At 56.2% G+C, this 115343-nt stretch carries 93 protein-coding genes and 3 pseudogenes (1 of these 96 running past the window's edge); 42 read left to right on the forward strand and 54 right to left on the reverse strand.

The window, feature by feature from the left end:
• Positions 1 to 386: 386 nt before the first annotated feature.
• A complete protein-coding gene (locus ATU_RS23005; RefSeq protein ID WP_010974816.1) occupies positions 387 to 1502 on the reverse strand; it encodes a glycerophosphodiester phosphodiesterase family protein in 1116 nt (371 codons plus the stop codon).
• Positions 1503 to 2406: 904 nt separating this feature from the next.
• Here ATU_RS23005 and ATU_RS23010 point away from each other — a divergent pair.
• On the forward strand, positions 2407 to 3072 hold the full coding sequence (locus ATU_RS23010; protein ID WP_233283094.1) for a RolB family protein: 666 nt from the start codon (positions 2407 to 2409) through the stop codon (positions 3070 to 3072).
• A gap of 455 nt (positions 3073 to 3527) precedes the next feature.
• On the opposite strand, the gene ATU_RS23015 is transcribed toward ATU_RS23010, so the two are convergent.
• Positions 3528 to 5099: a hypothetical protein gene (locus tag ATU_RS23015; protein WP_010974815.1), complete on the reverse strand. Its 1572-nt coding sequence runs from the start codon at positions 5097 to 5099 to the stop codon at positions 3528 to 3530.
• Between the two features lie 1054 nt (positions 5100 to 6153).
• Here ATU_RS23015 and ATU_RS23020 point away from each other — a divergent pair.
• The 4 genes and pseudogenes from ATU_RS23020 to ATU_RS26750 form a co-directional block, all read left to right on the forward strand.
• On the forward strand, positions 6154 to 6870 hold the full coding sequence (locus tag ATU_RS23020; RefSeq protein ID WP_045231701.1) for a RolB family protein: 717 nt from the start codon (positions 6154 to 6156) through the stop codon (positions 6868 to 6870).
• Between the two features lie 707 nt (positions 6871 to 7577).
• The gene (locus tag ATU_RS23025) at positions 7578 to 8273 is read left to right on the forward strand and encodes a RolB family protein (protein ID WP_010974818.1); all 696 of its coding nucleotides are present in this window, start codon (positions 7578 to 7580) and stop codon (positions 8271 to 8273) included.
• Between the two features lie 478 nt (positions 8274 to 8751).
• Positions 8752 to 9696: a RolB family protein gene (locus ATU_RS23030; RefSeq protein WP_010974819.1), complete on the forward strand. Its 945-nt coding sequence runs from the start codon at positions 8752 to 8754 to the stop codon at positions 9694 to 9696.
• Positions 9697 to 10287: 591 nt separating this feature from the next.
• Positions 10288 to 10386: pseudogene (locus tag ATU_RS26750) on the forward strand (isopentenyl transferase family protein); the annotation flags it as partial.
• Here ATU_RS26750 and ATU_RS23035 read toward each other — a convergent pair.
• Together ATU_RS23035 and ATU_RS23040 are read right to left on the reverse strand one after the other, a co-directional pair.
• Positions 10349 to 11353: an SDR family NAD(P)-dependent oxidoreductase gene (locus ATU_RS23035; RefSeq protein WP_162993139.1), complete on the reverse strand. Its 1005-nt coding sequence runs from the start codon at positions 11351 to 11353 to the stop codon at positions 10349 to 10351. The pseudogene ATU_RS26750 and the gene ATU_RS23035 overlap by 38 nt on opposite strands.
• Positions 11354 to 11590: 237 nt before the next feature.
• Positions 11591 to 12697: a glycerophosphodiester phosphodiesterase family protein gene (locus ATU_RS23040; RefSeq protein WP_045024010.1), complete on the reverse strand. Its 1107-nt coding sequence runs from the start codon at positions 12695 to 12697 to the stop codon at positions 11591 to 11593.
• Positions 12698 to 13460: 763 nt separating this feature from the next.
• Here ATU_RS23040 and ATU_RS23045 point away from each other — a divergent pair.
• Entirely contained in the window at positions 13461 to 14126 is a 666-nt protein-coding gene (locus ATU_RS23045) for a RolB family protein (RefSeq protein ID WP_010974822.1), read from the forward strand.
• Positions 14127 to 14630: 504 nt separating this feature from the next.
• On the opposite strand, the gene iaaH is transcribed toward ATU_RS23045, so the two are convergent.
• The gene (gene iaaH, locus ATU_RS23050) at positions 14631 to 16034 is read right to left on the reverse strand and encodes an indoleacetamide hydrolase (protein WP_010974823.1); all 1404 of its coding nucleotides are present in this window, start codon (positions 16032 to 16034) and stop codon (positions 14631 to 14633) included.
• Positions 16035 to 16371: 337 nt separating this feature from the next.
• On the opposite strand from iaaH, the gene ATU_RS23055 reads away from it, so the two are divergent.
• The 3 genes from ATU_RS23055 to ATU_RS23065 all read left to right on the forward strand — a co-directional run bounded on the left by ATU_RS23055 (position 16372) and on the right by ATU_RS23065 (position 21135).
• Positions 16372 to 18639 (forward strand): FAD-dependent oxidoreductase, encoded by a 2268-nt coding sequence (locus ATU_RS23055; RefSeq protein WP_010974824.1) that lies wholly within the window; start codon positions 16372 to 16374, stop codon positions 18637 to 18639.
• A gap of 697 nt (positions 18640 to 19336) precedes the next feature.
• Positions 19337 to 20059: an adenylate dimethylallyltransferase Ipt gene (gene ipt, locus ATU_RS23060; RefSeq protein WP_010891460.1), complete on the forward strand. Its 723-nt coding sequence runs from the start codon at positions 19337 to 19339 to the stop codon at positions 20057 to 20059.
• Positions 20060 to 20574: 515 nt separating this feature from the next.
• Positions 20575 to 21135 (forward strand): RolB family protein, encoded by a 561-nt coding sequence (locus ATU_RS23065; RefSeq protein ID WP_010891459.1) that lies wholly within the window; start codon positions 20575 to 20577, stop codon positions 21133 to 21135.
• Positions 21136 to 21617: 482 nt separating this feature from the next.
• Here ATU_RS23065 and ATU_RS23070 read toward each other — a convergent pair whose 3' ends face one another.
• The 8 genes from ATU_RS23070 to ATU_RS23105 all read right to left on the reverse strand — a co-directional run bounded on the left by ATU_RS23070 (position 21618) and on the right by ATU_RS23105 (position 31096).
• Positions 21618 to 22241: a RolB family protein gene (locus ATU_RS23070; RefSeq protein ID WP_010974825.1), complete on the reverse strand. Its 624-nt coding sequence runs from the start codon at positions 22239 to 22241 to the stop codon at positions 21618 to 21620.
• Positions 22242 to 23230: 989 nt separating this feature from the next.
• On the reverse strand, positions 23231 to 24472 hold the full coding sequence (nos, locus tag ATU_RS23075) for a D-nopaline dehydrogenase (RefSeq protein ID WP_010974826.1): 1242 nt from the start codon (positions 24470 to 24472) through the stop codon (positions 23231 to 23233).
• A gap of 507 nt (positions 24473 to 24979) precedes the next feature.
• On the reverse strand, positions 24980 to 26044 hold the full coding sequence (locus ATU_RS23080) for an ornithine cyclodeaminase (RefSeq protein WP_010891456.1): 1065 nt from the start codon (positions 26042 to 26044) through the stop codon (positions 24980 to 24982).
• 47 nt (positions 26045 to 26091) lie between these two features.
• Positions 26092 to 27174, reverse strand: a complete 1083-nt coding sequence (locus tag ATU_RS23085; protein ID WP_010891455.1) for an NAD/NADP octopine/nopaline dehydrogenase family protein — start codon at positions 27172 to 27174, stop codon at positions 26092 to 26094.
• 76 nt (positions 27175 to 27250) lie between these two features.
• The gene (rocF, locus tag ATU_RS23090) at positions 27251 to 28225 is read right to left on the reverse strand and encodes an arginase (protein ID WP_010891454.1); all 975 of its coding nucleotides are present in this window, start codon (positions 28223 to 28225) and stop codon (positions 27251 to 27253) included.
• Positions 28226 to 28272: 47 nt separating this feature from the next.
• Positions 28273 to 29691: an FAD/NAD(P)-dependent oxidoreductase gene (locus ATU_RS23095; protein WP_010974827.1), complete on the reverse strand. Its 1419-nt coding sequence runs from the start codon at positions 29689 to 29691 to the stop codon at positions 28273 to 28275.
• Complete coding sequence (locus ATU_RS23100; RefSeq protein WP_003523884.1) at positions 29688 to 29981, reverse strand: (2Fe-2S)-binding protein; 294 nt, start codon at positions 29979 to 29981, stop codon at positions 29688 to 29690. Before ATU_RS23100 ends, ATU_RS23095 begins: the two co-directional genes overlap by 4 nt.
• Positions 29978 to 31096, reverse strand: a complete 1119-nt coding sequence (locus ATU_RS23105) for an NAD(P)/FAD-dependent oxidoreductase (protein WP_010891452.1) — start codon at positions 31094 to 31096, stop codon at positions 29978 to 29980. Before ATU_RS23105 ends, ATU_RS23100 begins: the two co-directional genes overlap by 4 nt.
• A gap of 607 nt (positions 31097 to 31703) precedes the next feature.
• On the opposite strand from ATU_RS23105, the gene ATU_RS23110 reads away from it, so the two are divergent.
• Together ATU_RS23110 and ATU_RS23115 are read left to right on the forward strand one after the other, a co-directional pair.
• Positions 31704 to 33740: a hydantoinase/oxoprolinase family protein gene (locus tag ATU_RS23110; protein ID WP_010974828.1), complete on the forward strand. Its 2037-nt coding sequence runs from the start codon at positions 31704 to 31706 to the stop codon at positions 33738 to 33740.
• A gap of 3 nt (positions 33741 to 33743) precedes the next feature.
• The gene (locus tag ATU_RS23115; RefSeq protein ID WP_003523890.1) at positions 33744 to 35699 is read left to right on the forward strand and encodes a hydantoinase B/oxoprolinase family protein; all 1956 of its coding nucleotides are present in this window, start codon (positions 33744 to 33746) and stop codon (positions 35697 to 35699) included.
• A gap of 119 nt (positions 35700 to 35818) precedes the next feature.
• Here the strand turns inward: ATU_RS23115 and ATU_RS23120 are convergent, their stop codons facing one another.
• From ATU_RS23120 to nocP, 5 genes are all read right to left on the reverse strand, one after another.
• Positions 35819 to 36739 carry a LysR family transcriptional regulator gene (locus ATU_RS23120; protein WP_010974829.1) on the reverse strand — a complete coding sequence of 307 codons (921 nt, stop codon included), beginning with the start codon at positions 36737 to 36739 and terminating at the stop codon, positions 35819 to 35821.
• Positions 36740 to 36853: 114 nt separating this feature from the next.
• Positions 36854 to 37579 (reverse strand): nopaline ABC transporter permease NocM, encoded by a 726-nt coding sequence (gene nocM / locus ATU_RS23125; protein WP_003523894.1) that lies wholly within the window; start codon positions 37577 to 37579, stop codon positions 36854 to 36856.
• A gap of 1 nt (position 37580) precedes the next feature.
• Positions 37581 to 38291 (reverse strand): nopaline ABC transporter permease NocQ, encoded by a 711-nt coding sequence (nocQ, locus tag ATU_RS23130; RefSeq protein ID WP_010891638.1) that lies wholly within the window; start codon positions 38289 to 38291, stop codon positions 37581 to 37583.
• A gap of 73 nt (positions 38292 to 38364) precedes the next feature.
• Positions 38365 to 39216: a nopaline ABC transporter substrate-binding protein NocT gene (nocT, locus tag ATU_RS23135; protein ID WP_010891637.1), complete on the reverse strand. Its 852-nt coding sequence runs from the start codon at positions 39214 to 39216 to the stop codon at positions 38365 to 38367.
• A gap of 64 nt (positions 39217 to 39280) precedes the next feature.
• The gene (nocP, locus tag ATU_RS23140) at positions 39281 to 40054 is read right to left on the reverse strand and encodes a nopaline ABC transporter ATP-binding protein NocP (RefSeq protein ID WP_010974830.1); all 774 of its coding nucleotides are present in this window, start codon (positions 40052 to 40054) and stop codon (positions 39281 to 39283) included.
• Positions 40055 to 40307: 253 nt separating this feature from the next.
• Here nocP and ATU_RS23145 point away from each other — a divergent pair, with 253 nt between their 5' ends.
• Positions 40308 to 41210 carry a LysR family transcriptional regulator gene (locus tag ATU_RS23145; protein WP_065702830.1) on the forward strand — a complete coding sequence of 301 codons (903 nt, stop codon included), beginning with the start codon at positions 40308 to 40310 and terminating at the stop codon, positions 41208 to 41210.
• 3 nt (positions 41211 to 41213) lie between these two features.
• Here ATU_RS23145 and ATU_RS23150 read toward each other — a convergent pair whose 3' ends face one another.
• Genes ATU_RS23150 through traI form a run of 13 tightly spaced genes read right to left on the reverse strand, consistent with a single transcriptional unit; the run spans position 41214 to position 51869 of the window.
• The gene (locus tag ATU_RS23150; RefSeq protein ID WP_010974831.1) at positions 41214 to 41573 is read right to left on the reverse strand and encodes a hypothetical protein; all 360 of its coding nucleotides are present in this window, start codon (positions 41571 to 41573) and stop codon (positions 41214 to 41216) included.
• Positions 41570 to 42886: an IncP-type conjugal transfer protein TrbI gene (gene trbI, locus ATU_RS23155; RefSeq protein WP_010974832.1), complete on the reverse strand. Its 1317-nt coding sequence runs from the start codon at positions 42884 to 42886 to the stop codon at positions 41570 to 41572. The genes ATU_RS23150 and trbI overlap by 4 nt, the downstream gene beginning before the upstream one ends.
• Before the next feature lie 12 nt (positions 42887 to 42898).
• On the reverse strand, positions 42899 to 43375 hold the full coding sequence (gene trbH / locus ATU_RS23160; protein ID WP_010974833.1) for a conjugal transfer protein TrbH: 477 nt from the start codon (positions 43373 to 43375) through the stop codon (positions 42899 to 42901).
• The gene (gene trbG / locus ATU_RS23165; protein ID WP_010974834.1) at positions 43375 to 44229 is read right to left on the reverse strand and encodes a P-type conjugative transfer protein TrbG; all 855 of its coding nucleotides are present in this window, start codon (positions 44227 to 44229) and stop codon (positions 43375 to 43377) included. The genes trbH and trbG overlap by 1 nt, the downstream gene beginning before the upstream one ends.
• Before the next feature lie 17 nt (positions 44230 to 44246).
• The gene (locus ATU_RS23170; RefSeq protein WP_010891631.1) at positions 44247 to 44909 is read right to left on the reverse strand and encodes a conjugal transfer protein TrbF; all 663 of its coding nucleotides are present in this window, start codon (positions 44907 to 44909) and stop codon (positions 44247 to 44249) included.
• 14 nt (positions 44910 to 44923) lie between these two features.
• Entirely contained in the window at positions 44924 to 46120 is a 1197-nt protein-coding gene (gene trbL / locus ATU_RS23175; protein ID WP_010974835.1) for a P-type conjugative transfer protein TrbL, read from the reverse strand.
• On the reverse strand, positions 46114 to 46332 hold the full coding sequence (gene trbK, locus ATU_RS23180; RefSeq protein WP_010974836.1) for an entry exclusion protein TrbK: 219 nt from the start codon (positions 46330 to 46332) through the stop codon (positions 46114 to 46116). The genes trbL and trbK overlap by 7 nt, the downstream gene beginning before the upstream one ends.
• Positions 46329 to 47087, reverse strand: a complete 759-nt coding sequence (trbJ, locus tag ATU_RS23185) for a P-type conjugative transfer protein TrbJ (protein WP_233278946.1) — start codon at positions 47085 to 47087, stop codon at positions 46329 to 46331. The genes trbK and trbJ overlap by 4 nt, the downstream gene beginning before the upstream one ends.
• A gap of 16 nt (positions 47088 to 47103) precedes the next feature.
• On the reverse strand, positions 47104 to 49572 hold the full coding sequence (locus ATU_RS23190; protein ID WP_010974837.1) for a conjugal transfer protein TrbE: 2469 nt from the start codon (positions 49570 to 49572) through the stop codon (positions 47104 to 47106).
• 10 nt (positions 49573 to 49582) lie between these two features.
• Positions 49583 to 49882 carry a conjugal transfer protein TrbD gene (locus tag ATU_RS23195; RefSeq protein ID WP_010891626.1) on the reverse strand — a complete coding sequence of 100 codons (300 nt, stop codon included), beginning with the start codon at positions 49880 to 49882 and terminating at the stop codon, positions 49583 to 49585.
• Positions 49875 to 50276, reverse strand: a complete 402-nt coding sequence (gene trbC / locus ATU_RS23200) for a conjugal transfer pilin TrbC (protein WP_010974812.1) — start codon at positions 50274 to 50276, stop codon at positions 49875 to 49877. Before trbC ends, ATU_RS23195 begins: the two co-directional genes overlap by 8 nt.
• Positions 50266 to 51237: a P-type conjugative transfer ATPase TrbB gene (trbB, locus tag ATU_RS23205; protein ID WP_010891624.1), complete on the reverse strand. Its 972-nt coding sequence runs from the start codon at positions 51235 to 51237 to the stop codon at positions 50266 to 50268. Before trbB ends, trbC begins: the two co-directional genes overlap by 11 nt.
• A complete protein-coding gene (gene traI / locus ATU_RS23210; protein WP_010974838.1) occupies positions 51234 to 51869 on the reverse strand; it encodes an acyl-homoserine-lactone synthase in 636 nt (211 codons plus the stop codon). The genes trbB and traI overlap by 4 nt, the downstream gene beginning before the upstream one ends.
• A 363-nt stretch (positions 51870 to 52232) precedes the next feature.
• On the opposite strand from traI, the gene repA reads away from it, so the two are divergent.
• The 3 genes from repA (at position 52233) to repC (ending at position 56224) form a co-directional block, all read left to right on the forward strand.
• Entirely contained in the window at positions 52233 to 53450 is a 1218-nt protein-coding gene (repA, locus tag ATU_RS23215; RefSeq protein WP_010891622.1) for a plasmid partitioning protein RepA, read from the forward strand.
• A 229-nt stretch (positions 53451 to 53679) separates the two neighbouring features.
• Positions 53680 to 54690: a plasmid partitioning protein RepB gene (gene repB / locus ATU_RS23220; RefSeq protein ID WP_032489589.1), complete on the forward strand. Its 1011-nt coding sequence runs from the start codon at positions 53680 to 53682 to the stop codon at positions 54688 to 54690.
• Between the two features lie 214 nt (positions 54691 to 54904).
• Positions 54905 to 56224 (forward strand): plasmid replication protein RepC, encoded by a 1320-nt coding sequence (gene repC / locus ATU_RS23225; RefSeq protein WP_010974840.1) that lies wholly within the window; start codon positions 54905 to 54907, stop codon positions 56222 to 56224.
• An 8-nt stretch (positions 56225 to 56232) separates the two neighbouring features.
• Here the strand turns inward: repC and ATU_RS23230 are convergent, their stop codons facing one another.
• The gene (locus ATU_RS23230) at positions 56233 to 57174 is read right to left on the reverse strand and encodes a recombinase family protein (RefSeq protein WP_046033744.1); all 942 of its coding nucleotides are present in this window, start codon (positions 57172 to 57174) and stop codon (positions 56233 to 56235) included.
• 282 nt (positions 57175 to 57456) lie between these two features.
• Here ATU_RS23230 and ATU_RS23235 point away from each other — a divergent pair, with 282 nt between their 5' ends.
• Positions 57457 to 58566, forward strand: coding sequence for an RHE_PE00001 family protein (locus ATU_RS23235; RefSeq protein WP_010974841.1), 1110 nt, complete (start codon positions 57457 to 57459; stop codon positions 58564 to 58566).
• Positions 58567 to 58746: 180 nt separating this feature from the next.
• Here ATU_RS23235 and ATU_RS23240 read toward each other — a convergent pair whose 3' ends face one another.
• Positions 58747 to 61257 (reverse strand): DEAD/DEAH box helicase, encoded by a 2511-nt coding sequence (locus ATU_RS23240; RefSeq protein ID WP_010974842.1) that lies wholly within the window; start codon positions 61255 to 61257, stop codon positions 58747 to 58749.
• A 202-nt stretch (positions 61258 to 61459) separates the two neighbouring features.
• Entirely contained in the window at positions 61460 to 62647 is a 1188-nt protein-coding gene (locus ATU_RS23245) for a hypothetical protein (protein ID WP_010974843.1), read from the reverse strand.
• A 233-nt stretch (positions 62648 to 62880) separates the two neighbouring features.
• Between ATU_RS23245 and ATU_RS23250 the strand changes: the two genes are divergently transcribed.
• The 4 genes from ATU_RS23250 (at position 62881) to ATU_RS23265 (ending at position 65686) form a co-directional block, all read left to right on the forward strand.
• Positions 62881 to 63597 (forward strand): antitoxin Xre/MbcA/ParS-like domain-containing protein, encoded by a 717-nt coding sequence (locus ATU_RS23250; protein WP_010974844.1) that lies wholly within the window; start codon positions 62881 to 62883, stop codon positions 63595 to 63597.
• A 92-nt stretch (positions 63598 to 63689) separates the two neighbouring features.
• A complete protein-coding gene (locus ATU_RS23255) occupies positions 63690 to 64190 on the forward strand; it encodes an RES family NAD+ phosphorylase (RefSeq protein WP_233279036.1) in 501 nt (166 codons plus the stop codon).
• Positions 64191 to 64192: 2 nt separating this feature from the next.
• The gene (locus tag ATU_RS23260) at positions 64193 to 65185 is read left to right on the forward strand and encodes a hypothetical protein (RefSeq protein WP_046033745.1); all 993 of its coding nucleotides are present in this window, start codon (positions 64193 to 64195) and stop codon (positions 65183 to 65185) included.
• Positions 65186 to 65686, forward strand: coding sequence for a hypothetical protein (locus ATU_RS23265; RefSeq protein ID WP_233279037.1), 501 nt, complete (start codon positions 65186 to 65188; stop codon positions 65684 to 65686). It begins immediately after the preceding gene.
• Positions 65687 to 65714: 28 nt separating this feature from the next.
• Here the strand turns inward: ATU_RS23265 and ATU_RS23270 are convergent, their stop codons facing one another.
• Positions 65715 to 66107: a hypothetical protein gene (locus ATU_RS23270; RefSeq protein WP_010974848.1), complete on the reverse strand. Its 393-nt coding sequence runs from the start codon at positions 66105 to 66107 to the stop codon at positions 65715 to 65717.
• A gap of 323 nt (positions 66108 to 66430) precedes the next feature.
• The gene (locus ATU_RS23275) at positions 66431 to 67327 is read right to left on the reverse strand and encodes a LysR substrate-binding domain-containing protein (protein ID WP_010974849.1); all 897 of its coding nucleotides are present in this window, start codon (positions 67325 to 67327) and stop codon (positions 66431 to 66433) included.
• A gap of 117 nt (positions 67328 to 67444) precedes the next feature.
• Between ATU_RS23275 and ATU_RS23280 the strand changes: the two genes are divergently transcribed.
• From ATU_RS23280 to ATU_RS23315, 8 genes are all read left to right on the forward strand, one after another.
• On the forward strand, positions 67445 to 68317 hold the full coding sequence (locus ATU_RS23280; RefSeq protein WP_010974850.1) for a PhzF family phenazine biosynthesis protein: 873 nt from the start codon (positions 67445 to 67447) through the stop codon (positions 68315 to 68317).
• A gap of 646 nt (positions 68318 to 68963) precedes the next feature.
• On the forward strand, positions 68964 to 69689 hold the full coding sequence (locus ATU_RS23285; protein ID WP_233283095.1) for an ABC transporter permease: 726 nt from the start codon (positions 68964 to 68966) through the stop codon (positions 69687 to 69689).
• Positions 69686 to 70489 (forward strand): ABC transporter ATP-binding protein, encoded by an 804-nt coding sequence (locus ATU_RS23290; protein ID WP_010974851.1) that lies wholly within the window; start codon positions 69686 to 69688, stop codon positions 70487 to 70489. The genes ATU_RS23285 and ATU_RS23290 overlap by 4 nt, the downstream gene beginning before the upstream one ends.
• 26 nt (positions 70490 to 70515) lie before the next feature.
• Positions 70516 to 71478 (forward strand): aliphatic sulfonate ABC transporter substrate-binding protein, encoded by a 963-nt coding sequence (locus tag ATU_RS23295; RefSeq protein ID WP_010974852.1) that lies wholly within the window; start codon positions 70516 to 70518, stop codon positions 71476 to 71478.
• Positions 71479 to 71648: 170 nt separating this feature from the next.
• Entirely contained in the window at positions 71649 to 72524 is an 876-nt protein-coding gene (locus ATU_RS23300; RefSeq protein ID WP_010974809.1) for an LLM class flavin-dependent oxidoreductase, read from the forward strand.
• Positions 72521 to 73768, forward strand: a complete 1248-nt coding sequence (locus ATU_RS23305; RefSeq protein WP_010974853.1) for an LLM class flavin-dependent oxidoreductase — start codon at positions 72521 to 72523, stop codon at positions 73766 to 73768. Before ATU_RS23300 ends, ATU_RS23305 begins: the two co-directional genes overlap by 4 nt.
• Before the next feature lie 157 nt (positions 73769 to 73925).
• Positions 73926 to 74696 (forward strand): SDR family NAD(P)-dependent oxidoreductase, encoded by a 771-nt coding sequence (locus ATU_RS23310; RefSeq protein ID WP_010974854.1) that lies wholly within the window; start codon positions 73926 to 73928, stop codon positions 74694 to 74696.
• 159 nt (positions 74697 to 74855) lie between these two features.
• Positions 74856 to 76481, forward strand: a complete 1626-nt coding sequence (locus tag ATU_RS23315) for a GMC family oxidoreductase (protein WP_010974855.1) — start codon at positions 74856 to 74858, stop codon at positions 76479 to 76481.
• A gap of 134 nt (positions 76482 to 76615) precedes the next feature.
• On the opposite strand, the gene ATU_RS23320 is transcribed toward ATU_RS23315, so the two are convergent.
• The 16 genes from ATU_RS23320 to ATU_RS23395 form a co-directional block, all read right to left on the reverse strand.
• Positions 76616 to 77512 carry a haloalkane dehalogenase gene (locus tag ATU_RS23320; protein ID WP_049783284.1) on the reverse strand — a complete coding sequence of 299 codons (897 nt, stop codon included), beginning with the start codon at positions 77510 to 77512 and terminating at the stop codon, positions 76616 to 76618.
• Positions 77513 to 77526: 14 nt separating this feature from the next.
• Positions 77527 to 78150: a peroxidase-related enzyme gene (locus tag ATU_RS23325; protein WP_010974856.1), complete on the reverse strand. Its 624-nt coding sequence runs from the start codon at positions 78148 to 78150 to the stop codon at positions 77527 to 77529.
• A 139-nt stretch (positions 78151 to 78289) separates the two neighbouring features.
• Positions 78290 to 79495: an acyl-CoA dehydrogenase family protein gene (locus ATU_RS23330; RefSeq protein WP_010974857.1), complete on the reverse strand. Its 1206-nt coding sequence runs from the start codon at positions 79493 to 79495 to the stop codon at positions 78290 to 78292.
• Positions 79496 to 79548: 53 nt separating this feature from the next.
• The gene (locus tag ATU_RS23335) at positions 79549 to 80118 is read right to left on the reverse strand and encodes a peroxidase-related enzyme (RefSeq protein WP_010974858.1); all 570 of its coding nucleotides are present in this window, start codon (positions 80116 to 80118) and stop codon (positions 79549 to 79551) included.
• Positions 80119 to 80274: 156 nt separating this feature from the next.
• Positions 80275 to 81309 (reverse strand): ABC transporter permease, encoded by a 1035-nt coding sequence (locus tag ATU_RS23340; protein WP_010974859.1) that lies wholly within the window; start codon positions 81307 to 81309, stop codon positions 80275 to 80277.
• 10 nt (positions 81310 to 81319) lie between these two features.
• Entirely contained in the window at positions 81320 to 82906 is a 1587-nt protein-coding gene (locus tag ATU_RS23345) for a sugar ABC transporter ATP-binding protein (protein ID WP_010974860.1), read from the reverse strand.
• A complete protein-coding gene (locus ATU_RS23350; RefSeq protein ID WP_010974861.1) occupies positions 82903 to 84210 on the reverse strand; it encodes a sugar ABC transporter substrate-binding protein in 1308 nt (435 codons plus the stop codon). Before ATU_RS23350 ends, ATU_RS23345 begins: the two co-directional genes overlap by 4 nt.
• 133 nt (positions 84211 to 84343) lie before the next feature.
• Positions 84344 to 85174 (reverse strand): quorum-quenching N-acyl homoserine lactonase AiiB, encoded by an 831-nt coding sequence (gene aiiB, locus ATU_RS23355; RefSeq protein ID WP_010974862.1) that lies wholly within the window; start codon positions 85172 to 85174, stop codon positions 84344 to 84346.
• Positions 85175 to 85253: 79 nt separating this feature from the next.
• A complete protein-coding gene (locus ATU_RS23360; protein WP_010974863.1) occupies positions 85254 to 86468 on the reverse strand; it encodes an acyl-CoA dehydrogenase family protein in 1215 nt (404 codons plus the stop codon).
• Between the two features lie 88 nt (positions 86469 to 86556).
• Entirely contained in the window at positions 86557 to 88152 is a 1596-nt protein-coding gene (locus ATU_RS23365) for an ABC transporter substrate-binding protein (RefSeq protein ID WP_010974864.1), read from the reverse strand.
• 57 nt (positions 88153 to 88209) lie between these two features.
• Entirely contained in the window at positions 88210 to 89880 is a 1671-nt protein-coding gene (locus ATU_RS23370) for a dipeptide ABC transporter ATP-binding protein (protein WP_045023436.1), read from the reverse strand.
• On the reverse strand, positions 89877 to 90818 hold the full coding sequence (locus tag ATU_RS23375; protein WP_010974806.1) for an ABC transporter permease: 942 nt from the start codon (positions 90816 to 90818) through the stop codon (positions 89877 to 89879). The genes ATU_RS23370 and ATU_RS23375 overlap by 4 nt, the downstream gene beginning before the upstream one ends.
• A complete protein-coding gene (locus tag ATU_RS23380) occupies positions 90818 to 91804 on the reverse strand; it encodes an ABC transporter permease (protein WP_046033748.1) in 987 nt (328 codons plus the stop codon). The genes ATU_RS23375 and ATU_RS23380 overlap by 1 nt, the downstream gene beginning before the upstream one ends.
• The gene (locus ATU_RS23385) at positions 91801 to 93240 is read right to left on the reverse strand and encodes a SidA/IucD/PvdA family monooxygenase (protein WP_244423877.1); all 1440 of its coding nucleotides are present in this window, start codon (positions 93238 to 93240) and stop codon (positions 91801 to 91803) included. The genes ATU_RS23380 and ATU_RS23385 overlap by 4 nt, the downstream gene beginning before the upstream one ends.
• 58 nt (positions 93241 to 93298) lie before the next feature.
• Positions 93299 to 94525 carry an LLM class flavin-dependent oxidoreductase gene (locus ATU_RS23390; protein WP_010974865.1) on the reverse strand — a complete coding sequence of 409 codons (1227 nt, stop codon included), beginning with the start codon at positions 94523 to 94525 and terminating at the stop codon, positions 93299 to 93301.
• Complete coding sequence (locus tag ATU_RS23395) at positions 94522 to 95814, reverse strand: NtaA/DmoA family FMN-dependent monooxygenase (protein WP_010974866.1); 1293 nt, start codon at positions 95812 to 95814, stop codon at positions 94522 to 94524. Before ATU_RS23395 ends, ATU_RS23390 begins: the two co-directional genes overlap by 4 nt.
• 171 nt (positions 95815 to 95985) lie before the next feature.
• Between ATU_RS23395 and ATU_RS23400 the strand changes: the two genes are divergently transcribed.
• The 10 genes and pseudogenes from ATU_RS23400 to ATU_RS23445 form a co-directional block, all read left to right on the forward strand.
• The gene (locus ATU_RS23400) at positions 95986 to 96948 is read left to right on the forward strand and encodes a LysR family transcriptional regulator (RefSeq protein ID WP_010974803.1); all 963 of its coding nucleotides are present in this window, start codon (positions 95986 to 95988) and stop codon (positions 96946 to 96948) included.
• 81 nt (positions 96949 to 97029) lie between these two features.
• Positions 97030 to 97623 (forward strand): DUF6088 family protein, encoded by a 594-nt coding sequence (locus tag ATU_RS23405; RefSeq protein WP_010974802.1) that lies wholly within the window; start codon positions 97030 to 97032, stop codon positions 97621 to 97623.
• A 249-nt stretch (positions 97624 to 97872) separates the two neighbouring features.
• Positions 97873 to 98859, forward strand: coding sequence for an AAA family ATPase (locus ATU_RS23410; RefSeq protein WP_012655016.1), 987 nt, complete (start codon positions 97873 to 97875; stop codon positions 98857 to 98859).
• A 3-nt stretch (positions 98860 to 98862) separates the two neighbouring features.
• Positions 98863 to 101373: a S8 family peptidase gene (locus ATU_RS23415; RefSeq protein ID WP_010974867.1), complete on the forward strand. Its 2511-nt coding sequence runs from the start codon at positions 98863 to 98865 to the stop codon at positions 101371 to 101373.
• Positions 101374 to 101724: 351 nt separating this feature from the next.
• A complete protein-coding gene (locus ATU_RS23420) occupies positions 101725 to 103077 on the forward strand; it encodes an LLM class flavin-dependent oxidoreductase (protein WP_010974868.1) in 1353 nt (450 codons plus the stop codon).
• 22 nt (positions 103078 to 103099) lie between these two features.
• Positions 103100 to 104032 carry an aliphatic sulfonate ABC transporter substrate-binding protein gene (locus ATU_RS23425; RefSeq protein ID WP_010974800.1) on the forward strand — a complete coding sequence of 311 codons (933 nt, stop codon included), beginning with the start codon at positions 103100 to 103102 and terminating at the stop codon, positions 104030 to 104032.
• Positions 104033 to 104050: 18 nt separating this feature from the next.
• Entirely contained in the window at positions 104051 to 104851 is an 801-nt protein-coding gene (gene ssuC, locus ATU_RS23430; protein ID WP_010974869.1) for an aliphatic sulfonate ABC transporter permease SsuC, read from the forward strand.
• 48 nt (positions 104852 to 104899) lie between these two features.
• Positions 104900 to 105679: an ABC transporter ATP-binding protein gene (locus tag ATU_RS23435; protein WP_010974799.1), complete on the forward strand. Its 780-nt coding sequence runs from the start codon at positions 104900 to 104902 to the stop codon at positions 105677 to 105679.
• A complete protein-coding gene (locus ATU_RS23440) occupies positions 105676 to 106623 on the forward strand; it encodes a LysR family transcriptional regulator (RefSeq protein WP_010974870.1) in 948 nt (315 codons plus the stop codon). Before ATU_RS23435 ends, ATU_RS23440 begins: the two co-directional genes overlap by 4 nt.
• Before the next feature lie 31 nt (positions 106624 to 106654).
• Positions 106655 to 107617, forward strand: a pseudogene (locus ATU_RS23445) (rhodanese-like domain-containing protein); the annotation flags it as partial.
• On the opposite strand, the pseudogene ATU_RS26755 reads toward ATU_RS23445, so the two are convergent.
• Positions 107609 to 107881, reverse strand: a pseudogene (locus ATU_RS26755) (SOS response-associated peptidase); the annotation flags it as partial. The pseudogenes ATU_RS23445 and ATU_RS26755 sit on opposite strands and share 9 nt — an antisense overlap.
• Before the next feature lie 55 nt (positions 107882 to 107936).
• A complete protein-coding gene (gene ligD, locus ATU_RS23450; RefSeq protein WP_010974872.1) occupies positions 107937 to 108998 on the reverse strand; it encodes a non-homologous end-joining DNA ligase in 1062 nt (353 codons plus the stop codon).
• 283 nt (positions 108999 to 109281) lie between these two features.
• Between ligD and ATU_RS23455 the strand changes: the two genes are divergently transcribed.
• The 4 genes from ATU_RS23455 to ATU_RS23470 all read left to right on the forward strand — a co-directional run.
• The gene (locus ATU_RS23455) at positions 109282 to 110034 is read left to right on the forward strand and encodes an ImuA family protein (RefSeq protein ID WP_010974873.1); all 753 of its coding nucleotides are present in this window, start codon (positions 109282 to 109284) and stop codon (positions 110032 to 110034) included.
• Positions 109955 to 111466: a Y-family DNA polymerase gene (locus ATU_RS23460; RefSeq protein ID WP_046033749.1), complete on the forward strand. Its 1512-nt coding sequence runs from the start codon at positions 109955 to 109957 to the stop codon at positions 111464 to 111466. The genes ATU_RS23455 and ATU_RS23460 overlap by 80 nt, the downstream gene beginning before the upstream one ends.
• Entirely contained in the window at positions 111463 to 114726 is a 3264-nt protein-coding gene (locus ATU_RS23465) for an error-prone DNA polymerase (protein WP_010974875.1), read from the forward strand. The genes ATU_RS23460 and ATU_RS23465 overlap by 4 nt, the downstream gene beginning before the upstream one ends.
• 234 nt (positions 114727 to 114960) lie before the next feature.
• Positions 114961 to 115343 carry the beginning of a hypothetical protein gene (locus ATU_RS23470; protein WP_010974876.1) on the forward strand. The gene runs 736 nt beyond the window's last position, so 383 of the gene's 1119 nt are visible here — the first part of the coding sequence; its start codon is at positions 114961 to 114963; its stop codon lies beyond the right edge, outside the window.

The following is a 115343-nucleotide window of genomic DNA, read 5'->3' on the forward strand; positions in this document are numbered from 1 at the left end:
TGGCAGGATATATTGTGGTGTAAACAAATTGACGCTTAGACAACTTAATAACACATTGCGGACGTTTTTAATGTACTGAATTCACATCCGTTTGATACTTGTCTAAAATTGGCTGATTTCGAGTGCATCTATGCATAAAAACAATCTAATGACAATTATTACCAAGCATCAATGAGATGATGTGTGTGTCTATGTGTAAATATAGCGCGGAGTCATTACAGTTATAATTATTTTACGAGTTATTTAAAGTTATAAATACATTTATATACCAAGATATATAGACTATTATAAAATATGAAACTTATATAAGTAATTCAATATTGCAGAGGATAGATAGATAACATAAATTGCTTCCTATGTCTGATGTACAGGATTCTATAATAATATCACGGTACAGATTTTCCATCTTGCTCTATAACGTCGAGATGGGGGCAGTGGTGATCAACCCTGCGGGGAACGCCTTTGTTACGCCATTCCCAGAATGACATCTCATCCTCAGATCGGTCTGATATAACCCAGTCGGCAATCGCTGCTGCATTGCCGGGTATTCCATAGCCACGGCGAATGTACTTTCGTTCATCTGTCTCGCGTGGCATCGGTCTCCCTGTCCTGATGTTAATTGAAAATTCTGCTTTCTCGCCATTTTCTAGTTGAGCGGAGAAATCGTAGCATCTTGTTGCAGTTGCCAGCTTAAGGTGTGGACGCATCTTTCGCACTTCTGGATTGTCCTTCACATAATAGGCAAGGCGTACTGCGGCGTAATCTGCGTTGAAGGCTCTAACGATTTCCGGTTTGTCACAGAGGCCCAGCTGCTCAGGTTTTACCCTGGCCATCACAATGTGAACTGCGACCACTCTCATCGGCTGCCTGAGCATCGAATCGATCCAGATTTTGCCGCCTTCATAAAGGTCCTCGACGGCGATGTCGCTAAGATCGATCAGTTTTGCCAACCTCGGAAGTTCTTGAGGAAAAATCACCGGCATGAGCGCGACGGTTTCCCTCCAATCAGGCTCAGGGCTAACCTGTTTGACCGCGTCAAAGAACGCTTCGCCGCTGGAGTACTCGAAGGTGTAAAAGAGAAGGACCACACGCTGACGGTATTTCGGACGGCGGCTTAGCCAAGCAGTGATAATGTGGGCTTCAAAGTCGCGACCATCTAAAAAGAAGGTTGCGCCCGGATTGACGTCGAAAACCTTATCCAAAAGAGGCTCAAGAAAAGGGATGATGTCGTTTGTTACGGTGTATGATTCTGTGATCTCACCATTTGAAACCTCTCGAATGATCACCGGTATATTCTTAACATCTGCTGAATGGAGTTCTCGGATCAGTCTATCCGGTAACGTGGAAATCCGCCAGGTATTGAAGTCGTGAGACACAACGGGCAAATTGTCAGAAGTTAGTGTCGTATCCAATTCAGAAAGATTTCGCCGTTCCATCCCTCCGAGGGCAGTCAGTAATGAGGTTTCGGTACACTCCTGTACGCCCTTCCCCAAGTTGTACATGCCCCGGTGTTCTATGACTTGAAAGGCGTTCAAGAAGGTGTGGTACCGAATGACGAGCAAGCACCTCGTCTGAAGTTACGCCTGCTGGGAGATCCCACTGGATTTCCCACCTGGGCCATCCCGTACCCTTCACTGGGAAGGGTTTGCGCTGACAGAGTACCTGAAAAAAACCGGTTAAAAACTCGGAATGAACCGGAAATCAAAAGAAAGAAAAAGATGAACCTACATCCATATTTCGAGAAAAGCGTGTGTTCGAAACGTCGGTTCGGGCTAGAGCAGGAGGGTACCGAATGATCGCAGCCGCACAGAAAGAGCGCGGTTTAGTTTGTTATAGCAAGCGCTACACAGGTCGTTTGCCCAGTTTAAATGTATAAGACAAGACTGCCAGCTGGAAGTTGAGGAATAGCGTCTTAAATTCATCATGATATAAGCATGCGCGGGAATCCCGCTCCTTTTTTGAAAGCTAAGGTCAGTGTCGGCCGCAATGGCAGTGGATGCCAGAATTTTCAAATCGTACTGTTCGACGGGTCTGACTTCTTTCAATCTAGGCCGCCGAAAGTATTTCTTATATAGGAGCACGTTTATCATTTGATGTTAGTACAAACACGTTTTCGCTGTCGGCAGATGGAGGTGCATAATTATAAAAGGATGATGCCTATAAAGAAGAGACTAATATTATAATATCGGCTATTATGACTAAAGAAATTTCTTGAAATTATTGCGTTATGGTTGAATTATTATTCTAGAGGCCCTGTATTTTTGCCGACATTACTAATTTTTATTATCTGCGGCAGTGTATAGAAGCCTCATACTTTACGGACGCGCGCTCTGCAGTTAAAGTCGCTAGATTGGCAGGGGGACCTGGGAAGCACCTCCAAAGTGCAGAATGTACTACGAACGACCCGTGTTCGACATAGTCGATACCTGGGAGATAAGAGAACGGGAGGTACTTAAACCCGTCCTGAGCGTAGCTGAAGAAGATTACTGCTATTTCGTGCAGAACACGGTTGCCTCCGCGCAGCGCTCCTGGGTTGATTTAGTCGCCAATCTTTTTAACTCTCCAGATTCTGACATTGATGACGCGCTGAATCGCTTTGCAGACGCGCCCTGCTTGCATGGGCCGACACTCGAGCCGATGAACCTGATACTCAAAGGTTCTCCGATGTATGTTTATTGCTCGTTCGAAGAGATGAGAAGTTGTGCAACCAAACGATTCTATGAGGGCATTTCGAATCGCGGCGTGGTGATTTGCACAGTTCCACCCTATGCTGAGGGGGTAACGAGAGATGATATGAGTGTCTGGCAAAATCAGGCCTGTGTGAATACCTGCAGCGGGAAGAACGATTTGGATGCATACATTGCATTCTTGCCAACCAGTTCGCTTCAGGAGTCGAGCTATTGGCACACGAAGAATGGTATCTATAGTTTCTTGGCACCGTCGCAAACGGATGCCTTTTGCTGCGAAATACTTTGTGTGGGGCGGGCTCTTTTTGAAGATAGGAGCCGTAAAGAGAAACTCAGAAATTGTTTGTTGAAGCTTCTCAATTACCGTCTCAAGCTGTTATTTTGATGGCAAATGAGTTTACTGGCCCAATATCTGGGGCTGAAAGGGAGTGAAGTTAAAAGGTCCGAATATATCTAATGGCGCTTACGCTTGGTCGGCTTTTTGCCCGCGGATTCACTATAAATAAATTGTAATGTCAGATTTTCAATCTGCGTATTACGATCTGTACGCTGGGCGTTTATTTTATTGTATGTCTTTTGCATATGGATTTTTGTATTGCGTATAACGTTATGTAATCATAATGAGATGAGCAACGGCCCATAAACAAGACGCTTTTATGCTGATGCAATGACAGTTTCTCTTAGAGAAAGATGTAATGAGCTCCGTATATCTAAAGTAATAATAGAATCTTTTTAAAACGTGAATGACTGCCGTGATGCTTTTGTGTGAAGATACATTGTGCGGTGGTTTTTTTGGATCACGCGTTTTTCTCCCTCCAGGTGAAGTGGACCAACAAAATATTAAGCTCTTGAACGATCATTGAGGAGTCTCGAGCCAACGTACATGAATAGTCTCCCCCAAAGTTTGGGAAAAAGGCTCAGGAAAAAGATCAGTACGAAGGCTATCCAGAAATGAATGTTGGCGAACCCAGCAAGAAAAGATTTTTTCGTCAGAAGCCAGTAACTCGAATTGCCCAGCACGAATAAAGTGCTTGGAAAACTTACGCCGGCGGTTGCGGTGAAAAGGCGCAACAGATCGTGCGAGCTTTGCGAATTATCCATAACGTCAACAGCGGCCCGCGCAGCTAACGGCACAAGATTGGCCGCCGCAATAAGGCCTGAATAGGCATCGGTTGGAAACGTAGAGAGGCATATCAGGCCAGCCATCGTCAGGATTGCTACTAGTATGCCTGCTTTGCCTCCCCGAGGACTGCGGTCGTTATCGTCGGCAATATGGCCGACCCACCGGAGAACCCTCAGGGCATCTTCATGGTCTTGTTTGTGGTAACCGATCTGAATACGGAGACGGTTACTCACCTCAAAGGTGTCGAGCCAGGAATAGATGATGGTGCTGGAATTCCTCAATCTTGTGTATTCAGAAGTGAAATCGGAACTCTGAGCTGTAGAAATCCTTTTCATCCGCAAGAAAGAGTATTTTAATAAATCCCGGATGTTCTTCCTGTTCTGCATCAGCATTTGCCACAGAATGCATAGTGACGCCTTCCATGCTACATCTTTGGCGGTGTGAAATGTGGTTCCCTCATGTTGGGGCATAGCAATGGCGAATAAGCCAAAAATTAAAACTGGCAATCCTCCGAGGAAGACTTCGCAAGCCAGGTGAGCGGCGAGCCTCGTGTCCGCCCAAGGATAATCAAAAATCGCAAGCACCATAAGCTGTGTTTGCAGAGTAATAGGCCCAGAGCGCAAGACGGCAACTTCCGCTCCAAGTGAGGCAGATACTATGTCGGGCAGGACAACCGCCAACTGCATTATGACCAACCAAAGCCAGAACAGACCCCTCTCCCAAAGGGGTAGGTGGCATTTTAGTTGCCACCTCATTTCTTGCGTTTGAATGGATTGCGCGCTTCGACGCAGGTACTTTTTAACTTCTTTGGGCAGGCTGGGGAGTTCAAGAATAACTCGAAAGGCGTCGTCTCTTTCCTTGCGCGCTTGAGTGGCCCAAGCGTTTCGCGTGGATAGGGGCATGCGCATGAGGATATCCGTCAAGCTGTTCTCCGAACTGGCGAATGGACGATAAGATTTGTCGGCAATATCTTCATCAGGAATGACGGCCGGTTCCGGTGCTGCTCTTAAAGCAAACGCATCTACATGGTCATGGGCCGCTGGCTGGTGCGTTGAACAAAAGATCTGCTGCATATGATGTGATACCATGCCTTCATCTTCTGGCAGTGGAGTGACGGAATGGCCTCGAATGCAGTCTGCTTCTTGGCCGACATCGGTTTCCTCAGTGATGTAAGAGTAAGGTCCTCCCAAGAAGGGTGAAGGGAGGATTTTTCTGACATGGAGGGAGTGAAGCCAGCTGCTTTTGAGCTTTCTTTCTATCGCCTCAACCGGAGTGTTCTGGTTCTCCATTGATAACTTGGCACAGCTTGAGGCATCCAGGGAATGCAAAAGCTCCTTTATTAATTGTGCTCGAATCCACCGAATAAAAATGCACCGCGTGGGTCTCGGTCCTGTTTTGGCCTATAAGTCAAAGCAGCGGCGTCGACTAGACGATAGTCAGTTGTTTTTTTAAAGGAAAACGAGTTTTCTATTCGGAAAGAAAATGTGCCGTTCGCCTAATAATGATGCCAATGACTTAATCTGTACGACGGATCGTGTAATATTATAGAGCCAAGTGCGATTCAATGAATTTCAATTGTTGGTATTTCAGCGAATTTGTATTTTTCCATTTGGATGGTATAACAGCACGTTCATAACGTTAAAGGAAAGGGGAGGCATATACGCGGAATATTTAACTGTATCAATGAAATTGAAATATTCAATCTGGCACGCAGAACCCACATCAACAGTTTAACTCGACTCTCGGAAAGCCAGCTATCATTCGAAAATCTGTCGCTTCCTCTAGCGCCGCTGTGATTGTAGGGCGAAATGACAAACTGCGCGACGTTGCCTGAATGACTGGCTGTATGGCATGGGACGCGTTCTTGAAAGAGAGTCGCTAAGATAAACCTCTCCAACCCAACCGAAACATGGTTGCTTCCGTGTTTCGAACACAGCAGTTTCACCTCATTGCGAGACTTGTTGAGAGATTTTCAAATTTGTCGGCAGGTTCGATTGCTGACTATTGATTTGCACGAAAGTGTGAAAAACAAGTCCTTATCGTGGCAGTTGGTATGATGTTCAGGAGCAACGCAATTCAAAAGTGGACCCAGGCTGTTTCACGGGTCCCATCGCGGTGCCCAAATATCTGAGTAGCATCAAAGCTCTGGTGACGGTCAAATGAATTCGTCGGTGTTCTGGGAACAAGCGTTTGAAAATGTTGATATGCTCACTTCCCACTTTGACAAGTGCGGCACGAGCGAAATAGTAACCTAAACTTTCTTTATTGCGATGTTTGACAATCACTGGGCAGGTGAGTGTTATAATAGAGGGCCATTAGCCTTCGGCCATGCACACCTCACTAATGTCTTACAATCAAAATATGATACCCTCAGGGGATGATCGCCCCGTTTTTCCGACAATTGATTTGTTCGCAAACACCTCCCTGGAAGAACTTCAGCAGAGCCTATGCGCGGCGGTCGCAAATTATAGGGATTTCCTCACTCGAAAGATTCTCCCCTTCCAGCAATCTTGGGTTGTCCGAGTCCTGTCCGAATCCGGCCTAGACGAAGAGACTCTGCGCGCAATCAAAAGCTGTGTCTTCACGCCGTGTTGCAGCATTCCTGGCGCCGTCCAGCCAGATAGAATTTGCCAACATGACTCACCAATCTACATCTACACCTCCCTGAATTTATTATCGCAATACGTCGAAGGAAAAACCCTATTGCGGTGCTATCGCAAATTTGTGCTGGCTTCATCACTCCCACCATACCGAACGGATATTCCAGCAGAGGAGCTCAAGAACGTACTCAACAGTATCTTGCCAGGCGCCTATAGCATGCCGCATGCCGTAAGCTGCTTCGTGGCCATTTTGCCCAGTAAGAAATTCACGATCAGCATGTCCAAAATCACCACCCGTGGTGGCGCGGAGGAGCATTTTGTCGTTTTCAGTAGAGAAGAGAACGACATAATCCCATACGACATCGTCGCAGTGGGGAAGACGCTGTTCTCCCAGTCGGACGAGGAATTTGGTTTGCCAAATCTCAGCTTCGATGAACTACAGAACCTTATCAGCACTTAATCTGTTTTCTATTCGTGGATAGAAAACAACCCTAGTGTATGGGATCAATATAACCATGCTAGTGCCACTGTGTATCTCCCGATGAGACATGTAATGATATGGATGCATGTTTCATGCAAGGATAAGAATGTGATAAAAATAATTTGATAAAAATAAGTCCGTGATGCTTTTCTGAAACATCTTTGAGGAAGTATTATTTATTGAACAGATTTTACACAAATTGAAAATTCATCCTGGTGAAACAGCGTATTTTTTTGACAGAATGGTAATGATTCGTGAGACAATGTGGGCCATCGTTTTCGGGCATCGAAAGCTGGCTTCGTCACGAGCCAAGCGAAGGCACAAGCCTCAATTTTGCGATGAGCCAGGGAGGCACGCTACGTGTCTGTCAGCAATTATAGGACTATGGTGGATGCTTTTTGACAATGTGGCGATAAGGATCACCTCGATAAGCTCGAGACCTGCTTTATGTCATTCACATGTCAATTATCGAAAAAAACGGCCCTACGCTCATCCAATAGTTAAGTAACGGGTCCTGTTTGTAGTTTAACAGACAGGAATGCTGTTTCCAGAAGGTATTTCAACAGTATAAATCCGTAAAATTACTATGATCACCTTCCCTGCACATGCGTTTTTCAGCTATAAAGCAAGATTCAATCTCTGGGGCTCCAAAGAGCTCCGGATGCTTACACCCCGCATAAAGCTTAATGATGGTATATCAGCGTCCTGTTTTCACGGTGATTAGCCTGCTGCGGATCCGGAACCGCGAAGAGGCCAAGCTCGTGCTGATCGGAGCAGTCGTGGTTTATCGCAATTTTGTGGAACAAACCTTGGCTGATGCCCAAAAAAATTGGGTCAAGTCACTCGTACTCTACGACGATCCGGGTGATGCTGTGACCGGCATCCTGACATGGTTCAGCAGGTATGCATGCTTGCACGGACCAAGGTTGGGGCCGTTGGACACAATCGCCGTGAATGATAATCCGCTCTACATTTACTGTCCTCGTAGGAAGCTTGAGGAATATGCAAAAGAACGTATTGTGTCTTTTCATTCAGAGATCGGCTCGGTCGTGTGCTCCATGTCACCCTTCGATGCAGGCGTGACGCGTGAGAAGGTCCGCTATGGGCATAACCTGATATCCCCAGGGTCTTGCCTCCTTCCGGATGCTTTGGAAGCCTATGTCGCCTTTCTCCCGAGCAAGTCGTTTCTGAAATTGCCATATAGCGTTTATGAGGTTCACAATGATCGTTATGTTCATAAGTTCTTTGCGCTGCTCCCAGGATCCCGCTTTCATTTTGAAGTCGTAGCGGTTGGTTTGGCCTATCCCGCTGCCAAAAAAAGGCCTTCTGGTCTTGGAATTCTGCGTTGTTGCTTCACCGGAAAGACAAACACCTGCCTGTAAGAAACTAAGCGTTGGAATGAAGCCAGAAGGTCCGCATCGCCGTTTACCGGTTTATTGTGAAATATCTTTTAAGTTATGATAATCTGCTGTTGCACGTCGGCAGCAGATCGTGGGCTATTGCCACTATGTACTACGTTCTGTTTTCAAGCACTGTAGCATCTTTCTAAGCGAAATAAATTATCTCGTTTGTTTGTGTTTTTGAAACAAATATTCATACAGAACAGTGCGATATGTCGTAAAATAGTAAACATGCTGTTCAAAGTTCTTATCCCCAGGCAATTGCCTCGGATACCTATAGTTTTAAAAGAATACCATACATATCACGACATATACGTTTTGATGCCACACAAAGTCAATGAATAGCGGGAAATAGTCGTAAGCGAAAGTTATCTTGTGTGTGACGAACTGTGTAATTGGATGCAGGGTCTATTTAAAGCCTTTTGAGCGGATGAGGTGAAGACCATTTCTGCAAATAGATATGATGGTTCCACCACGTCCAGGCTTCGCTCCGCTTAGTCTTGAATCTATTAATGACAGAATGGAAATGCATCTATTTTTGACCAGTGCATGCATCCTATATCATATCTATATCCGCGATAATCTCCTGATTTATCAGGAGATTTGGACGAAATACTGGCGGGGACGATTGGCAGAGAGCGCGCTAAAAAACGAAATTTCCGCGTTATATCTTCGTCTCCCATTTCCTCGTCCGCCGACGCTTCAGTCCATCGCAGAGCAGGAGGTGATCTGTAAAGACGCGGCGCCAATCTATGTTTATTGTTCCCGGGAAGCTATGCTGAGTCATGTGCAGTCTAAGGATCTTTGCCAATTCGGAAGGGCGAACCTTCTCGCATGCACGTTAGCTCCTTACCGAACCGGAGTTACAATCGAAATGGTGCGATGTTTGTTCAAGCGTTTACGCGATGGAAATCGCGTCGAAGCTGGAACCGGCGAAGAAGACTTGAGTCATTTTGTGGCCTTCCTTCCCACCACGGCTTTCCGGCGAGGGCCGCGGTTTTACCTGGGTGGCGAAAATGTCCAATTCTTTCTACGAGAAGGAGGGTTGGAACTCCCTTGCCACATCATCGCGTTCGGTAGAGCGTTGTTCAGCGAAATACTAGCTGATGGCTCGTCCTGGGACTGGAAAAGCGTCGGGGAGAGTTCTCGTTTGAATCATGTTCGGGCCAGTGTCGAATTGTCACGCAACGTTCCAACGGCGGAGACAACTGATAATTGGGCCGAAGCGGCTTTAGGAACCGACGCCGTGTACCCCGTGCGGCCTCCAAATCTGACCCCGACGCAAGATCATCCTTGCAAACCCTTGCTTTCGGGAAATCGAGTGCCGAATGAACGTCATAGACCTTGGAAGCGCTTCTTCAAGAAGCTCCGATCTGTTTCAAAGCATTTCTACTTTAATCGCTGAATCTGTATTAATTTGCTGTCTGGTTGTGCTTTCGCTTAAATAATTATCTATGTTCGAGTGCGGTCCTTGTGATGTTGTTGAAACAAATGTTTTATTGGCTGATATGGCCATCAATAAAAATTTTAAAATAGCGATCATGCTATATTGATAGAACATGGTTGTTTGCTACAGGTAATCAGATAGGTATTTAATAGGTATTATTTGTCGAACACAAACCCGATAATTTCGCAGTTCAATTATTGAATATCGAGAATCCGAGCGACTAAGTTTGAAGTGATTTCCCGAAATTATCGCATTTTTGAAAAAATCGTAAAGACAAATGGACGTGGCCAAGGGTCACCGAGTGCGGCGTGCCGCAAAAATAGAAACCTGGTCTCCAATTATGCCACTGCAATTTTCATTCGGCACCCTGCTAGGGGAATTATCAATCGAGTACCCCATAGTTGGTGATCAATCCCATTGACTTTTTCATCTTGGCAGATGGTGACTCTCTTCTTGGTTGTCCTCAACATCCTTATGCGTGGCGTGGGATGTCCTTATAAATTTCCCCCTGATGGTTCGTCAAATGCATCAGTCGTCGCCAGAACAATCATGGACCTCTACCTGATTTTCGGGCCGACATGCACTGGAAAAACTGCGGCGGCGATAACTCTCAGTGAGCACACTGGCATCCCGGTCTTGGCTTTGGACCGTATACAATGCTGCCCCCAACTTTCGACCGGGAGCGGACGGCCAATGGCTGCTGAATACACAGCACCTCAATCTTTGGGACAAAAGCGTTGTTAGGACGCTCGATAGCCTGTCGAACAAGTTCAGCTATGTGCTCGGGCTGGATCTTACCATCATCCTCAATCTCATCAGTCCAAGCACTCATTTTTGTCGCCACATAGCCTGGGCATATTTCCATTGTTCTAACGCCGGACTCCCACCCAACATGCTGGGCTGTTTTCGTGAGACCTGAGAGGGCATGTTTTGTCATGTTGTAACCAACGAACGAGTTCAGAACCCGCTGGCCTGACATGGAGATGATATTGACGATCCGGCCAGATCCACTTTTCGCGAGCTGAGGCAGGCACAGCATGATCATCCTCAGCGGAGCCCCAGCGTTGATCTTCCACTGTCTCTCAAGCTGCTCATAGTCAATTCCCTCCGCAAGCGCTACCCGTGTTCCATCCCCAGCATTGTTAACAAGGCCATCTATCCTCCCAAATTTTATCATGGCCGTCGATACCCACTCCTCCATCGTTTGGAGGTCCTCAGCTTCAAAACGTGCGAAGTGAAGAGATTCATTCTGAAACCCAAAAGTGGCTTCCAGTTTTTCCACGCTACGCGCTCCTAAGCTCAAACGAAAACCACGCCGCATCAGGTTGTCGTCGATGGCCTTGTCTATGCCTCCAGATGCACCAGTGACCAAAATCACCCCGCTGTCTCTAGTGTGGACGTTCCAAGATGAACCATCGAATTTGAAGTGGAGAACACACGCGTTACATCTTTGCATCGCGGTCAGCTCAACCCCGAGCAGTGTAGCAACTACTGAGAGTACACCGCCATGAGAAACGAAAAGAATATTCGACCGGCGGGCATGAGTCAGTGCTCCCGCCACTCGAGCGGAAAAGAGTTCAGTTTTTTCACAATCAGGGTAATTTTCAACAAACATTTTCCGTGGACCGAGACCACCCTCATGCATGCCAAAGTGGCGCTCGCCACCAATGAGAATTATTGTAAATCTGGCGCGAAATAACAGAGATTTAACACGTCTAAAGTTATCTTCGAAATGTAGAAAATTACATATTCATTATAATGGACGACATACATCTCGAATAAAAAGATAGAATACGCGTGAACACATTGATATATCGAAATTAATAAACATATTGTTTCAATTACGAGACTTTTATTTTGACGTTTCTATATTAAGATCCAAGTGTGGACTTAGATGAGAAACTTCACGATCGATTCCTTGATTTCGCCATTCCCAGATAGCCATTTCATCTTCAGGTCGATCTGAGATTACCCAGTCCGCAATTGTTGCCGAATTTCCTGGTGTTCCTTTTCTCCAACGTATGTGTTTCCGCTCGTCTGTCTCATGACGTCGGGCCCTGCCTGTTTTAATGTCGATGGAGAACTCACCCCGCTCGCCGGAATCCAGGAGGGCTGCGAAGTCATAGCATCTAGTGACCGCAGCAAACTTCAGGTGAGGGCGTTTAGCTCTAATCATCGTATCCTCCTTGAGGTAATACGCGAGTCTCACTGCGGCTTGATCTGAATCGAAAGCCAACAAGACATCTTTATCGACAACTTGGCCCAGCAAATTTCTGGTCACCCCGGAGAAAACAACATGTGCCGCCACGATCCTCATGTCCTGCATTAGCATGGAATCAAACCAGGCTTTGCCTGCCAAATACAAATCATCGACTGTGGGTTCAGTAACTTGACGCAGACGGGCCAGTCGGCACAGTTCTTCAGGAAAAAGAGCGGGCATCAGGGCGATTGATTTCCTCCAAGCAGATGCGGGCTGGGCATTTAAAACTGCATCAACGAAGGCACCGCCGTGTGGGTATTCAAATGTATAGAAAAGTACAACAACTCTTTGATGGTATTCCGGCCGGTGGCTAAGCCAAGCCACAATCACGTGAGCCTCGTAGTTCCTACCGTCTAGGAAAATGGTGGCATCTGAATTAGCCAAAAATACCTTGCTGAATATTTCAGTTAACAAAGGAATATGATCAATGGTTTCAAGATACTTGTCTTGTATTATCCCATTTGATACCTCTCGAATAATAACAGGTACATCCTTGATTTTTGATGAGTGAATTTCATTGAAAAGCTTATCTCCCAACTTTTCAGACACTCGCCAAGTGTTAAGATCATGAGAAACGATAGCTACATTATCTGAAGTTAAACAGACGTCCAACTCGCTCAGATTGCGTCCTCCTTGCCCGAGCGCGGCCAACAATGAGCTCGCGGTGCATTCTTGAATTCGTTTCCCTAAATTGAACATTCCTCTGTGCTCAATGACCTGTAAGGGCAGGTCTTCCTCGAGCCGCTCTAGAAGCCTTGGGACAGAATGGCGTGCGAGAACCTCGGGGGGAGTAACGTTTTCTGGTAGATCCCAATGGAGTGTCCAAGCCGGCCAAACGGTTCCTTCCACCTTGAGTGGCTTACGTTGACAAAGGACCTGCGCAAAAAAACGGGAGGTTACGACACGACATGGTGAGTAAAATATAAAGTACTCTTACATTCACAGCCATTTGCGAGCTAAAGCGAATTGCCGGGTGCACGGCGGGAATTGCAGCGATTTCGATCTAAAAGTGACAAGCAAAATTTGTCGTGGAGTATATAGATATTGCCAAATGGAGTACTTAAATAATGCACAAATTCTGACAGTTTTAGCTAATATTTTATTGTGGGGCATAACTTAGCTGGAATCACTCCACGGATAATCAGTCATTGTTATTTTCGGCGTCAATTTGTCGGCCACTATCCGATTAGTTGCGGAAATCTTCAAATTTTCGACCTAACATCACACCTTTGTCGGTGTTTTCAGCGAAAGGCAGGCCCCATTTTTGAAAAATCCTCCATCAAGATAAATAGTTTAATAGGGTAAAAGGACGAAATACTTCGGTGTTGAGATTCGACTCAATTAATTTCAAACCAATCCCGTGATTGATGCTATAGAGTCGCCCAATATAAGTGGCATTGAAGCGCGTTTAATTATTGACTGTGACTGAAATTTACATTCAAAAATAAGTAACTAGTTCGATATGTATCACAGTCGACCGATATTCAACATTATCGACAGCTCGAATATACAAGATCGGCGTGAACTTAAACTCGTCCTACGTCACACAGAGATTGCTTATCGCAGCTTTGCACAAGAGGATCTCATACCTGCTCAACGTTCCTGGATGAATTCCATCATTAATACTGATGTTCCCATTGATCCAGCTATAGATGAAGTGGTCAAGCGCTTTTGCGAAGTTGCTTGCTTGCCAGGCCCAGCAGGTATACCCCTGAATATTATACTCAATGATTCTCTAACGTACGTTTATTGTTCGTTTCAAGCAATGCGAAAGTACGCACACAAGCGATTTTATGACGGCGTTTCCGACGAAGGCGTAGTCATCTCCACCGTTCCACCCTATGCGGAAGGAATAACAAAAGAAACTATGAGGTCGTGGCACAACAACGTCTGTCAGAATACAAGCAATGAAACACATGATTTGGATGCTTATATTGCTTTCCTTCCTACTTCGCTTCAAAATCCAAGTTTCTCGCATATGAAGATCGGCTGCGATAGCTTCTTAGCGCCATCCCGGGTTGATCCTTTCTGTGTTGAAATAATCGCGGTCGGCAAAGCCCTCTTTCATGATAACGGGCTGAAAAAGAACCCAAGGTGTGGTGGTCAATGGCTCCCACCTTCTTGTTGAAGCGCTTGGTCTAATGCGCAGAGGTGTGTCAGCGGGGATGAAGCAACAGTGTCCGATTGTAACGAAATGTATCGATCCTATGTAATGATAATAAAATGCTGTAGCCAGCATTAAGATAATCAGCGTATTTCCCATATGTACTATGAATTCTATGTTGTATTGTTGCGTGCTTTATGAGTGATAAATTATTTGCTAAAGATATATATGGTTAATATTTTTGGCTTGGGGCCCCTGTCTAATCCTTGAGCCGTTCTGGCGCTCAAAACAAATTGTAGGTGCAGCCTACGAAATTCTCTACTTTAATTTTATTTGGGAATCTAATTCACTATTGAGTCAAAAGATAATGCGTATTCTATTCCGTGGAGACGCAATAACTGTAGAGTATATGTCAAGTAGCTGTTTTGATTTCGGGAACGACAAGCCTGTCTGAAGAAATTTCTATCACATTCAGATAATGCTAACTGAAGTGCAGATTTATTAGACAATAAGTGGCGTGGCATACAGCTAATTAAAAGCATCGGGAAAGGAAGGAAAATTTATGGCTTTTTCTAATGCTGCCCCGATTGCTAACAGACGGTGGTCTGACCCCGCTAATCCATCAATTTCCATTCCAACAGGCAAGCGATCAGGTGTAAGGCAGGCAGGAAGGCTCAACCCAGGTAGGCCTGCGTTGCTGCTTGGGTCCACATTTCGCACGTAGATCTTGAAAGTGTTCATCATTGAGCCATTGTGGATGACTGACGACTCCTGACCTATGGCTTTGGCCGCTAAGGGTGCAGTTGGGAAAAGGATTGCATCTAACTGATAGAGTCTGAAGTAATTCCGATAAGTGGCCTGGAGCCTTGGCCTGAAGGATTGACGCGCCAGTTCATATTCATCGTTGGAAATTTGATGCCCATCAATTTGCGCACTGACAATGTTCGCTACATCGGGGCTACGAATTCCTTTGATAACGTCAGAAAAAGAAACTGTTCCCACAAAATCGTCGAGATACTTTTTTAGAGCGTGTGGAAATTCGTAAAGCGCAATTGGCAAACTTGCCCCACTATTCAGTTCCTCTAGGTGGGGGATGTCGGCTTCAACAAAGGTTACGCCTCTGTTGGCTAGCAAGCGAATCGTCGTTTCAGCTGCGAAGGCCACATCAGCATCAAGGTCATCGTAAAAGTAGGTAGTGGGGAGGCCGATCCGAAGCCCCTTCAGCGGCATGGGTGAAATTTTCGCCGACCGTCCGGAAATCACCTGGTCGAGGATTATAACATCGGCTACGCACTGCGCTATGATTCCGGCGGTGTCCCGGGTGGGGCTGACCGGTATTATCCGATCTCTTGGATATCGAGCAAGCGTCGGTCGAAATCCTACTACGCCACACAGGGCTGCGGGTAGGCGAACAGATGCACCGGTATCGGTGCCTATGCCGCCTAACATCAATCGGCTTGCCACCGCAGCAGCCACACCACCGCTTGAGCCTCCTGGTATCAGACTTGGATTCCACGGGTTCCGCACCGCACCGGTGGCATAGTTGTTGCTCGTAATTCCAAACGATAACTCATGCATGTTTCCCGAGGCACCCGGCAGTGCTCCAGCTGAAAAAAGTCTTTCTGCGACGCGGGATGGTATCTTTGGCAAGTGGTTTATCAGCGCCGGAGTAGCAGCGCTTGTAGGAAATATGCCGGTCGCGATGTTCGCCTTAAAACAGAGTGGAATGCCGCAAAGACCTAATCCGGCGTTTCCATGACGATCAATTTTTTTGGCGCTTCGCCGCAAGCCATCCCAGTCTGTAGCCAGAAGGGCATTTAATGGTTTTGCAGCTTGGCAACGCGCTATCAGAGTTTCTACTAGTTCTAAGCAGGAGTAGTCTTTCCGTCTCAGGCGTTCTAGGGTTTGTGCTAACGAGGTAATGGGCACCATTTTTCTGGTTTGGGGATTTCAGGGCCATTTCAGATTAAATAAATATACCGCTTGGACCCAAATTGCGCGATTATTGGAGGGAATTCCGCAATCACGGCGTATGATACTAATCATTGGAGGCACTAAGGTCGCTTTTTCAAACGGAAACAGTATTGTATCAATCAATATTCAACTTGATTGAGCGGCGAGGTGGACCTGCGTGAATATTGTATTAAAAAATGCCCAAATTGTCGCTTTCCATTGGGATGTCAATGAACAGTATGTTCCCCGATTTTCAACTTAAATAGAAACGGTTGATGTCGTTAGTTATCTACACAAAGACCAATCTTTTCTAGCAATGTCAGCTTCAGCTCTCCTTGATAACCAGTGCGATCATTTCTCTACCAAAATGGTGGATCTGATAATGGTCGATAAGGCTGATGAATTGGACCGCAGGGTTTCCGATGCCTTCTCAGAACGTGAAGCTTCTAGGGGAAGGAGGATTACTCAAATCTCCGGCGAGTGCAGCGCTGGGTTAGCTTGCAAAAGGCTGGCCGACGGTCGCTTTCCCGAGATCTCAGCTGGTGAGAAGGTAGCAGCCCTCTCCGCTTACATCTATGTTGGCAAGGAAATTCTGGGGCGGATACTTGAATCGGAACCTTGGGCGCGAGCAAGAGTGAGTGGTCTCGTTGCCATCGACCTTGCACCATTTTGTATGGATTTCTCCGAAGCACAACTTCTCCAAACCCTGTTTTTGCTGAGCGGTAAAAGATGTGCATCCAGCGATCTTAGTCATTTCGTGGCCATTTCAATCTCTAAGACTGCCCGCTCCCGAACCCTGCAAATGCCGCCTTACGAGAAAGGCACGACGAAACGCGTTACCGGGTTTACCCTGACCCTTGAAGAGGCCGTACCATTTGACATGGTAGCTTATGGTCGAAACCTGATGCTGAAGGCTTCGGCAGGTTCCTTTCCAACAATTGACTTGCTCTATGACTACAGATCGTTTTTTGACCAATGTTCCGATAGTGGACGGATCGGCTTCTTTCCGGAAGATGTTCCTAAGCCAAAAGTGGCGATCATTGGCGCTGGCATTTCCGGACTCGTGGTGGCAAGCGAACTGCTTCATGCTGGTGTAGACGATGTTACAATATATGAAGCAAGTGATCGGGTTGGAGGCAAGCTTTGGTCACATGCTTTCAAGGACGCTCCCAGCGTGGTGGCCGAAATGGGGGCGATGCGATTTCCTCCTGCTGCATCGTGCTTGTTTTTCTTCCTCGAGCGGTACGGCCTGTCTTCGATGAGGCCGTTCCCAAATCCCGGCACAGTCGACACTAACTTGGTCTACCAAGGCCTCCGATACATGTGGAAAGCCGGGCAGCAGCCACCGAAGCTGTTCCATCGCGTTTACAGCGGTTGGCGTGCGTTCTTGAAGGACGGTTTCCATGAGGGAGATATTGTGTTGGCTTCGCCTGTTGCTATTACTCAAGCCTTGAAATCAGGAGACATTAGGCGGGCTCATGACTCCTGGCAAACTTGGCTGAACCGTTTCGGGAGGGAGTCCTTCTCTTCAGCGATAGAGAGGATCTTTCTGGGCACGCATCCTCCTGGTGGTGAAACATGGAGTTTCCCTCATGATTGGGACCTATTCAAGCTAATGGGAATAGGATCTGGCGGGTTTGGTCCAGTTTTTGAAAGCGGGTTTATTGAGATCCTTCGCTTGGTCATAAACGGATATGAAGAAAATCAGCGGATGTGCTCTGAAGGAATCTCAGAACTTCCACGTCGAATAGCCACTCAAGTGGTTAACGGTGTGTCTGTAAGCCAGCGTATACGCCATGTTCAAGTCAGGGCGATTGAGAAAGAAAAGACAAAAATAAAGATAAGGCTTAAGAGCGGGATATCTGAACTTTATGATAAGGTGGTGGTTACATCTGGACTCGCAAATATCCAACTCAGGCATTGTCTGACATGCGATACCACCATTTTTCGTGCACCAGTGAACCAAGCGGTTGATAACAGCCATATGACAGGCTCGTCAAAACTCTTCCTGCTGACTGAACGAAAATTTTGGTTAGACCATATCCTCCCGTCCTGTGTCCTCATGGACGGGATCGCAAAAGCAGTGTACTGCCTGGACTATGAGCCGCAGGATCCGAATGGTAAAGGTCTGGTGCTCATCAGTTATACATGGGAGGACGACTCCCACAAGCTGTTGGCGGTTCCCGACAAAAAAGAGCGATTCTGTCTGCTGCGGGACGCAATTTCGAGATCTTTCCCGGCGTTTGCCCAGCATCTAGTTCCCGCCTGCGCTGATTACGACCAAAATGTTGTTCAACATGATTGGCTTACAGACGAGAATGCCGGGGGAGCTTTCAAACTCAACCGGCGTGGCGAGGATTTTTATTCTGAAGAACTTTTCTTTCAAGCGCTGGACATGACTAATGATACCGGAGTTTACTTGGCGGGTTGCAGTTGTTCCTTCACCGGTGGATGGGTGGAGGGCGCTATTCAGACCGCGTGTAACGCCGTCTGTGCAATTATCCACAATTGTGGAGGTATTTTGGCAAAGGACAATCCTCTCGAACACTCTTGGAAGAGATATAACTACCGCAATAGAAATTAATCTACGGATCCTGTTACAAGTATTGCACGTTTTATAAATTGCATATTAATGCAATCTTGATTTTTAACAACGAAGGTAATGGCGTAAAATAAAAAATGTATGTTATTGTATTGATCTTTCATGATGTTGAAGTGTGCCATAATATGATGATGTATAATTAAAATATTAACTGTCGCATTTATTGAAATGGCACTGTTATTTCAACCATATCTTTGATTCTGTTACAATGACAACGACTGAAAAAAGTAAATAATAGACGCCGTTGTTAAAGAATTGCTATCATATGTGCCAAACTAGAGGGAAATTTACGTCAATTGTGAAATAGTCGCCCTTATTTTGACGTCTCACCTAATCAAATATTACAAAAGATCTCACTCTGTCGCCAGCAATGGTGTAATCAGCGCAGACAAGTGGCAGTAAAGTGCGGAAAAACGTCCCCGAGTGGCATGAATAGCTGCCTCTGTATTGCTGATTTAGTCAGCCTTATTTGACTTAAGGGTGCCCTCGTTAGTGACAAATTGCTTTCAAGGAGACAGCCATGCCCCACACTTTGTTGAAAAACAAATTGCCCTTTGGGGAGACGGTAAAGCCAGTTGCTCTTCAATAAGGAATCTCGAGGAGGCAATATAACCGCCTCTGGTAGTACACTTCTCTAATCCAAAAAGTCAATTTGTATTCAAGATACCGCAAAAAACTTATGGATCTGCGTCTAATTTTCGGTCCAACTTGCACAGGAAAGACGTCGACCGCGGTAGCTCTTGCCCAGCAGACTGGGCTTCCAGTCCTTTCGCTCGATCGGGTCCAATGTTGTCCTCAGCTGTCAACCGGAAGCGGACGACCAACAGTGGAAGAACTGAAAGGAACGAGCCGTCTATACCTTGATGATCGGCCTCTGGTGAAGGGTATCATCGCAGCCAAGCAAGCTCATGAAAGGCTGATGGGGGAGGTGTATAATTATGAGGCCCACGGCGGGCTTATTCTTGAGGGAGGATCTATCTCGTTGCTCAAGTGCATGGCGCAAAGCAGTTATTGGAGTGCGGATTTTCGTTGGCATATTATTCGCCACGAGTTAGCAGACGAGGAGACCTTCATGAACGTGGCCAAGGCCAGAGTTAAGCAGATGTTACGCCCTGCTGCAGGCCTTTCTATTATCCAAGAGTTGGTTGATCTTTGGAAAGAGCCTCGGCTGAGGCCCATACTGAAAGAGATCGATGGATATCGATATGCCATGTTGTTTGCTAGCCAGAACCAGATCACATCCGATATGCTATTGCAGCTTGACGCAGATATGGAGGATAAGTTGATTCATGGGATCGCTCAGGAGTATCTCATCCATGCACGCCGACAAGAACAGAAATTCCCTCGAGTTAACGCAGCCGCTTACGACGGATTCGAAGGTCATCCATTCGGAATGTATTAGTTTGCACCAGCTCCGCGTCACACCTGTCTTCATTTGAATAAGATGTTCGCAATTGTTTTTAGCTTTGTCTTGTTGTGGCAGGGCGGCAAGTGCTTCAGACATCATTCTGTTTTCAAATTTTATGCTGGAGAACAGCTTCTTAATTCCTTTGGAAATAATAGACTGCGTCTTAAAATTACGATGTCTAGATATAGATATGATTGTAAAATAACCTATTTAAGTGTTCATTTAGAACATAAGTTTTATGAATGTTCTTCCATTTTCGTCATCGAACGAATAAGAGTAAATACACCTTTTTTAACATTATAAATAAGTTCTTATACGTTGTTTATACACCGGGAATCATTTCCATTATTTTCGCGCAAAAGTCACGGATATTCGTGAAAGCGACAAAAACTGCGAAATTTGCGGGGAGTGTCTTCAGTTTGCCTATTAATATTTAGTTTGACACTAATTGTTACCATTGCAGCCAAGCTCAGCTGTTTCTTTTCTTAAAAACGCAGGATCGAAAGAGCATGACTCGGCAAGGTTGGCTTGTACCATGCCTTTCTCATGGCAAAGATGATCAACTGCAGGATGAACTCTCGGAGCTTTCAAAAGCTTATCGAAAAAAGTTCCAAACCGATCTGCACACTAAGTCTGGCGACATCATCGATCCTAGCGGGGAATTTCTGTACGTCTATCTCGATGAAGAGAATTATCGGATATGCCGGCAAAGCATGGTTCTAGTTTCAAATGCTCCTGATGGATTGATTGCCACGACGTTGGAGCCCTATTCTGACAGTTATACATTCCGGCAAGTGAGGGAGCAACTGCAAGCCTTCAGCGGAGACGGTGGTCGGATCAACTACAGCAGAAATGAACACTCATCCTCGTACTTTCTAACAATTCAGGCCAGCAACGAGTTCAAGCACGTAGGAGCCGTCCGGAACACTTTTGGTCAAAGCAAGGACATTTGGAAAAGGAGAATGCCAGACGCCAGCCAACCGTTGGATTATCACTTGATCGCTGTGGGCTGTTCAGCTTTCCTCCCTGAGGCTGCTCTTGATGACGTGGAGTCAGATGGTGCTGTCTAGTTTTAATGGCGCCGGGTTTCGAAGTCTATGTCATTCTAGTAGTTGCATCATAGAGGTGCTTATAAAATCTATTATTATGTCAAGGTGTGTCTGAGAACCTCGTTGTATTGAGTATTAAAGGAATAAGGCAATAGTATTGAACTTGTAGTTCTTGTCATATTCAATCGAACCCGGAAAAACCTAGAGATAATTATATTCTTATTTAAGAGTAATGATGTTAAGTTGTTCATTGAATTAATTCAAATCACAATCTCACGGTATGGTTAGAAATAGACGCCCGTTAGATTGTTACCAGGCTAGATTCGAAAACTGCAAGCAACACCCATGATGGGTGGTGATGTTTTCCGAAAAAATTCCCTGCTTTTAGACGAAGATAACGTATTTATTTCGTTACTAGATGACATTGGAAACACGAAAAATAACAGAGATCCAAAGCACACTCTCATAGATTATGCGACTTTATTAGGAGTCGTCGACGGGAATTATGCCGAAAGATGGCATGACCCTAAAGCAATGATCGGATAATTGATAAGGTTTCCTGTCTGAGAATCTCTTGTTTCCGCTCCGCCAGTCTCGTCTTCATCGTCCATCTCATCGTCGTCATCTTCTCCTTCCTCAGTGTAATTTCCTCCCCGGGCATAAAAACCGTAGTTTTCATTGTTGATTACGTCGGTCCCGAACCGAACAAAGCAGTTGCTTGGCATGATCGCTAAAAAGAACTGATTTGTATGCGGGCCTTGATAGTAGTGGACGAGGCCACCTTGATCGCACCTTTCCTGCATAACTCGATTCAGCCTGCGTGCATCCATCAACCACGGCGGTATTGCAGTTGCCATTATTCCGGAGTTAGAGGAGTTGGACGGTAGGTGTCGACGCAAGGCGCATTGGCGTGCAATATCTTCACGAAGGTAAACATAGACCAGCTCTTGTCGAGTGAGGATGTACTCATCATCAAACTCACCAAGTCTAATCGCGGAAGGCTGAAAGTATACAGTTTCGGGAAGTAAAGCTCCGAAATCCGTTCTCGCCTGTTCCAAGCGACTCTGCATCTCGCCGGTGCGCAGGATAAGCGTCAAATCTCGAACCTGCCAATTAGCTACCGTCATCGCAGTTTTGGATGTACTACAAAATACCTGCCGCTGGTAAATCTGAGCCGTTGGTTCTTATATTGACCTGGGAAGCCCATTGACGCCATTGGTGACCGTTTGATGCCGTGTGAAAACACGACAGATTGATAGCATTGATTAGCGCTTTTGAATTTTCAGCTGCTGAGCCCCGACACGCTGTCGCAAAAGTCGCCCTAGGCCCGCCTAACGATTTGTCGTCACTTGGCAAGGTGTGTGACCTGCACCTCATTTGTGGGCTCGCATGCACCGAAAAACTGCTGCATAATTGACCGCAAGCTTCATCAACGCAAGACATGCGCACGACCGTCTGACAGGAGAGGAATTTCCGACGAGCACAGAAAGGACTTGCTCTTGGAGGTAGGCCTATTTCTCAGGCACATGTATCAAGTGTTCGGACGTGGGTTTTCGATGGTGTATCAGCCGCCGCCAACTGGGAGATGAGGAGGCTTTCTTGGGGGGCAGTCAGCAGTTCATTTCACAAGACAGAGGAACTTGTAAGGAGATGCACTGATTTATCTTGGCGCAAACCAGCAGGACGAATTAGTGGGAATAGCCCGCGAATATCTAAGTTATGCCTGTCGGCATGAGCAGAAACTTCCAATTCGAAACAGTTTGGAGAGGTTGTTTTTGGGCATACCTTTTGTTAGTCAGCCTCTCGATTGCTCATCGTCATTACACAGTGCCGAAGTTTGATCGATCTAGTAACATAGATGACACCGCGCGCGATAATTTATCCTAGTTTGCGCGCTATATTTTGTTTTCTATCGCGTATTAAATGTATAATTGCGGGACTCTAATCATAAAAACCCATCTCATAAATAACGTCATGCATTACATGTTAATTATTACATGCTTAACGTAATTCAACAGAAATTATATGATAATCATCGCAAGACCGGCAACAGGATTCAATCTTAAGAAACTTTATTGCCAAATGTTTGAACGATCTGCTTCGACGCACTCCTTCTTTACTCCACCATCTCGTCCTTATTGAAAACGTGGGTAGCACCAAAACGAATCAAGTCGCTGGAACTGAAGTTACCAATCACGCTGGATGATTTGCCAGTTGGATTAATCTTGCCTTTCCCCGCATGAATAATATTGATGAATGCATGCGTGAGGGGTATTTCGATTTTGGCAATAGCTGCAATTGCCGCGACATCCTCCAACGAGCATAATTCTTCAGAAAAATAGCGATGTTCCATGTTGTCAGGGCATGCATGATGCACGTTATGAGGTGACGGTGCTAGGCAGTATTCCCTCAAAGTTTCATAGTCAGTATCATATTCATCATTGCATTCCTGCAAGAGAGAATTGAGACGCAGTCCACACGCTGCGGCAACCTTCCGGCGTTCGTGGTCTATTTGCTCTTGGACGTTGCAAACGTAAGTGTTGGATCCTTCACCATAAAAGAAAAAGCCCTTCTCGGCTCGTGGGGTTCGCTCGTCTAGTTCAAGAAGCCACTTCTCAGCTCTTTTAGTAAGAGAATTGGCTGGGTCGCGGAGTCTTCCGATGTTCATGACTGCCGGAACCGCATGAGTGATATAGTTGGAAAAGAATAGCACTTGCAACGGCGGGATGCAGATGATTCTAGCGGAAAATAGCTGGGCAAAGATGTTCTTGGTATCTTCGGGTAGATCAATCACGCCAGCATCATCGCGATGAATTGGGAAACATGACAGTCCGAAAGACGCTTTCATTTCCTTGATGTTGACGTTACATTTTTTTTGATCCGATAGCTTAGACGTTATGGGCGAATTATCCGTCTCGAATATTCGCTTGAATCGCAGCTGTCTCTCGTACTTGATGGAGAAGCCATGGCCGCACACGACGACAATATCCTTTGTTGCGAGTTCGCCGTTGAAGTTGGCGAGTTCGTTGACGAAGCTGTCGTGAACGTCCGCACGGGTTACAATAATCAGTACACGGCTGGAGCGAATAACTGCGGCAAGGTCATCACAGGCTGAGACCCTAAATGGACCGTTAATCATTCCCTCGGTGGTGATAACTCCTTCACTGGCCTTGATTGCTGAGATCGATCCTGGATGATCTGCTGGTGCCCACAGCGCCGTGGGAACGTGCCGGGAGGCGAACCAAGCCGCTAATGCAGTCCCCGCGTGACCAGAACCGAGGACACCTACGGTCAAGGGAAGCGGATGGTGATCTGCGGCGGAAATAGGTAAAGAAGTTGCGGATAAGGTAATTGCCATTGCAGATTATTTGGATTGAGAGTGAATATGAGACTCTAATTGGATACCGAGGGGAATTTATGGAACGTCAGTGGAGCATTTTTGACAAGAAATATTTGCTAGCTGATAGTGACCTTAGGCGACTTTTGAACGCGCAATAATGGTTTCTGACGTATGTGCTTAGCTCATTAAACTCCAGAAACCCGCGGCTCAGTGGCTCCTTCAACGTTGCGGTTCTGTCAGTTCCAAACGTAAAACGGCTTGTCCCGCGTCATCGGCGGGGGTCATAACGTGACTCCCTTAATTCTCCGCTCATGATCAGATTGTCGTTTCCCGCCTTCGGTTTAAACTATCAGTGTTTGACAGGATATATTGGCGGGTAAACCTAAGAGAAAAGAGCGTTTATTAGAATAATCGGATATTTAAAAGGGCGTGAAAAGGTTTATCCGTTCGTCCATTTGTATGTGCATGCCAACCACAGGGTTCCCCTCGGGAGTGCTTGGCATTCCGTGCGATAATGACTTCTGTTCAACCACCCAAACGTCGGAAAGCCTGACGACGGAGCAGCATTCCAAAAAGATCCCTTGGCTCGTCTGGGTCGGCTAGAAGGTCGAGTGGGCTGCTGTGGCTTGATCCCTCAACGCGGTCGCGGACGTAGCGCAGCGCCGAAAAATCCTCGATCGCAAATCCGACGCTGTCGAAAAGCGTGATCTGCTTGTCGCTCTTTCGGCCGACGTCCTGGCCAGTCATCACGCGCCAAAGTTCCGTCACAGGATGATCTGGCGCGAGTTGCTGGATCTCGCCTTCAATCCGGGTCTGTGGCGGGAACTCCACGAAAATATCCGAACGCAGCAAGATATCGCGGTGCATCTCGGTCTTGCCTGGGCAGTCGCCGCCGACGCCGTTGATGTGGACGCCGGGCCCGATCATATTGTCGCTCAGGATCGTGGCGTTGTGCTTGTCGGCCGTTGCTGTCGTAATGATATCGGCACCTTCGACCGCCTGTTCCGCAGAGGTGCAGGCCTCGATCTGAAACCCGAACCGCTGGAGATTGCGGGAGCAGCGAGCAGTAGCCTCGGGGTCGATGTCGTAAAGTCGTATCCGATCGACGCCGATCAGCGCCTTGAAGGCCAAAGCCTGGAACTCACTTTGGGCACCGTTGCCGATCAGCGCCATCGTGCGCGAATCTTTACGGGCCAGATACTTTGCCGCGATCGCGGAGGTCGCGGCCGTTCGCAAGGCCGTCAGGATTGTCATTTCCGACAGCAGCAGCGGATAGCCGCTATCGACATCGGAGAGCACGCCGAACGCGGTCACCGTCTGCCGTCCCGACTTCGTGTTTTTCGGATGCCCGTTGACGTATTTGAAGCCATAGAGCGTTCCGTCGCTCGTCGGCATGAGTTCAATCACGCCGTCCCGCGAATGCGAGGCGATGCGTGGAATCTTGTCGAAGCTTTCCCAGCGCCGGAAATCTTCTTCAATGTAGCCGGCCAGTTGAACAAGGAAGTTCTCGATCCCGGTGCTGACCGCCAGATCCATCATGTTTTCAACACTGATGAACGGAACGATGTTGAGGTTGGCAAGTGCAGGCATCTTTTGGCCCCCTTTATTGGTTTGATAGGCTGCCGGACGAGCCCCGATCACACGGGTTCGGCCGTGATCGCGTACCCGGTAACTACCCGTTTCTTGAGCGTGGGCAGATCCAGCGGGCCGAGGTCTGGAAGCAGGTCGTTTTCTTCGGAGAAGTCGCGTCCGTAGCAGGCGCTTAAGATCCGCACGCCGCTTTCATGCAAGGGTGCAGACAGGCCGGCTGCTTTTGCCAGATGCAGGGTGGGGATCAGACCAAAGGGAACGTCCTCGAGCACGTAGCGCGTATCAAGGCTCTTCGGGCCTGCCGGATCGCTTCCGCGATCGACGAGGATCGATGATATTTCCGAGACGGATTGGCCGGATATGTCGAACGACAATCGGAAGTGATCGAAGGTCGACCGGACCGTTTTGCCGAAGGCTGACGCGATTGCCAGCCTTTCCAGATCGAGCGCCTCAAGGAACCGCCCGACGGCAGGCGTGACGTTGGTGTTCTGACCCCATTCCTCGGCCCGCTCGATACGCGACAGATTGCACAGCGCGATCCCCATGTGGTCCTGGGGATTGAGATTGCTCAATGCGATCGTAAGGACGTCGTCCTTCACGTCGAAGCGATCGCCGAACAGGGCGACACAGGTTTCGTGCGCCCGTTCTGCGAAACGGGCCGGTACCGTCGCCATATCGACCTTTGCCCGGATGGCGCCGATGTTGAACGTATCCGCCGCCCGCGGCTTGCAGGTCAGCACAGTCGTGCTCCATGCCGTGATCGGGATCTCGATTCCACGCTCGGCCAGTCCCTTGGCGAGATAAAGCGCCGCAAAGGAAAGATGAGCGCTGATAATCACCGAATGACGTGCGCTGAGGTGCGGCAGAAGAGCGTCGAGAACAAAGCGGTGGCCATAGGCGGGCAGTGCCAGTACGATCACATCGGCTTCGGTCAATTCCTCGGCGTTCGTGCAGATATGCGGGTGGAACTCTGTGCTGATCGCACCCGTGATCTTCACCGGTGCGCCGGCAGAGAAAGCAGCAGTTCTTTCGCGTGAACGCGACCAGATCAATGGCTCATGGCCATTCTGTAAGAGGAACGCCGCATACCCAATGGCGATCGATCCTGCTCCGGCTATTCCTACCTTCATCCTCTTCCTCCTGGTTTCGAAGGGTTTGTCTCGGTGCGAGAGGCAAACCTCGATCGCACCGGGCAACACCCGGTGATCAAAATGCTGTTGTCACCCTGTCGAACACGCGCCGGCCGAATAGGCTCGAGGCAAGATCGGTTATGAGGCGGGCAGTGCGCCCCCTCTCATCCAGAAACGGATTGAGCTCCGCCAGGTCGAGTGACGTGACAAGGCCGCTGTCATGGAGCATCTCCATGATGAGGTGCGCTTCCCGGAAGGTCGCTCCGCCAGGAACGGTCGTGCCCACTGCTGGCGCGATCGCGGGATCGAGGAAATCGACATCAAGGCTGACGTGCAATCTGCCGCTGACCTTACTCACGCGGTCAAGAAAAGCTTCGAGCGGGCGTACGACCCCTTGTTCGTCCAGAACCCGCATGTCAGCGACTTGAACACCGATCTCGGCAACCCGTCGCCTCTCTTCCGGATCGACTGAGCGAATCCCCATCATGGATACGTTGCGGGGATTTACAGGCGCGGCCAGCGGCGGCAGCCCTTCGAAGCCGGATTGGCCCGTATAGTAGGCTACGGGTGTGCCGTGGAGATTGCCGCTCGCGGTCGTGTGGAGGGTATGCAGGTCCGTATGCGCGTCCAGCCAAAGGACGAATTGCTCCTTGCCAAGCTCGGCTGTACGTTGGGCCACACCTGAGACGGTGCCAGCAGACATCGAGTGATCGCCGCCGAGAAAGACCGGAAGATCGCAGCTGCGGGCCATCTCCAGAGCTTTCTGGGACAGACTGCGCGTCCATCCCACCAGAGCATCGAGGTTCTTCACCGCGGAATTGGGGTGGCTGAGTTCGGGTTCGACCGTTGGTGTCGCATCTCCGAGATCGGTGACAGCCCAGCCCAGCTCCGTCAGAACTTGCGTCAAGCCGGCAGTCCGAAACGCATCAGGTCCCATCAGGCATCCGGGTTGGGATGCGCCACTTTGAACGGGAGCTCCCAGGATTTGGCACGTCTTCAACTCATTCTCCTTGCGATGCCGCGAAGCGTTGATTTCGCCAGCACCGTTCATTTCTTGACTGCAACTTTGGTCACCGCACAGTTGCGATGGCCGAACGATCACTCATGTGTCGACGCTGAAACGACTTCCTCGGCCTGCTGAGCTGCCAGCATCGACACCGTTAATGGAACGAAGGGAGGCCGCGGATTGAACAGGCCGACCTCGCCGGCGGTCAGCCCGGCGACTGACTTCACCAGCTCGTGCACCGGGTAGCCGCACTGCCTTCCCTGACAGGGACCCATGCCCGCGCGCGTAAAACTCTTCAGCTGGTTGGGGCCTCGGCAAGCGCCACGGACAGCAGCTTCCCTCAACACGCCCGCGCTCAACTCCTCGCACCGGCAGACGATCGTTGCGTCGTCCGGCGGGGTCCGCGCAATATTCGGCGGGTAGGCCCCATCCAGAAATCGCCGGAACGACTTTTGCCGGCCATGCTGCGCTCTCAGCGGTTTTGTCTCGGTATCCGCCTGAGCGGCCGTCAGGGCGCCGTCACGAAGAAGGACGCCGATCGCGGCGATCTCTCCCTCGATCTCGGCATTGACGGCGCCTCCGATCCGCGCACCGTCCCCGGCTATGTATAGTCCGTCCGGACCTGCGTTCATCCACTCGTCGCGCTCAAGCCGGAACGCTGACTGGCCGACATCCCACATCAGTTGCGCGCCGGCCGACACCGCCAACTGATGGCTTGGCACCAGCCCCTCGTGAACAAGAAGGGATTTGACCTCCAATCTGTCGGACCTTCCGCTTGAAGTTTCGAACCGTACAGTTTCCAGTCGTCCGCTTCCCTTGGCGCTGATTTTGACCACGTTGCGTACGTGCCGAACGCCACTGAACTGCGGTAACCAGGCAATCCCTTTCAGGATTTGGCCAGGCTCCTGCAGTGCTCCGCGAAAACCGCGCAGCGAACGGCTGATGAGACCCCGAGGGGTCGTATCGAGATGAGCGACCGGCTTTGCCCCCGCGAGCCGCATCTGCTGCATATATAGCAGCGGGAGAGGCCCGCTGCCGACGACGGCAACGGGGCCTCTCGGCAACTGACCTGCCGTTTTCAACAGGATCTGTGCGGCGCCAACCGTCATGACGCCGGGTAGCGTCCAGCCGGTGAACGGAACCGGGCGTTCCTGTGCGCCCGTAGCGAGCAAGAGATGCCGTCCCCTGACGGAGCGAATTTCTCCGCCCCAGACGTATTCCACCGTCCAACCCTGGCTGAGCCTGCTTACCTGAGCATCCGGGATGTAGTCGGCGCCACAGGCCAGAAATGCTTCGACTTGCCGGACGCCGCGTCGATATTCCGCCCCCAGAATGTTTATGATTGGGCTTGTAGCGTTGCGGCCGGCATTGCGCCAGATCTGACCTCCAGGCTGTGATTGCGAATCCAGCACGATGACGGACAGACCGCCGCGTACAGCGCGCCTCGCTGCGGCCATGCCAGCGGGGCCGGCTCCGACGATCAACAGGTCGGCGCTCGAATGATGGTTCATTTCAGCCTCTTCGGATGGTCATGGCGTTCGACCCTCATGCCGGCGTGAACCGTTTGCTGACAGCTTCGGATCGTGCCGATGTCTTCGACGTGCACGACACATTCGAAACAGACGCCCATCATGCAGTAGGGCGCCCGGGGCTGGGCGGAAGGAAAGGAGGTCCGCGTATGGATGTCGTCCAGACGCAGAAAGACGGCGGCCAGAGGCTCTCCATCGCGAGCGGTCACGAGACGACCGTCGACGGTGATTTCCACGGCTTGGCCGGAGGGAAAGAGAATTTCACTCGTCACGCCGCGATCCCCATCTTGAATCTGCTGCCGCGGAAAGCGTCGTAGGATGGCTCCCTTCCACCGGCTGCCAACCATTCGGCAAAAGGACCTGCATGCAGAGCGGCAAGGGTGACGCCGGAATGGCATGCGACGACGTGGATACCTGGGTATCGCCGCGACCGATCGTAGACAGGCACCCCGTCCGGGGTCAGCACGCGTAGTCCCGCCCACTGCCGTATGACACGCAACGCGCCGACGTCAGGCATCACATTGATCGCGCGATTGGCGATATGACGTGCGCCGGCAGCTGTCACGTCGGTAGACCGGCCCACACGTTCATTCGTAACGCCGAGCTGAAACGTGCCCGTCATGGTCTGACGGATACCGCTGGCGGCGTAAGGGAAAACCGGGGCGACCCGTTCCGTGATGAGAAGCTGCCCCTTTTCCGGGACGAGCAGAAGCGGAAGGTCCAGGCTCTTGGCAAAAGCCATGGAGTCATTTCCCGCTGCAATAATCACCCGCTCCGCCTCTATCGTGAGGCCATCCGTCGCCAGTCGGAAGCCGCCAAGCGTGGGCGCGATGCTGTCGACGTGTTCGCCCGTCATCAAGGTTCCACCGAGGCGCACAAATCCGTCCAGCATAGCGCGAAGGACCAGCAGAGGATTGACGTCACCGTCCATATGACTGAACGACGCTGAACACACCTTCGGCCCGAGACGGATGTCGGGAAGCATGCGCTCGATGCGCGAGCGCTCCAGCATCTCGAAGCGATAGTCAGGATGAATGGCAGCCATCTTCTCGCCGATCGCTTTTTCTTCTTCTGCCTGAGCTTCCGACGCACAGAAGAGCAAACCACCGTTGCGGCGGTACTCCACGTCGACACCCGTCAGTTCTTTCAACTCGGATGCAAAACCGGGCCACAGCTCAGCGCTTTGCCGCGTGATGCGATGATATGCAGGATATTCGTCGCCCTTGCCCTGAACCCAGATCAGGCCGAAATTCGTTCGGGACGCACGCAGCGCATCGTCCGCGCCATCGATGATGATCACCCGGCGCCCCAACTTGGCTAACCCGTATCCAATTGCGGCGCCCACTACACCGCCGCCAACAATGGCTGTCTCGAACTCGTGATCCATTTAACCTTCTCACAATACGAAGGCTTCCGTGCCCGGGCGAAACGTTCGATCCGTGGCCATTAGCCTCCAGTGAGCCAGACGCATCCTTCAATCCTCGTGCGGTCGGCTATACAGTGTGTCCAGCTGTCGCCGTTTTACGGCCAAGTTTTGAGGACCTTCTTTGCTTCGATTTCATCAGTCTTGAACAGATGATCACCATGTGAAGCGGGTCTATTGCAGATCTGGCTATCTTGGAATTCTTGCCTTCCAGCTTAGGGATAAGGCGTTGCCGCCCATGCTACAAGGGCAGTAATAGGCATACGGCGATGTTCAAATGTTATGAAGGCGGCACGGTTCTAGGGCCGTCGCGAGCCACAGGACGCGACCGGTTAATCTCAGTCACCTTCGTCGCCCTCAGTTTCTATAAGCAGGCGAGTCTCATCCGTTCCGATTGATTGCCGTTGCCAATCAATCGGTGGGATATGCAAATTCTCCAAACAGAGTGAGCAGCGTATTCATCGCTGAAATATCGCGAATCATTCCAGGACGGAGACAGGTTTCATGAAGATCAGAGTAGATCGAAATATCCCGCAGGCCGACCAACTGAAGAAGCGAGGGTAAGTGGCAGATGCTTAGAATCGGCGTTGATATCGGTGGGACGTTCACAGATTTTTGCGGGTGGCGTGAAGGAGAGGACAGGATCGTCACTCTGAAGGTACCTTCGACTCCTCCCGCTTTCGAAAACGGTTTCCGCGAGGGATTCGAAAAACTACTGGAACGGCTCGCGCCCGAGCCGGGCGAGGCAGCCTTCCTCATGCACGGCACCACGGTCAGCACGAATGCCGTAATCGAGCGAAAAGGCCCGAAGATCGCGTTCTTCGTAACGAAGGGATACAGGGATCTGCTCGAACTGCAGCGGATCGGCGTCCGCAACCCTCTGAACCTGTTCGAGACCCGAACCAGGCCGCTGATCGATCGCGAGATGGTTTTCGAGGTTGAGGAACGCCTGCTGCGCGGCGGCTTGGTTCGAACCTCGATCGACGAGGCCGCAGTCGAGGCACTTGCCCGTCGTGCAGCCGACGCAGGTGCTGCCGGCTATGCGGTCGCGCTGCTTCACAGCTACGCCAACCCGCAGCATGAACAAGCGGTCGCGCGGGCTATCCGTAAAGCGGTCGGCGAAGATGCCGAGGTCAGCCTGTCCAGCGAGATCTGGCCGCGGATCGGAGAATACGAAAGAGCGATCGTCAGTGTGCTCAACGCTTTCGTGAAGCGCCGGATGAACGAGTATATCGGTGCGGTCGAAACTTATGTGGCTGAACGGTTGCCAGGGTCGCAACTTTTCGTCACACGCTCGAACGGTGGTGCGATGGCCGCCAGTGAGGCGCGCAACTTCCCCGTCCATACGCTTCTGTCGGGTCCGGCGTCTGGCGTGACGGCTGTGCAATATCTCGGCCGCGCCTTGGGCGAACACAACATCCTCACCATGGACATGGGTGGCACCAGCACTGACATCTCGCTCGTGCGCGATGGCGAAGCTCTGACCTCGACTTCGGCCGAGGTGGGTGAGTTTCCGGTTGTCATGCCAGTTACCAGCATCGAGGCGATCGGCGCAGGCGGCGGTTCGGTCGTCACGATTGATGGCGGGGTGTTGCGTATCGGCCCGCGCAGTGCTGGGTCCTATCCTGGTCCTGCCTGCTTCAGCCGAGGCGGCACGGAACCCACGCTGACCGATGCCTTTTTACTTGCGGGCTATTTGCCTGAAGCCCTTCTTGGCGGCGATATGCAGCTCGATCGTCATGCCGCCGAACGCGCTATGGCGCCGATTGCGGAGACTCTCAAGACGGACGTGCTCAGCGCCGCGGAAATGTGCGTCACCGTCGCAAGCTCGAACATGGTGGCCGGTGTCTTGCCCTATCTCGCACGCCAGGGCGTCGATCCCGAAGATCTGACGGTGCTCGTTTACGGCGGAGCTGGCGCGATCCAGGGGCCGCTCCTTGCGGCCGAGATCGGCGTGAACCGCGTTCTTGTGCCGGCGACACCTTCCGTATTCTGTGCCCTCGGGGGCCTTGTCTCTGATTTGAGCAACGACGCGCTCGAAACCGTCCACGGCCTTGATATCGATGGTTCTCTCATCGCGAAGAAGTTTCAGGTCCTTCGCGAGCAGGGAGCCGAATGGTTATCGCGACAGGCACCGCCGGAGCGTCTCGTGTCGAAAACGTTCGAGTGCTGGGCCGAGATGCGCTACGTCGGGCAGTCCTTCCAGGTTGACGTGCGGCTGCCGGATACGGCGATCGAAGCGCACGACATTGCCGCAATGCATGCCGCCTTCCACCAAGAGCACGAACGCATCTACAGCCATGCCGACAAAGCGGCGCCAGTCGAATTCGTCGACCTGCGCATGCGCGTGCGTGGATCGATGTCGATACCTCAGCCCTCTACACCTGAAACGTCCGGGGCTGGCGGTGCGCTCAAAACGGTGCGTTCGATGCGCTTCCACAACAAACTCATTCCTGAGGTACGCGTCTTTGATCGCGCATCTCTCACCCCCAACGATGCGATCCAGGGGCCGGCCGTCATCGAGCAGCGTGATGCGACGATCGTCGTTCCGCCAGAGTTCGTTGCCCGCGTCGGAGCCTTTGGCGCAATCCTCATGACCCGGAGCTGATCAATGGATGCCGTTCGTACTGCCGTCATGAACAATCGCTTCAACGCGATTGTCGAAGAAGCCTCTGCCGCGATCTACCGCACCGCCCATACGACTTTTGTTAAGATCGTCCAGGATTACCAGTGTGCGATTGCGACTGCCGAAGGCGAAATGTTCGCTTATCCGATGTTGTCTGGCGTCAATGTCTTCGTCGGCTCCCCGTTGAAGCCGACGCTGGATGCCATCGGCCGGGAGAACCTGAAGCCAGGCGATATCATCATCACCAACGATCCCTTTGCCACGGACGGTCTGGTGACGCACCTGATGGACGTTACGCTGCTTTATCCGATCTTCTTCGACGAGAAGCTGATCGCGATCGGCTGGGCATTTGTCCATGCGTCCGATATCGGCGGCGCCGTTCCGGGAAGTATCTCGCCAGCCTTCACGGAAGTATTCCAGGAGGGCCTCCGTGTCAGGCCAATGAAGCTCTACGAAGGAGGGGTGTTGAACGAAGCGATCAAGTCGATCTTCCAGGACAACAGCCGAATTCCGACCGAGTTGTGGGGCGACATTCAGGCCATGATCTCGGGCCTGAAGAGCATGGACCGGCGCGTGAGCGAGCTTTGCGAGCGATATGATCGTGAGAGTGTCGAGGAGGGGATGCAGGACGTCATCAACTACGCGGAGACCAAGGCCCGCGCGGTGATCAGGACGATTCGAGACGGTGTCTATACCTTCTCGGACTATCTTGAAGGGATCCATGATGGTCAGCTGGCCTATTTCAGCGTGACCATGACGGTGAAGGACAGCGAGATCGAGGTTGATTTTACCGGCACGGATCCGCAATTGGCGGCCGCCTACAACCTGGTAACGGGGGCAACCACCCACCCCTACATTATCCAGTGCCTTTACGCCTACATCCTGACCGTTGATCCGCTGACGCCGCGCAACTCCGGTATCTTGCGGGCGATCCACGGCCATGCTCCGCGTGGCACGGTTCTCAACGCGGTCTATCCCGCTTCCGGCGGGTCTCGTGCTGCATCAGCGACACGCGCCTACGACGTTATCCTGGGGTGCCTCAATCAGGCACTACCGGAGGGCCTTGCCGCAGCCGGTGGCGGTATGAGCGGGGTTATCGTCGTTTCGGCTCCCGATCCTCGTACAGGCCGTGACCGTGTCAACGTGGTGGGTACGATCGACGGCGGCGGCGGTGCCCGCCGTGGCGTTGACGGCCTGGACGGATCGGAAGTACGCTACTCACAGCGCAGCGTGCCAGTCGAAGTCATCGAGATCGAAACGGTGCTAGTCATGCGGGCGCTCCGCCTCGTGCCGGACAGTCGCCGCGCGGGAAGGTTCGCCAGCGGCGCCGCGCTCGAAATTGAAATGGAAAACACGTCAAATCGCGCGGTCATAACGGTCAGAAACCTGAACCGGTTTGTGTTCGCGCCGTGGGGCTTCAAGGGGGGAGAGATCGGTCTTCTGGGTAAGGCAGTCGTCAATCCTGGCCGACCCGATGAGCGATCGGTCGGCAAGATCTCGGTGCTGGAGCTCGGACAGGGCGATATTCTCAGGATCACCAGTTCCACAGGCGGGGCGTTCGGCGAACCTCTTGAGCGGGATGTGGCGGCGATCGCGCGCGAGATCGAAAACGGCATGCTTTCCCCGGAGCGGGCCGCCGACGTCTATGCTGTCGTCTTCGACCGGGACAGTAAGATCGACGAGGCGGCGACCGCAGAACATCGCCGCGAACGCGCAAACCGAAAGTCAGACGACTTTAATTTCTGCATCGTACGCCAGCGTCAGGACCAGGTGTGGTCGCAGCAGACACGCAGGGAACTGGCATCGCGGGCGTTGACCTATGAACAGCGCATCCGCAGCCAGCTCGTCGATCGCGTTCATCACCGCCTGTTGGCGAAAGGTGAGCGGGTTGATGCCGGGAAACTGGATCAAGTCATTGCCGAAGAAGCCGGCCGGTTGTAGCGGCGATGGTCCTGTGATCGTAATCAGTTAGACTAGTGTGAACGGTCGTCTGAAAGTGCGGCTATTGGGATGCCTCCTCCAGGGGCATCCTTTGTTCATTCAGGATTTCAAAAGCGCCGCTATTTTCGTGCTGAAATCAGGTTTTGCGCAGCCAACGTCGCAAACTCGACGAAAGGCAGTATCCCTGGAACCGGGCAATCTGGATTCCAGCCCACGGCCATCGAAATTTCGACGGACATATCGTCCACAACCCGGGTAACAACGCCGTCAGGGGCCATCGCAGACACCCACTCCGGCAGGAACGTGATCCCGGCGCCGGCAGTCACCAGGGCCAGAGCTGTATTGGTGTCGGAGACCGCTATGTCGTTCTCGATCAGCAGGCCGGCGCCGGAAAGTTGTTCGTATACAGTCTCAAAACACGATAGCTCGAAGCGCTTCAGCGCAAAAACACCGTGCCCGGCGAAATCTGACAATCTCAACGCCGGTTTCCTCGCAAGCGCCGATTGGCGAGGCATGACGGCGACAAATCGTTCCGAGAGCAGGTGGCGAAACCGCACGAGATTGCTGTTGGATGGCGGTCGCATCAACCCGACATGGAAGTCACCGCGCTCGATCCCTCGCAGAAGCTCGATAGAATCGACCTCTTTGATGGCAAGCCTTGTCCTGGGAAACCTTTGCCGGAAACGGCTCAAGATCAAGGGGAGCAATTGACTGGTGGCCGGGCTGATCGCTCCGATGATCAGCTCTTCTCCGCCGGGACTGAGACCGCCGGCTTCCAGCTTGGCATTGAGGATCGCCTCGTCGATTTTCAAAAGGATATCTCGCGCGTGATCAAGGAATGATGCCCCCGCACGCGTCAGATCCACGCGCCGCGTAGAACGGATGAACAGTTGCACCCCCATAAGCTCTTCGAGCCGCTTGATCTGCTGGCTGAGCGTTGGCTGCGACATGTTCAGTCGGATCGCGGCCCTGCGGAAATGTAGTTCTTCAGCGGCAACGACAAAGCAGCGGATGCTTCCGATCTCTATTTGATACGACATCTCCGCTCACCAATACAAAGCAACGTAACATTCAAACCCGAAGATTTGAATGCTACGTCGACATTCGCCTGAGCGCACTCTTTCGATCGCTAATCCAACGGGGATTTCCAAGTTCTAATGCGTCTCCGCGGCCTTCGGAGCCGTTCCGCCCACCCGGGCGCGCATGTGCGGATTCAGCCACCACTCCGCCAGCATGACCAGACGGCTGACAACGAACGTGATAAACAGGTAGATCGCACCGGCGACGATGAACACTTCGACCGGGCTGTAGGTGGCCGAGATGATCTGCTTCGCCAGACCGGTCACTTCGACAATGGTGATTGTCGAAGCAAGCGACGTCGATTTGATGATGAGCATCACTTCGTTGCCATATGCCGGCAATGCTTGCCGAATGGCGATCGGGAACACGATCCTCCGGAATTGAAGAAAGGTCGACATTCCGACTGCACGCGCTGCTTCGATCTGCCCGAGCGAAACCGACTGGATGCCGCCCCGGATGATCTCGCTGGTGTAGGCTGCGGTATTGAGGGCCAGCGCCAGGATCGCGCAGAACCATGGCTCGCGGAATGACGACCACAAGCCAACTTCGGAGAGAACGCCCCTGAACTGAGCGGAGCCGTAGTAAATCAGGAACATCTGCACCAGAAGCGGCGTCGATCTGATGATGTAGACGTAGCCGTATGCCAATGAAGAAACGATACGGTTCTTCGAAAGCCGCATCAGCGCAACAGGCACAGAAACAACAAACCCGATGAGGAGCGATATGAACGCGAGGGTGAGCGTCGTGGGGACGGCGGCGAGCAGTTTCGGGAACGACTCGATGATGAGTTGAATATCCATACTATTGGCTCCTCACACCGCGGTTCGCCCATTTTTCAGCTTTGAGAAAGCCCCGGTTTGAGACGGAGGAAAGCAGAAGGAATATCACGAAGGCGGTGATGTAGAAGGTAAATGGCTGTTTCGTCGAACCCGCACCCATGGCCGCTGTCCGCATGATCTCGACTAGACCGACGACAGAGATCAGCGAAGTGTCCTTGAGGGTGAACTGCCAGACATTTCCCAGCCCGGGCAGCGCGAATCTGGCGGCTTGGGGGATCAACACCCGGCGCAGGCGCAGCCACGGACCCATTCCAATGGATTTCGCTGCTTCGATCTGTCCGGGTGGAACAGCGAGAACGGCTGCGCGAATGACTTCTGTCGCATACGCTCCCGCACTCACGCTGATGCAAAGCACACCGATCACGAAGATCGGAGGCTCGATGTAGCCCTCGTATCCGAAAAGCCCGTTGGCGATTGTCCGCAGCAGTGTCCCACCGCCGAAGAACACCAGAAAGATGATGAGCAGTTCGGGGACACCGCGAACAACTGTCGTATAGACGTCGCCGAGCAAGCGTAGTGACCAAAAACGGGAAAGCTTTGCCGCAGCAAAGAGCGAACCGAAGATGATTCCGAAAAAGTACGAACAGGCTGCAACGACAACGGTCATCATCGCCCCTCGCGCCAGTTCATCGCCCCAGCCGGCATCCCCCCATTGAAGTAGTGTTAAATCCATGGCCTACGCCTCAAGCTTTGCAAAACGCAAAGAGCGCGGCCGAATAAATGCCGACGCTCCGATTGAAAGAGAATTACTGCTTGGGGGAGGCGTCGTAGCCGAACCACTGTTGGGACAGCTTCTGAACCGTGCCGTCCGCGATGGCGGCATCAATTGCCTTGTCGAACAGGGCTTTGAGGTCCGCATCTTCTTTGCGGATGCCAACACCGACGCCCTTGCCGAACAGCCCCCCCGTCATTCTCGGGCCGAACATCTTGAGGTCCTTGTTGTCGGGCTTGTCCGTCAGCGGCTTCAGGAAGCTGACCGAAGCCAGGCTTGCGTCGATCCGGCCCGCCTTCAGATCCATCACGACGTTATCTATGGTGTCGTAAGTCGAGATCTGCACGCTCGGCATCATCTGTTTCATGAATGCTTCATGAGATGTGCCGGCCTGAACGCCGAACTTAACGCCTTCGAAAATCTTGGTGAATTTGTCCAACTCGGCTTTCTGCTCGGGGGTGATATTGTCGAGCGGAAGATTTTCGATTGCCACCTGGGTCTTCAGAAGCGGGCTGTCCGCTGTCGTCAAGAACGTCATCGGCGTGAGGAGATACGGCCGGGAGAACGCAATTACCTTTTCGCGCGCCGGCTGAATTCCCATCGCCGCCATGATGGCATCATAACGACCGGCCGTGAGCGAAGGAATGATCCCATCCCAAGCCTGCTCGACGAATTTACATTCGATGTTCATGCGCTTGCAAAGGTCATTTCCGAGATCGATATCAAAGCCGATCAGTTTACCGCCCGCGTCCTTGAAGTTGTACGGCGCATAGGACCCTTCGGTCGCGATCGTAATGCTTTTGTAGTCCTTGGCTTGGGTCGGGCCTGCCGCGAGAAGCACACCAGTCACGACTGCCGCAAGCGCATTCAAGTTGAAGAATTTCATAACGTTCACCTCTGTTGCTGTTTTGTTTATTTTCGAATGCTGGTTGATCTGTGCGCCTGCGCGCTCACAGAACGCTGGAGAGGAAGGCCCGACACCTTGGTGACGTCGGATTCTGGAACACTTCTTGTGGCGTTCCCTGCTCTTCAATTTGCCCCTTTTCGAGGAAGAGAACTTTGCTCGATACATCGCGAGCAAAACCCATTTCGTGCGTCACCACGACCATGGTCCGTCCCTCTTCGGCGAGCTTCCTGATCACCTTCAGGACTTCGCCCACCAATTCCGGATCGAGAGCAGAGGTCGGTTCGTCGAAGAGAAGGGCGCTCGGTTGCATGGCCAGCGCGCGTGCGATGCTGACGCGCTGCTGCTGCCCGCCGGACAGTTGAGACGGATAGGCGGCGTGTTTGTTTGCGATGCCGACCTTGTCCAGAAAATCCATCGCGCGGTCGCGCACTTCGCCCTTGGGTTGCTTGAGAACGTGGAGAGGCCCTTCCATGACGTTCTGCAGGACGGTCATATGTCCCCACAGGTTGAAACTCTGGAACACCATGCCGAGCTGCATGCGCATGCGTTCGATCTTTTTGCGATCGACGCCGATCAATCGGCCAGCCGCATCGGTCTTGACGACAACTTCTTCCTGCCCAACCGCGATACGGCCCTTGTTCGGCGTTTCGAGGAAGTTCATACAACGCAGGAAAGTGCTCTTGCCGGAGCCGGAGCTGCCGATAATCGAGACCACGTCGCCTTTATTGGCCGTAAGTGAAATCCCCTTCAGAATTTCGAGCGTCCCAAAGTTTTTATGCACGTCTTCTGCCACCAGGGTGGGTTGAGTAGCGTCCATTCGCGTTCCCTTGTTTATCATTCCCAATCTCTTGCGATGCAGCGCAAAACCGTGAGGACGGGACAGCCGAAAATGACGCCGCTGGCAATCTGCCCAGCATTCATTCTCAACGGTGCAGCACGTGTTGACGTGACCGCCGCAGTGCATTCTTCGAGAGTAGGACCCAGTTTTCTATTGTTACTAAAAGCTTGCCTTCCATATCGCAAGGGCAGTAATAGGCATGCGCCCATGTGTATTTGTTATGGAGAAAGCAATGATTCAATCGCGTCAGTTAGAAGCGTTCCGGGCAGTCATGCTGACAGGAGGTATGACGTCAGCAGCGAATCTGGTGAGGATCACGCAGCCCGCGATCAGCCGGCTGATCAGGGATCTCGAAGAGGAAATTGGGATCAGCCTCTTCGAAAGAACGGGCAACCGGTTACGTCCTACGCGGGAGGCCGGTATTCTGTTCAAGGAAGTGTCGCGACATTTCAACGGGATTCAGCACATCGACAAAGTCGCGGCTGAACTGAAGAAGTCTCATATGGGGTCCCTAAGGGTCGCCTGTTATACAGCGCCAGCTCTGAGTTTTATGTCCGGCGTCATTCAGACGTTCATCGCCGATCGGCCCGACGTGTCGGTCTACCTCGACACAGTTCCTTCCCAGACGGTCCTCGAATTGGTCTCGCTCCAGCACTACGATCTCGGAATATCGATATTGGCTGGCGACTATCCTGGTCTCACCACCGAACCTGTCCCTTCCTTTCGTGCGGTCTGCCTGCTGCCGCCGGGGCATCGTCTCGAAGACAAGGAAACTGTTCATGCGACGGACCTTGAAGGAGAGTCATTGATTTGCCTCTCTCCAGTGAGCCTTCTACGGATGCAAACGGACGCCGCACTGGACAGCTGCGGCGTCCACTGTAATCGCAGGATAGAAAGTAGTCTGGCGCTGAATCTCTGCGATCTGGTAAGCAGGGGAATGGGGGTTGGTATCGTCGACCCCTTCACTGCCGACTACTACAGTGCAAATCCGGTTATTCAGCGCTCCTTTGATCCGGTTGTCCCCTACCATTTTGCTATAGTTCTTCCGACCGACAGCCCACCGCCGCGCTTGGTTAGCGAGTTCCGGGCAGCGTTGCTTGATGCTTTGAAAGCCTTGCCCTATGAAACCATTTGATCGTCAGGATCGCAGCAAGTTGTCAAAGATATCGGGTTCAGCCCGGTGTCGTGGTCGAAAGGCTGGCGAACCCGGCTTATCCCGTTCTAGAGGCCCCCAGTCGGCGAGATTTACCTGCACGAAAACATCGTTGCTGGTATCTCCGTCGGCTCGGTATTTGCTTGGGATGCGATAGGCAGCGGGACCGGCGCGCAGCTCGTCGAAATCACGGCTCGACGAAGATTCTGTGGCGACTGCAGACAGAAAGATTCCTCCGAACACCGTGATTCCCGGAACGCTGTAATTCGAGCGGTTGGGTACTTTCGACACGGTGTTGTTTTGCCCGAACACAGCAGACATGTTGGGCCGGGGCACGTGTCTCATCGATATGCTCCCGGGAAAACAATGTCCTGATCGACCAGCACATTGAATTTGTAACCAGGCCGGATCTCGAGCGTAGGCTGCACGTCCATGTTTCTCTGGATGGTCCGGTCAGCGACGCGCCCGAAAGTCTCTGCGAAATTCCTCCGCGCCGCATCTGATGCCGTATCCTGCGTCGCGAGTGTCGAACTCTCAGGCACGGCCATGTCGATCCCCGTGCCGATCACCGCAATAAGGATGGCCGAACCAAACGTCTGGAGCCAGTTCCGATCCACCTTATCGCGGGAACCGCTGTAGCCCTGCGCGTCCGTCCCGGCCATGCCGCCGATCTGAAGCGTCGAGCCGTTCGGGAAGATGATGTCCGTCCAGACGACAAGGACGCGGCTCTGGCCGAACGAGACCTTGCTGTCATAGCGGCCAAACAGCTTCGTTCCCTGCGGGATCAGAAGCAGATGTCCCGTCGCTGAATCGTAGACGTTCTGGCTCACCTGAGCGGTGATCCGGCCGGGAAGGTCGGAATTAATCCCGGTAATCAATGTCGCGGGGATAACAGAGCCACGCTTGAGTTCGTAAAGCGACTGTTGGGGGACGACACGGTTGGGAAGGTAGCCGAGCTCCTTGAGGTCGGCATTGAAGAAATCCTCCTTGGATTTCTGGCCGTTCGGATCACCATTCTGTCCACCGAGACCAGCACGAAGAGCTGCGGCGTAGAGGTCCGACGCGCCAGGTGTCATTGCGGTGGAAGCCCCGCTGGTCGTAGCGGCGGCTGTGTCGTTCGTGTTCGCTTCGCGCTCGTTGAACTTGCCGCGATCGACCGCGATTGGCGAGTCATAAGCGGCGTCATTGGCCTGCAGCCGGGCCATTCTCTGGCGCTGCCGCTCGCGAAGATATTGCTCTTCCTGCTCGCGCTGCAAACGGGCGCGCCATACTTGTTCGGATTCCAGTTGCGCTTCCGGCCGCGCCTCTTCTCTTTGACCAGGCTGCGGTGTGAACGGATTGACCGCTCGCTTCTCTCCCTGCGTCTCGACGGGCGTCGGCTGCAGCGTCGTCACCTGCTGTGGCTCGCCAATGATGCCGTCCGAGACACCGCGCTTGATCTGGTCGGCGAAGGTCGAGGCCGGATTTCCCGAACTTGTGTCTGGACCTTCGTCCCCCCGAAAATACAGACCACGCGAGGTTAGACCATAGAAGATGACGCCCAGGAAGGCGACGACCAGCACGACCACGATAATGATTGGCAGCCGGTTGATCCGGCGCATGCCGGAGACTGCCTCCTCCTCTTGGGCAGTACCGCCAAGCTTGAGCGACTGAACCATGTCTGCCCTCCCCTAACCGCGCTTCATGACTGCGAGCGCGCTCGCCGGCTGCGCACCACTCGTGGTGACGATATAGGCGCGGCCGAGCTCGATACTGTTGGTCGACAGACGTGTGAGTACCTGGCCCTCAAAGGGAATGACGACATAGGCGAGGGGTACAATCCGCGAGACGCCATCGGTCTTCTGGTCAGTCACGACAGCATAGCCCCATCCCTTGAGGGCAGCTTCCAACGCTTGCCCGAAGGGCGAGTTGTCCTGCTTCAGCGAGACGGTCGCCGTGCCGGGGCCGATCTGCTCGGCGAGCCTGCCCACCATGTCACCGGCGATGGCGCTCGCCGCCGGTCCCGATATCTCGGCCGGGGCGTTGCTGGCGGTCAGTCCATCCGTTCCGAGCGACTGGCATCCGGAAAGGAAGAGGGCAAGGGCGCAGGCTGCGGCAGGGCTGCGGATGGCGTGCGACGGCTGTGGGTGGGAGAGCAAGCTTCGCATCACCGCCCTCCCCGTCGGATCGTCACTTTCTCCTGTTTCCAGCCGACGCCGGAGACGAGGACCGCACGGTCGACGTTATAGTCAACGATCATCATATCTCCCTTCATCCGGTAGTTGACGATGCGGTTCTGCCCACCGGAGACCACGAAGAGGACCGGCGCGTCCTGGCCGGAGATCGAGCGCGGGAACTGGATGTAGGTCTTCTCCCCGTCCGAATAGAGGCGCGTCGGCCGCCAGCCGGCGCTGCCTGAGACGGAATAGGAAAAACTGAGCTGCTCAGCCGGAACGCCGGCGCCTGGAATGGTGTTCGCCTCCATTCGCGCATTGATGTCGGCGAGCCTGGCGGAGACGTCTTCCGGATATTCGAAGCCGACGCGCGCCATATATTGGTTTGCATGCGACTTGAGCTGGATGTGATAGGTGCGCCGCGAGGTCGTCACCACCATAGAGGTGACGAGGTTTGGCTCCGACGGCTTGACGATCAGGTGGATCGCCTGCCCGCCGGCAGCGCCCGAGGTTGCAGGCTCGACCTTCCAGCGAACCGTGTCGCCGACCAGCACGTCGCGGACCACCTCGCCGCCCTGAAGCTCGATGTCGCAAACCTGCAAGGGCGAGCAGACCACGGACGGCTGCACTTCTCCATAGAGGAAGATCACCTTTCCGTCCGGTCCTTTCGTCACGAGGCCGCGACTGCCGCGCCACTGTCCGGATATCCCCATGCCCTTCGCTTCGTTGGCTGTGACGCCATCGGCCGCGAGCGCGCGGGAGGAAAGAGAAGCCGAAAACGGCACGATGACGGCGACGATCGTTGCAGCAGTCAGCGTGGCCGAAAAACGTCTGAGTTGAATGTTCATGTTGGGGGCCATGCCTTTCAAAGCTGCGCGGTCCAGTCGAGATCCCGGAGATAGAGACCGATCGGGTTCAGTCGGATGACGCCCTCGTCCTGCGGCGGCGTGAGTGTTACCGTGGCGATGCTGCGGAACCGGCGTGTTGCGGTCTCCTTGCCGCGGCGATCGCGCTCGAACTCCGTCCAGTCGATCTGGTAGCTCTGGTTCGACAGCGCGACGATGTTGTTGACCTCGACGGCGACGGTCGCGTTCTTCGCCTTCTCGAACGGCGAGGAGGAGCGGAACCAGGCGTTGACCTTTTCGGTCGCGGGATCCGAGGTCCGAAGCAGCGCATAGGTGCGGTCGATATATTGCTTCTGCACCACCGCATCCGGCGTAACAGACCGGAAGTTCGAAACGAAACTGCCAAGCGTGGCGCGCACCACGCGCGGATCGGCATATTCGATCTGCTGAGGGAAGCCGGCGTTGGAGGCAGTCCCAAGCTTGTCGACCTCGACGATATACGGCACCAGCTTGACCTGCGTGCTCTGGTAGAGCGCGTAGCTGAAACCGATCACCGCCATGATCATCCCGGTGACGCCGACCAGACGCCAGGCTGCCGCCGCCTTCACATAGGAGCCATAGCGCTCATTCCATTCGGTTCTCGCAGCAATATAGGGATTGTCGGGCGGGGTACGTCCGGCCATGAGCGGTCAGCCTCTTATTTGTTTTCGTTGACGGGTGGAGGCGGAGGAGGCGCCGAGGGCCTGCCGGATTGCCGCGTCTGGTCGAGCTTGGCGTTGGCGAGACCGAGCAGCGAGCCGGCATAGGCACCGGGCGAGGCAATCGCCTTCTCCTTTGCTGCCGAGCCCGCCGCCCATCCGGCGTTGCCGATGCCGGACGCCATGCCACGGAGCGCCGCCCCGGCCATCGATGAGCCCTCAGCCCTCGCCGTACTTGCCGATTGCGCCCCTTTCATCGCGGCGCCTGCGCCAAGGAAAGCGCCGCCGGCGGCGAAGGCGGCCGTCTGACCACCGTGGCGGATTGCCTCCATGCCGCCCGAGACCGATGCACCCTGGACGACGCCCTGGATGATCGGCGGCACGTACATGGCGATGACGAACACGACGACCGATATGCCGGCGATGGCAAGTGTCGTGATAAACTGGTCGGAGGTTGCCGTCGGCGCCTCGGCCAGTCCGATCAGGATGTCCGAACCGATCTTGGCGATCATCACCAGAGCCATCAGCTTCATGCCGACCGAGAAGGCGTAGACGAGATACCGGACCGCAAAATCCTTGGTGTAGGACGAGCCACCCAGCCCGAGCATGATCATTCCTGCCAGAAGCCCGACATACATCTCCACCATGACCGCCACAAAGATTGCGGCCACCAATGAGAAGGAGACGACGACCACGACCATCGCAAAGACCGCCGCGATGGCGAGCGCGTTGTCCTCGAACAGGCCGAACTTCGCCTGCTCGGACATTTTCGAGGCGACGCGGATGCCGGCATCGAAGATGTTGGCGGGCGAGGCCGAGCCGCCACCGGCGCCGATCTGGAACAGGCTGTCGACCACCGCCTTCGCCAACGCCGGGCCGCGCTCGAGGATAAAGGCGAAAAGGCCGATGAACATGATGCGGCGGACAAGCTCGGCGAACCAGGCATCAAGCGACGCGGCGTTGATTGCGAGCCAGACGGCGGCGATGCCGATCTCGATTCCGGCGAGGATCCAGAACAACGATCGGGCCGCGTTCAGGATCGTCGTCTCCCAGCCCTTGGCGGCGGTGACCACCTGGTTTTCCAATGTGGTCAGGACCGTGCCTTGCTGGGCGAAGGCCGGCGCGGTCGCAAGCAGTACGATTGCCATCACGATGAAGGTCATTTCCAGGCGGCGAGAGGGACGAACGACTACCATCGTGGCTTCATCTCCTGCCCGCCGCGCACGTCGCGATCCGGATCGCCGCCGAAGAAGCGCTCCCGTTGCTCGCGTCGCGCCTCTCCCGAGCCCGACGTCCCGGTTGGTGTTTCAATCGCAGCATCCGGCTGGACGACCACCCAGAGGATCGTGCCGCCCGCGATCGCGACGAGGCCGGCTACGGCAAGGGCGATGAGGATGCGCGGGCTCACCAGCGCGGCTCCATCGTCTGGCCGCCGCGGATGTCATTGGTCGGCGCGTTGAAGAACTGTTCACGCCGGGCCTGGGCCAGATCCTTCTGTGCCTGCTCGGACTGGAACCATGTGCCCATCATCGTCATCTGCTGCGAGACGAGCCCGCGCAGCTTTTGCATCTGCGCCACCTGCTGCGTGGCGATCTGATGCCCGACCTGCAGGGCCTTCATCTGGCCGTCGGCGCTCTCCGACAGAGAGCGCAGCGAGGACATGGTGGATTCCTCGCTGGAAAACTGCTCGGCTGTCAGATTCGCCGCCTTCAACGTGCCGGCGATCGTGTCGCGATTGGTGTCTGACCAGCCTTGATAGGTCGACGAGAAGCTCTGGCCGTCGGGCAAGTTGGTCTTCATGTCTGCGAAGCTCTGGAAGCGTTGCTTCAGGACGTCGTCGATATTGCCCATCGAGAATGCGACGCCCTGCCCCTGCGCGACGATATTCTGCAGCTTGCTGAGGTCATTCTCGACCTGACCCCAGATGTGGTTCGGTAGCTGCGCGGTGTTTTGCAGCAGGTTCTTGTAGATGTTGATCTGGTTCTGGATCTGCTCCGCAAGCTGGCTGATCTGCGTGATCTGGTTATTCACCTGCTCGGCCGACTTGCCGACGAGGCTGATAAGCTCGGCATTGTTGGCAAGCTGCGTCCATTCGGTCGCCTGACCGGTGACGCCGCCAGCATATGTTGGGAAAGCGACCAGGATAACGATGGCCGTGATCATAGCAACGCGCGCCGCTTCAAGCGGCCGGGAAAAGTGTCTCGGCATGGGCGATCCCCCTTTGCTGGAGCCAGTGAATGGGCCAATCCGCCCCGTTTTCAGAATGAAGGGCGCGGATGCTCTTCAGATCCTCCTTGCCGGACGCACCGACGAAGGAGAGCGCCACGGGACCGAGCGACATATCGAAGAGCCTGCGACCCTCCGGCGAGGCGACGTAATATTCGCGCTTCGGCATGGCGGTTGCGACGATCTCGATCTGCCGCTCGTTGAAGCCGATCCGCTCATAAAACTCGCGTGTCCCTGGTTCGCGTGCCGCGCCGTTGGGCAGGCATATCTTGGTCGGGCAGGACTCCTTGAGCACGTCGATGATGCCGGAGCGCTCCGCGTCCGAGATCGATTGCGTGGCGAGTACGACCGCGCAATTGGCTTTTCGCAGGACCTTCAACCATTCGCGGATCTTGTCGCGGAAGGTCGGATGACCGAGCATCAGCCAGGCTTCGTCGATGATGATCAGGCTTGGAGCGCCGGTCAGACGCTTCTCGACACGCCGGAACATATAGAGCAAGACCGGTACGAGGTTGCGCTCGCCCATGTTCATCAGCTCCTCGACCTCGAAGCACTGGAAGGCGCCGAGCGCCAGTCCGTCCTCTTCGGCATCGAGCAACTGACCCATCGGCCCATCGACGGTGTAGTGGTGCAGCGCGTCTTTTATCTCGCGCATCTGCACCCCGGAGACGAAGTCCGAGAGCGAGCGGCCGCGCGATTCCGCCATCAAGACCAACTGTCTGGAAATGGCGTTGCGATAGTCAGGCGTGACAGTGACGCCCTGCAGCGCGACAAGTGTCTCGATCCACTCGGCTGCCCAGGCGCGGTCGCCATCGGTCGAGAGTTCGGCGAGCGGGCAGAAGGCCAGTCGTGGCGATGCTCCCTCCCCTTCTCCGGCCGCGTCGCCGTCGATCTCGTAGTGATCGCCGCCGATGGCGAGCGTCAGCGGCAGCATGGAGCGGCCCTTGTCAAAGGCGAAGATCTGCGCGCCGGCATAGCGGCGAAACTGCGCGGCGATCAGCGCCAGCAGGGTGGACTTTCCAGAACCCGTCGGACCGAAGACGAGCGTGTGGCCAACATCGTCGACGTGGAGGCTAAGGCGGAATGGCGTCGATCCGCTGGCGACCTGCATGAGTGGCGGTGAGCCGGCCGGATAGAACGGGCACGGTGCGACCGGGTTTCCGGACCAGACCGAGTTCAGCGGGATGAGGTCGGCGAGATTGCGGGTATTGACCAGCGGCTCGCGGATGTTGGCATAGGAAACGCCCGGCAGGCTGCCGAGAAAAGCGTCGGTTGCGTTGAGAGTTTCGATCCGGGCGCCAAAGCCCTCGGCCTGGATCAGGCGGCGGATCGCCTCGCACTTTTCCTGAAGGCGTGGCTGGACTTCGTCGAACAGGATGATGGCCGGCGTGTAGTAGCCGTAGGCGACGAGCTGCGAGGCGGCTTGAGCGATTGCATCCTCGGTCTCGGCCACCATCATCATGGCGTCCTGATCGACCGAGCGGCTCTGCGTCTGGAAAAGCTGGTCGAAAAACGGCCTGACCTTCTGCTGCCACTTCTTGCGGGTGCGCTCCAGCCTCGAGCGTGCCTCCTGCTCATCGAGAAAGACAAAGCGCGACGACCATCGATAGGTGAGCGGCATCAGGTCGAGGCTGTTCAGGATTCCCGGCCAACTCTCCGCCGGCAGGCCGTCGATGGCGACGACACCGAGGAAACGGTTCTCGATGGTCGGCGTCAGGCCGTGCTGGAGCTCAGCGGTGACCAGCCAATCGAGATACATCGGGATATCCGGCAGGCGGATGGGGTGGTTCTCGCCAGTGATGCAGAAGCGAATGAACTGGAACAGCTCGTCGTAGCGCGCGCGGCGGAAACCGCCACGCTCTTGCGTCTCCTGGGTCATCATGCGGCGTATGGAGACGACATTGGCAAGATATTGCTCCACTTCGCGGATCGAAGTGCGGAAGGAATCGAGCGCCGTATCCGCGTAGGTGGCAGAACGGCTCCCTGCATCGGCATAGACGTAGCGCGTCAGCCCCGATCGCCTTGGCTCGGGGGGCCGCCAGGTCAGGATCAGGGCGTGTCGGCTCTCGAAATGTCCGCTCTCCCTCTCAAAATGAGATCTGCGCTCGGCGTCAATCGCACGCGTCACCGGATCGGGGAAATGGCAGGCGTCCTCTGCCGGATAGTCGATCGTCGGGACGCGCAACGCTTCGACCTGTATCATCCAGCCCGAGCCCAGCCGGGAGAGGATCATATTGATCTGCCGGCTGACCTCATTGCGCTCGGCGTCGGTCGAACTTTCGCTGTCCGGCCCGGCAAAATACCAGCCAGCCATCAGCGAGCCGTCCTTCAGCAGGATCACGCCGTTGTCGACCAGTCCAGCATAGGGAACCAGGTCGGCGAAGGACGGGCCGGAGTGTCGGAACTGTTTCAGTGCCACCATGCCCGCGACCTCAAAACTTGCGCCAGGGCGTCGAGGTCGGCCGATAGTGGGACCGATAGGAGACATGCCGCAGATAAACGCGGCGCATCAGCGGGTCGGATTTCGCCATCATGCGAAGGGCCGCGACCGCAACGAGCCAGATCGCGACGCCGAACAATGCGGCGTACCACGTCAGCACGACGAAGATCAGGATCACGGCGGCAAGCCCGGTGAGCAATACCAGCTCGCGGTCGGCGCCCATCAGCAGGTTCGGGCGCGACAGCGCCCGGTGGACCCGAGAACGCGCAAGGTTGGAACCCGGCTCAGCCATGGGCCCCCTCCCCTTGCGCGCGAAGCATTACCGGTTCGATGATCCCAGGCCCGGTTCGAGCCTCCATCTCGCCAATCGAAGCGCCAGTTGCGCCGAACAGGGCGATGATCTGTGTCGCGCCGAGCAGAACGCCGCCAACGAGGGCGACGTAGCAAAGCCGCCTTGCGAAATCATTCAACTCGCCCCCGAAGATCAGCATGCCGCCGGCGATCGCGACTGCGGCGAGTGCGATGAAGCCGGCAACCGGCCCGGTGATCGATTGCTGGATTTGCTGAAGCGGGGATTCCCACGGCAGACTGCCGCCTGAAGAGGCGAAGGCCGGATCCGCCAAACCGATGAAAGAGCCGGCGGCGAATGCCGCAAGCGCGATGGCAATCCTGATCTTATGCGACATGACTATCCTCATCGATCTGCGCGTAGTGCTCGGTTCGGTAGCGGGCGTTTGCGAAACCCTCGACATGGATGACCTCACGGACCCGCCTCCCCTTCCCCGTTCGTTCTATCGAGACGATCAGGTCCACCGCCTCGCCGATCACTTCCTGCATGGGCTGCTGGCTCACCTCCGCGGTCAATTGTTCGAGCCGGCGAAGCGCCGACATCGCCGTGTTCGAGTGGATGGTGGTGACGCCGCCCGGATGCCCGGTGTTCCAGGCCTTGAGTAGCGTGAGGGCCGCCCCGTCGCGCACCTCACCAACGATGATCCGGTCGGGCCGCAGACGCATGGTGCTCTTGAGAAGCCGGGCCATATCGATCGTGTCGCTCGTGTGGAGCGCGACCGCGTTCTCGGCGGCGCATTGGATCTCCGCCGTGTCTTCGAGAATGACGATCCGATCGTCCGGCGCATTCGCTACGATTTCGGCAATGACCGCGTTGGCAAGCGTCGTCTTGCCCGAACCGGTGCCGCCAGAAATCACAATGTTCATGCGAGAAGCGATCGCGCTGCGCAGAACCGATACCTGCGCCGCCGTCATGATCTTATGCTTCACATAGTCGTCGAGCGGGATCAGGCGCGAGGCCCGCCGCCGGATAGTGAAACTCGGTCCGGAAACCACTGGCGGCAGCAGGCCCTCGAAACGATGGCCGCCGATCGGCAATTCGCCGGAGATGATCGGTTGCTCGTCGTCGGCTTCTGATTGCAGTGCGTGCGCGACGCTGCCAATGATAACTTCTGCCGCGGCCGGGCTGAGCAAACCTGCAGGGGCCACGCCATGGCCCAGGCGCTCGATGAAGAGCTTACCATCGGGGTTGAGCATGATCTCGACGACCGTCGCGTCATCGAGCGCGACGCAGAGCTGGTCGCCGAGTGCGTCCTGGAGTTTGCGGACGAGACGGGAGTGAGAGCGCAGCTGGGTCACGCGGCACTCCTGATCGCTGCCACGTCGATCCGGGGGATAGAATAGTAGCCCGGAGGGCAAACCTGCTCGAAGCTGGCACGATCGGCTGGCAGTCTTCCGGCAATGGCAATGGTGTTGCCGATCGCGGTGGGTTCACCAAGCCGGCGCATCGGCCATCCAGCACGCTTCAGGATGCGCTCGAAACGAAGATCGGTCGCCGTGACGATCTCCGTGTAGCCGCTGGCCATCGACCATTCAATGATACCGGCGAATAAGGTAAGAGTCGCCAGGTGCAGCTGGCTCGCATCTCTCCGTGAGACGAGGGAGGTGTCGACGCAGAAGCGAGAGCTCTCTACCATTCCGGAATGCGCTGCGAGCGAGCCCATTTCGAGGAGTTGCGAAAAAGTCTGCTCCAGCATCGTAGGCCCGCAAGCCGGAAGAAGTCTGACGCATCCGGCGACCCGCCCACTGTCAGTAATCGCCAGAAGGTAGCTCGGCTTGAAATTATCGTATTGGTCGCGCTCTTCCCCAGCGATGATGGAGACGTCCCATTCGAGACGGCCACCGAACACCGTCGCGCGAAGGCGGTGCATCTGTTTGAGGAAGCTTCGATACCGTTCGTATTGGTCCGGCGAAACTGTGAGTATCCGCATCGTAATCTCCGCATGAACAGGTCATGCGAACAGAAATCATCTCACGGTGCGTTTGCCTACGTGCAGATTTGCACCTCAGGTGATTCTACCGAGTCGGTGTTCCAAGGCGCGAAATGCGAGCGGGTGAGGCCGACCAGACGCCGACAAGGTTGTGCAGATCTGCACTTGGTGCCACGTCGCACAGAAGAAGGGAATCGGTCTAACTCACAGATAGCATTTGAAGAATCGGGATTTAGTGTGATTTCGATTGAAACGCGCGTAACCGTTCATTAACCAAAAACGTCTTGCAACCTCACCCGCATTAGGTAATCGTCACGGATAAATGGCAATACGCGCCAATTAACCGTGACAAGAGATAACACCGTGAGCAAAGCCGCTGCCATATCCCGAAATGATCGCCCGTCGGTAGATGTTACCATTGGTGAGCATGCTGAGCAGCTCAGCTCTCAGCTTCAAGCGATGAGCGAGGCTTTGTTTCCTCCGACGTCGCACAAGAGCTTGCGCAAATTCACCTCGGGTGAAGCCGCACGCTTGATGAAAATATCTGACTCAACTCTTCGAAAGATGACACTGGCTGGCGAAGGGCCGCAACCTGAACTCGCCAGCAACGGACGGCGCTTTTACACCCTCGGTCAGATAAACGAAATCCGGCAGATGCTTGCCGGCTCGACTCGAGGACGTGAAAGCATTGATTTTGTGCCTCATCGCCGAGGTTCTGAGCATTTGCAAGTCGTTGCTGTAACCAACTTCAAAGGTGGCTCTGGGAAGACGACGACGTCCGCTCATCTTGCACAGTATCTGGCGTTGCAAGGTTACAGGGTTCTCGCAGTCGATCTCGATCCGCAGGCTAGTCTTTCAGCACTCCTCGGCGTTCTGCCAGAAACTGATGTCGGTGCAAACGAAACGCTCTATGCGGCTATTCGGTACGACGACACACGTCGTCCGTTGCGAGATGTGATCCGACCGACGTATTTTGATGGTCTTCACCTTGTTCCTGGAAATCTCGAGCTTATGGAGTTCGAGCATACCACCCCGAAAGCATTGACTGACAAAGGTACGCGCGACGGATTGTTCTTCACTCGCGTGGCCCAAGCCTTTGATGAGGTCGCCGACGATTACGATGTCGTGGTCATCGACTGCCCTCCTCAGCTTGGGTTTTTGACTCTCAGCGGGTTGTGTGCTGCAACATCAATGGTAATCACCGTACATCCTCAGATGCTGGATATCGCTTCCATGAGCCAGTTTCTCCTCATGACACGCGACCTTCTGGGTGTCGTGAAAGAGGCGGGGGGCAATCTCCAGTACGATTTCATACGCTATCTCTTGACGCGCTATGAGCCCCAGGACGCGCCGCAGACGAAAGTGACGGCACTGCTGCGCAACATGTTCGAGGATCACGTCCTTACAAATCCTATGGTCAAGTCGGCAGCGGTATCTGATGCCGGTTTAACCAAGCAGACGCTCTATGAGATAGGGCGAGAGAACCTTACGCGATCGACATACGACCGGGCGATGGAATCTTTAGATGCGGTGAATTCGGAGATCGAGGCTTTGATCAAGATGGCGTGGGGGCGGGTCTAATGAAAGGCTTTGCGTTCCTCACAGATCTGTTGGGAGCTCCCAACAGACAGGTGTTGATTCGCCCCCTGGACATGGGGCACTGGAGAAGCCGGGGTAATTTGAGACGACGACGCACGCCCATCGCTAATTGGCCAGGGTGCAGTTGTCTTGTCTTGTTGGGAGCTCCCAACCAAGCGCATTTGCAATCAAAAATGCGACGCCACGACGCCAAACCCAAGAGGCCGATATCATGAGCCGCAAAGACGCAATCGATACTTTGTTCCTCAAGAAGCAACCTGCGACCGATAGAGCAGCAGTCGACAAGTCGACCGCTCGTGTTCGTACCGGAGCGATTTCGGCCATGGGTTCGTCTTTGCAAGAGATGGCTGAGGGCGCAAAGGCTGCAGCTCGGCTGCAGGATCAACTGGCTACAGGCGAAGCCGTCGTGTCCCTGGATCCATCCATGATCGACGGGTCGCCGATCGCGGATCGGCTGCCCTCAGACGTGGATCCGAAATTCGAGCAGCTTGAGGCGAGCATTTCGCAGGAGGGGCAGCAGGTGCCGGTTCTTGTCAGACCGCACCCTGAGGCTGCCGGTCGATATCAGATCGTATATGGAAGGCGGCGGCTGCGCGCGGCAGTAAATCTGCGGAGAGAGGTTTCTGCCATTGTTCGAAATCTCACGGACTGTGAACTGGTCGTGGCCCAGGGCCGCGAAAATCTTAACCGCGCTGACCTCTCGTTCATTGAGAAGGCTCTCTTCGCCCTGCGCCTCGAAGATGCGGGTTTTGATAGAGCCACCATCATTGCCGCGCTATCCACTGACAAGGCCGACCTCAGCCGCTACATAACTGTAGCAAGGGGCATACCGCTGAACCTCGCCACACAAATCGGCCCAGCGTCGAAAGCGGGTCGATCGCGTTGGGTCGTACTTGCCGAGGGGCTTGGGAAGCCTAAGGCAACGGACGCAATCGAAGCGATGCTTGGGTCAGAGCAGTTCAAGCAATCTGATAGCGATACCCGCTTTAACCTCATTTTCAACGCCGTTTCAAGGCCACCTGCGAAGACTCCAAAAAAGGTAAGGGCCTGGAGCACGCCAAAGGGGAAAAAGGCAGCGACGATCCGACAAGAAACTGGACGAACGGCGCTGGTTTTCGACGAGAGACTGGTGCCAACTTTTGGCGAATATGTCGCTGACCAGTTGGACAGTCTGTACGCCCAGTTCATTGAAACCAACGGAGGAGGCAAGCTCGACCAATAGTCAGGGTTTCATCCAATTTAAAGCTCCGCTCGACTGAGATGGACTGGCTCTCACCGCAAAAGAAAAAGGCCCCCGAAACGGCGTTCCGGAAGACCTTCTCTGTAGTCTCGCAGCTAAGAGAATCGCATTTCCAGGAATCGTAGTCAAGGGTCCCGTAAGGGAAAGCGTCATTTCGACGGGCGGATTTCAATTGCCTAACAAAAGGTAAAAGGAAATGCAGACGCATATCTCAACGACGTCCTTTGGGCGGCGGCCGATGACACTCGGCCATATTGCAAGCCAGATGGCAGCAAAAGCGGTCGCATCAGACACTGTCGCCCACAAATGGCAGGTCTTCCAGCACATCCGTGAATCCCGGGGACTGATCGGAGCCACGGACCGCTCACTCTCGATCCTGAACGCGCTGTTGACGTTTTACCCGGAGACCGCCTTGACTGGTGGTGCCGAACTGGTCGTATGGCCTTCTAACGAACAGCTGATGGCTCGCGCCAACGGCATGCCCGCCACGACACTGCGCCGGCATCTTGCCATACTGGTTGATTGCGGGCTCATCATTCGCCGCGACAGCCCCAATGGCAAGCGGTTCGCCCGCAAGGGAAGGGGAGGGGAGATTGAGCAGGCCTATGGGTTCGATCTGTCGCCGATCGTCGCGCGGGCCGAGGAGTTCCGAGATCTGGCCCAGACAGTGCAAGCTGAAAAAAAGGCCTTCCGGGTGGCCAAGGAGCGCTTGACTCTTCTTCGTCGTGACATTGTCAAAATGATCGAAACTGGCGTCGAAGAGAGCGTTCCTGGAAACTGGGGAAGAGTTACCCAGACCTATCAGGGGATCATCGGCCGCCTGCCACGCTCGGCACCTCGGCAGCTTGTCGAGAGTATTGGGCAAGAGCTTCAGGAACTCTGCATCGAGATCCGTGACGTATTGGAATCTTTCACAAAAACGATGAATCTGGACGCCAATGAGTCCCATATCGGTCGCCACAAACAGAATTCAAATCCAGACTCTAAATTTGAATCTGAATACAGCTCTGGAAAAAAAGATGAAGCGGGCGGCAGCGTTGCGGAAACCGACAATGTACGGAGCTTGCCGAAACGCGAGCTGCCTTTGGGAATCGTGCTGGATGCCTGCCCCGAAATGCGGGAATTGGCCCAGGGAGGTCCAATTCGGCATTGGCGCGACTTGCTGGCGGCGGCTGAGCTTGCCCGGCCGATGCTGGGGATTAGTCCGAGCGCCTGGCGGGAGGCCCGCGAAACCATGGGCGATCAACACGCGGCGATCACGCTGGCTTCGATCTATCAGCGGGCCGGTCAGATCAATAACGCTGGGGGCTATCTGCGCAGCCTGACCGACCGGGCCAAGGATGGGAAGTTTTCGACCTGGCCGATGGTCATGGCGTTGCTCCGGGCAAAGCTGGACGAGCAGAAGAATGCAGTTGGCGCTGGAAAGCCGCGAACTGCTGAGGAGGTCGAGGATGACAGCCGCCTCCACGTATCGGAATCGCTGCTCAAAAACCTGCGAAAGCCGAGATCTTGGTGATCCTCTCGCTATTCAGCCGCGGCGATGTCGACGTCGGTGATCAACCCGGAACGTCGGGCGCGGTCGATCAGGTTCTTGACGGACGAGGGCGCCCATTTGGATCCACCGCGCGGCGTGCGCTCGTGCAGTCTTTCAAGCTGGCCGGCGATCTCGCGGAGCTTCAGGTCTGGGTTCGAAGAATGGATGCCGGCCACAAGCGTCATCAGGCGATCTTCGGGAAGACGGGGAGGAGATTTTTTCAGGAGCGCTGCATCCACCAGGCGTTCCGTCACCATCCACTTCACGGCTCGGCGAAGACGTTCTGGCGTCCAGTCGAGGCCCCGCTGCTTGAGCATTCGGGCGATGTCGTCCCATGTGTGATCCGGTCGCATGCGACGAACGGTAGGAAGCCATTGGTTCGCGGACGCCTGAATCCTATCGCCATATGCCGCTTTCTGGGCCGCGGTCATCCTTGCCAGCGCCTCCGGGCGCTTTTCCCGGATGCCCGGGTTGCCGGAAAGCTTTCCTTTGGACTTGGCTGCGCGGATACCCGCCTTCGTTCGTTCGGAAATGAGCGCGCGTTCGAGCTGCGCCACGGCGCCGAGAACCTGGAGGGAAAACATTCCTTGCGGCGTCGACGTGTCGATAGGATCGCGCAGCGACCGGAAATGCGCGCCCTTCGCCGTCATATCCTCGATTACCTCGAGCAGATGACTGACCGAGCGCGCCAGGCGGTCAAGTCGTACCACAACAAGCGTGTCGCCAGCGCTAATCTCCCGAAGCAGTTTGGAAAGAGCAGGGCGGGCACGCGCCGCGCCGGAACCATGTTCTTGAACGATAATGTCGCAACCGGCCGACCTGAGTTCGATCTCCTGCGCATCCGTCGCCTGTTCGTCCGTCGAAACGCGGGCATAGCCGATTATACGGCCCTGAGGCCGACCGGAACGTTGATTTTGCGTGTTACGAGCCATTTGCAGCGCCTGAGGAGTGTTGAAGGGCAGTTTTCCAAACGCAGAGGATAAGGATAAACGATCGTTTGTAAACGTCTCTTGGTCCTTTGGAGTCAAAGTAAACACGTCGCAAGTGGCTGGAAAACAGTGGTTTTCATCGATGTCACGTCCATCGGCGCTAATCCTGTACAGTTCGAACGCCTTGGCAGCTCTAAATAGTACGCGCGCGAGAAAAAGTATCTGCTATGATTGAAGTGTATGCTATTATAGCTTCAAGATGGTCTAAATAGATACGTTAAAACAATGAGATATGAAATTGGCGATTTGCCTTTGACAGTGCTGCTTCCGGCTATCGCAAGGGCAGAAGATCAAATCGCGCGTCTGGACGAAATTGTTCGTCGCAGCCCCGTCAGGCAGGGCTTTACCGAAAGGTCTCACTTCACCGAGGCGGCCGCAAGCATGTGGATCGCAGGCGAGCTTGTCCACATCGAGGATCTCGTTCTCCACGACGCAAATCGGGATGTGCGTACCCCGACCCACGAAATCACCATCGCACATTCGATCCTGAGAGCGCGGCGGCGCATCGAAAAAGCTGACCCTGACTGGGCGACGAGCAGGGCTGGGATCGTAAACCTGGTGGGGCGGTCAGAGGGCTCTGCGGAACGAGAGTCGGTAGGGAAGGGGAGATCGCCCTTGCCCGCCGAACTGACGCTGAACGAAGAGGACAACTGTTTCGCCGCGGAGATGGCCGAAATCGATGCAGTTCTTGATCGGTCGACCCGCGCACTCGAAGCGGTGGTAACGGTGGAGGGCAGCAAGGCGGATCCTCTGATGGTCGGTGAGCTCGTTGTCCGGGATCCGGGATGGGACGAGGAAGGGCGCCTTTCGGCTTGGAGAGCGGTTCTGGCTCAGGCTGACGCCTTGCCGACTACCTTGGCGGCCGCAGTGATATGGGACGCATGGGAAAGCATGGAGCCATTGCAGCGGCAGCATTGGCTTGGTACCCAACTCGTGAATTCATATTTCCGGGTGCGCGGAAAGGTGTCCTCGCACCTGTTTGGCATCTGCTCCGGTCTTAAAGCTGTGCCGCGGGAACGGCGGCGATCACACAATCGCGCTTCACGAATGCTTGCCGGGCTGGATGCAATGGCGAGCAGCGCTGAACTGGCCATGAAGGAAGTCATTCGGCTGGGACAGGCGAGGGAGCACCTCGAGCGAAAACTGAAGGGAAAGCGCTCGTCCAGCAGTTTGCCGCGCGTTGTGGACTTGCTGATGGCGCGACCGATCGTGTCCTCGTCGATGATAGTCAAGGAATTGAAGGTTAGCCATCGTGCGGCGCTCGATCTCGTCGCCGAACTCGGCGTTCGGGAAGTGACGGGGAGAGGAAGCTTCCGTGCATGGGGTTTGATTTGATGTGAAGGCAGCAAACATGGTCGGTGCGAGAATTGAACGAATTGAGGCGGTCGGGTCCTCGCGCGTTTAGATGTTTCTGGTCATAGAATTCCTTTTGTTTCGCGCTCGTTCGTGGCGACGCATGTCGCAAACGACAGCGCATTCGCCGCAGTCAAAATCCGCGGGAGAGGGCGGCAACGTTCATTTGAACTCAGTTAAATAGATCGTCTTGATGCCGTCCGGCGTTAGGCCAGTACGGCGCAGTTCAGCCTCACAGCGCTCTTGAAGAACGTCCCTGTCTCCGGGTTGCCCAATTAGATAGACATAGAGATTCCGGACCGCTCCGACGAGCTTTGTCACTTCCTCCAATTTAAGGGCGTACGTTCCCTGGGTGCTTGCTTTCCGATCGGCGATGGGCTCCGGAAGCGCCGAAACCCGCAAAGACTGCCTTCCGGGATAGCATCGCCTGAACCATTGCTCGGCTTCTAGGAGTTGAGCATGGTCGTTCTTGTAGAGCGGGTTGTCCTTCTCCTTGTCGCTTTTGGCTTCTATGACGAAATCGAACAAACCGCTCGTTCGCCACAATACATCAGGCCCTGTTTTGTGCACTGCTTCCGGCCGCTCGGCGTCAAAACCAAGATATGCTCCAAGGTTCTTTAACGCCTCCTCATATTGGAATGGGGAGGCGTCGGGCACTAGAGCCGAGACCGCTTCGTTATAAGCAGGAATGAGCGATCCACGACGTTGATATTCGAGGATTCGGCTAACAATCGCCATGGATTGTGGACCTGCCATTGGTCGCGGAATATAGGCGGGTCGGATGCGAGGTGGGATATGGTTGTTGTTGGTTGCGAAAGCTGACGTCTGAAGTCGCTGACCCTTGTGATCGTCATTCATATGGAAAGCGATGCGAGCTGCCAACGAGGAAAGCCATGCCCTTCTCTGACCATCCTGGACTAGGTCTGGTGAGGAAATCAGGTGTTCGAGTTCTTGAATGGCGCTTTCATACTGTCCCACTCTTTCCAGCCGGAAAGCCCTGCGCTCAGCACCGGCGACCTTCAGCGACAGTTCGTCGATCCCCGGGGGCCGGGTGGCGGCTGCCAACTCTGACGCATGGTAGGCAACCCAATCCGGATCCCTGTTCAAACACTTGAGCATCGTTTCGCCAATTTCCTGATAGCTGGCGACAGCCTCACTCACTTCCTGTCCCACGTTGAGTTGTACGCGGCTGCTCGCGGTCAGATGCTCAAGGTTCTTCTTGCGTCCGATCCATGCAACCAAGTCGCTTCCCGTCAGGACGACCACGCAGAAATCGCCGCCACCCCTGGAGCCGCGCCCTAGGCCCTGCTCGATCCGCTGGGCCAACAACGAGTTGACCGCGGAATCTGCAAGGACATTCGTCCGAAACATATCGTAGTCGGTCGTACCCTGTGGCAGGCCATCCATAATCAGCAGGCGGCAAGACTGACCAGCCAAATCAATGCCGTCGTACCGGTTAGCAAGAACGATCGGACCCTTGAACGATCCGGCCTGCATATCTTTTATGCGGTGGCTAACCGCTTCACTTGTCTCTGGATATTCCGCAGTATCCAACCATCCTTTCGCAACGGTCCCGGACGGCGCCAAAATCGCGACGCCGGCGTAACCGGCAATCCATTTCGCGATCTGTTTAACCATCGGTGTGATAGCGACATTGCCGAGCGGCATCAGCTCGGGCACCAAGATCATGCGCTCGCCTACACCCGCGAGCGATGAAGACTGAATCGGTCTGCCAACTGCAGCAGGGGAGGCACCGAATGTGCGAACAATCTCGCTGTCGTCCGAAATCGTAGCAGACATGTAGATCCGGCGTTTAGCGTCATCGAACGTCGGAAGAAGATCAACCGGCGGAAAGGTGGGGGTGATCGTCACCGATTTGCGGCTGAAGAGGCAGTGGCACATGGCCAGATTGTCACGTAGGAGAGGCCATATGTAGGGATCGACGCCCTCGACATGCTGTGAAAGAAATTCCCGAACTTCGGGGACCTTGGACAGCCAAGCCCAGCTGGGGACCTCGATCACGCCGAAGTCCTTCCCCCTCGTGATGTCAGCAAAGGCGCCGCCTCGTCCGACCTCGTCGAACGCGCCCCTGAAACGATCCGCCATCTCCTGATAGACCTCGAGGTGGTCTTTCGATGTGATCGTCAGGCTGAATGCTTTACGAACAGAGGAAAGCGCGACGTGCGCGTCGTCTAAGATGATGCCTCCGACTTTCACTGCCGGTTTGGCGGAACCTCGAACACCAAATTTGCTGCGACCACTGAAAAGGCTCTCGTAGGCCCCCACGAGAACGGCGTTACCATCAAGAAACTCGGAGGCTAAAGGCTGCCCCCTCGTGTAGGGCACCGCGCGGATTCCATATTCAGTCGCTTTGGCAATAACCTGTTCGACGAGCTGGGTAGTTGGTGCGAGATAAAGAACGGGTTCACCGAGTTCATTCATGGTTGATTGTGCCATGAGAAGCGCAACCAGGGTCTTTCCTCCCCCCGTATGCAGTTTTACAACGACATCCTTGTCGTTTCTCCGGGATGGATACCAAGCATCGAGAGCTTCGGCTTGGCTAACATAAAGGTCATTGATCCCGACGGCTTTCGGCAGGGAATGAAAGATATCTCGTGGGGCGACGGGCTTCGGCTTTGCCTTGTCCTCGCGAAGCTTTTTGAAATCGACCACCTCTTGCCCCCCATTTTACCGACAGTTCTGCTTTAACAGATGTATGCCCAAGAGAGAGGCATTGAAAATACCTACTACTTAGAAAGACGTGTTGCAGGTTATTTTTTCGGCGGGCGTTACTGACGCCTAACGATATGGCAGGAGCAGGATGACAAACCATGTTTTCTGCATCCACTAATTCACAGACGTCCAAGGTTGAAAGTCAGAAATCAATTCTGTCCTCTCGCATTTCACCACCAAGGCCAAATAAATACATGGAGCCATAAAATGACAACAGATCGCTCCGCGGCGCACCGTCGATTCGTTGTGTTAGCGCCTCGGCCACCACGCCGACGTGCTTTACGAGTGCGTCCAGATGTTGCTTTGTTGGTTGGTTCCTATCTCCAAGCGCTGCCTTCAGCGCATACAGCCGTTCAAGCGGCGCTGGATGGGTCTCGGATACCGAAAACCGAGGTATGTCGAGAAATCGGGAGCCCAAAAGTTCAATTAAGTGGAGGAAGAGAAATATGTGATAGGCGCCGTTGGAAAGGCGGAGTTTTGCATCTTTATCCGACCCGATGGCTGTAATCGCGTGGAGGTCAGCACTGAATTCTAGATCGTGGTTATAGGTTTTTAGATCCTCCAGATTTTCGGTCGAAGATGCTTCTTCCATATGACCTAGAAGCAAATGACTAAACTCATGCCCGAATGTGAATTCGAGCATGTCGTCTACATCGCGCTTGATAGCAGCGTCCACACTCGCTGGAAGTTTAGCTCGCGGATCGATGTCAAAGTCCTGGGCTTCTGACCCTATCATCGTCCGCAGGGCGATTAAGGCTGCATCAATCCGGTCGCCCATCGGAAATTCATAGTGTGCGCCATGAAAACATACAGTCATGAAATAGAGGAAGTAGCGCAACGCTTCGGAGACGATGATCACCTCGCCTACCAGGGACTTTAAGCAAGCGGCGTTCACTTCCAGGGTTGGGACGTAGCCATAGGGGATTGAGCGAGCGGATTTTCGTAAGGCCTTCGGCAGTCGCTCAAGATAGCGTCTCGGAGCCAAATTGACGGTTTCGTAGTAGGATGTCAGAGTCCAAGGGCGACCGTTCTGCTGAAATGCACGCTTCCGGTGGGCAAGCACCCTCGTAACTCGAGGAGAATCGGCAACGGAGTTAGCCCGAATTCGCAGCAAGTAGTCATGCGCGCTTCTCAACGACCTCAGCCGGAGAATCTCATTCTTAGAGCAGAAGGGCGCATAAACCAGTTCTTCATTGCTGAGATCTGGATCGAGTGGTTCGATCCCTGTGACGTAGAACTCGCCACGTTCATCGCCGATGAAGAAACCATTCGCGGCGCGGCGCGCCCCGGGAAATTCCTTCAGCCATTTCTGTATTTCGTGCTCTTCCATTGCGAAACGACAACCCTCGTGCCAAGTAGAAAAATACGCAAACTAAAAAGTCCGATAGTAATACGCGAATAAGCCTAACTGCCCGTCTGTAAATCAGGTCGATAAAAAGAGGGTAAGTTCGCCATCAAATCTCTAAGGGCCTCAGTGCTGGCCGCTCCCGAATCTGAGGGCAACAATCTGGACAAATCGGACAATCCGCATTATCTTGGCTGTAGTCAAGAAGGAAGACGAAGATGGTTGCTGTCACCCGTAAATCGCAGATGCGCGCAAAGCTAGAAGTCAATCCGGCTGCGGTAGCCGATGTTCTCAAGGTTTTGGCCCGACACAATCCAGGCCTTTCAAAGCCGGCGCTTGCAGCGACTGGCAAGGTCATGGCCGTGGTCTCTGCGGTGGCAGCGCGCCTTTCTGTCGAGCAACAGCATCGGATTGCCGACGATGAAACGGAACTCGCCCATATTGTGGAAGCCGCCGTCGCCGAACTGGCTGCGAAGCCAGGTCATGTACTCGCGGAGGTATCGGTCGAAAAGCCTGTGGAGGTCAGCCGAGGTGCTGGTCTGGGGCAATCGGTAGACATGGAGGAAGGGCGCCGCAGGCTCGACGAATTTGCGACGCCAACCCGCATCGAAGACTGGGCCGGTCCGGTCGCTGGTCCGGGCGATATCGAGAAGAAGTTCGGCACGAAGCGATCGACCTTGCACGACTGGCACAAGCGCGGAGCTGTCGTCGGTCTGCTCAAGGGCGAGCGAAAGCATGTCTTTCCCCTGGCTCAGTTTGTCGATGGCCGGCCGGTCGAGGGCATGCCTCAGGTCACCAAAATCATCCGCAATCCGCGTGTGGCGTGGCAATGGCTGATCCAGCCGAAGCCGAGCATTGGCGGAACGCCGCTCGACAATCTCAAAATGGGCAATCTAGACGAAGTTCTGGATGCGGCCGAGCGCGATTTTGGTTGAGCTGAATCGTGAAACTTGATCCCCAAACGGTTCGGGAGCTCGCGCTTGCCTTTCTCCCGCAATCTTATGTCCGCATTATACCTGTAGCCCACATGTCGACCCCGCTTGGCATGGGTTTCGGCCAATCGCGATTCTCGAGCCCCAACCAGATGTTCCGACTGCTTTATGCCGCATATGATCTCGCGACCGCGATTGCGGAGACGATTGTGCGCGACCGCTTCGAGGGGACCCAGGAGCGAGTGCTGGATGAGAGCGAAATCGAGGACTGGTCGGTCACTGAGGTGACGGCCACGGATGCTCTCATTCTTCTCGACCTGCGCACGACCGGCCTCCTGAGGTTGGGCGTCAGCACGGACGCAGCCCGGGGCAAGGAACATCAGGAAGGGCAGAGACTGAGCGAGTCGATCTTTCGATCCTATGCTGTCGATGGATTGCTCTATTCCTCACGCCTCACGGCGGCAGATTGCGTGGCGGTCTACGATCGGGCTGTCGCTGCGAAACTTGTCGCCTCTCCGGCGGTCGAGCTGGTTCGTCAAGCCGACTTGATAGCCGCCCTGCGGTTTATCGGGGTGTCGATCCGGGCCGGGCGATAAGCATGTCCGTTACAGTCACTTCCGCAAACTTCTCTGGGCGATTTACGGCGTTGAATGGCACGAAAACGTTGCCAGCGACACATGCCGACATCATCCGCTCGTTGCTGACCGTCGGCTATCCCAGCCGTCGAGCCGCTGTCCGCACCGTTGGCCCCTGGCGGGAGAAAATGCTGGTCGCGATGGCGACGGGCTATCTGGATGCCTCCTTGAACACGACGGCCTATTTTCGGAGTTTGGAGCAGTCGGAGAAGGTGGGGGTTTCGTTCCTTTTCGGCGAGGCGTTCACGCACTGGTATGCTCAGAGTCAGATGAGCGTGCAGTATCTCGTGCATGTCGCCGGCCTTGCCTCCTGTCGATGGGGATCCCCAACGGCTCCGGTCGCGCCGAAAGCTGGCGCAGCGCCTCCTCCTCCAAAATCGCGTCCCGATTTTATCGGCATCAAGCGAAGGGAACGCCATGTGTTCGAGAGCAAGGGTCGCATCCGAGCGCCAGCCGCAAGCACCGTTGCGAAGGCACTGGGGCAGGTTTCGGCGCTTCACACGGTCAACGGACGGGCGCCGACCACACGCTGTGCAAACTTCTTCATGTTCAAGGCCGGTGGTGCAGAGGGCAGAGTGCTGGATCCGCCGGCAAAGGGTGACGGCATCACCGTGACGTTTGATCTCTTCGAAGCGATTACACGAGCCTACTCCATTATCCTCGATCAGCCGGTACTTGATCTATCCGATCAGGTTGGTGCGGGTTATGTCGGACGCGAGATCGATGATGGTGTGTTCTTGGGTATCGACAAGGAAATCCTTGCCTTGGTACGAGAGCGGCCCCCGACTGAAGCAACGCGTCGCAGGCGTGTCGCCCAGGTCTTCTCTGCTCTTGAAGATCGGTCGCAGAACTATGCGGGTCGGCAGGATAGAAGTGTTTCGTCCGGCCTTGACGGGGTCCTGCTTCTTGACCGCCGTTCGCCGCGCGCCCTTCGACGCTTCCGGACGCAGGGTTAAATGGCCGACTTTATGTCGGTGTGTTGGTTTCACCTTCTGACCAGCAAATCATGTGATTTACTACAACCCTATAATTCCATCAGAGATGCTGGCTCCATGACGACCCTTCTCGGCCTCACCTATATCTCAAATGAAAAAGTGCCGCTCGCGGACCTGGACGACTATGTAACCGTCCAAGTGCCGAGTGCTGGGTTTGATCAGCACCTCGGAAATTATGCACCGTGGTTTTGGTCGATCGATAGGAGAGGGGGCGGCGGCGTGGATTTCAAGCAAGGGAAATATGACTATTGGGTGCGCCGGATCGGTTCCAACCAACCAATAGGTTTTCCGGTGCTGTCACCGACCTCAAAAGAGGAGGGCTGGATCTCAGTCATGGACGGCCGACATCGCATAATGGCAATTGTCGATAGCGGTAGGCAGGCCTTTGCAGCGAGACTTCCCAGATTATTGCTGGGAACGGCGCAAATGACAATTCCAGGCCTCGAAATCTTTGATCTGTAGACTACAGACGGCGCCGAGGTGCCCCCTGTCAGACTCCTGCGTCGACGACCATCGAAGTCGGGAAGCCACCATGAGGCTTCGTAATGAACGCCAGGCGCGCTTTGCGGAGTGGCCACGTCTTATCTCGCCACCAGTAAAACTCCAGATGCGATCTGCCCTGCGCGCGGATTTCCGACTCGATATCGCGGCTCTCACGTGAACCCGGGACAGCAAGAAAAGTTCCCGTCACGATGCAACGGGTGCTGCCCCTTACAGTGGCCTCGGTGTCGAAGACGGCGTCGCTGATGCAAACGCCCATGAAATCCCTGCTGCGCTGGCCTTTAGGGGTCTCAATGATGAGATCACCAGACGTGCGGTCAAAGTAGATTTTCACTCGGCTGCCGATCTCAGGTGGCTGACGAGAGACGTGCGGTATATCCATTTTCTACTCCTCTGGAGACTGCGTTGGCACCTGTGGGACGGTCGCAAACACACCCGGGGAGCTGTCTTGCACCGCCGGTAGGTCGAAGCGCGGATCGGTGAGATCGAGCGCGCCAGACCGCATCAGAGACTTCTCGAGCCCGATCGAATATCCATTTATAGGCCTGTGGCGTGAGCTCCATATGCGGTTTTCTCATGATGGCGCGCCGCGGATTGAGATTGCCGCCACTGCCGGCGTTCAGATTGCGTTGAGTTGGCGCAAAAGAATCCGGACCAAGTTCGATCATCATATCGACCATGGACACGTCTGCCGAAAGAGGTCCGTTAATGACACATTGGCCCGAGCGATACCTGAAACCACTCCCTAAGTGCGACGATGTCAGCTCTTGTTTCTAACCCAATAGCGCAGGCAAAGTGATAGGCATCTCCGGCAAGCTCCCCGGAAAAAGGCGCTATCAGCAAGCCCGCAGCAAGCGCATCCGCTACCAGAACCCGGCTGGCTATGACCACGCCTTGTCCCGCGATAGCCGCCTGGACGGCTAGCATGCTATCGGGAAAGCGGGGTCCGACACTGGTGTCGACGTCGGCCACACCGGCCTGCGCGCACCAGCGCAACCAGTCTGGTTCCGGCGAGGGCCGGTTTCGTCCGTCGATATGAATCAGTATAGCGCGCCGCAGATCATCAAGGTGGGACAGACCGAGCCGTGCGCTACAAACGGGTGTCATCACGTCACGGCAAAGGTAGGTACTGACCACGCCGGGGAAGGGACCACGCCCGTAACGTATTGCAGTCTCGACACCACCCGCCCGCAAGTCCTCGACGGAGTTCGAAGTATGCAGCCGGAGATCGATCATCGGAACAGCCTGGCGGAGCGTGTCCATCCGCGGCACCAGCCAGTGGCTGAGAAAAGCAGTGGTGGATGAGAGGGTGACTGTCGTCGGGGTCGTATCTGCCAGCAGTCGCGTGACTGCTCTTTCGATTTCGCCGAAACCAGAGGCCGTCGCCTCGTACAGGGTCTTGCCCTGCGGCGTTAACGTCACCGCTCTCGGCGACCGGTCCAGGACGCGCAGGCCCATATGGGCTTCGAGTTGCTTGATCTGATGGCTGATGGCCGTCGGCGTCACCGAGAGTTCTTCAGCCGCCGCCTTGAAACTCGCCCGCCGTGCAGCGGCTTCGAAAGCGCGAAGGGCGGACAATGGCGGCAAGCGAGAGCGACTCATGCTGAATCCAGTTCACCTTGAAGCTGAGTAATTTGACTTTTTCTATTTGTATAAGCGGCTGTACAGTGCTGATCGTCAAACCCTATCAAAATAAACTCATTCAAGGCAGCAGGAAAAATGGTCGAACTGGTCGCAGGTCTCATTGATGTCTTCGCAGATGCGCCATTGACCGGCAATCCGCTCGCGGTGGTGCAGGACGCCGACGACCTTACCGATGATGCGATGCGGCGGATCGCCGGTGAATTCAATCAGGCCGAGACCACCTTCATACTTCGGAGCGCACGTGCCGATTGGAAACTGCGGTCGTTCACCGCCAGCGGCGCGGAAGTATTCGGTGCGGGCCACAACGCCCTCGGTGCGTGGCTTTGGCTAGGAGAACATGGAAATCTCGGTTCGCTGACGACCGCCCGAACCCTTCAGCAGGAGATCGGTCAGGATGTTCTTCCGATCGAGCTCGAATTGATCGCCGGCCGCGTCCACGGCCGCATGCTCCAGGCGCCGCTGCGCTTGTCGGACGCGCTCAGTGATGTCGCGCCTCTCGCCGACGCTCTTGGCCTCGGTCTGGGCGACATTCTGTCAGAACCGGCGCCACGTCCCGCCGACACCGGTGCGGCTCATCTGATGGTGCGCGTTCGCAATGCCGGCACGGTTGACGAGGCGCGACCCGATGCCGGCAAGCTGCTCGCCGTTCTGAGAAAGACGGCGGCGGAAGGGTGTTATGTCTATGCGTTCGATGCCGGAGCATCGAACACTGCCTACGCCCGGTTCTTCAATCCAACTGTTGGTCTGTGGGAGGATTCGGCGACCGGAACCGCCGCTGGCCCGCTGGCGGCGTATCTTGCAGCTACGGGAAACCTCAGGAACAACGAATTGGTGATCGAACAAGGTACCAAGATGGGCCGCCGCAGCATTCTGCATATCCGGCTGAAGCCCGAACCGGAACTCTCCGGGACAGGCATTGTCGTGTTGAGAGGCGTGATCCGGCTTTAATGCTTGCACCCGGTCCTGCGCACGTACCGATCCTTCAAACTTCAGCAAGCCGGCGCTGCGACGTCTCTTGGTTCTGGGGCGACGACTTTATCGTGCTGCCGCCCTTCATGCGAGCCAACGGCGCTCTCTTCCTCGAACACGTGATGCCAATTCTTTAGGATCGCGGCATTTTCCATAACGACTGTACCGGCGGCCCCGACGCGAGACTTTTGCCCTGCCGCTCCCCAAAGCCAGTACGTGATGGCCCGCGGCAAAAATTTTGCATTTGAATGACTTAGAAACTCACTTTGCTTCCTCGCGCCCATAAAAGAGAACAAGATTTCATGACTTTATACATAGATTTTATAGACTGGCAGTCTCAGGCTCGTTTCAAGTCCATACCGTAAGGCACGCGGAAAACGAGGTTCATCCTACAATTGCGACGAGGAGGTTGGATGACAGCCAACGGTCTGTCCATTCTGGTGCGTTCAATTCGAGAGACGCCCCTCGGCTCTCATTTCCTGGATGCCAAACGCAACGTCGTGGCAGCCGGGAGGACGGAGGAATCGTGAGTAAGCAAGCTGTCTCTACCACCATTGGTCATTCAGTTCCGTCGTATCGCCCGTTAGCGCTCCTCTCTGCGTTCGCCGTTCGAGTGGGGCCGCTTGTGGCGCTCGTCACCGTTTGGCAGGTGGCATGTGATTTTGGAGCCGTGCGACCCGTGTTGCTGCCGGCCCCATCAACCATCGTTCGCACCATATGGAACATGACATTGAGTGGGGAGCTTGCCGAGCATGTGGCGGTAAGCAGCGCCCGTGTGCTCCAAGGGTTCGGCATCGCCGCTGTGCTCGCCCTCGCGCTTGGCATCGTTATGGGGCTCATCGGGCCCTTGAACCGGCTGGCTGATCTAATGGTGCAGGTGTTAAAACCCATCCCGCCTATTGCCTGGATCCCGCTGTCCATCCTGTGGTTCGGTATTGGGGAGGAGGCCAAAATTTTCATCATCGTCCTCGGCGCCTTTTTTCCCATTTTAGTAAGCACTCTTGACGCTGTCCATCAGACTGATGTCCGCTATGTGGAACTAGCTCGGGTGCTGGAAGTGCCACGGCTCAACTTCATCCGTCAGGTGATGATCCCCGGCGCCCTGCCGCAGATCATGTCGGGGCTCAGGCTCGGCATCACCATGTCTTGGATGTGTGTTGTGGCAGCCGAGCTGATCGCAGCTTCGAGTGGCATCGGATTCCTCATCATGGACGGCCGCGTAATGTCGAATGCCAGCGTTGTGCTTGCGGGAATGATTACCCTCGGCGTCCTTGGCAAGCTGACCGACGATGCCTTACGCTTCGCTGAGCGACGTCTGGTGCGCTGGCGCGCCGGCTTTAGCGGGTTATGAGGGGTGATATGACCGCTGCCGCATTCCCTGCAACACCCCCCGCCGCTACCGATCATACGCTGCTGGTCCAGGGCGTCTCCAAAAGCTTCAGTCGGCCTGACGGGTCGGAAGTGCGTGCTCTGGACCATGTGGATCTCGTTGTACGGGACGGCAGCGTCACCTGCATCATCGGTGCAAGCGGCTGCGGCAAGAGTACCCTGTTGCGCATCGTCGCTGGCTTGGAACCACAGTTCGGCGGGACGGTGCTGCTGGGCGGTCGGCCGCTGAAGGGACCGGGCCTTGACCGAGGCATCGTGTTCCAGGACCACCGCCTCGTTCCCTGGATGACGGTGGAGGCTAACATCGCCTTCAGTCTCCACCGTTTGCCCAAGGCGGAGCAGCGGCGAGTCGTGACTGAGAAGTTGAAGCTGGTGGGCCTTGAAGGATTTGGGCGGTCCTATCCGCACCAACTGTCCGGTGGTATGGCGCAGCGCGTCGCCATCGCGCGCGCGCTTGCGCACCAGCCGGAGTTACTGCTGCTGGACGAGCCCTTCGGTGCGCTCGATGCGCTGACCCGCCTCCAGATGCAGGACGAGGTGCTGCGCATCCGCCATACTGACAATCTGACCACCGTGCTCATCACTCATGACATCGAGGAGGCCATCTATCTCGCAGACGAGATCGTGGTGTTCTCTGATCGTCCCGGCCGTGTACGGGCGCGGTTTACCGTGGAGCTGCCCCATCCGCGCGACCGCGGCGATCCCGCCTTCGCCCGTCTGCGCCATGAGTTGCATGCCCAGTTTTTCCACCACCGCAATTAGCTCATTTTGAAAGAAAGTCGTCCAAGATGCTAAAAAAAAACATTGCCAAAACTGCCACTGCCTTGGTCGCCGCCGCACTTCTCTGGGCCGGTTCCGCTGCAGCGGAGACCGTAAACATTGGATTCATGCCGTTCGTGCCTTATTCCGCCATCCTCCTGGCCAAACAAAAAGGTTGGGTAGATGAGGAGTTTACCAAGGCCGGCTTGAAGGACGTGGAGATAAAGTGGCACCAGTTCGCGGGCGGTCCGCCGGTGAACGAGGCCTTCGCCTCGGGCGCTCTCGACATTGCCGCGCTGGGCGACACGCCCTCCCTCATCGCCTTCGCCAATGGCATCGATACTCGCTTTGTGGGCCTCGCCTGCAAGGGGGCCAAGGCTGAGGCGCTGATAGTGCTCAAGGACAGTTCGGTGAAGACAGTGAAGGACTTGAAGGGCAAGAAGGTCGCTACCCTGCGCGGCGGCAATGTACATGAGCTGCTGGTACTGGTGCTGGCCGAGGCCGGCCTGAAGATTTCCGACGTTGAGTTTCTCAATCTTGGCCTGCAGGACATGGGCATTGCCCTCACCAAGGGCGACGTCGATGCCGTCCTGGTGTGGGAACCGCTACTTACCAAATTGGACAGCGAGGGTGTCTCGCGTACCCTGCGAGACGGCGCCGGCCTGAAGAGTAACCTCAACCCGATAGTCGCCTTAGGCAGCTTCGCCGCCAAGCATCCGGATGTGCTGAAGGCCTATTTGCAGGCGGTAAAGCGCGGGGCCGAGGCATTGCGCTCTGATCCGGCCGGTTCAGCCCAGGTCCTCGCGCCGGTAGTAGGCCTGACGCCAAAGCAGACTGAGCTCGCCTTCTCCCGTTTCGAGTGGAAACCGACCGTAACCGAGGCGGACCAGGCAGAGCTGGCGGATTCCGTGAAGTTCCTCCTGGACAACCACTTCATCAGGCAAACGTTCGAAGTCTCCAGCTTCGCGGATCAGGCCTTTTTCAATTTCTAACGCGAGGCAGAGGATGCCCGAGACCTCGCTCCGAGGCTTTGGCGGCATCCGGAGGATCAGACCCGGAACTATTTCGATCTTGATTTTTCGACCAAAAACGCACGTTCACGCAACTTGGGTCTGGCTCAGCAACACGAACACGCGTTCAACAAAATGAGAAGGGTATGTTGATGGGCGTTCGCCAAGTATTCGGGCTTGGGCTGATGATATCAGACCCAATCACTACGGCAGATCTTGTTACGGTCGCCCGAACGGCTGAGAAGGCGGGATTCACGACACTGACTATCGGGGGCAGGGAAACCATCCTGGATCCAACAACAATCCTGGCCGCGCTGGCGGCCAGGACCGAGCAGATCGGGCTGGTTGCGGCGGTGAACGTCGATACGGCTCTGCCTTATGATTTTGCACGCCGTCTGGCGTCTCTTGATCACCTCTCGAGTGGACGGGCAGGCTGGAAGCCATATTCGACTGCCGATGAGCCTGAAGAAGCCCGGATCGCGGAGTTCGTGCATGCCGTCAGCCACCTCCTGGACAGCTGGGATGACGATGCCGCCCTTTACGACAAGGAGAGTGGAATTTATGTCGACATCAGCAAGGTTCATCGGCTCGATCACATCGGGGAATATTATAGGGTAGCTGGCCCGCTCGATATACCACGCGCCCCTCAAGGTCGACCGGTCCTGGTTCGAGAGGTCCTCGCTGCCGATCTTGCCGAAGGCGCATGGCCCACGGCGGACATCATTGAAATCGTTCCGGTCCCCGGTCAGAGCACGAACAAGCCCCTCGCACCTCGTGCCGAGGGAAATACCACCCTTCTAAGTATCGTTGCAGACACTAACGATCTCGCGTCGATGCATGCACTGCTCAACGATGGGGACGTTGATGGAGCAACTGTCCGTGTAGCGCCACGGATCGATGCCGTCGCGCGGGCAGCGAGAGATATTGGGTTATGGTCAAAGCCGCGCGGAAGCAATTTGCGTGACACGCTTGGGTTATCTCGTCCGGAAAGCCTGTTTGCCCTTAGAAGAAATGGAGTTTCCGCATGACCAGCCGTCCTCTCGCTCTTCTGGTCAATCCCCTGCTGTGCGGCCACCACGAGGCAGCCTGGCGGACGGAACGCGCACAGCCCGAGCGGATTCACAGTCTCGATTACTTCCAGCAACTCGCCCGGACTGCCGAACGTGGACGATTCGACGCCGTGTTCATGGCCGACTTTTTCATCTTCAATCCTGCGGTCATGTACAGCCCGCGTTGGGAAGTCGAGCCCGTCACGCTCTTGTCTGCGGTCGCTCAAGCAACCGAGAATCTCGGTTTCATCGCCACGGGCTCGGCGATCTTCTCCGATCCGGTTGAGATCGCCCGGGTCTTTTCGACCTTCGACCATGCCACGGGAGGCCGCGCTGCCTGGAACATCGTGACCTCGGGCGAGCCAGCGGCCGGTGCCAACTACGGCCTCGATAAGCCGATCCCCCATGCCGAGCGCTATGAATTGGGCGCGCGCAACACAGAACAGGTGCTCGCATACTGGGACGGCGCACCGGTCCCCGACGATGTTGCACCGATTGCCCGTCCGGTCCAGGGCCGCCCGGTTCTGGTGCAGGCCGGGTCTTCCGCCACGGGGCGAGATTTCGCGGCCCGTTTCGCCGAACTGGTGTTTAGCGCCCAATGGAATTTCGAAGCTGGCAGGGACTTCAGAAATGACCTTAGGCGCCGCGCCGTGACGCATGGCCGAAACCCCGATGATGTGCGTCTTATCCTGGGCCTCAGCTTTGTCATCGGCTCCACCGAGGCAGAGGCCCGCAGCAAGAAGAAGGCGCTTGACGACCTGATCCTGCCACACGCCTCTCATAGCTGGCTACAGAGTTTCGGTATCGACCTGACCGCGTTCGATTTCGACGAGCCCCTGCCGCGGACACTCGGGAACATCGATCTGTATGAGGGCATCAAGAGCCGCTTTTCGGTCATTTCATCCCTGGTTGACAGCACATCGCCACTAACCATCCGGCAACTGGCCAGCGCCTTGGCCGGAAGCCGCGGCCATCATCTTGTTATCGGCACGCCGGAACAAATCGCTGATGCGGCAGAAACCTGGTTTCTGGGAGGGGCGACGGACGGATTTATGGTGATGCCCCATGAATTGCCTGCGGAATTCGAGTTGTTTGTGGACGAGGTCATCCCGATCCTGCGTCGTCGAGGCCTCGTGGATCGCGATTATCGTGGACATACGCTTCGCGAGAACCTTGGGCTGCCCATCAGCCCGTCCGCGCCGTCATGGGCATTCCAGACATGAATATCGAACAGGGTTCCACCGGACAGCGGCGGCAAGATAGCTGTCGCAATTCCGAGCATGTTCGGGATACGCACGTCTTTAAAGACCTGTCCGTCGATTACGGACTTGCAAGCGGCGTGCAGGGCCCGCGTTCGCATCCCATGATGGTGGGCCTGTCATGACATATCCTTCGCAAATCCCCAACATCTCGAAGCTGTTTGACCTTTCCGGTCGGAGGGCCGTCATCACGGGCGGCGCTCGGGGGATCGGGCGCGCTATCGCTGACGGCTTCTTAGAAGTGGGAGCTGATGTCGTCTGCATCGACCGTGGATGGGAAAGCTCTGACCTCCCGGCCGATAACCGGCAGATTGTCACGGCCGATCTTAGCGACCGCAGCGACCTGAAGCGCGGATTCGATGAAGCTGTGGAGCGACTGGGGGGCCAGATCGATGTCCTTGTCAACAACGCAGGCATCTGGGACGACACGCCGTCGCTCCATATGGAGCTTGAGATGTGGGACAGGATCATCGAGGTCAATCTGACTGCGGCCTTCGCGCTGAGCAGGCATGCAGCCAGGCTGATGCTTCCCCGAGGCCGCGGACGAATAATAAACATTGGCTCCATCCGCAGTCTGAGGGGAGGCCACAATGCGGCTGCCTATGCAGCCAGCAAGGGAGGGATCGCCTTGCTCACTCAGACCTTGTCGAATGAATGGGCACCTTCAGGACTAAGGGTCAATGCCATAGCGCCCGGCGCTATGGTCACCGTCCTGACTGAAAAGCTGCGCCACGATCCTGAAGTGGTCACCCGCTTCATCGAGCGCATCCCTGCCAGAAGATGGGGATCGCCCGCCGATGTGGCGGGCCTGGCGATCTTCCTGGCCAGCGACGCCTCCGATTATGTCACTGGTGCAATCATCCCCTGCGACGGGGGGTTCCTTGCCGGTTAATCGAGCGAAACACGTTTTTCTGGAAAAGCAGAGACCGGACCAAAGGAAAACAGGAACTGATGAAGTGGTCTCAATCCACGCAGCGCTGGCTCGTTCGAGGCGAAACGGTTCAACAGGAACGCCGGTAAAGTTTCATTCTCAACACGTGGGAAGAAAATCTTGAAGCAAGTAGAAGCTGATGAATTCGATTTCATCGTCGTCGGAGGAGGATCCGCTGGCGCTGCCGTCGCTGCAAGATTGGCTGAGCGTGCGGACTTGCGGGTTCTGCTCCTGGAAGCTGGTCGACAGCAGTCCGGCATCCGGTTCCGGCTGCCGATATTGACTCCGTTCGCGCTTGCGAAAGAGGATGCAGTCTGGAACTTCACGACATTGCCTGAACCCGGCCTCAATGGCAGGGAACTTGTCTGGCCGCGCGGCAGGGGACTTGGGGGTTCCTCTCTCATCAATGGCATGCTCTGGGTACGGGGAGACCCGGTGGAGTATGACCTCTGGGCTGCCTCAGGCTGTACCGGCTGGTCTTATGGCGATCTGCTGGATTTCTTCAAGCGCAGCGAAACATACATTCCCGGTGATCCGGCGAGCAGAGGGCAGCGCGGGGCTGTGACGGTTACCAGGCACCGTCCAGCAGATCCTCTCTCTGATGCCTTCCTGAAGGCTTGCGGTAACATGCAGGTATCACAGCAGGATGATTACAATGCGGGTATTTCGGAAGGCGCAGGCTATCTCCAGTTCAACCAGCGCCGGGGATTGCGTCATGGCACAGACCGTGCCTATCTCTCGCCCGCCAGCAGGTGTGCTAACCTGACCATTCGCGAAGGCGCTGTTGCAAACCGCATCCTCTTCGAAGGGAAGAGAGCGATCGGGGTGGAGTATCGCGCGGCTGATGGCCTGAGATGTGCCATCGCACGGCGGGAGGTCGTTCTATCCTGCGGCACCGTCCAATCCCCGAAGCTGCTTGAGCTTTCGGGTATAGGGGACGGTGAGGTGCTTGGCCGGGCAGGTATCGTGCCACTGGTGCACCTCCCGGGCGTCGGAGAAAATCTGCGCGATCACCTTAATGTGCGCGTCGGATTTCGTACCCGTTTCCGCGGCACCCTGAATGATGTCCAACACAGCTACGTCTGGAAGGTACGCGCCATGCTTTGCTGGCTTGCGCGAGGCGGCGGTCCCCTATCTACCATAGGGGCGACAGCCCATGCATTTGTGAGAACCCGGTCGGACCTCGAACGGGCGGACGTGAAAATCCAGATGCTGCATTTCAGTGCACCCCACAATACCGGAAATATCAGCGGACGTCTGGATGAGTTTCCCGGCTTCAGCATCTCGACGTTCGTCCTGAGGCCGAATTCGACGGGTTCCAGCCACATCCGGTCGGGCGCCGCCGCGGAGCCGCCGGCGATCGTTGCGAACTACCTTTCACACGAGGAGGATCTCCGCTCGATGCTCGGTGCCTTTCGATTCATCAACAGAATTGCCTCGGATTCGGTCTTTGATGATCTTATGGTCTCACGGGACAACGACCTCGCGGGTCTGCAGAGCGATCAGGACATCCTGGAATGGGCAAAAACAACCGGTCTGACGTCCTACCATCCCATCGGAACGTGCAAGATGGGTACGGATTCCGCAAGCGTCGTCGATCCGAGACTGAGAGTGATCGGTGTTGACGGACTGAGAGTCGTTGATGCGTCCGTCATGCCGACAATGCCATCCTCCAACACGCACGGACCCACCGTCATGATTGGGGAGAAGGGGGCGGCAATGATCCTGGAGGATAGTTTGTCGTGATAGTCGTTCGACATTGACAGGTTCAGCGTCTGTGGGTGCCGCCCAAATTCAGAAGGAGAATATTTTGATCCGAGACCTGGACCTGGTTCGCAATGACTTTTCTGTTTGATTAGGGATGATTGGTAACGTTCTGCCTAATTTCCTGCAATGCGTGTTAGCCATGCATCCAGGAGGCGTGCGATCGTCTCGGGTTGCTCTTCTTGTACGAAATGGATCCCAGCGCCTGCTGCTTCTATTTCCAAATTACGGATGGTAACCTGACTCCACTTCAATATGGCATCGGTGAGTAGAAAACCAGGTTTGAATGTCAGCAGTAGCTTGGGAGTATCGCTCGTATTGAGCCAGTTTACCGCCTGTTCCAGGAATGCCACAGTGCTTGCTGGCTCGCCATCCACAGGAAGATTGCGTGGTCCTGCGAGTATCGCCTTGCGCGAGTGCGGCGTCGGAAACGGCGTTTGGTATTGCCTTAGGTCCTCCGGCGCCAAAGGGGTAAGGAAAAACCAGGGGAAAAGCTCAGTCAGGAAGCGGTTTTCCTGCTGAACGAAGATTTCACCTTCGCCCGGTTGGCGCAGCTTCGCCCGGCGGGTGACGAATTCCGGTGACAGATCCACCGAATCAATGTTCCGTAACACTGGCTCGAAAAAGGCCACGGCTCGGACGCGGTCTGGATTCCGGCTGGCCCAGTTTAGTCCAAACGCTGCGCCATAATCCTGCAGAACCAGCGTCACATTCCTTAGGTCGAGGGCGTCGAACCAAGCGTCAACGTAACGCTGCTGATTCTCCAATGTGTATTCGATATCAGGCTTGCTAGATTGGCCGTACCCGATCAGATCGACGGCCAATAGCCGACCGTGTCCATGGAGACGGCGGAATATGTGGCGCCACAGATAGGAACTCGTGGGATTGCCGTGGAGAAAGACGATTGGCGCACCTGAACCATGTTCAACCGTGTGGATTTGCAGGCCGAATGCCGGCACATCATACGCTTTCGCGCCGTCACCAAAGGCGGAATGTGGTGATTTCTCAGTCATGTGACGGTGTTCCTTCAAGCCGAAACGAAGAACTGAGGGTCGGGAAGCACGTTCAATGCTATGGTCAAACGATTGCCGTAGGAGAAGAAAGCAGAGACTTCCAGCACCTCCAGAATCGCGGGTTCGCTGAAGCCAATCGCTCGGAGCCGGGCGAAGTCGTCACTGCCCACACTATGGGGCGTAGCGGCCAGCTTCTGCGCCAAATCGGCCAGCGCTCGCTCGCGTGGTGCCAACGTCACATCATTATGGTTTCGAGCAATCCGGTCCGCCAACACACGATCTCCAAGGGCGGCTGCCAACGCCGGGCGGTGGTTGAACACGCAATAGCTGCAGCCTGTCGCTACAGACGTCACGACTGCGATCAACTCACGCTCGGATGCGCTGAGATGGCTGTTGCTCTGGTCGAACAGGTGCTCATAGAAGGCCATAATACGCAGAGCGGTACCCGGATTGGCAGACAGCGCCGTCAGGAAATTCGGGACAAAACCGAACTTCTTTCGAATCCTCATATGGATGTCGCGCAATTTCTGGGGCAGTTCGTCCTCTGTCGGAACGCGAAGACGCGAAATGGGCTCTTCCAACTGCCCGGTCGATACGGGAGATGAAGTGACGGAATGGCGCGCTGTTGCCTGGCTCATAATGGAAAGTCTCCCGATTGTGGGGTTGAAGTCGAGATCGCTGTTAAAATCCCTTTGCGGCGACTACGTCCCCGATCGCCACGATGCGTCGAGTAGCAATGAGTCCGCCACGCCAACGAATCTTGCAAAGATCGCCATGTCATTCGGCGGCTTGCGCTGCCGGAGGAAAGACGCCGAGATGGATCTGGCCAATGAGGTCGTGGGTCGCGTCGCTGTTCGGCGGATGGAAGGGGCCGGAACGGACGTCGCGCGTCAGCCGCTCCAGTTCGTTTCGACGGAGCAACGAGCTAGCGCCGGCAACCTTGCTGGCGCGATCAACGATCCGGAGTGCCCCATCGACAGCGTGCTGTTTGGCGCCAAGCAATTTGGTTGGCCAGAGTAGCCCGTGATCCACGCCCTCGGTCCATTCCGCCGCTACGCGGCTGAGAAAAGCCCAAATACTATCGAGTTCTATAGAAGCCTTGGCGATTTCGACCTGTGTTTGCGGATGATGGGCATAGGTCCGACCGGAGAGTGCCGGAGAAACGCGGGATTTAGCCGTTTCCACCGCGATGTCGAACGCGCGATTGGCAATGCCGTAGTACACAGCACCGATCGGAAGAACAGCCGAAGCAATGATGCCGTCAACAAAAGGATCGTTCGGCGGGCCGGCTGGAAGCACGCGCGTTACATAAGGTTTTGCCGCGATCACTCCCTCCAGGATTGTATCATCACTCCGCGTCGCGCGCACGCCATGCGAATCCCAGGTTTCTCGTGTGTGGTGCCCGGGATCCTGCCGGCGAATAAAAGCATGGACAATTTTTGGTGTGGCTGGATCGCTTGCATCGAGTGCATGGATTCCGAGCCAGTCCCAGACGGGTGAAAGAGAGGTAAAAATCTTCCGTCCGTGAAAGCGGTAGCCACCGTCGGCGAGTGGTTCGGCCACCACGTTGGAGCCTGCGAGGCCAAGATCGTTGCCTGGCTCGCCATGGCCGGCTGCAAAGATCCGACCCGCTGCCGCCTCTTCGAGGATCCAGTCGGTTGAGTGATCGCCACGGCGCCAGAGATAAGCAGCAGTACCGATCCAATAGAGGTGCATGTTGATTGCCAGTGCCGTGGCGGGTGCATGATAAGAAAGCCGCGCCTGTTCGGCCAGTACCTGTGACAGGGTCAGCCCCCGGCCCCCGAATTCCACCGGCAGTGCTGCCTGTAGGTACCCGACTGCTTTGAGATCGGCGAGATCCTCAAAAAAGAAGCGGTTTTCCCGGTCATAATCCGCAGCGCGACTTTGAAAAGTGTGAAGCAAGACTTCATCAAGGAGATGTTGGCCTGCCTCCAATTTTGTATCAAGGGAATAAGTGCCCATACTGATCCTTTAGTCCTCCTTGAGTCTTAAACGGACTATTGGAAAATCGGTTATTATGAGAAGAATTTATCATCCGGAAGGATCCCCAAAGATATAGTGACCCTGTTGGTGTGATTGAACCAGGAAGCTGTTTCAACAGCCTCCAATAATTCTTCATCGGAAAGCTCAAGATCCCTGAGCTTCTCGAAGTCGGCTTGCGAGATAGTTTTGGGGCTTAGAGTCACCTTGACCGCCAAATCAGCTAAAGCCCGCTGTCGCTTTGACAAGTCGGCGAGATGGTAGTCGAGCGCGACCCGACGAGCAAAACCCGGATCATTGAGCAGGTCGCCAAAGGCGCGCGTGTGATGAATCTCGCAAACGCCACATCCGTTCGTCGCTGAGACAACCACGGCGATTAACTCGCGATCCTGTAGCGGCAACCGCCTGCCCGTCGCCGCGAACAGATGCTCGAAATGACCGGTGAAGCGGCGAGCTGTGTCAGGATTGAGCGAAAGCGCCCGAACCCAGTTCTCATGGTGGTGACGATCAACTAAAGCCTGAATATCTTCAGGCAGTTCGGATTCGTCCGGAATGCGCAAACGGGAAATCCGCTGGCTCCGAGCCAGCCCGTCGATCGTTGTCATGCCATTCTCCGTCGATATTGAGGGGGCGACTGAATAAACGGAAGTCAGTTCTCTATTAATATTGTCTATTAAAAATATAGACGAACTAGACGAATCTAATTTCGCACGCGTGGGGAGAAAAACTTTCTCATCGCCGTTGCTTGGGGCACTGTGTCGTCATTTCACGATGTCTTGAAGGCTGACGCGGTCGATCGTCGTGAGCACGGCAATCACAATAACAACGCCCTTGACGATTTCCTGGGTGAACGTGCTGACGCCAGAAACGTTCAGGCCGTTGCTCAGGATAGTGATAAGCGCGACCCCGAGCAGGGTGCGCTGTGCGCCGCCGACCCCGCCTGTAAGTGCCGTGCCGCCAACGACGATTGCAGCGACTGTGTCGAGAAGATACCCGTCCCCGATTGAGGGGGTAGCGGAACCCAAACGCGACAACAGAAAGAACCCACCGATCGCAGCGAGTGTGCTTGAAAGCACAAACGCATAGGTCTTGTAGCGGTTGATAGCGATGCCGCTCAGTTTCGCGACACGCTCGCCAGCCCCTATCGCGACGATGTACCGGCCGAACCGGGTATGGGACGTTGTCAGGCTCAGCACGAGCCAAAGCAGCAGCGAAAGGAGAAGGACGTTGGGCACCCGCGGGATTATCTGCCCGTTGGCGAGCATCGAAAAGTCGTCGTCGTTGACGAACAGGGCAGTGCCATCAAGCACGTGCAGCATGATGCCCGTAAAGATGGAACTGGACGCAAGAGTTGCAATGAACGACGGCAGCCGCAGGACTGTCGAAAGAACGGAATTGAGCAGGCCGGCAGCGATGCCGAAACCGAGCACGGCGAGGAGGGCCGTTGTGTAACCCGTGCCAAATTTCTGCAGGAGAACGGCGCTGATCGCGGAGGCGAGCGCTGCGACAGCAGCAACGGAGAGGTCGATGCTGCCCATTAGCACGATGAAGGTCGCGCCGAGCGAGATCAAGAGCAGTGGCCCGGCCTGGGCTCCCATGACCGTCAGGTTGAGCGGCGACAAGAATGCGGGCTGCTGGAAAGCGAAGTAGCCAATAAGAATGAGAAGCGCCGATGCTGGCAGCCAGGTCGCCCGGTGTTCGCGCGAAACGATGGCCGTTGCAACACGCGCCTTCCAGGTTTCTATTTTGCCCGTTGCCTGCGGAACTTCAATTTCACTAATCTGCTTCGGGATCATAGGAATCTCTTCAAGGCGCAACAATCGGCGTCTTCTCGTTCGAGGCGGGACCAATCATATCGGCGACAAGGGCGTGCTCGGTCGTGAGCGTTTGGCGGTTGTCGATATCGCTGACGATCCGACCATCTCGCATGATCAGTATCCGGTCGCTGAGCGAGATCAGCTCCGGGAGATCATCTGTAACGTAAAGGATCGAGGTGCCATGAGCGGTAAGATCTCGCAAAAGCGCGTAGATTTCACGCTTGGCTCCCACATCCACGCCAGCGGTTGGATTCTCTATCAGAAGCAGCACCGGCTCGCGATGGATCCAGCGCGCCAATGATACCTTCTGCTGATTGCCACCGCTCAGTGTACGCAGGGGTTGACCTGAAACGGCCTTGATCCGCAGGGACACGATCATCTGTCTGGCGACATTTTGCTCACGAGCAGAACGCCAGATGCCGAATGCGTTGGAAAAACCGCGAGCGCCGGCATGACCGCTCGGCAGAGAAATGTTCGATGCGACATCCGCGGTCACGACTACCGCTTCGTTCGACCGATCACCGGGAATGAATGCGATGCCCTTTTGTTTCCGCTGGGCGATAGATCCTGCAAGCGGCATGCCCCCAAGCTCGACCGTGCCGTCCCGATGGGAGGTTACGCCCGCCAGAACGCGCAGAAGTTGCCCCTTGCCCGATCCCAGAAGACCGCCGATACCGACGATCTCGCCCTTTCCGACGTTGAAGGAAATGTCGGTGAGGTGCGTTAAGCGTTGCCCTGCCGACGGTCGGCTGGAACGTGAAAGCCCCTTGACGACAAGAAAGGGCTCTTCATTGAGCGTCGACCTCTTGCCCGGCGTCGTGCTTTCGAAAGCCCGGCCGACCATCAACCGGTGCAATCCGGCCTCATCGAACTGAGAAATCGGCCCTTCTCCGACGATCGCACCATCCTTCAGGACGATCAGCCGATCGCAGACGTCGAAAACTTCCTGCAGGCGATGCGAAACGAAGGCCACGCCCGCGCCTTGCCTGCGAAGCCTGCCCATGCTTTCCAGAAGCCGGACCACCTCGGCACGGCTAAGCCCGGTTGTCGGCTCGTCGAAGAGTACGAAACCGGAGGGCAACCCCAGCACTTTCGGTAACAGAATTGCCCGACAGACCTCCAGCGATTGCCGGGTGGCGAAGTCGTAGTTCAGCATCAGGTGCTTGACGTCGACCGCGATACCCATGGAACGCACGAGGTCGCGGGCAATATCAATCATCTTCGCCTTATTCAGCACCCCAAAGCGCGTGAAACGCTTTTCATGGCCGAGGAAAAGGCTCTCATAGACAGGCAGGGCCCCGATCAGCGCGGGATCCTGAAAGATCCGCCAGATCCCGCGCTGATTGGCCTCGTAATAATTTTCCAGGGCGACCGGCGTGCCGCCGATCGCTACGGTTCCTCTGGATGGTTTCAATGTGCCGGAAAGCACGTTAAGAAGCGTCGACTTGCCAGCTCCATTTTCCCCAACGATACCGACAACCTCTCCCGACCGGATCGCGAGGTTTATATCGCGAAGGGCGGGCGAAGGACCAAAGGAATGGGTGAGGCTCTCGACGCTCAGAATGGACATTCTCATGCCTTGATGCCCTTGAAGCTGAAGTCGTCCAGCTTGAGTTTGTAGGCGCTCTCGTAGCGCTTCGTGACAGCGTCGAACTCGCCCGTTTCGATAGACTTGGCATAGTCTGCCTGAGGTCGGTAATCTGCAGGCTTCTCGATGCCGGTGGCAGTGAAGTAGTCGTCGTACCTGATCGGGGCGAGCGGCGCCTGAGGGTCCCATTTGTCGCCGCTGATGACATGCGACAGCAGCTTCGGATCGAAGGGCAGGTTCGGATTGTCCACGTAGCGCGCCAGAACACCATCAACATCGTCTTTGGTGACGAGAAGCCCATTGAACCCCACGAACCTTTCCGGGGCGGACGCCTCATAGCCGTTCAGAGCATCGAAGAGCCGGGCGACAGCCTGGACACCGTAATAGGCCGGAGACTGGAACGCGGTGGCCGCGACTTTTCCGGCCTTGATTGCCCTGAAGATATCGGTTGCGCCATCCGCTCCAACCGTGAGCACTTCCTCACCGGCCTCGATCTTGAGACCGCGCAGCGCTGCCAGAACCCCGGTCAGCGATCCATCATTCTGGGCGATAATGCCGTTGGGCACGCCGTGGCGGGCGATGAGGTCCTCGGTCGCTTTCTGCCCTTCCTCGGCGCTCCAATTGCCTGGCAGACTTCCGGCGATCGTTACACCGGGAAATTCGGCAAGCGCACGCTTCACGGCCGCCGTGCGCAGATTGTCGTAGGATGAACCCTTCGAACCGGTGATATGCAGGAATTTGGCGTCCGGCCCGAACTTCTTCACCGCCAGGCCAATGGTGTATTTGACGGCTTCATACATATTACCGCCGCGATTTCCGTCCTCACGCGCAACGATTGCCTGCGCAAAGCCGGTTCCGGCGTCAATCGGAGATGTCCAGGGAATGTTGTTGCCGACATTGACCACATAGCCGCCGCCTTCTTGCGCTGTCCGGGCAATCCGCTTCAGACTGCTCCCGTCGGCGCTGACGATGAGGAAGAGTTTTGCACCTGCCGCAGCGGCGGACTGCGCCTGCGTAACGGCCGTGCCATCGTTGAGGTTGAACGTCGCCGAACTATAGGGAAGGCCGAGAACAGCTGCGGCCCGCTTTGCCGCATCGTTGATGATGGTGTTCCATTCATTGCTCAGCAGCAAAAGCTGATGCAGCGGAGCGGATTTAAAACTCTGAGCGCGTGCTTCCCAGCTGGGCAGAAATCCACTTCCCGCCACGGCAAGACCCGCCCCTGCCTGGAGCAGACGGCGGCGAGAAAGCGAGCTTGATAAGGGTGAAGAAGTTACTTTAGATGAAGTCATTTGAAGGATCCTTTCATAGGGTGTATTGGCTTATGCGGTTTGAGGTAGAGGCAATTGGGCAGTTCTACTGGGGTAGTTGCCTTGGCGTTTTCACGGCCGCGGCGCGCCGCCAGTTCAAGTCCTGGCGAGCTCCTTATTCATAGAATCCGTCCGTGGATTTGATCAGGCTGGCAAACTGCTCCCGGTCGTGACCGAAGAGGACTGTGAGAGAACGGGATTCGGCGTATTGCCTGATATGGCTGACCGTCCGATCGTAACCGATCGTGTCGTGGAGAACGCCTGCTCGGCGGGCAGGGGGACCATAGTTCGTGGCGGTGTAACAAGCGTCTGAAACGAGCAGAAACCCGGGCTGCTTCTCAAGCCTGACAGCCAGGCCCAGCATTCCTGAAGCATGGCCGGTTCCGAAGTTGAGCAGGTTCACTCCGGGCGCGAGTTCTCTTTCCCTCTCATCGCGACCGACGAGATCCCAGTTTCGCGGGGTCGCAAGCCATGCCTCGATGTCCTTGACGATGTAAGGCGACGAATGATCGCCTGTCGCGAAATACCGGACTGCGGTTGCGAATTCATCTTCATGTGCAATCAGCCTCGACTTTCCGAAATACTCGACGCAACCGGCGTGATCATTGTGAAGATGCGACAGGACCACCGTCGAAATATCGTCCGGTGAAAGGCCGAGCTGCCTCAGCCGTTCCGGCAGATTGCATTCCGACGCCCCGATATAGGGCGCGTTCAGTTGCGATTGCGCGGGCCATCGGCCATTCGTTCCCATGCATTCCGGGTGACATCCTGTGTCGTAGAGGACCGTGGCATCGGTGCATTGGATGAGGTAGGCGGAGACCGGAATGTCGATCAGACGACTACTCACCGTCGGCTTCTGCGGCGTAACAAAAGTGGAGTTGGCGATGATGAAGTTTTCGTCGACACGAATTTCACCCAGGTCGAGAACGAACAGCTTATTTCCCATAAGATCTCCTAATTAAGTCACGCGATCTGGTTCAGCGCCGGCTGAGGTGAGGTTGACCAGCCTCGACGCGAAACATCCGCTAGGCCTTTCCAATGCCGGTGGTCCAAAGATCCGGCGGCAGGCTGCGGTTAACCGCGAAATCACCGATCTGACGCTCCTTGTAGATGACCGGATTGTGGGAGGAGATGGCGCGGGCGTTTCGCCAATAGCGATCCAGCCCCAACTCGTTGCTGAGCGCAGACGCTCCCAGTCCGTCGAAGAGGACGGTCGTCGCATCTAGGATGAGTTGGTGGACGACGACCTGTGCCTGGTAAATCTGCACCTCGAGTTTGCCGATCTCCGTTCTTTCCCTGCAGCCTTTAGCAACAGCGCGGTGATAGGCGTCGGCGGCTGAAAGTACGATCGAGTTTGCCCCGTGCGCATTGGCAAACACCTTACCGACGAGCTGGAGCACCTGCGGATCGTCGCTCGCGGTGCTGGCAGCCGCGTGGGAATATGTCCGTTTGCGTGACCGCACATAGTCCGCAACGGCAGTGGACGCCCCCCGCCCGATTCCGACAAGCGTTGCCAGATGGGCCAATTGAGCGAAGGCCGTCAGGAACGGCCACCGCGATGCCGATGGCGCAATATCGTCATCGTGCAGAAGGACCTGATCGAATACGGCGGTCCCACTGGCGGTCAGTCTCTGTCCGAAACCGTTCCAGTCATCGACAATGGACGTTCCTGGCGCCGTCGTTTTTATAAGCGCTATGATCAGCTCGTCAGCATTGTTCAAGCCGCTGACAGTCATCCATTCCGAGAACAGAGCGCCGGTCGTATAGAATTTCTGGCCGTTGAGACGATGGCCCTCATTGGTTTTTATGATGGAAGTCGAAAATTTGCCAAGCGTGGCATTTCCAACCTCCGTCGCTGCAGCGGAGATGATCTCCCCGGATCCGATGATGTCGATGCAACGCCTCGTCCAGGCGTTGGATGGTTCGTCGAGAAGCTGTCCGAGCAATCCGAAATGGGCGCGGAAGATCTGCGCGACATTCGAGTCTGCCTCTGCAAGCTCGACGAGCAATGCAAGGAGTTCCAGCGGTGTCGCTCCCAAACCGCCTTTATCTTTGGGGAGAAGCAGCGCACCGAATTTGAGCGCTTTCAGCCTTGCGACTTCATCGCGCGGGAGTGTGCGTGTCGCATCTCTTTGGCGCGAGCCTTCGGCGATTTCGGCGAACACCGGCCGGAAAATTGCCACGAGTGTGCGGAATGCGGGTGTGTCGATTGTCGGCCAGGTATGAGGATGATGGGTCAAGGGCGTTCACTTACAATTTGGAAATAATGACGGTGTTGTCGCGCTACGTGGCAGGCGGCGCCTGTGGAGCCCGCCTGCCGGATAAAGCTCAGCTTCCCAGCCACGCAGCGGCGAAGTCGACCGAATGCCCGGACGAATCCTCGGTGTGGTTGTGCAGCGTCTTGCGATAGAGCGTCAGGTTCTGGAACTGAACGAGGTTTACCGCCGGCAGATCGCGGTGAAGGATGTGTTGGAACCTGACGAAGTATTCTTTGCGCTTCGCCGGATCGATTTCGATCGATCCTTTCTCGAAGATTTCATCGACCTCGGCATTGCTGTAGCCGGAGTGATTGGACCACGGCACGCCCTTCTTGATGTTCTTCGACCAGTAGCCGCGCTGGATGCCGTCCGTCGGATCATAACCGTTGGCAAGATGCTGGAGGTCGATATCGAAGGCCGCGTCGGTATAGACGCTCTTGATGTAGGTCGCGTAGTCGTAGCTCTGGATCGCCACGTCGACGCCGATGTCGCCGAAGGCGGATCGGAGGAATTCTGCGCCGACACGGGTTGGCCCGTAGACAGGATTGTAGGTAAGGCGCAGCGCGAACCGTTTCCCATCACCACCACGCTTGTGGCCGGCCTCATCAAGAAGCGCTTCCGCCTTGGCCTTGTCGAAGGCATAGAAGCCGATACTTGGATCGTGATATTCTGCCATCGACGGTGCAATCGCGGTCGGGGACGGCACAGCATATCCCTTCCAGACGAGACGGATGTAGTCGTCGATATTGATGGCGTGAGCGAAAGCCTGGCGAACACGCAGATCGCTGAGAATCGGATGATCCAGACGGAAAAACAACTGGTTCAGACTGCCTTCAAGCTCGTAACCGCGAGTCTCGACGCCGAAGCGCGGATCGTCGCCAAGGCGCTTGATCTCGTCGAGCGGCACGGGTGTGTGATAGCCTACATCGACGTCTCCCGCCTCGAAAGCCGCCCCGCGGGCGCTGACATCAACGATAAACCGTGTCACCACAGCATCGAGCAGGGGCAGATCCTTGATCCAGTAATCGGGATTGCGTTCGAGCAGGATATGGCTGCCGCGTTCCCACTCCTTGAACACGTAGGGGCCCGTGCCTATCGGTTTTGCGTTATAGGGGTTCGCCCGAATATCCGTCTCTTCGTAGAGGTGTTTCGGGATGATGGGCGAAGCGATGCCGGAAAGGGCCGGCAACAGGAATGGAACCGGTGTCTTGAACTGGGCGACGACCGTCAGTGGATCGGGCGTGTCGATCTTTTCGAGCGATGCAAACGTCACACGCCGGCGCGGATGGGTTTCCTTCAACGTCAGCAGCGAGAATGCAACGTCCGCGGAGGTGAACGGTTGACCGTCATGCCACTTGATGCCCGGGCGCAGGTGGAAAGTGTAGGTCTTTCCATCCGCGCTGATATCCCAGCTCTCCGCAAGATGTGGTTTGAAGGTCCGGTCGAAACTGACCTTCAACAACCCTTCGATGACACGGGAACCGACGCCGGCGTTGCCGGTGTTCTGGAACAATTCGATGAGCATGGCGGGTTCGCTGGCGGCGACGATGCGGGCGGTACCGCCACGCACCGGCGTAGTTTGAGCGAACGAAATACCGGGTATGGCGGTACCCAATGCGCCGATTCCGAGGGCGGCGTTGAACGTCCGGCGCGACAGTTTGATCATGAAATTCTCCTGGCTCGTGAAGTTTCGGGTTCTGTTGTTTTAGGGAGTCCGTTGCCGTTACGAAGCTGCTGCGATCAGCTTCCTCGTGTATTCATGGGAGGGATTGCTCCATAAATTTTGGTGGTTGCCGCGCTCGATGATGTGTCCATCCTTCATGACCATGATCCTGTCCGAGATGTATTTCACGACAGCCAGATCGTGGGAGATGAAGAGATAGGAAAGACCGGCTTCCTCCTTGAGATCGGCAAGCAAGTTGAGAATTTGCGCCTGAACGGACACGTCGAGTGCCGATACCGGTTCGTCGCAGATGACGAGCGAGGGCCGCACGATCAGGGCTCTGGCAATCGCGATCCGTTGACGCTGCCCACCGGAGAATTCATGGGGAAAGCGCTCCACCGCCGAACGTGGCAGGCGGACCTGGTCGAGAGCTTCGCTTATGCGCGATTGCCTGTCGGCGGAATTGCGATACTTGTGTGCATGCAGCACGCTATCGAGAATATCTCCAACGGTCCGGCGCGGGTTTAGGGAAGAATAAGGATCCTGGAAGATCATCTGCACGCGCCCGCGGAAGGCGCGCAGGTCGGCTCCACCTGCGTGGGTGATGTCCTGACCTTCGAACAGGATCTGTCCGCCGGCAACGGGTATCAGACGGCTGAGCGCCTTTGAAAGCGAAGACTTGCCGCTACCGGATTCTCCGACCAGCCCGAGCGTTTCGCCGCGCAGGAGTTCGAAGGTCACACGATCGACGGCAGGCGGTGTCTTGCTAGCGGGGTCATAGCGAACCGTGAGATCCTCGACTTCCAGAAGCGCATCTGCCGTTGCATTGGTGCGCGGTTCCGCTGCAACCGGCGGGCTACGGATCTCGAAGCTGGTTGTGCCGTTGCTGTTCCTGTGGGTCCGGATCTCGTTCAGCCGCTCCGATGAAGCGTGGCGTCCATCGCCGAGACGGATCGATGCGCCGATCAGCCCTTTCGTGTAGGGATGCTGGCTTTCCTGAAACAGATGCTCTGCCTTGAGCTCTTCCATCCTTTTGCCGTTGTGCATGACGACCACGCGGTCGGTCCAGCGCGACACCAGTGTCAGATCGTGGGAGATGAGAAGCAGGCCCATGGACAGATCGCGCCGAAGACGATCGATCAATTCGAGGATCTGGCTCTGGATCGTCGAGTCGAGAGCCGTGGTCGGTTCGTCTGCGATCAGCAGGAGCGGCGTGAGCGCGATCGCCTGGGCGATCATGGCACGCTGTCTCTGGCCCCCGGACAGTTCGTGTGGATAGGACGCGATACGACGGTGTGGTTCCGGCATTGACACCAGATCGAGTAATTCCAGAACCCGCGAACGTGCAGCCTTCCGGGACAGCCGTTCATGGGCGTGCAGTACCTCGGCGATCTGGTCTCCGACCGTATAGACCGGATTGAGAGCGCTCATCGGCTCCTGGAAGATCATGCCGATCCGGGGTCCGAGAATGGGCCGCCATGCCTTGGGTGGGAGGCGGAAGAGATCCAGGCCATCGAAGGTCACCTCGCCGCTGCTGGACGCTTCGTCCGGCAGGAGGTTGGACAGCGCAAGGGCAGTCGTGCTTTTCCCGCAACCGGATTCGCCGACCAGAGCGACAGCCTCGCCGGCGGCGATGTCGAAGGAAAGGTTCTCGACGGCAACCGCTTCACCGCTCCGGCTGTGATATCGGACTGAGAGGTCGCGGACACCAAGCAAAGGTATCGCCATCATTCCACTGCTTTCCGCGAGCGGACTTTGCGCCTGATCCGCGGGTTGAGCGCGTCGTTGAGGCCATCCCCGATGAGGTTGAGCGCCAGCACGGTGAGGACGATGCACCCACCGGGCATGAGCGTGAGGTACCAGTGGCTGCGGATCACCTCGCGGCTGGCGCCGATCATTGATCCCCAAGTGACGGTATTCGGATCGCTAAGCCCCATGAAGGACAGCGCAGATTCCATCAGGATCGCCGAGGCAACCATGATCGATGAGACCACGATGAGCGAGGGCAGGGCGTTGGGCAGGATTTCCTGCAGAATGATCCGTGGCGCCGAAATGCCAGACGCCCTGGCAGCCATGACGAAATCCTTCTCCCGGATCGAGCGGAACTCGGCGCGGGTGAGACGCGCGATCATCGCCCAGGACACAAGTGCGATGCCGACGATGACCGTACCGATTGTCGGTGTCGCGAAGGCGACGAGAACGACCAGCAGGACGAAGCTAGGAATGGTCTGGAATATCTCGATGAACCGGACGATGAGATCGTCGATCCAGCCGCCGCAATAGCCGGCGATGGCTCCAATAAGTCCACCGAACACCAGACCGAGAATTGTTGCGGAAATCCCCACCAGCAGCGAGACACGGGCGCCATGTACCAGTCCCGCCCAGACGCTTCGACCGAGTGAATCCGTGCCGAGTAGAAAGTCCGGATTTTCTCCGGGCCAAAGACGCTCAGGGCCGACAATCGACTGCGGATCGCCCGGAGCCAGCCACGGGGCCAACAGCGCCAGGAGCATTATAATGCTGAGTGTCATGAGACCGGCTGTCGCGCCCGGGTTCGAGAGAAAGTCGCGCAGGACCGAGCGCGCAATGACAGGATTGCCGATGTTGCTCCAGGGGGCTTCACCGGCTGCCATGCGTGCGGTTGAGGATTCGATATCGAAGCCGCTCATCAGCGCACCTCGATTCTGGGATCGAGGGCAGCCTGGATGATGTCGACGATAGCGTTGACGCAAATCACCAGGACTGACGAGACCAGCATGATGCCGAGCAACAGCGTATATTCACGCGCCATGACGGCATCAAAGGCAAGCCGACCCATGCCTGGCCAACTGAAGACCGTTTCGATGACGATGGCGCCGCCAAGAATGCCGGCCACGTGGATACCGGCCACCGTGGTGATCGGGATGAGCGCGTTGCGCAGCACGTGGCGAAGGACAACCTGTCGTGGCGCCAGACCCTTCGCCTTTGCGGTGCGGACGTGATCCTGCCCGATGACCTCAAGGATAGAAGATCGGGTGAGACGTGCGTAGATCGCCATGTAATAGAGCGCCAGTGACGTCGCGGGGAGCAATGCATAAGAGACGCGGTCGATAAGCCAGCCAAAGCCCCCCGAGGAAGCGCCGATGGTTTTCATGCCGCCAGCCGGTAGCCAGCCGAGCTTCACCGAGAAGACGATGATGAAGATCAATCCGATCCAGAATGTCGGGACTGAGTAGAACAGCAGCGATGCCACCGAAAGAATGCGATCGGCCGCGCGCGTTGCGTTCAGTGCCATGATCGTGCCAGCTGCGATCCCCACCAGCAGGGCGATGACGATCGCAAGAACCATGAGCGTCAGGGTACCCGGCAGACGCTCCATGATGAGATCGGCGACGGGGACACCGTAGCGGGGAGATATGCCGAGACTGAAATGCGCCAGACTTGTATAGTAGTTCGCAAGCTGATCGAGCAGCGGCAGATCGAGCCCGAAAGCCCGGCGAATGTCGGCCACCGTTTCCTGCGTGGCGGCACCGGATTCGGCCGCCATGTAATCGGCGGCATCCCCAGGCGCGAGCTGCAGCACGAAGAAACCGAGCGTGACGATGACGAACATCGTCGGGACCGCCTGAATGAGGTTGCGTAGCAGACTGCGGCCAACCCGCGTAAGCCTCTTCATGGAGCTGCCTCCCAAGGTCCGGAGACGGGTGAGGGAGCGACGCGGTCGACCGCGATGGACGGCCCGAGGCTCGCAAGCCGCTCGTAGTCCGCGCGAGCATGGATAAAGAGTGAGCGAGCGACTGCCGCGATCAGGCGGGGCAGTGCGATCGCGGCGCTGCCGATATCGCCAGCATGGATGCCGTGACTGATGATCGCCGCGAAGGTATAGACATGGATACGCTTAAGCCATGGCGCCGAACCAGGCTCTATCTCCTGCAATTCAAAACCTTTCCCAAGATAGGGATGCGAAGACCAGCCGCTTTCCCCCTCCGCCGCCGCAACGCGGTCTTGCCAGAGGAGAATGTGGGGAGCCGCGGCGGTCAGTTCCGGCCGGGCATAAACGTTTTGCCTATAGCCGGTCGCGGCAATGACCGTGTCCAGCATTATATCGCCCGTCGTCGTTCTCGCTACGATATCGTCGCCAAGAGCTACAATCTGTTCTGCCGCAACGTTGAAATGGAGATAGTGGTTCGGATGCTGGCAGGCCCGGGCGATGGCCGCATCCGGCGCGGAGCTGCGTCGCCGGCGCTCCAAAATCAAACGCCATCGCATTGCATCATCGAATTCCGGAAAGAACAGCTTGTCAGCCGAGGGTCTGGCGGCGGCCTGATCGTTGGCCTCTACGAGATCGCCGTGTCGGACGAATTGATGCACACTCGCTGCACCATGTTCCAGCGCGACAGCCGCTGCGTCGAACGCGGATGCGGCCGCTCCGACCACACCCACGCTCAAGCCGCGAAGGCTAGAGAAATTAATGAGGTCGTTCGTGTGGACAAGGCGGTCGGGAGGAAGAGTGTGGGAAAGAACCGACGGTATATAGGGTTCGCCCAAGCCGTCCAGGCCAGTTGCCAGTACGATCGTCTGTGTTGACAGATCTATCACGCCCTTGTCCTGCAGTTCAAAGCGCAGATTGAGCGGTGCGTTTTCGGCGTCCGAACGCGGATCGATCGAAATCAGGCGATGCTGCCATCGCACGTCGATCCCCGCCGTTTCGCGATACCAGTTGAGATAGTCGAGCCAGACGGTGCGGGGTATTTCCGCCATTGCGGCAAATGCGGCGTCACCATGAAGCGCAACGTACCAGTGCTCGAATGTCAGTTCAGGGATGCCCTGTTCGAGACCGGTAAATCCCTTGCCCGCGCGAAGCGTGTGCATCCTGGCTATGGTATTCCAGACGCCCGCTGTTTCCGGCGTGGCGGCATCGAAAACCTGCACCCGTCGGATGCCGGCACGGCGCAGTCCAAACGCAATGGCAACACCACTCTGACCACCGCCGATGACGGCAACGTCCATATCTGTGGCGACCGGAGCAACCCAATCCAGAGTGACCGGTTCGAGCTGCGCGATTGCGCGACGCGTCTGTTCACTGAGCTGGTTGAGACGCTCTTGCGACACCGTTCTCCCGCTTGATCGGCCCGACGCGATTTTTTGTTGAACTGTCATCTCATCACCCCTAGAGCCGCAAACCGGCTGCCCGCATCAGCGGGAGAACGGTTCGTCCGAAATGGGTGAGGTCGGGCAGGTAGTCGAAGAAGGAGATGTGGAAACCGTCCACTCCTTCGGCATGCAAAGCGGCAAGCTGTTCGACGATCCGTTGAGGCGAGCCGACGAGCCGGACATTCCCCCCGACAGCGATCGCATCGACCGAGTTTACATCGTTGCTCTTCGCCCACGCCTGCGCGTCGCTGACCAGCCGTTTGTCGAAATCCTTCGTGTCAGCAATGTTATGCAGCCCGCCGACATTCCTCTGCTCGACGGCGGCAACAATCGCGCCATAGTATTCCTGAGCTTCCTGATCCGTGTCGCGACAGACGATGATTGGATTGAGGATGACGCGGATTGTGCGCCCGTTTCGAGCCGCAGCTGCCTTGACGGTGGCGGTATGGGCGCCGAGCGACGCCCGCGCTGCCTCGAAACTGCCCCCGCCGGGGCTAGTGACAAAGACGATATCCGATTGCCGCGCAGCGAAGTCTATGCCGGCGGGCGAGCCTGTCGCGCTGATCAGAAGGGGTCGGCCGAAACGCGGCTTCGGCGTGATGAAGCCCTCTTTGATCCGCCATGGCGATTTACCGGAAAAGGTGACGGGCTCGTCCGAGCGCCACAATGCCTTCAGCGCATTGACGAATTCGTCGGCGAGCCTGTACCGCTGATCGTGCTCGATCTGCGAGCCGCCGAACATCTCGTGTTCAATCCGGCGATGACCGGTCACGACATTGAGGCCCCAGCGGCCATTTGTGATGTGATCGAGGGTGGCGCCGGCGCGCGCCAGATGAAGCGGGTGCCAAGGTCCATACAGGATATGCACGGTCGATGCGAGCAGGATATTCTTCGTCTCTGTCGCCAGCGCAGCCATGGTGACGAAGGGGTCGAGAGAGGTGCCGTTCAGTACTTCGCCGAACCCGCCTTTCGGAAGCCATTGCGACAGTCCAAAGACGATGTCGAAGCCGAGTTCGTCAGCGATTCGTACGAGGTTGCGGTTGTAGCCGAAATCCCATGACGTCGTGCGTGGCAGATGCGACGCACTCCAGCCACCGGCATTGAGTGGCAGAAAGAGGCCCAGCATCGTCGGCTGCCGGAAGATGCGCGCGACTGGGCTTTCGTCAAAATCAGCGGGTGACGGGACCGGATCGTTCTGCGTTAATTCCGTGGATGTGAGCGTGTGGTGAGGGTCGCGCGTCATTCACCGAGCCCCAGGTTTCCGCGCAATGTGCTGTGCCGATATTCCGACCGGAAGATGCCACGTCGCTGCAGGATGGGGATGACGCTTTCCGTAAACGAACTGAAGCCATCGGGAAAATGCGTGGCGCTGACATTGAAGCCGTCAGCCGCACCGCTGCGGAACCACAACTCAATCTCATCGGCGACCTTCTCTGGCGTCCCGGCAATAAAGCGGTTGCGTCCCTGCGAACTGAGCAGGATTTCCCGCAGCGTCGCGCCGGGCCGCCGCTCGATCATCTGCCAGGTGGATTCCGAAATCCCGGTTGAAACCGCAGGTGTGAAGTCAGCCTGAGCGCGGGTCGGAGCCGGTTTGTCGAGGTCCTCGCCACCAAGAGGGACACCAAGACGAATCCCGAACCAGCGCGCATCGGCGGCGAGGTCGCGAAGCGCGTCGAGTCGTTCAACTTTTCTGAGCGCCTCTTCTTCGGTTGAGCCAACGACCGGATAGATTCCAGGCATGAACAGCGTCCGGTCGGGATCGCGCCCCGCCTTGCGCACCGCATCCTTCGTCCTTCTGTAACCCGCCTGGGCCGCCTCGAGGTTGGTCTGGAGGCTATAGATCAGGTCGGCGTGCCTTGCGCCGAAGCTAAGGCCGACCTCGGAGGATCCGGCTTGTACCAGGATGGGCTTTCCTTGCGGGCTGGTCGGCACCTGCAAGGGCCCACGGACTTTAAAATGCATTCCAACATGGTTGAGATGGCTGACCTTCTTCCAGTCGACGAACGTGCCGCCAGCCTGGTCGAGTAATAGCGCACCGTCTCCCCAGCTTGCCCAGAGAGCCTTTGCAACGCTCACGAACTCCTCCGCACGGTCGTAACGCTCGTCATGCGTCGGCAGGTCCATGCCGAAATTCCAGCCTGCTTCCGGAAGATAGCTTGTCACAATATTCCAGGCAGCACGGCCACCGCTGATATGATCGAGCGAAGAGAGCTTGCGGGCGAGTTCGTAGGGCTCGGAAAATGTCGTGGAAACAGTGGCGATCAGTCCCACGGATTCAGTTCTCGCCGCTATCGCCGAAAGTGCCAGCAATGGATCGAGTGCGTGCCACGGTTCGACTGGCGGCTCCATCGGAAGGCTTTGGAAGTCCGATAGAAAAACAGCGTCGAAACCTGCCTTCTCCGCGATCTGCGCGACCTCGATGTGAGCGTTCACATCGAGAAACTGCGCGGGGTTGTCGATGAGGCGCCATCGCGCTGGGTGCAAGCCGAGGCCAAGATTGTAATTTGCGGTGAAATGAAGTTCTCGTTGCATATCGTTCTTTGCTTCAGGAATAAGGAGGTGCCGCGCCCATGACAGACGGTTTCAAATTGCGGGCGGCGGGCCTATTTAGGAAGCAAAAGTCTACTAATTATATAGACTTTGGTGCATATTCCTGTCGATTATATGTTTGTTATCGATTTCACTATTCGAGAGGTTCGAAGAATGCGGGGCACCGACTTTGGCAATCTGCGTGCTTTTATGATGATCGTGGATTCCGGCAGTTTCGTTCGGGCCGCAGCAGCCCTGAAAATCGCGCCTTCCACTCTCAGCTACACAATCCAGGTTCTGGAAGGGCGGCTTGGGACGAAACTGCTGCAGCGTACGACGAGAACGGTCAGATTGACCGAAGCTGGAAGTCGATTGGCCCGGCGCCTCGGGCCAATGATGTCCGAATTCGACACCTTGATGGAGGACCTGACGGAGCCTCGGGAAAAGCCCTCCGGGACGCTGAAGCTTTGCGTCCCGCGTATGCCGATGCGGCTTTATATGGAACCGCTTCTTAATGGCTTCGAAGCCGCTTACACGGACATTACCATCGATCTCACGATTGGAGATGTGCTCGTCGACATCGCGGTGTCCGGGTTTGATGCTGCGGTCATCCCTAACCGGAGCATCCAGGACGATCTGGTCTCTATTCGGTTAGGACCGGAATTAAAGCGCATTGTCTACGCCTCACCAAGATATCTCGCCCGTTTCGGGGCGCCCTCTGAACCGGGAGACCTCGTTCATCATAATTGCATCAACTTTCGAGGCCCCCACACCGGAGCAATCTACCCCTGGGAGTTTCAGCGCGGTCAAGAACGCTTCGAGGTTGCTGTCAGCGGTTCGCTCATCGTGTCGGATTCGACCTACACACTTTCAGCCGCTCTCAGCGGCAAGGGCATAGGCTATGGCATAGAGCCAATTTCGAAGCCTTTTCTGGACGACGGCAGTCTGATTTCACTCCTGGAAGGCTGGGTCGCCCCCCATCCGGGGTTCATGCTGTGTTATCCAAAGAACCGGAATATCTCCGCCGCACTCAAGGCATTGCTTTCGTATGTAAGAAAGCAGAGCCGTGCCGGCAGTAGACTGAACGACGACCGTGTGAATGGTCGCCTTGGATCTACTCATATTGTTCGAACATGAAGCGCGCTCTTGAATGTCAGAAAAATATAGCCTAATTTCTGACGCATGAAACCCCTCGCGACATCAGTTCCAGACCTAATTATGAAGCGTGCCCGTGCCGGCGGGCGCGGCAGTGTCTTCACGCCCAGTGATTTCCTGGACGTGGCCGCGCGCGCGGCCGTCGACCAAGCGCTTTCTCGGTTGGCCAGGAATGGAAAGCTTCGGCGCCTGACGCGAGGCCTGTACGACTTCCCAAAGGTTCATCCGCAACTTGGGGCCCTTTCGCCTAGGCCTGACGATGTGGCGAAAGCGTTGGCGCGGGAGACCGGATCTCAGGTGCAGATCGCCGGTGCGCGCGCGGCGAATGCCCTTGGCCTGTCAACACAGGTCCCCGCACATAGCATCTATCTGACTGATGGCCCGTCGCGCCGTGTTGTGCTCGATAAGCGCGTCGTTGATCTGCGCCACGCTTCGCCCAAGCACCTTATTGCTCCGGGCAGTGCTGCCGGCACAGTTGTTCAGGCCCTTCGTCACGTCGGGGCGGTGCGTGCCGCCGACGTTGCGCAGATCGCCTCGCGTCGACTGTCGGCCAGCGACAAGAAGACGCTAGCATCCAATGCGGTCCGGGCTCCCGCTTGGATGCGTTCGACGCTGGTCTCGATCGCTAACGCAATGCCGAGTGAGATAGATGGATAACCATGCGAATGTATCCATCAAGCTGATAGGAAAGAATTTGCTCTCGTTGCAGTCTCAAATGTTGGGAACTGTTGCTCCGTTCAAATTGCTTTTCGCTATGGCGATCATTAAACTGGATTTTAACCAGTTCTTTGGGAGAGGCGTCTATCTCTCGAAAGTGCCAAAAAGTCACCGCGAGAGGGACACGATGACGCAAATGTGGACCATTCAATCAGAAGGAGCTCGATCTATGAACCGAGCTCAGTCGTCATGACCACGGCGCAGCAGTTGATCTCGCTGCTGAAGAGCCACGTCGAAGGCGACGACGAGCAGTTCCTGACGATTGCATTGCAGGCTGCAGCAAGTGAGGCCCGCAGGGGTCATGGAAAGGTGGCTGTGCAACTCCGCGAGCTTGTCGATGCAGCGCGCGCCAACAAGGATCGTACCTCCGGGCGCAAGAAAGCCCCTGTTCCTATTGCGCAGCCACGCGGTGATCTCGCGAACCTGGTTGCGGTGCGCTACACTGACGTTCGGTTGTCGAGCATGATCCTTCCTGCGGAGCTCGAAGCTCGTTTGAAACGAGTCATTCTCGAGCAGCGACAACAGCATAAGCTTCGCAGCCATGGGCTGGCCCCACGGCGCAAACTGTTGCTCATCGGTCCCCCCGGATCCGGAAAGACAATGACCGCGGCTGCGCTCGCCGGTGAACTCCATACGCCGTTGTTCACCGTGCAGCTCGATGGCTTGATGACGAAGTTCATGGGGGAGACCGCCTCAAAGTTGCGGCTGGTGTTCTCGGCGATGGCTGAAACCAAAGGCGTCTACTTCTTCGACGAGTTCGATGCGATCGGCGCGAAGCGCGCGGAACGCAATGACGTGGGCGAGATCCGGCGTGTCCTCAATTCGTTCCTTCAATTCCTCGAGGAGGATGAGAGTGACGGTCTGGTGGTGGCGGCGACTAATCACCCGGAATTGCTCGATCCAGCGCTCTTTCGGCGGTTCGATGACGTCATCGAGTATGCATTGCCGAGCGTTGAAGTCGCGACCGGCATTTTGCAAGCGCGCCTATCCGGCTTCGACACCCAGGATATCGACTGGACAAAAGCGGTTGCAGATGCTGCCGGTTTGAGCCAGGCCGAGATTGCCCGCGCTGCGGCCGACGCCGCGAAACTCGTCGTCCTGTCCGACCGGGACCGCATCACCCAGAACGATCTGTCCCTCGCGATAGCCGAACGCAAAGGAGCGGCGTCGCAATAATCGATGGCAGAAGAACCACCGCGTCCACTCCCACACGTTTATTTGCCCGGTCACGGGAACATCCAGGACTACACTGCCAGAGGCGGAGGTGGCGGCACAACCGTGCCGGTGCGCGATAGGGCTCAGCATGCTGTAAAGCTGACAGAAGCCCTTACCCGCGCAGTGGCAGACGCGGAAGCGCAATTGAGAGCCCGCGAGCCCGACCTTGCGGGTGGAACGCCAGGTTTCTATCTTGAGTTCGAACTCCCTTCATCCCAGAGCGAGATCGTCGATAAGCTCGAAAACCGCCAGGGCAGGTTTCCGATCGAACTTGTTAGCGTTCGCCCGATAGGGGAGGGAGGGAACGCGATTGCCGCCACCGTCTTCGTCCCCGAGCGCCAGCGCGACTATTACCTCAAGAAGGTGGCCGAATATCGCGACCAGGACCGGATCCAACGGGTCGAGGTGGACGGTGAGATCGTCGAAAGAAACAACGGACCCAAGAATGAAGTGCTCGTGGCCTCACTTGAGACCGCGCGTCTTGCGGTGGCCAGATCCCTCTATACGGATGACGAGGCGTTCTTTCCGGTGCCCGGTACGGCCATCTGGTGGGAGGTCTGGCTGCGTCTCGGGACCAGAGATACCTTTGCGACGGCGGCTGAGCGACTGGAGCTTCCGGTGCGTGAACATGCCCTTCAGTTTCCGGAGCGCGAGGTGTTGATCGTCCACGCGAGCGCCGAAACCCTCGGGCGGATCATTGCGCACACCGACACGATCGCAGAGCTACGAACCGCCCGCGATACACCGGCCTTCTTTATGGAGATGGACGGCGCCGAGCAACGCGCCTGGGCTGCGGAGACGGCGGGCCGCATTGTGGCCCCCGATGGTGACCGTCCCGCCGTCTGCCTTCTCGATTCAGGCTCTACCCGACGTCACCCTTTGATCCTCCCGGCGCTCGCAGCAGTGGATCAGCAGGCATTCGATCCTGGCTGGAACGTCGAAGACACCAGTAATCAGGGGCACGGCGGACATGGCACCCAGCTTTCCGGCGTCGCCCTATACGGTGACCTGACCGATGTCCTCGCCGGAGCCGGGCAGATCATACTGACGCACCGGCTGGAGTCGGTGAAGATCCTGCCTGACCATGGCGCGAATGACCCCGATCTCTTCGGCGCCATCACCGCCCAATCGATAGCGCGTGCCGAGATCGTCGCACCGGACCGGCCTCGCGCGATCTGCCTTGCCCTGACCAGTGACGGCGATCACTGGCGCGGCCGTCCGTCGTCATGGTCTGCGGCTCTCGACGCACTTGCCTATGGCGCCGACAATGCGCCGCGCCTGATTGCGGTTTCTGCCGGCAATATTCGTGAGGACATTCATCAGAACGATTATCTCGTTCGCAACGATATCACGCCGATCGAAAGCCCGGCCCAGGCGTGGAATGTGCTGACGGTCGGAGCATTTACCGAGAAGACGGCGATCACCGACCCGGTCTTCAACGGATGGGGTGTCATGGCCCAGGTCGGCGATCTCATGCCACGTAGCCGTACCTCCGTCACTTGGAACCACGATTGGCCCCTCAAACCCGATGTTGTCTTCGAGGGTGGCAATCTGGGCGTAGATCCGGCGACGCTCATTGGTGATCACCTTGACGATCTCGCGCTGCTGACGACCTATCGGACGCCCGAGCACCGGGCGTTCACGACGACCGGCGAGACCAGTGCAGCAACTGCGCTCGCGGCAAGGATGGGCGCGCAGATCCTGGGGCAGCGTCCTGATCTGTGGCCCGAGACGGTCAGAGCCCTGATCGTCCATTCGGCGGAATGGACACCGACGATGAAAGCCCATCTCGGCGGGATCAACAAGAATGCCTTGATTCGGCGTTACGGTTTCGGGGTTCCATCACTGGTGCGCGCCCTTGGAAGTCTCGATAACGATGTCACCATGGTCATCGAGAACCAGATGCAACCATTCAAGACCGTGGGCAGCAAGATCGAGACCAAGGACATGGTCCTGCACGCGCTTCCCTGGCCAACAGAGGAACTCGAGGCTCTTGGTGAAACCCAGGTTCAGTTGCGGATCACGCTCAGCTATTTCATTGAGCCCAATCCTGGGGAGCGTGGCCAAACACGCCGTCACAGCTACGCTTCGCATGGATTGCGGTTTGCGTTGAAACCGGGCGACGAGCGCCCCGATGTCTTCTTGCGTCGCATCAATGCCGCGGCCGGGGCCAGGCCGCCGGCAAGGGCGGCGGGAGATGCAGGCTGGACGCTTGGTCCCGTTCTTCGCAATCGGGGATCGCTGCATGGGGATATCTGGGAGGGAAACGCCGTCGAGCTCTCCCAGCGTGACGCTATCGCCATCTATCCGACTGGCGGATGGTGGCGGGAGAATACCGGTCAGAGAAGGGGTAATACAGCGGTTCGTTATGCACTTGTCGCAACGTTGCGAACTGCGGCTGATGTCGATCTCTACACCCCGATCAGCACCCCCATCCTTCCAGAGGTGGCGCCCGAAATTCTGATTGAGACTTAGACCCTCCCGCATTGGAGATATCGGTGAACATCCCAGACATGTTGCCTTCCCGTCAGTCACCCGACTCGATAGCTCATACGGGCGGATTCCGGCCCCACCGCCGTGAAGGACAGAAGTTAGCTTTACCCCCGACTGATCAGGGATGCACGCGTGCGACAATTTCGACGCTATCGTGGTAGGCAGCCATTCGCGAGAATTGTTGTCCACTAGGAAATTGTTTCCTCAACCCGCGTATAATTAGTCCCTTGAGGCTTTCTTTCGAGATCAGATATTATTCCATTATTTCTATATTGACGATAGATTGTATATAAATAGTCTTCCTGAGAATGATTATCTCAGGAAGGCGTACGGATGCATCTCGCTCTTTATCTCGAGGCAGGCACACATCTCGGAGGTTGGCGGCTCCCGGAGTCGGCCACCTCCGGCGGCGTCGACTGGGCGCTCTACAAGACCGTCGCCCGCCGCGCAGAAGCTGCGAAGCTGGACATGCTTTTCGTCGCTGACAAGCTTTCGATCGACGACAACTACGGCCAGCACTTTGCCGACACGGTGAAGTATCGTCTCGTCACCCGGCCCGAGCCCTTGACCACACTGGCGGCGCTCGGAGCCGTCACCGATCACATCGGCATAGGCGGCACGATCTCATCATCATATGCCTCGCCTTATGCCGCCGCCCGTATGTTAGCGAACATCGACCATATCAGCGGCGGTCGCGCTGCCTGGAACCTCGTCACCTCCGTAAGCGATGGCGAGGCGCGCAATTTCGGCCGGGAGCAACATTTCGGACACGAGGAGCGCTACCTCCGCGCCATCGAATTTGCGGACGTCATGGGCAAGCTATGGGATAGCTGGGAAGCCGATGCGCTCGTCCTCGACAAGAAGTCCGGCGTCTTCGCGGATTCCACCAAATTCCATTACATCGACCACGAAGGCGACTTCTTCAAAATCCGCGGGCCTATCAACGTACCCCGCCCGCCGCAGGGTCGTCCGGTCCTCATTCAGGCTGGCGTCTCGGACCGGTTCCAGGGGATCGCGGCGCAGAATGCCGAGGTGATCTTCGTCGTCCATGCTGAACTGGAGCGCGCACGAAGCTTCTACAAGAGCTTCAAGGAAAAGGTGGTCGAAGGCGGCCGCTCGGAGAACGCCGTAAAGGTCCTCCCCGGCATCGTCCCCGTGGTCGGTCGCACCCGTAAGGAAGCACTGGACAAGGAACGAGAGCTCAAGGAACTCATTCTGCCCGAGGCAGGCCTCAGCTTCATGTCGGCGAGCATGAACTTCGACCTCGCCCAGTTCCCCCAGAATGCACCCTTCCCCGATATCACCGACAAGATCACGGGCAGCGTCGGCCGTTTCCAATACGTCATCAAGCGCGCCATTGAACAGAAAATGACGGTTGCCGAGGTCGGAAAATGGTACGCTGAAAGCCTCTCCTTCTTCGCGCCCGTCGGTACGCCGGAGGAAGTCGCCAGTCAGTTGGCCCATTGGTACGCCCAGCGTGCGTGTGATGGCTTCGTCATCCTGCCTCCCTACATCCGTCGCGACGAGGACCTGTTCCTCGAAGGCGTCGTCCCTGTTCTCCAGGAGCGCGGACTTTTCCGTCGGGAGTATCCCGGAACCACCCTCCGCGAGACCCTGGGTCTCGAACGGCCAGCCAATCAATTCGAAACACGCGAAACAACCGAGAAAAGGCGCGCTGCGCTCTGACCTCGCATCAAGGAGTATTGTGATGAAGACCAAGTCAATCATTCGCCTGGCGCTGTCGTTAGCGCTGTCCGTCGCGGCAACAGTCGCCTCGGCCCAGGACGTCCTGCGCGTTGGCGACCAGCGCGGCAACGCGCGCGCGGTCATGGACGCTTCCGGCGTGCTCAAGGACGTCCCCTATCAAGTCGAGTGGAGCGAATTCGCCAACGCCGCCCCTCTGCTCGAAGCTCTCGCTGCCGAAGCTCTTGACGCTGGTTCGGTCGGCGACGCGCCACTGACCTTTGCCGCTGCACGTGGTGTCAAGGCAAAGGCCATCTTCGCCACGAAGTACGAAGGCAACGCCATCATCGTAAAGAACGACGCACCTTATCAGGGCATCAAGGATCTCGTCCGCAAGAAGGTCGCTTTCGTGAAGGGTTCGGCGGGCCACGCCCTTATCCTCCAGTCGCTCAAAGAGGCTGGTCTCAAGGAAGACGCCATCACGCCGGTCTTCCTGCCGCCCGCGGAGGCGACGCTCGCCTTGACGAACGGATCGGTCGACGCCGTCTCGCTCTGGGAACCCTACATCTCCTTCGCGACGCTCAAGTCCGGGGCTCGCATCATCGTCGATGGCAAGAACTACCCCAGCCTTTCCTATTTCATCGCTTCCGAGGCTGCTATCGAAGGCAAGCGCGATATCCTCAAGGACTTCGTCGCCCGCAGCGCCAAGGCTCGCGCCTGGGGGCTCGAGCATCCGCAGGAATACTCGAAGATTATCGCCCAGCTCGTCAAAATTCCCGATGACGTGGCGCTCGGCAAGCAGACCCGCGAAAGGCACGCTCCCCAGCTGATCAACGCAGACGTCGAGAAGCTCCAGCAAAGCACGATCGATCTCTATTATGGAGCCGGGATCATCGACAAGAAGCTGAAAGCCAGCGACCTGCTGGATGACTCCTTCTCTCCCAAGCAGACAGACTGACGAACGCAGAGGCTGACGATGATCACGACCAGCGCGAAGACTCCAACCACAGCAGGACGGTATCTGGCCCAGGCGTTTGCTCCGTGGGCGTTTCCTGTAATCGTCGTCATTCTCTGGCAGATCGCCTCATCGGGAGGACTGCTCTCCCAAGGCATTCTTCCGTCGCCGCTCGCCGTCCTGGAGGCCGCCTGGTCTCTGGCGGCAAGCGGCGAGCTTGTGCAGCACATGGCAGCCAGCTTTTGGCGCGCGGCCGTCGGCTTCGGTATAGGTTCGGCTCTGGGGCTGTTCTTCGGTTTTGTGAACGGCCTGTGGCGAACCGGGGAAACGCTCTTCGACAGTTCGCTTCAGATGCTCCGTAACATTCCGTCGCTCGCCATGGTGCCACTCGTCATCATGTGGTTCGGAATCGGCGAGGAAGCCAAGATTTTCCTCGTGGCGTTCGCTACCATGTTTCCGATCTACCTCAACACCTTCCACGGCATCAAATCAGTCGATCAGGGTCTGATCGAGATGGGGCGGAACTACGGACTGACACGAACCGGTCTTGTGCGCGATGTCATCTTGCCTGGAGCCATGTCGTCTATTCTCGTTGGTGTGCGGTACGCGCTCGGGGTGGCCTGGATCGTGCTGATCGTGGCCGAGACGATCGCGGCGAGTTCCGGTATCGGCCTTCTCGCTACCAACGCGCGTGAATTCCTTCAGTCCGATGTCGTGGTGCTCTCGATCATCCTGTACGCGCTTCTTGGCAAGCTGACAGACTGGCTGGCGCGGCTCGCGGAGAACCGTTGGCTACGCTGGCATCCATCCTATCAGAAGTAAGAGAGGTCTCTGGTGACTGTAGTCTCCTTGAAATCGACGCGGCCGAACGTGGCAAAAGAGGTTTCGTTAAGCAACACCTCCGCGGGCGGAGCCGCGCTGGACATCCTCGGCCTGTGGAAGGGCTTTGACGGGACGGAGGTTCTCAAGGGCCTTTCGCTCAACGTACCCGCCGGTCAGTTTCTTTCGATTGTCGGCCGCTCGGGCTGTGGGAAGTCCACTCTACTGCGGCTGATCGCGGACCTCGAAACTATCGATGGCGGGACGATCCAGATCGACGGAAATCCCCTATCCGAAATCTCCGGTGAGGTGCGGATGATGTTCCAGGACGCGCGCCTCTTGCCCTGGAGAACCGTTCTCCAAAACATCGGGATCGGCCTGCCCAACCCATGGCAGAACCGCGCACGCAAGGCGCTTGCCGAGGTTGGTCTTTCCGAACACGCTGACAAATGGCCGTCCCAATTATCAGGTGGACAGAGGCAGCGCGTTGCCCTTGCCCGTGCCCTTATACACCGCCCGCGTCTCCTGCTGCTTGACGAACCGCTCGGCGCACTGGATGCACTGACGAGACTGGAAATGCAGGACCTCATCGAAAGCATCCGCGCGCGCCACGGATTCACTGTCCTTCTCGTCACACACGACGTCGAGGAGGCCATTGCTCTTGGCGATCGCGTCATCGTGATGGAGCAAGGCGAGATCGTTCTCGAGCTGGATATCGAGCTTGCGCGTCTTCGTGTGCGCAGTTCGCAGGCGTTCACGTCAATCGAGGAGAAGGTTCTTTCCAGGGTACTTAACTCCAGAAATGCACCAAGCGGAGACGACTGCAAATGAACCTCGACGACATCGAAGCTTTCATCGCAGTGGTCGGAGCCAGGTCGCTCAGCCAAGCGGCGGCAATTCTTTCGTTGACCCAGTCGGCAATCTCGAAGCGCATCCAGAACCTCGAGAAGGACCTCGGTGTTACCCTGCTCGACAGAAGCGTCAAGCCACCCGTTCCAACCACCGTAGGTCTCGGCGTCCACGAGCAGTGCCTCAATATTCTCAGGGAGGTCGACAAGCTCCGCTTGACGTTGAGTGCCCGCTCGAACCTAACGGGTGGTGCGCGCTTGGGACTGACCCAGGCAGTCTGCGATGTGATTCTTGCCGACATAGTCCATCTGCAACAGGAGCGATGGCCGGAACTGTCTATACGTGCCACCACAGGCTGGGCGAACCAGATTGTTGAAAAGCTCGTCGACGGCCAGATCGATGCCGCGATCGTATTGATGCCCACACGGAAAATCTTTCCGCACAAAGTGACCGCCGTTTCGCTGGCGCAGGTCGAGATGGCGATCGTGGGGCCGCTCGGATCGGGCGGAGACCGTGCCCACCGCCTTGTCACCCTTCACAAATCCGGATGGATTCTGAACCCCGACGGATGCGGTTTCAGGGCAGAACTCCAGCGCGTGCATGCGGTGCTCAATCTTCCGTTCAAGGTCAATCTCGACACCTTTGCTCGAGAGACGCAGTTGGAGATGGTTGCCGCAGGTCTCGGACTTGGACTCGTTCCCGTTCCCCTTCTGGAGATGAGCCCCCACCGTACCAAACTGGAGATCATCACAGTCAGCGACTTTTCGTTGCGCGCAGAACTCTGGCTCTGTCACGCGCCGACTCTCGGTGCTCTCGAACCACCCATCAGCGCATTTGGAGCGAGAGCCGCAACGCTGTTTCAGGGCGCGGCAGCTCCCAGCAGGCTGGTCGACTTTGAAGCTGCCAGCCAGACCATCACCTCGTGAATAGCACACGAGATCGATAGCAGGAGAAAATATGTCAGCCCCGATAACGAAGCACAGCCTCAGGTACGACGAAGTGCGGCAGCATCTTCTGGCCCGCTCGGAAATCCTTCTCGCCGACGTCCGCGAAGAAGATCCTTTCGCGCAAGGGCATCCCCTCTGGGCAGCCAACTTTCCCATTGCCCGGCTTGAACTGGATGCATGGCGCAGGATCCCACAACGCGATACGCTGATCGTTCTGTATGGTCACGATGGCATACGAGACCTCGCTCCCATCGCCGTCGAGAAACTGAAATCGCTCGGCTACACGAATGTCCATATCCTCGAAGGGGGATTGGAAGCGTGGAAGGCCGACGGCGGCGAACTGTTCATTGACGTCAACGTGCCGAGCAAGTCATTCGGTGAACTGGTCGAAGCGAAAAGGCACACGCCGCTCTGGGACGCGACCAAGGTAAAGGCGCTTCTCGATGAAGGAGCCAACGCGGTCGTTTTCGATGCGCGCCGTTTTGACGAATATCAAACGATGAGCATTCCAAAGGGTATCAACGTTCCCGGTGGTGAACTCGTCCTGCGCGCACGGGACCTTGCTCCCGATCCCGAGACCCTTGTGATCGTCAACTGTGCTGGCCGCACACGCAGCATCATCGGGACGCAGTCTCTCATCAATGCCGGGATACCGAACAAGGTCGTCGGTCTTCGCAACGGAACAATTGGATGGACTTTGGCAGGTCAGACACTGGAACAGGGAGCGAGCAGGAGCTTCGCTGACGTCGAAGCCAGGGACCGCTCGGAGGCGCAAAAATCCGCTGCAGCCGTCGCCGCGCGCGCGGGTGTTCGGAGCATTGCTCTGTCGGACATCGGCAGCCTTCAAACCCCGGACCGAACGACTTATCTGATCGACGTCCGCACCGAACCAGAATACCTCGAAGGCCACCTGCCGGGCTTCATGCACGTGCCAGGGGGACAGCTTGTACAGGAGACTGATCACTACGCGCCTGAGCTCTTCAAGATCGGCGGGCTTCCCTTTGGCTTTCAGTTTTTCGGCCTTGGCTTTGGCGGCCTATTCCAAGGTGAACCGCGGCGAGGGAAGACCCCAACGCGCATGTGCCAATTGTGTCCTTCCATCAGCGGTGTTGCGGACAATCGGTCCCATCTGATCGGGGTTCATTTGATAGGCTGGCATGAGGTTGATGAGGCTCTCGGCGTCCTGAGCCCATTTTGAAACCCAGTCCTTGTCCTCCATCCGATAGAGATTACACATGCGGCCCCTCCGCTTCGACCAAATACGGCTACTCTAGCGCATGTCGCTTGTTTCGCTAGTCGAGCTGGTAAACGTCGGCATTGTCTTGCCGTTCCCGCAGGCCCTTGTACGACGGATGACGGAGTTTCCCGTCCGATGTCCAGGCGCGAAACTCGATCTCGGCGATCAGGGTAGGCTGGACCCAGACAATGTCGGCAGTTCCGGAATGGGGCAGGGGCGGCTGCTTTCGCTTCCATCGCAGCGTGTCCAGTATCTTCCGCAACCGGATGATCTCGGCTCCCTTGAAGCCCGTGCCGACGCTTCCGACGTGGACGAGATCGCCATCGCGGTAGGCGGCAAGCGCTAACGAGCCGAAGCCGGCTGGGTACGATGCGGACCTCTCATAGCCGACGATGAAGAAAGCCTCGCTCTGGATGCATTTGACTTTTACCCAATCCCCGGTCCGGCCCGAACGATAGGGCTGATCGAGGCGCTTGCCGACGATGCCTTCCAGGCCGAGGCGGCAGACATGCTCAAGCAGGACAGCTGGCTCGGCATCGAGTGTTTCTGATATCCGAATGGCGCTGGCTTCATTCGTTGGGCCGTTTATCGTGTCCTCGAGAAGGTGTCGGCGCGAACGGTATTCAACACCGCGCAGATCGTGCCCATCCAGATAAACAAGATCGAAAGCGTAAAGAACGGCGTGGGAGGCGCGCCTGCCAGCTTGTTTGCCGGATGCACCCAGCGATTGCTGCAGCAGCCCGAAATCCGGCCGCCCCTCATCGTCGAGCACGACGGCTTCCCCATCGATGATCATCGTCGCCGGCCCCAGCGCTCTGGCGGCCTGCTCTATGGCCGGAAACCGATGTGTCCAGTCGTGGCCGCCGCGGGTAAGGATCCGGATCCGCTGGGGCTCGATATGGACCGCAAGGCGATAGCCATCCCATTTCAGCTCCCAACTCCATTCGTTTCCGGTGGGAGGCTTAGCCTTCAATAGGGCCAGCGCCGGCTCGACGCGATCAGGTATGGGATCGAAGAGGAGCTGTGGTTGAGCTGGATTACGCTTCCTGCGAGGCTTTGAGCGGATCGGCGGCTCGGTGTCGCGCAGGAGGGGTTTTGATCTCGGAGGCCTCGTCATCCGGCCAGTTCATCAGAAAAGCCTTAATAATACTGTGACTATCCCTATATTGTCCCCGCTATTCACCGATCAGGACATAAGACTGTAGAAGCCAGCGAAATTTCTTGGTCGCAGCTATTCACCTGATTCTCATGAAGAATCTCGAACTTCTAATGTTCGGAACAATACTCGTACGTTTTTTGCCGCCTTGACTCCTTTCTCATATGGGAACAAAAACAGAACATTGACATTTGCACGACATGAAGTCGCCCTGCCAACACGACCTTGAAGGGAGCCGTGAACAATGACTGCTGCCCGCGAAAGGGTAATCTGCGATCTGCGGGAGCGTATTGCATCGCTCGAAACCAGCACGGCGAAAAAAGCCGGTTGGTTGCCATTTGGCGTGCCGGAGATGGATGCGGTTCTGCCTGGCGGCGGCCTTGCTCATGGCGCGCTTCACGAATTTGCCGGTGGTGGATCGGGCACCGTCGATGGTGCGGCCGCTGCTCTTTTTGCAGCCGGCATAGCGGCACGGACGAAGGGGCCGATCGTGTGGTGTCTGACGCGACCAGATCTGTTTTTCCCCGCGCTTGCGCAGGTCGGACTGCATCACGACCGGATAATCTTCGTCGAGTCCGACAAGGAGGAAGACGTGCTCGCCAACATGGAGGAGGGGCTGTCCTTTGGTGGGCTCGGCGCCGTCGTCGGTGAACTCGTTCGCCTGCCGATGGTCAGCTCGCGCCGCCTGCAGCTGGCGGCCGAGCGCACGGGGACAATGGCATTGGCTGTGCGTCGTTGGAGGCGGCAGACAGAGGCCAATGATTTCGGGCAGCCGACGGCGTCGACCACGCGGTGGCGGGTGAGCGTGATGCCATCGGAGGATTTGCCAGTGCCGGGTGTGGGGAGGGCCCAATGGTTGCTGGAATTGATGCGCGTGAAAGCGGGTGAATGTGCTGAGTTTCTCGTGAGGGCGTGCGATGACAAGGGTTGTCTCGATCTATCTTCCGGATCTGCCGACGGATCGCATTCGTCGCGCCGATCCATCCATTCCGCCTGAACAGGCGATCGCGGTGATCGCCAGGAGCGGCTCGAAACGCTGGGTATCGGCGGCCGACGCAGCCGCCAGACAAGCCGGCGTTCATGTCGGCATGCCGGCTGCGAAAGCACAGGCGCTGTTTCGCGGCCTGATGCTGGTCGATGCGGATCCTGCTATGGATGCCGCAGCACTCGAACGCATCACCCTCTGGGCGCTGACGCTTTATTCCCCAATCGTCGCGGTCGATGGGATCGACGGCATCGTCATGGACACAGAGGGTGCCGATCACTTGCAGGGCGGAGAGCTGCCGATGGTGACGAAGATCGCCAATCAGTTCCTAGCAAGGAAACTCACTCCCCGGGTCGCGATCGCCGACACCTGGGGTGCAGCACACGCCTGCGCCCGTGCCATCAGCCGCGAAACGGTCATAGTGCCTTCAGGTGAGACCGTCCGCGCCGTCGAGAAGCTGCCGATATCGTTGCTGCGCCTTCCCGGGAACGTCGTCAGCGATCTGCGCACGCTTGGCTTCCAGACCGTCGGCGAATTGGCCAACACGCCGCGCGCGCCGCTGACCCTTCGTTTCGGCCCGGAGATTGGCCGGCGGCTGGACCAGATGTTTGGCCGCGCCTGCGAACCGATCGATCCGATCCGCACCGCCGAGCTCATCGAGGTGAGCCGCGCCTTCGCCGAACCAATCGGTGCTGCCGAGACCATCGACAAATATGTCGGCCGGCTGGTCGTGCAACTGATCGAGGAGCTGCAAAGGCGCGGCCTTGGTGTTCGGCGCGCCGACCTGATCGTCGAGAAGGTCGATGGTGTCAGGCAGGCAATCCGTGCCGGCACGGTGAAGCCGGTGCGCGATGTCGCCTGGCTGACGAAGCTGTTTCGCGATCGAACGGAGAAGATCGAGCCCGGGTTCGGGATCGAGAAGCTCACCCTGGTGGCGGTGATGGCCGAGCCGCTGGAGGAGCGCCAAAAATCCTCCTCGCTGGTCGAGGACGAGGTCACCGACGTCACACCGCTGATCGATATCTACGGCAACCGCGGCCAGCGTGTGTATCGGGTGGCGCCGGTCGCCTCCGACGTGCCAGAGCGCTCCGTCCAGCGCATCAGTCCTGCTGCCGATCCGATCGAGGTCACCTGGGTCAGCCATTGGCGCCGGCCGGTTCGGCTGCTGGCCCGTCCGGAGCTGATCGAGGCAATCGCCTTGCTACCGGACCGCCCGCCGGTTTCGATCACCTGGCGCGGCAAGCGGCGGAAGGTCAAGCGGGCCGATGGCCCCGAGCGGATTTTCGGCGAGTGGTGGCAGCGCGACGCCGAGATGGAGGCGGTGCGCGATTACTTCGTCATCGAAGATGAGGCCGGCGAGCGTCTCTGGGTGTTTCGCTCCGGTGATGGCATCGATCCTGACACCGGAAGCCACCGCTGGTTCGTGCACGGGATCTTCGCATGAGCTATGCGGAGCTGCAGGTCACAACGCACTTTTCCTTCCTGCGCGGAGCAAGCTCGGCGCAGGAACTGTTCGAGACCGCCAAGGCTCTCGGTATTGAAGCCCTCGGCGTGGTGGATCGCAATTCACTGGCCGGAATTGTCCGGGCGCTTGAGGCGTCGCGCGCTACGGGGTTACGCCTCGTCATCGGTTGCCGGCTCGATCTCGCCGACGGCATGTCGGTGCTGGTCTATCCGACCGACCGGGCTGCCTATTCGAGGCTGACCCGGCTCATCACGCTCGGCAAGTCGCGCGGCGGCAAGAACAACTGCCTCCTGCACTGGGACGATGTCGTCGCCTACACCGACGGCATGATCGGCATTCTGGTGCCGGACCTGCCGGATGACCTTTGCGGGATCCAGCTGCGCAAGATGGCCGAGCTGTTCGGCGATCGCGCCTATGTGTCGCTCTGCCTGCGGCGGCGGCAGAACGACCAGCTGCGCCTGCATGAGATTTCCAATCTCGCCACGCGGTTCAAGGTACGGACGGTCGTCACCAATGATGTCCTCTTCCATGAGCCAGGCCGCCGGCAGTTGCAGGACATCGTTACCTGCATTCGCACCCGCACGACGATCGACGAGGTCGGTTTCGAGCGCGAGCGCCACGCCGACCGCTATCTGAAGCCGCCGGAAGAAATGGAGCGGTTGTTTCCGCGATACCGGCAAGCCCTCGCGCGAACCATGGAGATCGTCCGTCGCTGCACGTTCTCGCTCGAGGAACTCACCTACCAATATCCGGAGGAGGCGATCGTGCCGGGCAAGGATGCTCAGGCCTCGCTGGAACATTATGTCTGGCAATGCGTGCCCGACCGCTATCCGGAGGGACTACCGCCCGACGTGTTGAAGGTCGTGCGGCACGAGCTCGATCTCATCCGTACCATGAAATACGCCCCGTATTTTCTGACCGTCTTTTCGATCGTGCGTTATGCCCGGTCTCAAGGCATTCTCTGCCAGGGGAGGGGCTCCGCCGCCAACAGTGCCGTCTGCTACATCCTCGGCATTACCAGCATCGATCCCTCGACCAACGACCTTCTGTTCGAGCGTTTTGTATCCCAGGAGCGCGACGAGCCGCCGGACATCGATGTCGATTTCGAGCACGAGCGGCGCGAGGAGGTGATCCAGTGGATCTATCGAACCTATACCAGAGAAAAGGCAGCGCTCTGCGCCACCGTGACGCGCTACCGGGCGCGCGGCGCGATCCGCGATGTCGGCAAGGCGCTCGGCCTGCCGGAGGACGTGATCAAGGCGCTGTCATCCGGCATGTGGTCCTGGTCGGAAGAGGTCTGCGATCGCAATGTCCGCGAGCTCAATCTCAATCCAGACGACCGGCGTCTTGTGCTGACTTTGAAGCTCGCACAGCAACTGATGGGCGCCCCGCGCCATCTCGGCCAACACCCCGGCGGTTTTGTCCTCACTCATGATCGGCTCGACGATCTCGTGCCGATCGAACCGGCGACGATGAAGGACCGCCAGATCATCGAGTGGGACAAGGACGACGTCGAAGCGCTGAAATTCATGAAGGTGGACATCCTGGCGCTTGGAATGCTGACCTGCATGGCCAAGGCCTTCGATCTGATCCGCGAGCACAAGGACCGCGATCTTGATCTCTCGAAAATCGAGCAGGAGGATTCTGTGACCTATGCGATGATCCGCAAGGCCGATACGCTCGGCACGTTCCAGATAGAAAGCCGCGCGCAGATGGCGATGCTGCCGCGGTTGAAACCCCGGACCTTCTACGACCTTGTGGTACAAGTCGCAATTGTCCGGCCCGGTCCGATCCAGGGGGACATGGTGCATCCCTATCTGCGCCGGCGAGAAGGCAAGGAGGCAGTCGAATATCCGACGCCGGAGCTGGAAGCGGTGCTCGGCAAGACGCTCGGCGTGCCGCTGTTTCAGGAGTCGGCGATGCGGGTCGCGATGGTCTGCGCCGGCTTTACCGGTGGCGAAGCCGACCAGCTGCGCAAGTCGATGGCGACTTTCAAGTTCACCGGCGGCGTCTCGCAGTTCAAGGACAAACTCGTCTCCGGCATGGTGAGGAACGGCTACGCGCCGGAATTCGCCGAAAAGACCTTCTCCCAGCTCGAAGGCTTTGGCTCCTATGGTTTTCCGGAGAGCCACGCGGCTTCGTTCGCGCTGATCGCCTATGCCTCGAGCTACATCAAATGCCATTATCCGGAAGCCTTTTGCGCGGCGCTCATCAATTCGCAGCCGATGGGTTTTTACGCGCCGGCGCAGATTGTCGGCGACGCGAGAGCCCACGGCGTCGAGGTGCGGCCGGTTTGCATCAACCGGTCGCGGTGGGACTGTACGCTGGAGCGGATCGGCAATTCCGATCGGCATGCTGTCCGGCTCGGTTTCCGGCAGGTGAAAGGACTGGCGGTCGCTGATGCGGCGCGCGTCGTCGCGGCACGCATGAACAATGCCTTTGTCTCGGTTGACGACATGTGGCGTCGATCCGGCGTGCCATCGGAGGCGCTTGTCCAGCTTGCCAAGGCCGATGCCTTTCTTCCATCGCTGAAGCTTGAACGCCGAGACGCGCTCTGGGCGATCAAGGCGCTACGCGATGAACCCCTGCCGTTGTTTGCGGCGGCTGCCGAACGGGAGATGGCTGCAATCGCCGAGCAGCAGGAGCCGGGGGTGGCACTTCGGCAGATGACGGACGGCCATAACGTCATCGAGGACTACAGCCATACCGGCCTGACATTGCGGCAGCACCCGATTGCCTTCCTGCGCAAGGATTTATCAGTGCGCAACATCATCACCTGTGCCGAGGCGATGAATTCGAGGGACGGGCGGTGGGTCTATACCGCCGGCCTTGTCCTGGTGCGGCAAAAGCCCGGATCGGCCAAGGGCGTCATGTTCATCACCATCGAGGACGAGACCGGACCGGCCAACCTCGTCGTCTGGCCGACGCTGTTCGAAAAGCGGCGGCGTGCCGTGCTCGGATCCTCGATGATGGCCATCAATGGTCGGATCCAGCGGGAAGGGGAGGTCGTGCATCTTGTCGCCCAGCAGCTGTTCGACCTGTCAGGCGATCTGACCGGTCTGGCTGATCGCGATGAAGAGTTCAAGCTGCCGGCCGGCAGGGGTGATGAGTTCGCCCACGGATCGCCGGGAAGTTCGGATACGCGGGACAAGTCGAAGCCTGTTGTAGCCCCGCGCGACATTTTCACGCCCGATCTTCACATTGATACGCTGAAAATCAAAAGCCGGAACTTCCATTGACTTTCCCCATCCTGAGGCGCGGTGGCGCCCAGGGAGTTGTCAGTCCGCTCGCAGCAATTTTAAAGCAAAATAAAGCTTGAGCGCAATTTCCAGAACAAAATCGCTGTCTGAACCCGAGGTTAAGTTTAGAGCATCAGATTATTATACAGGAGAGGCCAGTGGAAGCTTGGTATCGACAAGAAGACCCAGATTTCGGGACCGAGAATTCACGCAGAGCATAAAACAGAGAACCTCATGATACGCGCTTTCAAATCGTCGTCGAACTCAACCGAAATTATCAACCTCGACAGGGATGCCATCCGAGAAAACCATCGGAATGGTCGACAAACCAATATTATGTTCGACACCAATATCCTGATTGCAATCGAAAGCGCCTATAAGACTGGCCAGCGACACCAGGAACTTAAGAATGCTGGTGTTCTGGAACTGGCGAGACTCATCGAGAAAACCTCCAAGTATGGCGTATTCATCTCGCCCGCAGCGGCTTACCAAGAACTGCCCCCAGCGCGTCGAGGCGACGTTGAAGCAGCGTTCGACAGTTTTCTTGCAGACTATCTGCCAAATTTCCGCGAGGACCCAAACTCGATAAAGGTTCCGTATGCTGGTGGAAAGATGGA

The organism is Agrobacterium fabrum str. C58 (genome assembly GCF_000092025.1).
GTDB classification, from domain to species: domain Bacteria; phylum Pseudomonadota; class Alphaproteobacteria; order Rhizobiales; family Rhizobiaceae; genus Agrobacterium; species Agrobacterium fabrum.

Coding starts and splice junctions, on each gene's coding strand:
- ATU_RS23005 (WP_010974816.1), bottom strand. CDS start 1,502: ATGTACAACTTGGGGAAGGGCGTACAGGAGTGTACCGAAACCTCATTA.
- ATU_RS23015 (WP_010974815.1), bottom strand. CDS start 5,099: ATGGAGAACCAGAACACTCCGGTTGAGGCGATAGAAAGAAAGCTCAAA.
- ATU_RS23020 (WP_045231701.1), top strand. CDS start 6,154: ATGTCTTACAATCAAAATATGATACCCTCAGGGGATGATCGCCCCGTT.
- ATU_RS23025 (WP_010974818.1), top strand. CDS start 7,578: ATGATGGTATATCAGCGTCCTGTTTTCACGGTGATTAGCCTGCTGCGG.
- ATU_RS23030 (WP_010974819.1), top strand. CDS start 8,752: ATGATGGTTCCACCACGTCCAGGCTTCGCTCCGCTTAGTCTTGAATCT.
- ATU_RS23035 (WP_162993139.1), bottom strand. CDS start 11,353: ATGTTTGTTGAAAATTACCCTGATTGTGAAAAAACTGAACTCTTTTCC.
- ATU_RS23040 (WP_045024010.1), bottom strand. CDS start 12,697: ATGTTCAATTTAGGGAAACGAATTCAAGAATGCACCGCGAGCTCATTG.
- ATU_RS23045 (WP_010974822.1), top strand. CDS start 13,461: ATGTATCACAGTCGACCGATATTCAACATTATCGACAGCTCGAATATA.
- iaaH (WP_010974823.1), bottom strand. CDS start 16,034: ATGGTGCCCATTACCTCGTTAGCACAAACCCTAGAACGCCTGAGACGG.
- ATU_RS23055 (WP_010974824.1), top strand. CDS start 16,372: ATGTCAGCTTCAGCTCTCCTTGATAACCAGTGCGATCATTTCTCTACC.
- ipt (WP_010891460.1), top strand. CDS start 19,337: ATGGATCTGCGTCTAATTTTCGGTCCAACTTGCACAGGAAAGACGTCG.
- ATU_RS23065 (WP_010891459.1), top strand. CDS start 20,575: ATGACTCGGCAAGGTTGGCTTGTACCATGCCTTTCTCATGGCAAAGAT.
- ATU_RS23070 (WP_010974825.1), bottom strand. CDS start 22,241: ATGACGGTAGCTAATTGGCAGGTTCGAGATTTGACGCTTATCCTGCGC.
- nos (WP_010974826.1), bottom strand. CDS start 24,472: ATGGCAATTACCTTATCCGCAACTTCTTTACCTATTTCCGCCGCAGAT.
- ATU_RS23080 (WP_010891456.1), bottom strand. CDS start 26,044: ATGCCTGCACTTGCCAACCTCAACATCGTTCCGTTCATCAGTGTTGAA.
- ATU_RS23085 (WP_010891455.1), bottom strand. CDS start 27,174: ATGAAGGTAGGAATAGCCGGAGCAGGATCGATCGCCATTGGGTATGCG.
- rocF (WP_010891454.1), bottom strand. CDS start 28,225: ATGAACGGTGCTGGCGAAATCAACGCTTCGCGGCATCGCAAGGAGAAT.
- ATU_RS23095 (WP_010974827.1), bottom strand. CDS start 29,691: ATGAACCATCATTCGAGCGCCGACCTGTTGATCGTCGGAGCCGGCCCC.
- ATU_RS23105 (WP_010891452.1), bottom strand. CDS start 31,096: ATGGATCACGAGTTCGAGACAGCCATTGTTGGCGGCGGTGTAGTGGGC.
- ATU_RS23110 (WP_010974828.1), top strand. CDS start 31,704: ATGCTTAGAATCGGCGTTGATATCGGTGGGACGTTCACAGATTTTTGC.
- ATU_RS23115 (WP_003523890.1), top strand. CDS start 33,744: ATGGATGCCGTTCGTACTGCCGTCATGAACAATCGCTTCAACGCGATT.
- ATU_RS23120 (WP_010974829.1), bottom strand. CDS start 36,739: ATGTCGTATCAAATAGAGATCGGAAGCATCCGCTGCTTTGTCGTTGCC.
- nocM (WP_003523894.1), bottom strand. CDS start 37,579: ATGGATATTCAACTCATCATCGAGTCGTTCCCGAAACTGCTCGCCGCC.
- nocQ (WP_010891638.1), bottom strand. CDS start 38,291: ATGGATTTAACACTACTTCAATGGGGGGATGCCGGCTGGGGCGATGAA.
- nocT (WP_010891637.1), bottom strand. CDS start 39,216: ATGAAATTCTTCAACTTGAATGCGCTTGCGGCAGTCGTGACTGGTGTG.
- nocP (WP_010974830.1), bottom strand. CDS start 40,054: ATGGACGCTACTCAACCCACCCTGGTGGCAGAAGACGTGCATAAAAAC.
- ATU_RS23145 (WP_065702830.1), top strand. CDS start 40,308: ATGATTCAATCGCGTCAGTTAGAAGCGTTCCGGGCAGTCATGCTGACA.
- ATU_RS23150 (WP_010974831.1), bottom strand. CDS start 41,573: ATGAGACACGTGCCCCGGCCCAACATGTCTGCTGTGTTCGGGCAAAAC.
- trbI (WP_010974832.1), bottom strand. CDS start 42,886: ATGGTTCAGTCGCTCAAGCTTGGCGGTACTGCCCAAGAGGAGGAGGCA.
- trbH (WP_010974833.1), bottom strand. CDS start 43,375: ATGCGAAGCTTGCTCTCCCACCCACAGCCGTCGCACGCCATCCGCAGC.
- trbG (WP_010974834.1), bottom strand. CDS start 44,229: ATGAACATTCAACTCAGACGTTTTTCGGCCACGCTGACTGCTGCAACG.
- ATU_RS23170 (WP_010891631.1), bottom strand. CDS start 44,909: ATGGCCGGACGTACCCCGCCCGACAATCCCTATATTGCTGCGAGAACC.
- trbL (WP_010974835.1), bottom strand. CDS start 46,120: ATGGTAGTCGTTCGTCCCTCTCGCCGCCTGGAAATGACCTTCATCGTG.
- trbJ (WP_233278946.1), bottom strand. CDS start 47,087: ATGATCACGGCCATCGTTATCCTGGTCGCTTTCCCAACATATGCTGGC.
- ATU_RS23190 (WP_010974837.1), bottom strand. CDS start 49,572: ATGGTGGCACTGAAACAGTTCCGACACTCCGGCCCGTCCTTCGCCGAC.
- ATU_RS23195 (WP_010891626.1), bottom strand. CDS start 49,882: ATGGCTGAGCCGGGTTCCAACCTTGCGCGTTCTCGGGTCCACCGGGCG.
- trbC (WP_010974812.1), bottom strand. CDS start 50,276: ATGTCGCATAAGATCAGGATTGCCATCGCGCTTGCGGCATTCGCCGCC.
- traI (WP_010974838.1), bottom strand. CDS start 51,869: ATGCGGATACTCACAGTTTCGCCGGACCAATACGAACGGTATCGAAGC.
- repB (WP_032489589.1), top strand. CDS start 53,680: ATGAGCCGCAAAGACGCAATCGATACTTTGTTCCTCAAGAAGCAACCT.
- repC (WP_010974840.1), top strand. CDS start 54,905: ATGCAGACGCATATCTCAACGACGTCCTTTGGGCGGCGGCCGATGACA.
- ATU_RS23230 (WP_046033744.1), bottom strand. CDS start 57,174: ATGGCTCGTAACACGCAAAATCAACGTTCCGGTCGGCCTCAGGGCCGT.
- ATU_RS23235 (WP_010974841.1), top strand. CDS start 57,457: ATGAGATATGAAATTGGCGATTTGCCTTTGACAGTGCTGCTTCCGGCT.
- ATU_RS23245 (WP_010974843.1), bottom strand. CDS start 62,647: ATGGAAGAGCACGAAATACAGAAATGGCTGAAGGAATTTCCCGGGGCG.
- ATU_RS23250 (WP_010974844.1), top strand. CDS start 62,881: ATGGTTGCTGTCACCCGTAAATCGCAGATGCGCGCAAAGCTAGAAGTC.
- ATU_RS23255 (WP_233279036.1), top strand. CDS start 63,690: ATGTCGACCCCGCTTGGCATGGGTTTCGGCCAATCGCGATTCTCGAGC.
- ATU_RS23260 (WP_046033745.1), top strand. CDS start 64,193: ATGTCCGTTACAGTCACTTCCGCAAACTTCTCTGGGCGATTTACGGCG.
- ATU_RS23265 (WP_233279037.1), top strand. CDS start 65,186: ATGGCCGACTTTATGTCGGTGTGTTGGTTTCACCTTCTGACCAGCAAA.
- ATU_RS23270 (WP_010974848.1), bottom strand. CDS start 66,107: ATGGATATACCGCACGTCTCTCGTCAGCCACCTGAGATCGGCAGCCGA.
- ATU_RS23275 (WP_010974849.1), bottom strand. CDS start 67,327: ATGAGTCGCTCTCGCTTGCCGCCATTGTCCGCCCTTCGCGCTTTCGAA.
- ATU_RS23280 (WP_010974850.1), top strand. CDS start 67,445: ATGGTCGAACTGGTCGCAGGTCTCATTGATGTCTTCGCAGATGCGCCA.
- ATU_RS23290 (WP_010974851.1), top strand. CDS start 69,686: ATGAGGGGTGATATGACCGCTGCCGCATTCCCTGCAACACCCCCCGCC.
- ATU_RS23295 (WP_010974852.1), top strand. CDS start 70,516: ATGCTAAAAAAAAACATTGCCAAAACTGCCACTGCCTTGGTCGCCGCC.
- ATU_RS23300 (WP_010974809.1), top strand. CDS start 71,649: ATGGGCGTTCGCCAAGTATTCGGGCTTGGGCTGATGATATCAGACCCA.
- ATU_RS23305 (WP_010974853.1), top strand. CDS start 72,521: ATGACCAGCCGTCCTCTCGCTCTTCTGGTCAATCCCCTGCTGTGCGGC.
- ATU_RS23310 (WP_010974854.1), top strand. CDS start 73,926: ATGACATATCCTTCGCAAATCCCCAACATCTCGAAGCTGTTTGACCTT.
- ATU_RS23320 (WP_049783284.1), bottom strand. CDS start 77,512: ATGACTGAGAAATCACCACATTCCGCCTTTGGTGACGGCGCGAAAGCG.
- ATU_RS23325 (WP_010974856.1), bottom strand. CDS start 78,150: ATGAGCCAGGCAACAGCGCGCCATTCCGTCACTTCATCTCCCGTATCG.
- ATU_RS23330 (WP_010974857.1), bottom strand. CDS start 79,495: ATGGGCACTTATTCCCTTGATACAAAATTGGAGGCAGGCCAACATCTC.
- ATU_RS23335 (WP_010974858.1), bottom strand. CDS start 80,118: ATGACAACGATCGACGGGCTGGCTCGGAGCCAGCGGATTTCCCGTTTG.
- ATU_RS23340 (WP_010974859.1), bottom strand. CDS start 81,309: ATGATCCCGAAGCAGATTAGTGAAATTGAAGTTCCGCAGGCAACGGGC.
- ATU_RS23345 (WP_010974860.1), bottom strand. CDS start 82,906: ATGAGAATGTCCATTCTGAGCGTCGAGAGCCTCACCCATTCCTTTGGT.
- ATU_RS23350 (WP_010974861.1), bottom strand. CDS start 84,210: ATGACTTCATCTAAAGTAACTTCTTCACCCTTATCAAGCTCGCTTTCT.
- aiiB (WP_010974862.1), bottom strand. CDS start 85,174: ATGGGAAATAAGCTGTTCGTTCTCGACCTGGGTGAAATTCGTGTCGAC.
- ATU_RS23365 (WP_010974864.1), bottom strand. CDS start 88,152: ATGATCAAACTGTCGCGCCGGACGTTCAACGCCGCCCTCGGAATCGGC.
- ATU_RS23370 (WP_045023436.1), bottom strand. CDS start 89,880: ATGATGGCGATACCTTTGCTTGGTGTCCGCGACCTCTCAGTCCGATAT.
- ATU_RS23375 (WP_010974806.1), bottom strand. CDS start 90,818: ATGAGCGGCTTCGATATCGAATCCTCAACCGCACGCATGGCAGCCGGT.
- ATU_RS23380 (WP_046033748.1), bottom strand. CDS start 91,804: ATGAAGAGGCTTACGCGGGTTGGCCGCAGTCTGCTACGCAACCTCATT.
- ATU_RS23390 (WP_010974865.1), bottom strand. CDS start 94,525: ATGACGCGCGACCCTCACCACACGCTCACATCCACGGAATTAACGCAG.
- ATU_RS23395 (WP_010974866.1), bottom strand. CDS start 95,814: ATGCAACGAGAACTTCATTTCACCGCAAATTACAATCTTGGCCTCGGC.
- ATU_RS23400 (WP_010974803.1), top strand. CDS start 95,986: ATGCGGGGCACCGACTTTGGCAATCTGCGTGCTTTTATGATGATCGTG.
- ATU_RS23405 (WP_010974802.1), top strand. CDS start 97,030: ATGAAGCGTGCCCGTGCCGGCGGGCGCGGCAGTGTCTTCACGCCCAGT.
- ATU_RS23410 (WP_012655016.1), top strand. CDS start 97,873: ATGACCACGGCGCAGCAGTTGATCTCGCTGCTGAAGAGCCACGTCGAA.
- ATU_RS23415 (WP_010974867.1), top strand. CDS start 98,863: ATGGCAGAAGAACCACCGCGTCCACTCCCACACGTTTATTTGCCCGGT.
- ATU_RS23420 (WP_010974868.1), top strand. CDS start 101,725: ATGCATCTCGCTCTTTATCTCGAGGCAGGCACACATCTCGGAGGTTGG.
- ATU_RS23425 (WP_010974800.1), top strand. CDS start 103,100: ATGAAGACCAAGTCAATCATTCGCCTGGCGCTGTCGTTAGCGCTGTCC.
- ssuC (WP_010974869.1), top strand. CDS start 104,051: ATGATCACGACCAGCGCGAAGACTCCAACCACAGCAGGACGGTATCTG.
- ATU_RS23440 (WP_010974870.1), top strand. CDS start 105,676: ATGAACCTCGACGACATCGAAGCTTTCATCGCAGTGGTCGGAGCCAGG.
- ligD (WP_010974872.1), bottom strand. CDS start 108,998: ATGACGAGGCCTCCGAGATCAAAACCCCTCCTGCGCGACACCGAGCCG.
- ATU_RS23455 (WP_010974873.1), top strand. CDS start 109,282: ATGACTGCTGCCCGCGAAAGGGTAATCTGCGATCTGCGGGAGCGTATT.
- ATU_RS23460 (WP_046033749.1), top strand. CDS start 109,955: ATGACAAGGGTTGTCTCGATCTATCTTCCGGATCTGCCGACGGATCGC.
- ATU_RS23465 (WP_010974875.1), top strand. CDS start 111,463: ATGAGCTATGCGGAGCTGCAGGTCACAACGCACTTTTCCTTCCTGCGC.